Raw genomic sequence first — 115343 nt, 5'->3', positions numbered from 1 at the left:
GCGCCGAGGCGGTGATGGCTATGAGGCATTCCCAGGCGGAGTACATAGGGCACCCGCGAACTGCAGTGGGTCGGTTCCGCGCACTGCGCGCCACCCGGCTCGCTGTGATCGCGGCGTGCGGCGCACTCGTGATCGCGGGGTGCTCACCCACGTCCGATCCGACCGCCGAGAATGCTTCACCACCTGCCACGACGACGGCGACGGCTGCTTCGGGTTCGGCGCTCAATTCCATCGATCCGGCCGCATTCCAGGCCGCGGTCGACGCCGCCGCCGAAGAGCTGTTGATCCCCGGCGCGGTGGTGCAGCTCCGCACCCCGCAGGGAACCTTCGACGCGGTGGTCGGCACCACGGAACTGGGCGCGGACACACCGCCGGATGCGCAGACCCATTTCCGGATCGCCTCCAACACCAAAACCTTGACGGCGGCGCTGACGGTCCTGCTGGCCCAGGACGGCAAGCTCCGGTTCAGCGACCCGGTGTCGACCTACGTCGCCGACGTGCCCAATGGCGAGAACATCACCATCACACAGCTGTTGACGATGCGTAGCGGGCTGTACAACTACACGAATGCGCCCGAGTTGGCGGCGACGTTGGACAGCGACCCGTCGAAGGCCTGGACGCCTCAGGAGGTCCTGGACATCGCGTTCAGCCGACCGCCGGACTTCCCACCCGGCACGTCGTACGAATACAGCAATACCAACTACGCGTTGCTGGGTCTGATCGCCGAGAAGGTCGGCGGTCGCCCACTGGCCGAGCAGTTTCAGGAACGATTGCTCGGGCCGCTCGGTCTGAGCCAAACCTCGCTTCCCGCCGCCGACGATACGGCGATCCCGGACCGGTATTCACACGGTTACATGTACGGCGGATCGGCCTACGCCCTGGTGGACGAGCCGTATCCCGCCGACATGCAGGCCGCCGCGCGGGCGGGGACACTGCAGCCCCTCGACTACACCAACCAGAATTCGTCCTACGCCACCGCCGCCGGGGGCGTCATCTCCACGGCGGACAACCTGGCTGCATGGATCCGGGCGCTGGTATCCGGCGAGGTATTGAATCCGGACTACCAGCAACAGTGGCGGGACAGTCTGCAACCCGAGGACCCGGACGCACCCGATGGGCAGCAATACGGTTACGGGATCAGTTACCAGCGTTTCGGGCCGAACGCGTCGATGTATTACCACGGCGGTGAGCTGCCGGGCTTCAACTCGTTCATCGGATACGACCCGGACAACGATGTCACGCTCGTGATCTGGGCGAATCTGACCCTGTCGCCCGAGGGCAAAACCACCGCGAACGCGTTGCTGCCCACCGTTCTCGACGAGATCTACGCAGGAATGTCGCTGGCGCCCACACCCGCTCCGACCCCCACGAGGTGATGCGCGGTACACGGGTCGCCGGTGGGGCAGAATCATCGTTTGTGAGCGACAACTCCGTTCGAACACCGCACGCGTCGGTAGAAGCCGAGGATCCCGACCTGGCCAGAGCCCGGGACGGAGACGACGCCGCGTTCACACGTCTGGTCGGACCGTTGCGCCGCGAACTGCACGCCCACTGCTATCGCATGCTCGGCTCCAGCCACGATGCCGACGACGCCCTGCAGGACGCTCTGCTGCGGGCGTGGCGCGGTTTCGCGAAGTTCGAAGGCCGCAGCGCACTGCGCTCCTGGCTGTACACCGTCACGACGCGCACCTGCCTGGACGCCGTCGAATCGCGTGGTAAGAGGGCCCTCCCCGTCGACCTCGGTCCCTCCAGTGATCGCGCCGTCGTCGGCGACGTCCCGCTCACCGAGGTGGCGTGGCTGGGTCCCTACGCCGATGCGGGACTGGCCTCCGGTGCGGCGGGGCCGGCCGCCCGCTACGAGCAGCGCGAGTCCGTCGAACTGGCCTTCGTTGCGGCACTACAACATCTGCCGGGCAATCAGCGGGCCGCCCTCCTGCTCTTCGAGGTCCTGGGGTTCTCCGCCGCCGAGATCGCCGCCGCCATGGACACGACGACGGCGTCGGTGAACAGCGCGCTGCAGCGGGCCCGGGCGATCGTCGCGGAGAAGATTCCCTCGACGACCCAGTCGCAAACGTTGCGCGAGATCGACGACGCGCGTCTGCGAGCCCTGGTCGCTGGGTACTCCACCGCGCTGGAACGCGGTGATGCCGATGCTCTGGTCGCTCTCCTGACGGAGGACGTCACTTGGTCGATGCCGCCGATGTCTCACTGGTACCGCGGTGTGGCCGCGGTCACGGATTTCGCGGTCCGGGTCCCGCTCACGGGATGCGGTTCGTGGCGCCACCTGCCGGTCGGAGCCAACGGTCAGCCCGCCGTGGCCTTCTACCTGTGGGACGAGGGCGCCGGCACCCACCTCCGCTGGTCGATCACGGTGTTGACCCTGCGCGGCACCAAGATCGCGGAACTGACCTCGTTCATCGGTCCGGAGCACTTCGAGCAGTTCGGTCTGCCTGAATTCTTGCCGTGACCTGCGCTCGCGGTGACCGACTGCGCCGCGGTGACACCACGATGGCACATCGATCCCCGACTGAGTCTTGCGATGGTGCCATTGTGATGCCATGATGGCACCATGGATCTCACACCGTATGTCGCGTCCCTCCGTCACGAACTGGCCGTAGCCGCCGAGGCCGGGGGAGAGGACGCCCGTGCCCTCGCCGAGCGACTCACCGCACCATTGGAGTCCGGGGTCCGGCTCGCGCTACTCGACGCGCTGTCGGCGGCCGCCAGTGAAATCACCCGCGACCTCGCCCCGGGTTCGGTGGATCTTCGACTCCGCGGACGTGAGCCCACGTTCGTCGTCACTCCCGCGCCCGTCGAGCAGTCGTTCGAGGAGCCGGCCGCATCCGGTCCGGACGTGACGCCGCCGCGAGTCGCGGAGGTGGAAGACAGCGCCATGACCCGGATCAACCTTCGTCTCTCACAAGACCTCAAGGACCGCGTCGAGGAGGCCGCCCGGGAGGCAGGACTGTCGGTGAACGCCTGGCTCGTCCGGTCCGCGGCCGCAGGGTTGGAGTCCGACGGCGGCAGCGGTCGTTCCGAACGGCGTGCCCCACGTGGCAACGACCGTTTCACGGGCTGGGTGCGCTGACCCGACACGCCCGCCCCGACATTCGCCATCACCAGATTCCGGAGGACAACCATGCCCACATTCAGCACCCCGGCGCCGATCTCGGCGACGGTCGAACTCGTCGTCGGCGACGCACGGATCACGGCGAGCGACCGCGACGACACGGTCGTGGACGTGCGCCCCAGCGACGGCTCGCGGGAATCGGACGTTCGCGCCGCCGAGCAGACCCGCGTCGAGTACTCCGCGGGGAGGCTACTGGTCAAGGCGCCAAAGCAGCGCGGTCTCGGCCTGTTCGGCAAGGCCGGTTCCGTCGACGTCACCATTGCACTGCCGACCGGCTCCGAGTTCGAGGGCGAGGCGTCGGTGGCGACGTTCCGCGGCGCCGGACGACTCGGGGCGTGCCGGGTCAAGACTTCGGCCGGGGACGTCCAACTCGGCGACACGGGTCCGCTCGACGTGCACACCGGGGCCGGCACGGTCACCGTGGGCCACGTAGCGGGAGATGCGGACATGAGCACCGGGTCGGGGAATCTCCGTGTCGGGGCGATCGACGGCAGCGCCGTGATCAAGAACTCCAACGGCGACAACTGGATCGGCGCGATCGGCGGAGGACTGCGGGTGAAGACGGCGAACGGCGACATCTCCGTAGACGACGCCCGCGCCGACCTCGCGGCCGCAACCGCCAACGGCGACATCCGCATCGGGCAGGTGATGCAGGGTGCGGCGTCGCTGGAAACCGGTCACGGCCGGATCGAGATCGGCATCCGCTCCGGGACCGCCGCCCGGCTCGACGCGCACACGTCCTTCGGGAAGGTCCAGAACCATCTGGACTCCGTCGACCGGCCCGAATCGACGGACGACAAGGTCGAGGTGCGTGCCCGTACCGGATTCGGCGACATCGTGATTCGCCGCCCCGATTCCCAGAAGCCGACCAGTCGAAAGGCAGAGTGATGACAGCATCGATCACAACCCGCTCCGCAATCACGACCACTGCGCTGCGAAAGTCCTACGGCGACAAAGTCGTCCTCGACGGCATCGACCTCGACATCGGCGAGGGAACGATTTTCTCGCTCCTCGGGCCCAATGGCGCAGGCAAGACCACGATGGTCCAGATTCTGTCCACCCTCATCGCCCCCGACGGCGGCGACGTCAGGATCGCGGGTCACGATCTCGCCCGCGAGCCCGACGCGGTGCGGTCCACCATCGGTGTGACCGGCCAGTTCTCGGCGGTGGACAACCTCCTCACGGGTCGCGAGAACCTGACGCTGATGGCCGATCTGCACCACCTGCCCCGCGACGCGGGCCGCGCCCGGGCCACGGAACTGCTTGCCCGGTTCGATCTCGTCGAGGCGGGCGCGAAGCCTGCCGGTAGTTATTCCGGTGGCATGCGCCGCCGGCTGGACCTGGCGATGACCCTCGTCGGCGATCCCCGGATCATCTTCCTCGACGAGCCGACGACCGGTCTCGATCCGCGCAGTCGCCGCGCCATGTGGCAGATCATCCGCGAACTCGTCGCCGACGGCGTCACGATCTTCCTCACCACCCAGTACCTGGAGGAAGCAGATCGGCTTGCCGACCGGATCGCGCTCCTCGACGGCGGCAGGCTGGTCGCGGAGGGAACGCCCGAACAGCTGAAGAGGCTCGTTCCGGGCGGCCACATCACCCTGCAGCTGCCCGGGGTCCGCGAGCTCGACGCGGCCTCCCGGCTCCTCGGGGAGGTGACCCGAAACGAGGACGCGCTCACCCTGCAGGTTCCCGGCGACGGGAGCGTGCAATCGCTGCGCGCGCTGCTCGCTCGGCTCGATCACGCGTCGATCGAGGTCGAGAACCTGACCGTCCACACTCCCGATCTCGACGACGTCTTCCTCGCGCTCACCGAGCGCGCCGCAACCAGGAAAGAGAACGTGCGATGACGACCATGGTTTACGCGCTGAGCGATTCGGCGACGATGTTGCGACGCAACCTCCGGCACATGATCCGGTACCCGTCGGTGACGGTGCTCCTCGTCGGAATGCCGATCGTCCTGCTCTTGCTCTTCGTGTACGTCTTCGGCGGCACGTTGGGGGCGGGACTCGGCGATCCCGACGGCGGACGCGGCGCCTATATCGACTACGTGGCACCGGGAATACTCTTGATGACCGTGGCCAGCGCCGCCCAGGGCACCGCGATCTCGGTCGCCACCGACATGACCGAAGGCATCATCGCCCGGTTCCGGACGATGGCCATCGCACGGGTGTCCGTGCTGACCGGACACGTCATCGGCAGCATGATCCAGACACTGATCAGCCTCGTGCTGGTCGTCGGTGTCGCCGTGCTCATCGGTTTCCGGCCCACCGCCGGGCTCGGCGAGTGGGTCGCGGCGACGGCGGTGCTCGCGATGTTCACGTTCGCACTCACCTGGCTGTCGGTCGCGTTCGGCCTGGTGTCCAAGAGCGTCGAAACGGCCAGCAACCTCCCGATGGTGCTGATACTGCTGCCCTTCCTCGGCAGTGGGTTCGTCCCCACCGACTCGATGCCTGCCGGTCTTCGGTGGTTCGCCGAGTACCAGCCGTTCAGCCCCGTCATCGAGACCATCCGCGGACTGCTGCTCGGCGAACCCGTCGGCAGCAGCGCCGTGCTCGCGGTCGGATGGAGCGCCGGCATCGCGCTGTTCGGCTACCTCTGGGCGAAAAGGCTGTTCAACCGGCGCGTGAACTGACGGCTTTCACCCGTGCCGGCGGGCACTCGCCGCGGTACTCTTCCGATGCCGCGGTTTCGCCACCGATGATGCAGCCGCAGGTTACAGTCGGAACCGGTTTTTCCTTCTTCAGCAGGGTGGGATCGCGATGAACTTGATCAAGAAATCGGCAGCATCGGTCCTCGTCGCAGCGACGGTGACACTCGGAGCGGGCACGGCGCACGCCGACCCCGTCGTACCGAACACGGGAACGCCGGCACTGGCGATCCCCGGCCGGCACGAGGTCGACAAGCAGCAGGCCCTCGAGAACATGCTCAACGAACTCGGCGTCGGCTGGGCCAACGGGGGAGCGGCCGGCACGGCGATCGGCGCGCTCATGGGTCTCGGCGTCGGATGTATCTCGATGTTCCCCGGCAGTCTCGCCGGGTGCATCATCGGCACCCCGATCGGCGCGATCACCGGTGCGATCGTCGGGATGGGCCAGGGTAACCCCAGGGCGGCGCAGGCCATCCAGGAGTACATCAACACGCCGTGAGTCGTTGTCCGTCAACTCTGTTCGCGGAGCCGACGGATCACGGGGGCGAACACCCCCAGGTACGGTTCGTGGACAGTGATGTACGAGAAGCCGTAACGTTCCCGATGGCTCCGGAGTTGCTCGGCCATCTCCTCCACGGTTCCCACGAGGACGTACGGAGTGCCGAGGACGTCGTCCACCGACAGGGTGCCGCCGAGCCGGTCCGCGATCTCGTTCGCTGCGGCCCGGCGGTCGTCCGTCTCGACGACCAACTGGACCAGTAGATGCCACTCGATGTCCTCGGCGCGCGCACCGGCATGGTTCCGCACGAAGCGAATTCGCTCGGCCGCCTCGTCCGCTTTGGCGAGACGGAATGTGCCCGGGGGCCGGCCCGGAATTTGAAACGTCCCCGCGACGCCGACGATGTCGGCGTGGGCGGCCGCGATCCGCAGCACCCGATCGCCGGTACCACCGATGATCAGGGGCGGGCCCGAGCCGCCGAACCCGCGCCGCTGCAACGGTCGTGGCACGGTGCGGCCCTCGGGTAGCTCGTCGAAGTCCGTGGTGAAGGACGTGCGGAGGCCGTCGACCACTTCCGACAACTGCTCGACCCGGCCGCCGAACGGCTTCCATTCGATGCCCGCGGCGTCGAACTCCCACTTCATGTGCCCGGCACCGAGACCGATCTCGAGCCGTCCGTCGGTGAGGACGTCCGTCGTCGCGATCTCGCGAGCGAGCAGGGCGGCGTTCCAGAACGGTGAGTTGAGCACCAGAGTTCCGACCCGCAGTCCCGTGGCGCCGGCGACGGCCACCAGGAGGGGAAACGGTGCCGGGGCGCCGAGATGGTCGGCGGCGAACACGGTGTCGTAGCCGGCGCTCTCGCCGAGCCGGCATCGATCGAGAAGGGCGTCGCGGGAGTCGAACCCGAAAATGTTGAACGAGAATCGGAAATCGCGCATGGACTTCACGATGCACCTGAAGTGGCTCCAACGGCGCCGAATGCGCAGGGCGAACACGGCAACTTCAGCGTCAGGAGTGTGATGCTTGCCACACCTGTTCCGGTTTTCCCATGTGGTCGCGCCGAATCGCCCTGCAAGTTCAACGCTTAGGGCAGGCATGCCTTATCTTCTGCGATGTGACAAACACGAGCTCACGCCTTCAAGGCGCCAGTGTCGACTATGCCATCGCGGCGTTCCGCGTGGTTGTCGGTTTCCTCTTCTTCTGCCATGGAACTTCGACGTTGTTCGCGTGGCCGACCGCACCTCACAGCGGGCACACCGCAGCGGTAGGTGCCTGGCCGAGCTGGTGGGGTGCCGTGATCCAACTCGTTTGCGGCGCCGCGTTGGTCCTCGGCCTCGGGACGCGAATCGCGGCGTTCCTCGCCTCGGGTTCGATGGCGTACGCCTACTTCTGGAGCCACCAGCCGGACGGTGCCCTCCCCATCCAGAACAACGGTGAACTCTCGGCCATCTTCTGCTGGGCCCTGTTCCTCATGATCTTCCTCGGCGGCGGTGCACTCTCGCTCGATCGCCTCATCGCTCGTGGCGGGCGCACGGCGCAGGCCGACGACGGCGCCACCGCCGGCGAATCCGGACCCACGGACGAGTTGCGGGAAGTGAACGCCTGAAGAACGTCTCGTGAACCCGGGTGATGACTGTCATCTCCCGGCTCGCCTGAACAGGCGAACAGTGCCCAGCGTCGCGAAGACTGCTGGGCACTGCTCTCGCGATCGGTGTCGACCGAGGTGAGTGTCGGTACGGCTACCGTGTTCGGTACGTCGACGAAAAGGGTGGCCGCGCCAGCCGGAGCAGTTCCAGCGCCAGCAGCGAACCCCGCGGGCCCAATTCGTCCTGATAGCGGCGGATCACGTCGGTCTCCCCACCGAGCGCGACCATCGGTGCACCGGACTCGACCCGGGTGCGAGCCGCGAGCTGTGCGAGAACGAGGCGGCGATTGACCGCATCCAGGATCTCCGCATCGAGGCGGGCGATCTCGGCGTGAACTCGGTCGAGATCCGTGCCATCGGAGACTGCGGCGTCTTCGGTGACTGCCCCGGAATCAGTGTCCGTCATCGTTGCTCCTCGACTGGGTGACCGTGTACGACAATCGTCGGACGGAAGCGGCCGCAGCGACAGGCACCCTGGGGTGACGATCGGCGACCCCTGTCCGGCGCCGGCCGACCGAGTGGGTGCGGTGAACCGATTCCGCGTTACCGCAGTGCGATGAACCGCTGCAATTTCCCGCTCGCCTGATGGCGCTGCAGGTGGTCGACGACCTCGATCCGGACCTGCGGATCGGACAGTCCTTGCCGGCGCAACGCCGCGGCGACAGCCGACGAAAGCCGGGGGACGTCGGGGTCGCCGACCGCGAAGATTTCCGCACCGTCGACGGTCTGCCGGACCTGGTACTCGGAGACGCGCGGGTCTGCGCCCAGGACGTAACGAAACGTGCTCGCGGGCACCGTCTTCGTCCCGTAACGGAAGTCGTCGTCGCGCCGACCACCGATGTCGGCGACGCGTACGAACGCACTTCCGCAGGGGCAGGTCCCGGGCAGCAACGTGACCTGATCGCCGAGGTCGTAACGGATGAAGGGAAACGTCCGGTTGGCCAGGCCCGTGGCGAGCGTTCGCGCCGCGGGTGCATCGGCGGCGACCGGGGTGCCACTGTCGCCGACACGTTCGAGAACGACCTCGTCCTCGCACACGTGCAGACCCTCGCCGTGTCCGCAACCCACTGCCTGCACGCCGATCTCGGTCGAGCCCCAGAGGTTGTGGATCGTCGCCGACCAGGCCTCGTCGATGGCGTGCCGGTCCTCGTCCAGCAGTGGCTCGGAATTGGTGCTCACCCGGACGGGGCGGACCTGCAGATCACCGGCCAGGGCGGCCCGGGCGAGCCGTCCGATCACCGACGCATAGCCGACCAGGTGCGTGGGCCGGGCCGCGGCGACCGCGGCGACGATCTCGTCGAACGGTGCGCCCGCCGGGATCACGACGGTCTCCATCCCCGGTGCGGTCGGCACATCGAACAGGGGGGTGCTCGCGTGCGGAGGGATTCCGGCCGCCAGCACGGCGAGACGCGAAGGAGACCGCACCGGCGCCCGCCGTTCCGCCCGTGTCTGTATCCGCCAGGCCAGGCACGCGGCCGACACGTAGAACTGCCAATCCCAGACGTAGACGCCGCGGACCCCGCTCGACCCACCCGAACTGAAGACCTGTTCGTCGGTCGGGGTGTACGAAAACCATTGCTGCTCGGCCAGAATCCGCTCGGCGCGCTCGCGGTCGAGGTCACGTGTGGTGACGATCGAATCCCACTCGTCCTGTGCGTCCTGCTTGGTCATCATCGGCAGCGACGCCAGGTCCGCGACCGTGGCCGTGGACGGGTCCAGTTCACGTAGTCGCCGGGCGTGAAACAGCGACCGCTCACGGGCGTGCGAGAGGAGGGCCCGCAGCCGTGCGGTCCGGTAGCGCTCGATCTGCTCTCGCGGCCAATCCAGGCGTCCCGTGTGGTCCTCGAGTGCTGCCTGAACCGCATTCACCTGGCCGGCGCGCACACGCGCGTATGCCGTGTGCCCCACGTCGTCCGGACCAACTCCGGGTACCGATCGGGACATGACGCCCTCCGCATCACCATGGTCCGGCGCACCACTGTCATCCATGCGTATTCGAGTCTTGCACAGCGGGGTGCCGACCGTCAGGGTGTGTGAATCTTCCGCAGGAGACGCTTCAGTGTCCGGGCGTCCCGCCACCCGAACAACGTGCGGTCCGCGGCGCGCCGCTGGAGACTGTCGACGACACGGGCCGGAACGGCGACCCGGTGCCGCACCGCGCTGTCCACGACCTCGAGGATCGCGCGCTGGGGCCGGTCGTCCTCGAGCGCGAAGCCCGCATCGTGCAGGGCGTCGGGAGGCAGTGCCGGCCGCAACGCAGAGACCACCTCGTATGCGAACGCGTGGAAATCTTCCCGGCCGGCGACGTTGCCGAACGTGACCGTCGCGATCGACCCGAGAAGCTCGCTCTCGCGGGCAAGGCGGGGGAGTTGTCGCTGCCAGTCGGGCGCGGCTGTGATTCCCGCTCCGGCGATAACGCCGACCGCTCCGAGGGCGCGAACGTGTTCGAACCACCCGTGCGGAGGCGTGACGACACCCTCGAAGAGAACGTCCGTGCCGTCCTCGATCACCAGGGTGCGCCCGTCGGCCGAGCGCAACGACAGCACGGCCGACGTCAGGTCGTCGACACCGTCGAAGACGGAACTCGGGTCCCGCCACCCGCGCCGGGCCAATTTCTGCAACAACGTATCCCGCGTCCCGGGCTCGACGTCGTAGTCCAGGGCCACCATCGGTGTACCCCGTCGGTCCGCTGCGGGTGCGTGGTAGATGACGACGGCGTCGACTGCTGATTCCGCCATGGATCGTTACGATGCCACAGAAAAAGTCCGACTGGAAGGTTTTGTCCTTCGTGTCGGCGCGCCTCGATCCATTTTCTGCACGAGCGCTCCGTCGCGATTGCGGTGCGGCGACCTCTTTGAAAGCCTCGGACGATGGGAGGCTTCATCGGGCAGCACGCGGCCGCTGTCACCAGCCTGGCCTTCGTGGTCTCCGGCCTCGCAGTCCTCGCGGGTCGCCGGCGCGACGCGCCGTCCGTCACCTACGGCCTGCTCGTCGTCGCGGTCGGTCTCGGGTCGCTCGTCCAGCACGGACCTGACCCGTCGTGGCAGGGATACGCGCACGACATCCCGATCGCGACGTTGCTCGCGTACATCGCCGTAGACGCCGCGTCCGATCGGTTCGGCCGCCGGCTGTCGCCGGGGTGGTGGCTCGCTGTTCCGTTCCTGATGATTCCCACAGTGGCTGCCGGCCCGACGGCGTCGACGATCGTGCAGGCATTGCTCGCCGCGGCCGCAGTGGGACTCTGCCTCGAACGCGCCCGCGCCCGACCGGAGTTGCGGCGCACGACGGTCGTCGCGGCAGTGCTTATCGCATCCGGGGCGCTGCTCGGCGCCGTGGACGACAATCTCCTGCTTGGCCACGCGCTGTGGCACGTGCTCGCCGCCGCCGGATTGTGGCGGCTGGCGCCCACGATCGGGCGAAGGGCTATGCCGGGTCCGCGACACTGTGGGAGATGGTGCGGTTGACCGACAGGACCCGCTGCACGCGCGCCCATTCGATCTCGCAGACCGCGCCGTTGACGATGCGCGGCACCGCTGTGGCGGACCAGCGCCAATCGGGTCGCCTCGCTCATCGCGGCGATCCTGCGAGCGCCGCCGCACCGGTAGCGAGCGGCACGTCGGCCTCCGTCGGGGCCGGGTAGAACAGGGCTCGGCGGATCGTCAGCCCGGCGCGGTCGCCGACAACCGGCCGGGTTCCGTGGACCGCACACCGGAATTCGGTCCCGCGGCAGGACGCGACGACGTCGCTCGAGTCGCGCCCGAAGAGTGACGACATCGTGATCCCCGGGGCGGTGCCCGCGCTGTCCGTCGACGTCACTTCGATGTCGGACGGCAGCACGGGGAGGATGCCGGCTCCGGATGACCTGTCCGCCAGCCGATCCCGACCCACGTGCTCACTGCCGTCGGCGCTCGCGAAGCCGTGGTCGGTCACAGCGCCGGACAGTAGGTTCGCGTCCGAGAGAAATTTTGCGACAACTGGCTGATCCGCGCCGAGAACTGCTGCCCCAGGATGTCGCGCGGCGCCTCCACGCTGCGACCCGCGGTGGTGAATTGCAACGCGGCATCCTGGATCGGTGAGGACGAGAAACCGTTGCCCACCAGTAGAATCCGACGGGCCCGCACGATCAGGTCCACGACGGCGGCGAAACCGGCGCGATCGATGGTGGCGCGAGTCGCGGTGAGCGCCTCGGCTGCGGCCCCGAACGCCGTGCCCACCGGGGTGGCTGCCGCAGCCTCGGGATCCGTTGTCACACCCGCCAGTCAAAGATGCCGGAATCCGCGGAAACCCAGACGCTGGCACGCCCGCACCACCGTCGCCGGGGACGTACCCGACGCCGCCGCCAGTTCCGCCGTCGACGACTCCACCACCGCCGCGGGCTCGTCGAGTACGACCCGCGCATCGGCTGAGCCATGCGACATGTCGGCACTGTCCTGTTCGTCCCCGCGCCGGCGGACTCCGGCGGTGCCGGGATCGTCAGGGTAGTCACTGCACCGCCACCTCTGACGGTCGGGAGCGTCCGTTCACCGCACCGCCATCCGGCATCTGCGTGCGCGTTCAGTAGATGTCGGAATTGTCACGACATGGCTTCGAAACGGTATCGAAACCTCAGAACTGCACAATTTTCACTCGCGTTTCTCAATAGTCGAACATCCGTACCTTGTTCATGCCGTGTGAATTTCGGGAGGAGGCCACGTTCGGGGGCCCGCCGCTGCAGATCTGCCGACGCGGGTTCGTGATCCCGACACCTTCGAGGCGCGGGACGAGGCACCGAAAGGATGGCCGGCAATCGACGTGAAGTCGCCGGCACGCCGCGTCCGCAAGCGCGGAGAGGATTGAGCCAGCATGACCACTCGCAACATGGAGAAACGCACCTTCGGCTGGATCGCCCTGATCGGCGCGGCCGCCACCGTTCTACTGGGGCTGGGCGCGGGAACCGCGTTCGGCGCGCCGCACGATTGGGAAGAAGTCGCGGAGTGCGAAAGCGGCGGAGACTGGACCACCGACACCGGAAACGGGTTCTACGGCGGCCTGCAGTTCACACCGGAAACCTGGAAGGCGAACGGCGGGAAGGGCGACCCCTCGGAAGCCAGTGAGGCCGAGCAGATCCGGGTCGCCGAGAACGTCCTGAAAACCCAAGGCCCCGGCGCGTGGCCGGTCTGCGGCCAGTATCTGAAGAAGGGTGGCACAGCGCCCGTCGAGGTACCCCCCGTTACCAAGACGCCTGCACCGGCAATCGAGACTCCCGACCCCGTCGAGACCCCGGATGTCGTGGAGACGCCGGACGCTGTCGAGACGCCTGATCTCGCGGAGACTCCGGACGTCGTCGAGACGCCCGTACCGGTCGAAGTACCTGCGACAGTCGAGGATCCCGCCACGGTGAAGGCCGCCGCCCAGGAGGCCCTGGACAGAGCCCGCGCGCTCGCCGCGCAGAACGGGTCGAGTGAGGAGTTCGAGGAGAGGGCCGCGGCACCGCGGTAATGTCCGACGCTTCTTGTGCGAACTAACCACACAGAACTGTCGTGTCGTCGCCTACGAAGGAGCTCTCGTGCAGAAGAAGTCCGCTCGGCGTGCCGCAGCATTGGCCGGGATCCTGGCCGCACCCCTCGTCCTCGGAGCCACCGTCGGCGCCGGTACCGCGAGTGCCGAACCATGGCATGTCGGACCCGTCTACCGTGCCGAGACGTCCAGCGAAGGCGCGGAGTACTTCTGCGGGAAGGCCGCGGCGCTCGAACAGACGTCCGGGGTCGTGATCGTGCCGTGCACGTTCGACTCGGCCACCGCCGTCTGGTACCGCGTCGTCTTCAACCCGGCCAATTGGGGCTTCGACCTCTGAGGCGGACCGCACAGGTCGGCGCCGCACCTGACGAAGCGGTGCCTGGACGCGTCCGCTGCGCTCCGCTTCGTCGAGTGTGCCGTCGCCCGGTGAAGCGCAGACTCCTCGGTATGGCCGAGGAAAGAACAGCATGAGTGTCGAGACAGCCCAGCGCAGAGAGATCGACCTCGCGATGGCGAGAAGTTGGCTCCTGGTTCCCGCGGTCGGGAGCGAGGTTCTCGCCGCGGCGGCTGCCTCGGGCGCCGACGCGCTGATCATCGACCTCGAGGACGGCTTGCCGTTCGCCACGAAGGACGAGGGTCGTGCCGTCGCCGCCGCGTGGCTCGAACGGAACCCGGGCTGGGTGCGAATCAACGACGCAACCACCCCGCACTGGCAGCGCGACCTCGACGCGATCCGCGGCCTGTTCGGGCTGCGCGGGGTGATGCTGTCGAAAACCGAAGCGCCCGGACAGGTGCGGGACACCGCCGCCGAGATCCCCGGTGTCCCCGTGGTCGCCCTCATCGAATCGGCGGAGGCCGTCGTGGCCGTGGACGACATCGCTCGTACCGCTCCCGTTGCGCGACTCGCGTTCGGGATCGGCGACTACTGCCGCGACACCGGCGCCGGACGCACACCGATGGCGTTGTCTTACGCCCGGTCCCGGCTCGTCATTGCCAGCCGGGCTGCCCGCATCGCGGCTCCGATCGACGGACCGACGCTGGCGCAGGACGCCGAGATCGTCCGTGACGACACTCGCCTTGCCTGCGACATGGGGATGACCGGGAAACTGACCCTCGCGAACCAGCAGGTGCCCGTGATCAACACCGCGCTGGCTCCCGACTCGGACGACATCTCCTGGGCTGAGTCGACGATCGAGCGACTGGGTTCGGACGCTAGCCGGGTCACGCACGGCGGTCATCCGCCGCAACTCGCCCGTGCCCATGACATCCTCCGTCGCGCGGACCACTTCGCGGCGCGGGCCTAGGACGGGTCGGCGACGTCGCGTCCGGCCTCCCGGGTCGCGCGGTACGCGGTGAAGACTCCGGCCGTCGCGATGACGCCGAGGCCGAGGAACAGCAGTTGCGCCGCGGCGAGGGTCGACGGTGCTCCGAGATTGACCAGCACACCGGCGACCGCGGACCCGACGGCCATTGCGATCAACTCGACGGTGTTGAGCCCGGCCGCCGCCTTGGCGCCCTCCTGAGCGTCGTCGGTGCTCTGCATGGCGGCGACCATCAGGTGCGGGAAGGTGAGTCCGATGCCGGCGCCTGCGGCGGCCAGCGTGACCGCCCCCAGAATCGCCACGGCGAGTCCGGCGTCTTCGCGCCAGAGGGCCGCCGTGAGGAGACCATCCGACCGACATCATGGCGCCGAGGAATCCCGCGGCGAACGGCGCCAGTCCGGCGAGCCGTTGACCGAACAGCGGTGTGAAGGCCTCGGACACGGTCCCGGATGCGAGGACCGCGATGGTGAGGTAGATCCACTTCAGGGACGACGCCCGGTGGTACGTCGACCGCGGCAGCACTCGGCGCGGTGATCGCCGTTCCCAGGCCAGGAACGCAGCGATGAAGGCGACTCCCACTGCGATCAGGATCAGCATGTGGGTGCGGTTTCCGAGGATGCCCGCCACGCCGATCGCGATCGTCGCGAGGGTGAGCAGCGTCAGCGACGTGGCGGGGACGGGTTCGCTGCCGCGCACACGCTCGGTGCGCGGCAGTGCACGGGGCGCGATCACGGCGATGACGGCGGCGACAACCGCCAGCGCGACGAACGCGAGTCGCCACTGGCCGAGTTGGTTGCGCGGGCCCACAGGCGTTCGGGCAGCGCCTCGCGCAGCACGGCGTAACTCGCGCCGGCGAGCAGGCCCCCGCCGATCCCCTGCACTGCACGTCCGACGAGGAGCACCTCCATCGACGGGCCGATCGCGCAGATCATCTTGCCGGCGAAGAACGGCGCCAGCGCGAACAGATACGCACCGAGCGGCCCGCGGTGTGCGAGGAGGCGGCTCACGGTCATCGACGAGATCACCGATGCCACCATGAAGACGGTCGCGCTCCACGCATACATCGATTCGTGACCGAGCTCGCCGATGGCGGTGGGCAGGAGACTCGTTGTCAGGAAGATGTTGACGGCGTGCAGTCCGACGCCGCCTGCGAGGACAGCGGAGGTGGATCGGTACCGGGGTCCGAGCAATTCGGACCAGCCGGCCTGTGACGGGGCGGTCGTGGTCATGCACTCCACGCTAAAATCTCGAGTGGACTCGAGATCAAGGGGAAGATGTGATGTCTTTGGATCCGAAGGACCTGCTGTCTGTGGGGGAGGTGTCCCGCCGCACCGGTGTGGCCGTGTCGGCCCTCCACTACTACGAGCAACCCGGGCTGATCTCGTCGCCTCGAACACGAACTCACCGTATGCATCGGGTGCGGGTGCCTGTCGATGAAGGCGTGCTATTTGCTCGACCCCGAAGATGAACTCGCCGTAGAGGGTTCGGGTCCGAACCGACTCTGACGATGTCGGGTCGGTCAGAGGTATTCGTGGCGGTGTCCGCATTCGAGGCCGTCGGGGGCCGATCGTGAGCATCGATTCATGCAGTGGAAGACCCGGTACCGTTTGCCCGGAGGCAGCGACGCGAATCCGGCGTGGGCGTCCTTGATTTCGTATCCGATCGGACCGTGGCAGGACGAACAGGTCTTGGTCGCGTCGGTTCCGGTCTGCATTCATCCATCGTAGGGCGGTTCAGGGGCGGGCACGGAGAAATTCACGTCCCACCTCGAAAGCCGGCATCGTTGCCCCGACCATACCGGGGACAGCGGGAAAGTCCACCGGAGTCGCAGTCGCGAGATCCCAAGAAGGGCAGTAACGCTCACGAACTTGCTTATTCCCTACCGGTGGCTATGGTGCATGCAGGCATCAACGCCATCTACCGGAGGACTGAAATGTGAATGCAGCTACCGATCGTCAATGGGCGGTTCGTGACGCTGTTCTGCGTTGGCTTCTCGCGAAGGCCACCGAAGGGTATCGGAGTCCGATTCTGGACGCGCACGCCGTCGGTGAGACCGTCGGCTGGGCGCCGTCGCCCTTGACCCGGGACGAAGTGGCCGACGCGTCGAATCATCTCTACAGGGAAGGGTATGTGACGGGCGTGCCGGTGATGGGTATCGGGATTCCGCGCCCGATGCTGACGGTGGCCGGGCGGCGGGTCGCCGAGGGCGGACGGTCGCTGCGCCCAGTCGATTGCCGTCACGACGTCGAGGGCGGGCACTCGGTCCTCGAAAGCGGCCTCGTGCATTAACGATAGGTGAGTGGCACGGTGTGCGTCCGTACACCGTGCCACTCACGTGCGGGGATGGCACACTGCGGGTGTGGAGCTTTCGCAGACCGTCGAATGGCGCGGCAGATCGGTGGCGTGGGACAGGTTCGGGAACGGCCCCGCCGTGGTGATGTGCCACGGGACGCCGTGGTCTTCGCAGCTGTGGTGGTCGTTCGCACGCGCACTCGCCGCCGAGTTCTGGGTCTACCTGTGGGACATGCCCGGGTACGGGCAGTCCTCGAAGGTCGGCGCCCATGACGTCGATCTCGGCGTCCAGGGGGAACTGCTCGCCGACCTCCTCGAACATTGGGACCTCGACGCACCTCATGTCGTCGCCCACGACTACGGAGGCGCCGTCTCGCTCCGCGCCCATCTCCTGCACGGCGCGCGGTACGCCTCGCTGGCCCTGATCGACGTGGTGGCACTGCGGCCGTGGGGATCCGACTACTTCCGGCTCGTCGCGGACAACGCCGACGTCTTCGCCGCGCAACCGCCGTCCGTGCACCGTGGTGCGCTCGAGGCGTACATCGCGGGCGCCTCCCACCGCGGCCTGACCCCCGCTCAGATGGCCGTGTTGACCACGCCGTGGCTGTCGGAGGAGGGTCAGGTCGCGTTCTACCGGCAGATCGCCCAGGCCGACGAGCGGTTCACCGACGAGATCCAGGACCGGTACGCGTCGATCGAGGTTCCCGTTGCGATCGTGTGGGGCAGAGACGATGCCTGGATCCTCGTCGACCGGGCCGACGAACTGGCGCGCCTCATCCCCGGAGCGACACTCGAGGTCATCGACGGCGCCGGGCACCTGATCCAGTTCGACGCTCCCGTCGAACTGGCGGTGTCTCTGCACAGGTGGCTCACGGCGCAGTCAAACCCTCGATGACGGCGGCGGTCGTGTCGGCGATCGCCTGGTTGTTTCCCTGCGCGTCTTCCTGATTCGTGAGGCTGTCGGTGAGGACGGCGAGGACGACGGGGGAGCCGTCCGGACTCCACGCGACACCGGCGTCGTTGGCGGTCCCGAACCCGCCGCCACCGGTCTTGTCGGCGGCGGTCCATCCAGGCGGCAGACCGGCGCGCATCCGCTTGTCCGAAGTCTTGCTCGCCCGCATCCAGTCGATGAGCTGATCGCGGCTCGCCGCGTCGAGCGCATCTCCCAAAAGCAAGGCCCGGAAACCCTGGACGAGGCCGGCCGGGGTCGTCGTGTCCCGGGGATCGCCGCGGAATGCGGTGTTGAGTTCGGTCTCCCACCGATCCAGCCGCGTGCTCTCGTCGCCGAGGTCGCGGGCGAGTGCGGTGATCGCCTGCGGGCCGCCGATCTCGCGGAGCAGATAGTTTCCGGCGGTGTTGTCACTCCGGGTCAGCGCCGCTTCGGCGATCTGCCCCAACGTCATCGGGGTGCCCACGGCAGCGGCGGTGACCGGCGAGTTCTCGACGAGATCGCCGGGTTCGATCACCACAGTCTTGTCGAGGGACGTCGACCCGTCCTCGATCTTGCGCAGGACCGCGGCGGACGCGTAGGCCTTGAATGTCGAACACATGGCGAACCGTTCGTCGCCCCGGTGGCTGTAGACCGCGCCGGACGCGGGATCGAAAGCCGTCACGCCGATCCGCGTGGCGTACTGCGCCTCCAGTGCGTCGATTTTCGCGTCCAGGGACTGGCGATCCGGCGCCGCCACCACCTCCGACGTCACGGGTGGGGTCTGCTCCGCGGTGGCCGTGCACGCCCCGACCAGCAGCGGCAGAGCCACTGCCAGGGCAACGGCGCCGCGACGACCGGTGCGCCGAGGCTTCGGATGATTGGGCTTTGGGTGATGTCGATGTCTGGGCATGGATCCAATGTGGGGTGCCCCTGCCCATAGCGCAAAGACGACTCGGCCGTCGCCGCGAGTCGGGTGCGCTATCACTCCAGTTCAGGGGGGCGTTTTGTGTGCGCGAAGTGGCGGTGTCGCCCGAACCGGGCGGTCGGAACTGGTTCAATGGGCGCCATGGATCTGCTTCGCCATCTGAGTTTCTTTGTCGCCGTTGCGGAAGAGGGACACTTCGGGAATGCCGCGTCGCGACTCGGCATGACGCAGCCGCCGCTGTCGCAGGGGGTCCGTCGGCTCGAACAGAGACTCGGCACGGAGTTGATTCAGCGCAGTGCCCGCGGGGTCGGACTCACCGACGCCGGACGCCAATTGCTTCCGCGTGCGCGGCTTCTCGTGGACGACGCGACCCGATTCGAGGACGAGGCGCACCGCATCGCGGGTGGTCGCGACGCGGTGGTGCGATGGGGTGTCCCGCACTCGGTGGCCGACGCCGTGGTGGTGCGGTGTGTCCGTGCGCTACGCGACGCCGACATTACGCACCCCACCCGGGTGGAGACGACCACGGCGTCCACCACCGAACTCGTGGACGGCGTCCGTGCGGGCAGCCTCGACGTCGCCGTGGTCGGACACCCGGCCCTGCTGACGGGTCTCGACAGCGGCCCGGTCATCAAGCTCCGGCGGTGGGTGGTGGTGCCCGACGACCACCCGGTGACAGCCGCGAAGAAGGTGCAGGTCCGGATGCTGCGGGGGCTGACGCTGGCCACCGGTCCGCGCGCGGACAATCCGCCGGCCCACGACCTGTTCGTCGACCTGTGGCGGGTCCGGGGTCTGGACCCGGACATCGTGATCGCCTCGGGGCAGCGGGAACTCCTCACGCGCGTGTCCGCCGGCGGGCACTTCGGGGTGACGGCGACGCCGCCCGCGGCGATGCCGGGTGTGGCGTGGGTCGATCTGCTGCGCGACGACCTCTCGCTGCGCGTGCGCATCGTCTGGCGCTCCGGGGCCGACGTCGCATCGTCTGCCGCCGCCCTCGACCGGGTGCTGATCAGGGCCGATCGATGACCTCGGCGGAGAAGCGGATCCGAGACGTCTTCGCCGATGCCGGGTGCACGGGATGGTTGCACGCCCGCCGCGTCGGAACCCCGCTCGACGACGCCGGCGACATCGCGGTCGGCGCGGACGACCTCGTCGTGCTCGCGTCCGTCTACAAACTTCCGCTGCTCGTGGCCCTGTGCCGCGCTTTCGAATCCGGGGAGCTGTCGCCGACCGCGACCGTCCGGGTGAATCCGGCCGACTGCACTCCGGGGCCGACCGGCGTGTCGACGTTCCGTGACCCGGTGGTGCTGAGCTGGCGGGATCTGGCGCTGTCGATGATGACCGTGTCCGACAACGCGGCCGCGGACCTGGTTCTCGGGCAGGTGGGACTCGAGAGCGTCGAGCGGGCACTGTCCGACCTGGGCCTGACGGACACGCGCATCATCGGCGGCACGGCGGATACGCACCGCAGTCTGGTCATCGATGCCCACGCGCACACCACCGCCGAAGCATTCGCGGCGCTGGCCGACAACGACGAGGCGTGGACGGTGTCCGCCTACGACCCGTCGTACGCGAGCGCGACGACACCGCGGGAGATGACGTCGCTTCTCGACGCGATCTGGACCGGACGGGCGGTGCCCGGGGCGCAGGGCGAGTTCGTCCGGCAGGTGATGTCCGCGCAGATCTGGCAGCACCGCATCCGTTCCGGGTTTCCGCACTCGGGGGTGGACGTCGCCGGGAAGACCGGGACCATCGGCGCCATTCGCAACGAGGTGGCAGTCGTGACGTTTCCCGGCGAGATTCCCGTCGCCGTCGCCGTCTTCACCCGCGCCGCCCGGACGGACCCGGTGCTACCGGTGGTCGATGCCGCCATCGGGCACGTCGCCCGGATCGCGGTGACCGAACTCCGTTCCGGCAGCGTCGAGTGAGGGCTGTCCCGGTGCTCAGCCCGGGTAGCGCCGGGGCGTGAAGACCCGAGTCCCGTGTTCGTTCTCGACGACGGTCGTCATGGAGGAGCCGACGATGAGCAGGCACCGCATGTCGATCTCGGCGGGGTCGAGGTCGGCGAGGCGCACGACCCGCACAGACTCCTGCGCGCCCGCCACGTCGCGGCCGATGATCACCGGGGTGTCGGGGGAGCGGTGCTCCAGGACGAGGTCGCGCATCGCGGCGACCTGCCAGGTGCGTGACTTCGACGCCGGGTTGTAGACGGCGAAGGCCATGTCGGCGCTCGCGACGGCCGAGATGCGCTGCGCCACAACATCCCACGGCTTGAGTCGATCGGACAGGGACAGTACGGCGTAGTCGTGCCCGAGGGGTGCGCCGACCCGGCTCGCCACGGCGTTCGCGGCGGTCATGCCGGGCAGGACACGGACGGGGACGCCTCGCCACTGTTCCTCGGCGGCCACTTCCAGCACCGCCGCGGCCATCGCGAACACACCGGGGTCGCCCGAGGACACGACGGCGACGCGGGCCCCGTTCTTGGCGAGGTCGAGCGCCATCGCGGCCCGTTCGGCCTCGACCCGGTTGTCGCTGGAGTGCCGGCGCTGGCCCGGACGTTCGGGGACCCGGTCGATGTACGGCCCGTATCCGACGAGATCGGTGGCCAGCGACAGTTCGTGCTGCACTTCCGGGGTCGTCCAGGCCTGATCACCGGGGCCGAGCCCGACGACGACGAGTTCGCCCTGCGGTGGCTGGTCGTCGCGGCGGGCGTTCGACGGACTGGGCACGATGGCGATCGAGAAGTAGGGGACGTCGCTGTCCGACACGTCGTCCGCGTGGTCGATCTTCTGCCGGGTCGTGCTGGCCCGCTCGACGTACCACGTCTCGTCGATGCGCCCGGAGTCCTTCAACGCCTGCCGCACCGCCGGGTAGGTGCGTCCGAGTTTCAGGATGGCGGCGGCGTCGGTCTCGCGCAGGCGCCGCGTCAGCTCACCGCGCGGCAGGGTGCCGGGCAGGACGGTGAGGATTTCTTCGCCCTCGACGAGCGGCATCGCCAGCGCGGCCGAGGCGGCGCTGATCGACGTCACCCCGGGAATCACCTCCGCCTCGAAGCGCTGCGCCAGCCGCTTGTGCATGTGCATGTAGGAGCTGTAGAACAGCGGGTCGCCCGCGGCGAGGAGCGCCACCGAACGGCCGGCCTCGAGGTGCGCGGCGAGCCGCTGCGACGCTTCCTCGTAGAACTCGTCCATCGCCCCCTGGTATCCGCCGGGGTGGTCGACGGACTCGGTGGTGACCGGGTAGACGAGGTGTTCCTCGATCTGGCCCTCACTCAGGTACGGGGCCGCGACCGCGCGCGAGATGCTCTTGCCGTGCCGGGCGCTGTGGAACGCCACCACGTCGGCCTCGGCGATGACCCGCGCAGCCTTGACGGTCACCAGTTCCGGGTCGCCCGGTCCGATGCCGACGCCCCACAGCTTGCCGGTCGACCGCTCTTCGGAACTCATTCGACTTCGCTCGCAATCGCATTCAGCGCCGCCGCCGTGATGGCACTGCCACCGCGGCGGCCGCGGACCACCAGATAGTCGAGTCCGCTCGGGTGCTCGATCAACGCTTCCTTCGACTCCGCCGCGCCGATGAACCCGACCGGGCCGCCCACGATCGCCGCGGGCCGGGGTGCACCGGATTCGATCATGTCCAGCAGGTAGAACAGGGCGGTCGGGGCATTGCCGATCGCGACGACGGCGCCCTCGAGCTTGCCGCCCCACAATTCGAGCGCGGCCGCCGAGCGGGTGTTCCCGATCTGCTCGGCCAGCACCGGAACCCGGGGGTCGCGGAGGGTGCAGATCACCTCGTTGTCCGCCGGGAGCCGCTTGCGGGTCACGCCGGCAGCGACCATCTGCGCGTCGCACAGGATCGGGGCGCCGTTCGCCAGCGCCGCGCGGGCGGCCTTCACGACGCCGGGAGTGAACGCGACGTCGTCCACGAGATCGACCTGGCCGCTCGCGTGAATCATGCGGACCACGGCCTGTGAGACGTCCTCGGGAAAGGCACTGAGATCCGCTTCGGCGCGGATCGTGGCGAAGGACTGGCGGTAGATCTCCGCGCCGTCTCGGATGTACTCGATCATCCGCTCACGATAGAGGCTCCGGGTTCACCGCTTGTCCACCCGGTAACCCGTCTCGGTGGCGACGACGTCGGCGACCTCGCCCTTGGGGCGGCCGCAGCACCGCTCGCAGCCCGACCAGTGCTGTCGGCCCTCCACCGGGAGTTCGCCGCTCGCGACGGCGTCCCGCGCGTCGGTCCGGACATCGGCGAGCGCCTTCTCGCACCCGGGTTGCCCGGTGCAGGCGCTGACGTTCAGCCACGGGGAGTTCTCGTCGAAGATCAGGCCCATCGGGGCGAGGACCCGGACCACCTGCTCGGCGGACCACTCTTCCAGATCGCACAGCAGCACCGTTTTCCACGGCGTGACGATCACCGGCTTCTCGACCGCGGCGAGGAACTCCGCCAGCCGGGCGTCGAGGACACCGAACGCGAGACCGCCGCCGAGGGTCACGTTGCCGTCCGGCTGGTCGAGCCACCCGATCGGCGGCCGGTGCTCGTCGAACCCGGGCACCGGGTCGGCGGTCGGTGCGAGCGTCAACGCCGACAGCGTCCGGTCGACCCCGTCGGCGATTTCGGACAGCCGCCAGTGTCGATCGCGCAGTTCCAGGAAGACGCGGGCGGCATCGACGAGCACCGACACCGCGTCCGCTGTCGGGATCCGGGCCCCGCTGTCGCGACCGGCGAGGATCAGCGCGACCTCCGCCCCATCGACCGCGTGGACCCCGAAATCGCCGCCGAGCGCGGAGACGTCGCCGCGTCCGTCGTCCAGGGTGAACAGGGTGCGGCCGGGCAGGTCCGCCAACGCGGGGTCGGCGCACAACGTCCGGTCGAGGACACCGACCAGTTCGCGCAGGTCCGTGAGGCCACCGATCCGGCCGGTCAGCGGCGAGACGAGGATGTTCCGAACCCGCTCGTGCGTCTCCGACGGCAGCAGACCCACGCCGGCGAGCCGCCGGGCGAACTCCAGCGGGTCGCGGACCGCCCGCAGTTGCGCGTTGCCGCGGGACGTCAGTTCGATCTCGCCGTTCCCGAGGTCGCGCGCCGATTCCGCGAGGGTCTGCAGCTGGGCGGACGTCAGCACGCCGCCTGGGAGGCGCACCCGGGCGAGCGCACCGTCGGCCGCCTGGTGGACCTGCAACGCGCCGGGGCATGCATCGGGGCGGGAACGGGAGTCGACCATGGTCCCAGGTTACGTCCGGCCCCGGGTAGCATCACCAGCACTTGCGACAGCAGGAGAGGAAGCCGGTGAGAATCCGGTGCGGTCGCGCCACTGTGAGCTCGCCGAAACCGGTGGGCGAGCCAGACCCTCACCTGCCGTCCTCCGACCTCCGGTTCCGCACAGAACCACCGCCACGGGGCGCGACACCCCAGGAAGGCTCCACACGTGATCCTGCTGCTCTCCACCTCCGACACCGACCTGCTCAGCGCACGCGCCAGCGGGGCGGACTACCGCTGGGCCAACCCGGCACGGCTGCTGGTCGAGGAGGATCTGCCGGGACTGCTCGACGGCGCCGACCTGGTGGTGGTGCGCATCCTCGGCGGCAAGCGGGCGTGGGAAGAGGGACTTCACGCGGTCCTGGCCAGTGGACTGCCCGTGGTGGTCCTCGGCGGCGAGCACGCCCCGGACGCCGAGTTGATGGAGTGCTCGACGGTCGCGGCCGGTGTCTCGGCGGAGGCGCACAACTATCTCGCCGAGGGCGGCGCCGACAACCTCGCCCAACTGCACCACTTCCTGTCCGACACCGTGCTGCTGACCGGTCACGGTTTCGAGGCGCCGGTCCACCTGCCGAGCTGGGGTGTCGCGCCGTTCGCGCCCGACGCCGACGCGGACCGCCCCACGATCGCCGTTCTCTACTACCGCGCCCAGCACCTGGCCGGGAACACCCGCTACATCGAGACCCTGTGCGACGCCGTCGACGCGGCGGGCGGCACTCCGCTGCCGATCTTCTGCGCGTCGCTGCGCACCGCCGAACCGGAGTTGCTGACGACGCTGCGCCGCGCGGACGCGATGGTGGTCACCGTGCTCGCCGCCGGCGGCACCAAGCCGGCGGGCGTCTCGGCCGGCGGTGACGACGAGGCGTGGGACGTCGCCGCGCTGGCCGCGCTGGACGTGCCGATCCTGCAGGGGCTCTGCCTGACCAGCAGCCGGGAGTCGTGGGAGTCCAACGACGACGGACTGTCCCCGCTCGACGTCGCCACTCAGGTCGCGGTCCCCGAGTTCGACGGCCGGCTGATCACGGTGCCGTTTTCGTTCAAGGAGATCGACGCCGACGGCCTGTCCACTTACGTTCCCGACGCCGAGCGCGCCTCCCGGGTGGCGGGCATCGCCGTCCGGCACGCCCGGCTGCGGCACATCCCCGCCCCCGAGCGCCGGATCGCCCTGATGCTGTCGGCGTACCCGACGAAGCACGCCCGCATCGGCAACGCCGTCGGTCTCGACACCCCGGCCAGCGCGATCAGGTTGCTCACCGAGATGCGGGCCGCCGGCTACGACCTGGGCCCCGCGGACGGGCCGGACTCCGTGCCCGGCCTCGCAGCCCAGGACGGCGACGCGCTGATCCACGCCCTCATCGCCGCCGGCGGCCAGGACCCGGACTGGCTGACCGCGGAGCAACTGGAGGGGAACCCGATCCGGATCTCCGCCGCCCGCTACCGCGAATGGTTCTCGGCGCTGCCCGCGGAACTGCGCGAGGGCGTCGAGGAACACTGGGGACCCGCGCCGGGCGAACTCTACGTCGACCGCTCGCAGGACCCCGACGGTGAAATCGTCATCGCTGCAATGCAGTTCGGCAACCTCGTGCTGATGGTGCAGCCGCCCCGGGGATTCGGGGAGAAGCCGGTCGCGATCTACCACGACCCGGACCTGCCGCCGAGCCACCACTACCTCGCCGCTTATCGGTGGATCGCGGCGGACGCCGCGGCGGGTGGTTTCGGCGCCGACGCCGTCGTCCATCTCGGCAAGCACGGAAACCTCGAATGGCTGCCCGGCAAGACGCTCGGCATGTCCGCCTCGTGCGGCACCGATGCCGCGCTCGGCGACCTGCCCCTCATCTACCCGTTCCTCGTCAACGACCCGGGCGAGGGCACACAGGCCAAGCGCCGCGCCCACGCGACCCTCGTCGATCACCTGATCCCGCCGATGGCCCGCGCCGAGAGCTACGGCGACATCTCGCGGCTCGAGCAGCTCCTCGACGAGCACTCGAACATCTCCGCACTCGACCCGTCCAAGCTGCCCGCCATTCGCCAGCAGATCTGGACGCTGATGCGTGCCGCCAAGATGGACCACGACCTCGGACTCGAGGAACGTCCCGACGAGGACGTGTTCGACGACATGCTGCTGCACGTCGACGGCTGGCTGTGCGAGATCAAGGACGTCCAGATCCGGGACGGCCTCCATGTGCTCGGTGCGGCGCCCCGGGACGACGCCGAGGTCGAACTGGTGCTCGCCATGCTGCGCGCCCGGCAGATGTGGGGCGGCGAACAGAACGTCCCCGGACTCCGCGAGGCTCTCGGCCTCAGCGAGGACGGCGACGAATCCCGCACCCGCGTGGACGAGATCGAGCAGCAGGCGCACGCGCTGGTACAGGGCATGCACGACGCCGACTGGAACCCGGACGCCGCCGACACCCTCACCGACGACGCCACGGTCGCGAAGATCCTCCGTTTCGCCGCCACCGAGGTGGTGCCGCGGCTACGGGAGACGGACAATGAGATCGCCCAGGTGCTGCACGCGCTCGACGGCGGTTTCATCGCCGCCGGGCCGAGCGGGTCGCCGCTGCGCGGGCTGATCAACGTGCTCCCGACTGGCCGTAACTTCTACTCCGTCGACCCGAAGGCCGTGCCGTCGCGGCTCGCCTGGGAGACCGGTCAGGCGATGGCCGAATCGTTGCTGGACCGCTACAAGTCCGATCACGGCGAGTGGCCGCGGTCGGTCGGTCTGTCCGTGTGGGGCACGTCCGCGATGCGCACGTCCGGCGACGACATCGCCGAGGTGTTCGCGCTCCTCGGCGTGCGCCCGGTGTGGGACGAGGCGAGCCGGCGGGTGGTGAACCTCGAGGTGATCGACCTCGAGGAACTGGGCCGTCCGCGCATCGACGTCACGGTCCGGATCAGCGGCTTCTTCCGGGACGCGTTCCCGCACGTCCTGGCGCTGCTCGACGACGCCGTCCGGCTCGTCGCCGCACTGGACGAACCGGCCGAGAGCAACTTCGTGCGCGCCCATGCGCAGGCGGATCTCGCCGAGCACGGCGACGAACGTCGCGCGACCACCCGCATCTTCGGGTCCAAGCCGGGCACCTACGGGGCCGGACTGCTGCAGCTGATCGACTCCAAGAGCTGGCGCGGCGACGCCGACCTCGCCGACGTGTACACCACGTGGGGTGGCTTCGCGTACGGCCGCGGACTCGACGGCGCACCCGCCGCCGACGACATGCGGACGGCCTATCGGCGAATCACCGTGGCGGCCAAGAACACCGACACCCGCGAACACGACATCGCGGACGCCGACGATTACTTCCAGTACCACGGCGGAATGGTCGCGACCGTGCGGGCGCTCACCGGGAAGTCCCCCGAGGCGTACATCGGCGACAGCACCCGGCCCGAGTCGGTGCGCACCCGGACCCTGTCGGAGGAGACGTCCCGCGTCTTCCGGGCCCGGGTCGTCAACCCGCGATGGCTCGAGGCGATGCGCCGCCACGGCTACAAGGGTGCGTTCGAGATGGCGGCGACCGTCGACTACCTGTTCGGATACGACGCCACCACCAACGTCGTCGCTGACTGGATGTACGAGAAACTCGCCGAGTCGTACGTGCTGGACGAGCAGAACCGCAAGTTCATGGAACAGTCCAATCCGTGGGCCCTGCACGGCATCGCCGAACGCCTCCTCGAGGCGGCCGAGCGGGACATGTGGGAGCACCCCGAGCAGCAGACCCTCGACGGCCTGCGGCAGGTGTACCTCGAAACCGAAGGCGAACTCGAAGGGGACTGACCGGCGTCCGGGCTAGCATGGCCGGGTGACCACAGAATTCGATCGGGTGTCGTCCGCGAAGTATGTCCTGCTCACCACGTTTCGGAAAGACGGCACCCCGGTGGCGACGCCACTGTGGGCCGCCGCCGACGGTGACCGTCTGCTGATGTGGACGGTCACCGATTCCTACAAGGTCAAACGCATCCGCCGCAATCCGGAGGTGACGGTGGCCGCGTGCGACGCGCGCGGCAAGCCGAAGGGCCCCGAGGTCCCCGCCCGCGCCGTCATCCTCGACGCCGCGGACACCGACCACACCCGGGACGTGATCGCCCGCAAGTACGGCATCCTCGGCTGGCTCACGATGAAAGGCAGCCTCCTGCGCCGAGGGAAGACCGGCACCATAGGACTCGCCGTCACGGCCGACGACCGGTAGCCCTTGTGTGGTCCGATGCGTCTCCCGGTGGGGCTCGGGCGCATACGATCTGGTGATGTCGCAGACGCTTCCCGCAGATGTTCGCCGCGGACAGCTCATCGAGGCGGGGCTGGCGATCGCCGCTCACCAGGGTGTCGCCGCGCTGACCATCCGCCGCCTGGCCGACGCGGCCGGTGTGTCGCTCGGGGTGGCGCACTACCACTTCGAGGACAAGGAAGAACTCCTGATCGAGATGGGGGAGAACCTGATCCTGCAGGTCAGCGAGTCGATGCGGGCGGCATTCGGCCGGCTGACGGGGGCCGCCGAACTGCCGGGCATTCCCGGTCTTCGGGAACTCCTCTCTGCCGGGATCGGCGGCCTGTGGCCGGTCATCGAGGCCACCCCCGACCACCAGTTGCTGACCTACGAGATCACCGCGAGGGCCCTGCGGCGCCGCGGCGCCGGCCACGACTCCGCCGGGGCGGTCGCGAGCCACCAGTACCGCACCATGGATGCCGAAGCTATCGCGTTCCTCGATCTGTGCGCTCACCGGGCCGGTGTCGCCTGGGGCACGCCCGTCGAGCAGGTCGCGCGCTTCGCGTTGGCGGCGCTCGACGGGCTGGTGCTGCGGTGGCTCGTCGACCGCGACGGCGACGCCGCGCTCGCCGCTCTCGACGACCTGGTCCAGGTCGTCACCTCGAAGGCACTGGACGATGGCTGACCGACGGCATGTACTCCTGTGTCGGGCACCCGCAGACGGGGGCAGACGAGATCAATGCCCGGCCTGCCCCGGTATCTCGGTCACCAGTGTCCGAGATTGCCCTGCCAGATCGCCGAAATGATGTAGAGCGCCACGGTCAGTAGGTAGTACAAGTTGATCATTGTGCGCACCTCCTCGTCAGGGGCACAGCGGTTGCGGGCGGATGTCCCCGTGCCGGCTGGGTACCCCGTACGCCACGACTCAAGCGGGGTGCGCTGACATGCTGCGATCGGTGTTCATCACAGCATCGGCTCGGCCTGTCACCGACGGGGTCATCGTCAAGTTAATTGTGTGTCTTGATGATTCGGGCTGCGATGTCGTTGCCCGGATCGGTGGGTGTGAATAGACTTCCCGCGTTCATCCTTCAGGTGGCAGCGGCGTTCGTGGTCGTTCCAGATCGTTCGTTCCAGATTGTGAAAGCGGTCCGTCATGTCGTGTCGCGATGCGGTCGTCGACAGGCCCTCGAGGAGTTTGCGGACGAGCTCCTTGGGCACCTTGCCGCGGAGGCACCGGCGACGCGCCACGCCACCCCACCCGGCAGCACTCGTTCCACTCGCGGGTCCACTGCGCCCGATCCGGCACCGCCTAGAATGGGGTGATACGGACGCCTTCGCTGCATCGGGCGGGGTGGTCCGGCGGGGCTGCTCGTGAGCCGACCCGTGGGAGGTGGCCATGCAACCGTCCGACCGGATGTGGGCGCTGCCGCGGCGGGCTCGGGTCACGATCGTGGTGACGGTGGCTGCCGTTGCGGTGCTGGTGATCGGGCCGCGTCTGGTCGTGGGGTATACCGATTGGCTGTGGTTCGGTGAGGTCGGCTACCGCCGAGTGTGGGGGACCGTCCTGGTCACCCGGCTGATCCTGTTCACGGCGGTGACGCTGCTGGTGGGTGCGGTGATCTTCGCGGCGACGGTGTGGGCGTACCGATCCCGCCCACTGTTCGCGGCCGCTGCCGCGGACGCGGCGAAGGATCCGCTCGAGCGGTACCGGACGGTGGTGCAGCGGCGCCCGCGGGCGTTCGCGGTGGGAATCGCGCTGTTGCTGGCGCTGCCGTTCGGGTTGCACGCGCAGTCGAGTTGGGAGACGGTGCAACTGTTTTTGCACGGCGGCGGCTTCGGCACCGTGGACGCGGAGTTCGGGTACGACATCGGTTTCTACGTCTTCGACCTGCCGTTCTACCGGCTGATCCTGACGTGGCTGTTCATGGCGGTGTTCCTGGCGTTGCTGATCGGGTTGGGCACCCACTACCTGTTCGGCGGCATCCGGCTGGCACCGAGCAAGGACCACCTCATCGAGGTGTCCCGACCGGCGCGCATCCAGCTCGCGGTGCTTGCGGGCACGTTCATCGCGCTGAAGGGGGCCTCCTACTGGTTCGACCGGTACTCCTTGTTGTGGAGCGGCCGGAAGGAGCCCACCTTCACCGGGGCCGGATACACCGACATCAACGCGGTGCTGCCGGCCCGGTTGATCATGGTCGCGATCGCGGTGCTGTGCGCGGCGGCGTTTTTCGCCGCGATCGCGGTGCGGGACCTGCGGATCCCGGCGATGGCCACGGCGCTGCTGGTGCTCTCGGCGATTCTGGTCGGCGGAATCTATCCGGCGCTGATCGAGCAGTTCTCGGTCCGCCCGAACGCCGCCGACCGGGAGAGTCCCTACATCGAACGGAACATCGCCGCGACCCGGCAGGCCTACGGAATCGGCCCGGACCGGGTCGACTACCTCGACTATCCCGGGGTGGGCACCCGGCCGCCCCGGGACATTCCCGCCGACGTCACCACCATCGCCAACGCTCGCCTGCTGGACCCGACCGTGCTCTCGCGCACTTTCACCCAGCAGCAACAGCTGAAGAACTTCTACGGTTTCCCCGAGCACCTCGACATCGACCGCTACACCATCGACGGACGACTCGCCGACTACATCGTCGCCGCACGCGAGCTCTCCCCGAACAGCCTCAGCGGCAACCAGACCCAGTGGATCAACCGGCACACCGTGTACACCCACGGCAACGGGTTCGTCGCCGCCCCCGCCAACCGGGTCAACGCCGCCGTCCGCGACGCCGCCGGTCAGAGCGCGAGCAGCGACAGCGGGTACCCGATCTACGCGGTCAGCGACATCGCCTCGCAGGCGGGCGGCGGCCAGGTGATCCCGGTGGAGCAACCGCGCATCTATTTCGGTGAGGTGATCGCGCAGGCGGACCCGGACTACGCCATAGTCGGCGGACCCGAGGGTGCGCCGCCGCGCGAGTACGACACCGACACCGCCCAGTACACCTACACCGGCACCGGTGGGGTGCCGGTGGGAAGCTGGGTCAACCGGCTGGCGTTCGCCGCCCGGTACGCCGAACGCAACATCCTGTTCTCCGGCGCCATCGGGCCGGGGTCGAAGATCATCTTCAACCGGGACCCGGCCACCCGGGTCGAACATGTCGCCCCGTGGCTGACCACCGACACCAACCCGTATCCGGCGGTGGTCGGCGGCCGGATCGTGTGGATCGTCGACGGCTACACCACCGCCGCCCACTACCCGTACTCGCAGGTTGGCGCACTCGCCGAGCCGGTGGTCACCGACACCGGCCGCACCCTGCCCCTCGAGCAGGTGTCCTACGTGCGGAACTCGGTGAAGGCCACCGTCGACGCCTACGACGGCACCGTCACCCTCTACCAGGTCGACGAGAACGACCCGGTCCTGCGGGCGTGGATGAGCGTGTTCCCGGGCACGGTGCAGCCGCCGAAGGCGATCCCGATCGAGCTGCGCGCGCACTTCCGCTACCCCGAGGATCTGTTCCGCCTGCAGCGGGACCTGCTGGCGAAGTACCACGTCGACGATCCGCGGGAGTTCTTCACCACCAATGCATTCTGGTCGGTGCCCAGCGACCCGACCGCCGACACCGGTGGCGAGCAGCCGCCGTACTACGTCCTGGTCGGCGACTCCGGCACCGCGGCCCCGTCCTTCCGGCTCACCAGCGCCATGGTCGGCTTCAACCGGGAATTCCTCTCCGCCTACCTCTCGGTGCACTCCGACCCCGAAAACTACGGCAGAATCGACATTCTGCGGTTGCCGACGGACACCCAGACCCAGGGCCCGCGGCAGACCCAGAACTCGATGATCTCCGACACCCGCGTCGCCTCCGAGCGAACCCTCCTCGAGCGGTCCAACCGGATCTACTACGCCAACCTGCTGACCCTGCCGATCGCCGACGGCGGCATCCTCTACGTCGAACCGGTGTTCACCGAACGCTTGACCAGCACGCCCAACGGTTCCACGTTCCCGCAGCTGGCCCGGGTCCTGGTCAGCTACCGCGAACCCGGCACCGGCGGGGTGCGGATCGGATACGCCCCCACCCTCGCCGAGGCCCTCGACCAGGTCTTCGGCACCGGCACCGGCGCCGTCGCCACCGCACCCGGCGGCGACGCCACCACACCACCACCTACCGATGGGCAACCGCCGGCGCCGCCTCCACCGGGCGCCCCGCCCGCCCTGCCACCGGCGGCATCGGACCAGTTGACCGCGGCGGTCCTCGAACTCAACGACGCCCTGGCCAACCTGCGCGAGGCGCAACGCAACGGCGACTTCACCGCTTACGGCGCGGCCCTGGACCGCCTGCAACAGGCCATCGACACCTTTCTGGCCGCGGGCGGAACCCCGCACTGACCCGTCTCCTCGGCGCGTTCCACGCAATGACGTTGTGCCGTAGATGCGAACTGCAGGCAATGACGATCGATCAGGGCCGGCACCGCAGTAGTCTCGGGGGATGACGACTCTCGAGGACGCTGTTGCTCTGGCACGGGATGACAACGGCCTGGCGGTGGTCGCCACTCTGCGCGCGAACGGAACCATTCAGGCCTCGATGGTCAATGTCGGCTTGCTCGAGCACCCGGCCACAGGCGAACCGGTTCTGGGATTCGTGACCTACGGAAGGGTGAAGCTGAACAACCTGAGGTCTCGCCCTCAGGTCGCCACCACCTTCCGCGATGGGTGGCAGTGGGCGACCGTCGAGGGAACCGCCGAGATAGCCGGTCCCGACGACCCCCAGCCGTGGCTCGACGACGAGAGATTGCGGCTTCTGCGTCGGGAGGTATTCGTCGCTGCCGGAGGCACGCACGAGGACTGGGACGAATACGACCGGGTGATGGCCGAGCAGGGCCGGGCGGTCGTATTCGTCCGGGTCGATCGGGTCTACAGCAACTGACAACCCGCGAGGCACGAACCTCTCAGGCGAGGGTACGGAGGTGCTCGTCGATCATGCGGTGCGCCGAGTCGGGGGTGTCGGTGTCGCCGAGCAGGACGTGCATCGCGGCGCCGTCGACGAGTGCGTGCAGGCGCATCGCCTCGGCGTCGACGTCGATGTCCGGCGCGACGAGACCGTGCCGTGCGAGACCGGTCAGGATCGCGGCGCACGCATCCCGTAGTTGTCGCTGGGCGCCGAGGGCGATGTCCTTCAGCAGGGGATGGGCGGGGCTCTCGGCGACGAGTGCCAGATTCACTTCCATCTCGCAGCGCCGGCGATCGTCGAGGGGGAGCACCTCGTCCAACACGGCGAGGGCACGCTGCCACGGGTCGGCGATCGAGGTGTGGGCCTGTGCCCGTTCGCGGACCCGCGTGGCTACCAGACGCATCGAATAGGCGAGAAGTTCGGCCTTGCTGGCGAACACGTGCCGCAGCGATCCGCTGGATATGCCGGCCTCGGCGGCCACGTCGCGGACGGACACGGCGCCGATGCCGTCGCGTTGGATCACCCGCCACAGAGCCTCGGCGATGTCCTGCTGCCGTCGGTCGTGGTCGATGAGCTTCGGCACCCGGTCATGTTAGCACGGTCGTGTTAGCATCAGAATTTGTTGGCACGACCGTACTAACAAGTACTGGAGGGGCTGAACGGATGACATCGCAACCATCGAGTTCCCACCGCTACGCTGCGCTCGACGTCATGCGCGGCGCGGCGATCCTGGGCACGCTCGCCACCAACATCTGGATCTTCACCAACGTCGAGGGACTCGTCGGATACATCAACGGCACCGGAAAGGCCACCGGCGGATGGGCTCCGGTGCAGGCGGTGCTGCAGCAATTCGCGCAGGGCAAGTTCCTCGGCCTGCTCACCGTCATGTTCGGCATCGGACTGGTCATCCAGCAGCGGTCCGCCCAGCGGCGCGGTCAACGGTGGCCGAGCGAATACCCGTGGCGCGCAGCGCTGCTGATGCTCGACGGAGCACTGCACTTCCTGCTGTTCACCGAATTCGACGTCCTGACCGGGTATGCCCTCACCGGACTGATCGTCGCCTTCATTCTGACCACGGGCATCCGCGCGCAGCGAACGTGGATAGTGTGCGCGGTGGCCGTCCACGCGGCGATGCTCGCCCTCGTCGTCGCGGCCCTGTCCTCGGCGCCCGCGCGGGATCCGCAGTCGCTGTCGCCGAATCCCTATGCGGACGGCAGTTTCTGGGACCTCGTCGTCTTCCGCGCCGACAATCTGTTGCTGTTCCGGCTCGAGGTGCTGTTCATCCTGCCGCTGTCGATCGCGTTGTTCCTCGTCGGCGCGCACCTCTACGGTGCGCGCGTCCTCGACCCGGACCGTGGCGCGCTGCGGCGCGGCCTCATGATCGCCGGCCTGGCGATCGCCCTTCCGCTCGACCTCGCGCTCGGACTGTTCGGTGGCGACGCGGGTCTGATCCTCGGCAGGTACGGGACCGCGCCGATCGTGGCGTTGGGGTTACTCGCGGCGATCGCGCACCGCTACGCCGACGGTCGCGCACCCGGCGCGCCCGGCCAGGCACTCTCGGGCGTCGGCCGCACCGCGCTCAGTTGCTATGTGCTGCAGAATATTCTGTGCTCGATCGTCTGCTACGGCTGGGGATTCGAACTCGCGGCCCGATTGGACGGCACCACCGTGGTTCCGGTGACGCTCGCACTGTTCGGTGCGGTCTCGATGACCCTGATCGTCGTGTCACACCTGTGGTTGCGGCGATTCGATCGTGGGCCGCTCGAATGGCTCACGCATCGGGGCTACCAGCGTGTCACCCGGGCGGACTGGGGAGGACGTCATCGCGCCAGCAGCGTCGTCCATTCCGTGAACTCGAGTGCGTACGCCGGTGCCGGCGTGGTCACGGACGGGCACGGCTGTCGCCGAGTCGCCAATTCCACCAGCGATTTTGCGGCCCGCAACACGCTGACGTGGTGATGGCGGGAGACGTCGAGCAATTCCTCGAACGCCTCGGCGTCGCCGTATCCGCGGGTGGCGATGAGGATTCCCTTCGCGGTGGCGAGAACCTCGCGTCCGTCCGGGTGGCGGTGCGGAAGCGAATGTGCAGGCGGTGCGGCCTCGAGGACGTCGTTCGACACGGTGATCTCCTGGATTGGGGTACTTCGCTGAATGCTCGGCGCGGTCATACCGCCGCCACCATCAGCGCCGTGGCGAGGACGACGATCAGTCCCCCCGTCGCGGCGGCGAGAACTGAACCGGTGATGATGCCTATGCCGGTGGCGCAGACGAGGCAGACGAACGTCGTCAGTGCCACGTCGGCGAGCGCGAACCGTCTCGTGACCTTGGTGTGGCCGTGGAGTGCTTCGCGGATGCGGGTATCGGAGTGCATGAAACCTCCTGTTCAGACGTGCAAGGGACGGACTCGCGGCACGCGCCGACCACGCGGCGATGCGGTGAGTTTCGGTCCCGTTCTCTGGAGACCTGAATATGACATCCGCGGCGAAACGTCTCTGGAGTGAGAAATCTCATATGCGTGATGTCTGCAGCATTTATAACGGAAAGCTCACGGCCTGTCACCTAGACGAGCGTCCGAATAGAAATTGCGCCCTCAGAGCGCCTTGCTGACCGAAGACATGTGGAAGTCCGGCACCCGCACCGACGGCATCGCGGTCCGGGTGAACCAGTCCTTCCATTCGCGGGGCAGGGTCCGCTCGGTGGCGCCGGCCTGCGTGACCCTCCGCAGCAGGTCGAGGGGGCTCTCGTTGAATCGGAAGTTGTTCACGGCGCCCGTGACCTTTCCGTTCTCGACGAGGTAGACGCCGTCCCGCGTCAATCCCGTGAGCAGCAGCGTGGCGGGGTCGACCTCCCGGATGTACCAGAGGGTGGTCAGCAGCAGTCCGCGTTCGGTCTCGGCCACCATCTGGTCGAGCGACACCGAACCGCCGGCGTCGAGGATCAGGTTGTCGCCGGGCACGGTCGCCTCGGCGCCGAACTCCTTCGCCGCCGACCGCGGGTACGCGAGCGCGCCGACGGTGCCGTCGCGGATCCAGTCCACCCGGCCCGCGTCCATCCCGTTGTCGAAGACGGACACCGATTCGGACGACGACCCGGCGATCACGAACGGCGCATATTCCAGGCCGAGCGCGGCCGGATCGGAATAGAGGGTGAGGGGGAGTGCACTGAGCTTTTCCCCGATGCGGGTGCCCCCGGGCGCTGACAGGGCGGAATGGCCCTCTTCGGCGGCCCTGCCCTCCATGGTCCACATGAGGTAGATCATGAGGTCCGCGACCGCGGACGGCGGCAGGATCGTCTCGTACCGGCCCGCGGGCAACTCCACCCGGTTGCCGGCCCAATCCAGGCGCGTCGACAGGTCCTCGAGCAACTTCACGCCGGCCACATCGGTGAAGTCCTTGGTGCTGGTGCCCACCCAGGCGCTGGCGTCGCCGCGTTTGCCGTTGATCTCGACCGACCCGGTCGGCTGGACGAATCGGCGGCGGATCCCCGTCGACGTGCCCAGCCAGGTGGTGTGCAGCTGATGGTGGGCGAAACCGTAAAGCTGATCGGCGCCGTCGAAGCCCATGCTCAGATCCTGGGCGAGTTGTTCGAACGCGCCGATCTCGGTGCGCTGCGCCGAATCCTCCCAGCGCTCGTCGGTGCCGGTTCCGGTGAGCAGGGGCATTCCGTCGGACGCGGGTGTGGCTGCGCGGGCTGAGATTTCGGCCGATCGGACCACTCCGTCGATGTCGGCGACGTCGACGGACGCGGAGGTGACGATCCCGACCCTGGCGTCCTGCCCGGACCGGACGATGGAGATGACCGTCCAACTGCGCGAGGTGGACACGCCGTTGGTGGTCATCGAGTTGCCCGCCCACCGCAGCGACGCCTCGCTGGCATCGGTGACGATCACGATGGTTTCGTCCACGGTGGCCCGGGCGAGGACCTGCTCGACGAGTTGCTGCGGTGCGATCATCGACCGCCTTCCGTCCGGGTGTTCAGTACGTTGACGCCGCGGAACAGCGCCGACGGGCAGCCGTGGCTGACGGCTGCGACCTGACCGGGCTGTGCCTTGCCGCAGTTGAAGGCGCCTCCGAGCTGCCATGTGGACCGGCCGCCGACGGCGTCCATCGAACCCCAGAAGTCGGTGGTGGTCGCCTGGTAGGCGACGTCGCGGAGTTGCCCGTCGAGCTTGCCGCCGCGGATGCGATAGAACCGCTGTCCGGTGAACTGGAAGTTGTAGCGCTGCATGTCGATCGACCAGGACTTGTCGCCCACCACGTAGATGCCGTCCTCCACGCCGGAGATCAGGTCCTCGGTGCTGCGATCGGTGTTGGGATCGGGCTGCAACGACACGTTCGCCATCCGCTGGATCGGGACGTGGTGCGGCGAGTCGGCGTACGAGCAGCCGTTCGACCGCTCCAGCCCGAGCCGGGGCGCGAACGCCCGGTCGAGTTGATAGCCGACGAGAATCCCGTCGGCGACCAGGTCCCACGACTGCGTCTCGACGCCGTCGTCGTCGTACCCGACCGTGGCGAGGCCGTGCCGCTCGGTCCGGTCGGCGGTCACATGCATGATCGGTGTCCCGTAGCGCAGCGTGCCGAGCTTGTCGGGCGTGGCGAACGAGGTGCCGGCGTAGGCGGCCTCGTAGCCGATCGCGCGGTCGTACTCGGTGGCGTGCCCGATGGACTCGTGGATCGTCAACCACAGGTTGGTCGGGTCGATCACCAGATCGGTGGGGCCGGCCACCACGCTGGGGGCCTTCACCTTCTCGGCGAGCAGGTCCGGGATGCGGGCGAGTTCGTCGGTCCAGTTCCACACCCCGTCTCCGGCGACGTATTCCCATCCGCGGCCGACGGGGGGAGCGAGGGTGCGCATCGTCTCGAACACGCCGGCCGACTGGTCGACGGTGGTCGCTTCGAGTTGCGGATGCAACCGCACCCGTTGCTGCACGATGGAGGACCCGGCGAGATCGGCGTAGAACGTCTGCTCCTTCACCTGCAGGCATCCCGCGGTGACGTGGTCGACGCCGTCGGACGCGAGCAGTCGGCGGGAGTATTCGCCCAGCAGCGAGATCTTCTCCGACGCGGGGATTTCGAACGGATCGACCTCGTAGTCGGACACCCAGTGCACGTTCGGATACACCGGTTCGTCCGCGAGTTCGACGGTTTCCCGGTTCAGCCCGCGCAATGCCCGGGCGACGGCGACGGCCTGTTCCGTGGTCGCGGCGGCGGTCGCGGGCGTCAACTCGGCGTGCGAGGCGAAACCCCACGTGCCGTCGACGACGACCCGCACCGCGAAGCCGAGTTCGTCCGTGTCCACCGCCGATTGCACTTCGCCGTCGCGCAGCCGCAGCGACTGGCTGGTCAGTCGATGGACCCGCAGGTCGGCGTGCGACGCACCCGCCGCACGGGCGGCGGCGAGCGCCGCGTCCGCCAGCGAACGCAGCGGAAGGGCAAGGAATTCCGGATCAACCTGTCGAGGAGCCGTCACCTCGACCACCGTAGTCGGTCGATCAGCCGAATTGCTGCCAACCCAACCGGATCACCATCGCGATCACCACGACCAGCAGCGTGATCCGGACGAAACCGGCACCCTTGCTCAGCGCCATCCGCGAACCGGTGATCGCGCCGATCACGTTGCAGACCGCCATGCTCAGGCCGAGCGCCCACAGCACGTGGCCGGTGGCGGCGAAGAACACCAGCGCACCGAGATTCGATCCGAGATTGATCACCTTCGCCATCGCGGCGCTGCGCACGAATTCCGTGCCGAGGAACGTGGCGAAACTGATGATGAGAAACGTCCCGGTGCCCGGCCCGAAGAGGCCGTCGTAGAAACCGAGGAGCCCTGCGGAGAGCAGGACGACAGCGACGACCTTCCGCCGGGTCGGCGGATCCTTCGCCAGCGTGGTCCCGAGTTGCGGACGGATGGTCACGAACACGGCGACCCCGACGAGCACCGCCATGATGAGCGGGATGAAGACGTCCTTGTCGATGCGCGACACCGTCGCGGCGCCGAGCGCGGACGTCACCGCCGCGAGAACACCTGCGGGAACCAGCAGCCGCCAGTTCATGGGGATGCGGCGCGCGAACGTGACGACGGCCGCGGACGTGCCGGTGAACGCGGTGAGCTTGTTGGTGGCCAGCGCCGCCTGCGGCGTCAGTTGCGGTGCGACGAGAAACAGAGCGGGAATGAGGATCAGCCCGCCACCGCCGACGACGGCGTCCACCCAGCCGGCGGCCGTCGCGGCGGTGAGAAGAAGCGCCCAGTCACCCACATTCATGGTGCCGACTCAACCACACCCGCCACGAGGTACTTACGCTGTGCACATGAGGAGGTTCAGTCTGTGGCTGCGGGGCAAGCCGACGGTTGCGGACTCGATGTTGGCGGCGATCCTGTTCACCCTCGAGGTGTTCGTGTTCACCGCGTCGGGCGACCGTTCGCCCTGGGTGCAGCTGGTCATGGGTTTCCTGCTCTGCCTGCCGATCGCGTGGCGCCGCAGGTATCCGCGGGCGGCGGCTGGGGCCGTGCTGGTGATGTCGATCACGATCACCTTCATCAGTTATTCCATCGGCGACCTCGACGCCGAGCACCCCGGCCTGCTGGCGCTCGCCGTCTCCCTCTACACGCTCGTCGCGTACGTCGACCGCCGCACCGCTGCGGTGTACGCGGTGGGTCTGGTCGTCGATTCCGTCCTGTCGATCTGGTTGCTGGAGCAGGAATTGCTGGCGGCCGGATTGTTTTCGGTGCTCGTCTTCGCGCTCTCCTGGATCACCGCGGAATTCCTCGGCGCCCGCCGCGCCTACGACGAGGAGGTCGCGGCCCGCCTCGTCGTCGCGGACTACGACCGGGATCGCCGCGCGGAGGACGCGGTGGCGGCCGAGCGGACCCGGATCGCCCGCGAACTGCACGACGTGGTCGCCCACGCGGTGAGCGTCATGATCGTGCAGGCCGACGGTGCGTCCTACGCCCTGAAGAGCAACCCCGACATCGCGAAGCAGGCACTGACCAACATCGCGAGCACCGGGCGGGAGGCGCTGGCGGAACTGCGGCGCACCGTGTCGCTGCTCCGCACCGAACCGGCGACCGACGACATGCCCCAGCACGGCACGGCCGGTCTCGCCCGGGTGGTCGACATGATGCGCAGCGCCGGCCTGCCCGTGGAACTGGAGCTGACGGGGGAGTTGGACGACATCAGCCCGGCGGTCAGCCTCGGCGTCCATCGGCTCGTTCAGGAATCGCTGACCAACGTCCTCCGACACGCCGGAGAACGCCCCCGCGCCAAGGTGCGGGTGCGGCGCCGCGAGACGGACGTTCTCGTCGAGATCACCGACAACGGCAACTCGTCCGGGCAGTTCTCGCTCGGCTCGGGCAACGGACTACTCGGGATGCGGGAGCGGGTCGCCGTCCTGCACGGCACGCTCGAGGCGGGTCGGCAGACCGACGGGAGTTGGCGCGTCACCGCGGAGCTGCCGCTCGAGTTGGAGGACTGAGCGGCCCGGTCCCCAACTGCGTACGGCCGTGTTTCAAGACCTAGTAGCGCCTGCGGCCAAAGTTACGCATGGTGCACCTGCTGTCATGGATACTGCACCGGTGATGGTGACCAAACGGACCTGCTTCCCGGCCATATCGATGGTGCTGCTCGCTGTCGCGGGACTGCTGTTCGCGACCCCGGGGAGCAGCGCCGCCGCCCCGCCCGCCTGGCGATACACGATGGTGGCGTTCAGCAACGTCAGCGACCGCGACATGGATGTGTACGAGTCGGGGGACGGCACGGAGTTCCAACCCGTCGGACTGTCGGCGTTTCGGCCCCCGTCAGGGCTTGTGCGTGACCCGAGCATCTTCCGGAACACAGACGGGTTGTATTACGTCACCTATACAACGGGCGGTGGGGCGAATATCGGCTTCGCGCGCAGTAGTGACCGCATCAACTGGACACCCCTGGGGAACTATCCGGTCCCGTTTTGCTGCGCACTCATGCCAGGCACGGGGGATGGCACAGGTTCTGCGAGCCCGCCGGGCTTCTCGGGGTCGGCTGGGTTCAAGGACGGCCCGTCGCTGTCGCCATTCGTCACCAAAGCCTGGGCGCCCGAATGGTTCGTGGACGGCGACCGCGTCAACGTCATCCTGTCGCTGTCGACCGGTGGAGGATTCGTGCCGTATCTGATGACGGCGCTGGAACCAACGCTCAGGTTGTGGAGCCCGCCCGTTCCGCTCGCCGGGATCGGCGCGGACCACATCGACACCACCGTGGTCAAGGTGGGATCGACCTATCACGCGTTTACCAAGAACGAGACGAAGAAGGTCGTCGAGCATGCGGTCGCGACGTCGGCGACGGGACCCTATTCATTCGTTCCGCCCGGAAATTGGGGCTCGCTGGTGGAGGGCCCCGCCCTGGTTCAATTGCCGAACAACGCCTGGCGGATCTATCTCGACGCCTACACCGAAGGAAAGTATCTCTACTCCGACAGCACGGATGGGTTGCGCACCTGGTCGCCCGTTCAAGAGCTTCCGGGGCTGTCCGGGACAGCGCGCCACTTCGGCGTGATGACAGAGCCGGCATGACGACGACTCGGTAACGGTTCCGCCGTCTGCAATTAGAAATCCGGATCTGTGCACGTTGCCGATCGGTCACCGGTCATCGAGAAGATGGCGAGCACCTACCTTGTCTGGCGGGTCCGAGAGCGTTATCACGTTGTCCCACAATGAATTTCGGCAAGCGTGACCGGTGGAACGTCACGTTCGATGCTAGGTAAGTGAATGACCTGTTGTGTTCGTGAGCGCGACCAGCAGATCGGTGCACGCCAGTTGCGCAGCAGGGTGCTGGGCAATTCGAGTCGCAGGCCTCTGGACATCGGACCTTACGATACTTACACTTGTCTGTATCGTAAAAAACGTAGTTGGCGGGTTGGAGCAAATCATGAGGGACGACAGCGTCAACGCAGGTCACAAGCGCGATCGGATTGTGAATCGGAGCGCGGGTTCCGGACGGTTCGTGTCGAAGGCTGCGGGCCGCTGGCCTGGCCGTACCGGTGTCGCCGCTGGTCGTTCCCTGCCCGGCCCGTCACCGGCAGTGCGTGGTGGGAGCCGTGTCATGGCGGAGCCGCGGATCGCTGGTGGCCGGGCGGTCGGCGCACTGGTGGGGGACCTCCCCAAGAGCCCACTGGAATGGCAGCGGGAGATCACGAGCGTGGTGTCTTCGTTCGAGAGTGCGTCGCGTCGTCCGCCCGGCGGTATCGAGGTCGACTTCGAGTTCCGATTCGATCTTCGTGCGACGGGGCTGGCGCTGCCCTGGCTCACCGACGCCTTCCGTGCCGCACTGGACGCCGCGGATCTCTCCGACGCCAGTGGGGTGGTGATGCGGGCGTTGTTCGACGCCAGCGATACCGATGTGGTCACCATACAGCTGCGGCGGCTGCCACGTGCCACCCGTGCCACCCGTGCCGTCCTCGCCGAGGGCGCCGGTGGTGCCCGGGCATCGCGTTCCGCACGTCGTCTCGCCGATCCGGGCTCGACCGGAGGCGGTGCGGTCGAACTGGAAACCGCGACGGGCAACCTCACCTACGAGTCCCCGCTCTCCCTGTCCTCCGAGACGATTTCCTCGATGGAAGTCTCCGAGATCCTCTCACCGTCGGGGAATGTGAATCGGGCACTGGCCAACGCCAAGCGGAAGGCTCATCAACTCCTCGGGTTGAAGGTCGGCAACCAGTACCGATACCCGCTGTTCCAATTCGACCGCGAGCGCAAACAAATCCGCCCCGTCGCCGAATCTGCCAACCGGCTCATGGAGAGCGACCTCGACCCGTGGGGAACCCTGGACTGGTGGTTCACCGAGAACCCACTGATCGACGACCAGCGGCCGGTGGACCGCCTGATCGCGCAGACGCTGACAGAGGCCGAGGTGCAGCTGATGGTGGCTGCCGAGCAGATGGGCATGGATTGACCGGGTGAGTGAGCGCTACAACGGCCGGCCCCCGCAGACCCGGGTGATCCGCGCGGGCACCGCACTGCACCGAATTTCGGGGACCGGATCTCCGTACCCACCGAACTCGTTCAACAGGAGCGGCATCCGCGCACTCGGTGACTCGCTGCAAGGGCGGTTCGAGCCGATCGACGACTCCCACGGCGGATACCTGTATGTGGCGCTGTCCCTCTCCGGAGCGGTCGCGGAAGGCATCCTCCGCGACATCCCCATCCCGCGGTCGGGGATCGTGCGCCGGAAGCGGCTCGCGGACAAGACGCACACCAAGATGGTCCTGGGCCGCGACGTCACCGTGGCCTCCCTGCTGGATGGTGACCTCCGGTCCCTGAACCTGTCAGGGACCTTGGTCGGTTGCGACCGCTCCGCGTACGCCTGGTCCCGAACCACCTGTCACCAGATCCTCGACACTGACCCGAACACCGACGGGTGATCTACCGTTGCCGCAACAACCCCGCCGAACTCGCCCTGATGCTCCTTGACCGTGGACTTTTGGACTCGACCGCACTCACCATCGCCGAATCCAACGACGTGCTGACCGACCCGGGCACCTTCGACGAGGTGATCAAGGTCCTCGACGAGGTCCACCACCTGAAATACGTGGGTGCGGGCAGCGCCCGGCTCCCATAGCTCGACTCTCACTCGCGGCTCGGGCGCAGTTCGATGCACCGTGGCACCAAGCCGATATTCCAATTAACTTGCAGAGCAGGTTGATTCAATGCGTCGCACGAGATGTCTGCTGAGTTCAACTCGCTGGACGATGCACTCACGTGGTCATTCGAAGGCAAAGCCTGAATTCTCTGCAAGGAGGCGCCAGCGACATCGACACTACGGCTGTTCTGACGCGTCAGCGGTGGGCGGGACGGATGGCTGATCTGTTCGTTGAGGATGTCGCCGTGGCCGGCGTGACGCGCGAAGTGCTCGATCGCGAGCAGGTAGATAAACCGCAGGTTGACGTCGCCGAGGCGACGGTGCGTCCTGGTGTCGTCGAGGTCGAATTCGGCGGCGATCACGCGGGAACGCTCGCCGGCGCGCTCGAATTCGGCGATCACGTCGTCCAAGGTCTCGCTGTCGTCGACGATGAGACCAGCGTCGCCCGGCGTCGTGCCGCCGTCACATTCACTCTCGGGCAGGACTGCCAAGACGTGCTGAAACCAGATCCGTTCGGTGACTGCGGCATGCTCGAGCAATAGATCGTCCACCGACACCGAGGCAGCGGGGCGCTACTCTGCATGGGTATGAAGAACACCGTCTCGATCGAGATCGCCCTGCCACGAGAGACAGTGGTAAAGCTGCTCGCCGATTCGGCACACTTGCCGAAGTGGCTGCGGGGTCTGGTGCTGCACGAGCCGCTCAGTGGGGCGCACGGCCAGGTCGGTACCAAATCGCGGGTCGTGATGCAGATGGGGAAGCAGAAGATCGAGTGCACCGAGACCATCACGCGTCGGGAACCTGCAGACCTGCGCGGGATCCCGACAGGGAGCGTCGTTCACTTCGACCGCGAAATCGTCGGTGAGGGCATGTGGAGCGCCGTGCGAGACCGGCTGACCGAAGCCGGTCCGGAGATGACGCTCTGGGTGAGCGAGAGCGAATACCGGTTCAGCGGCTTGCTGATGCGGCTGGTGGGGCTCTTGATGCCTGGCGCCTTCCGCAAGCAGTCGCAACAGCACATGCAGGACTTCAAGGCGTTCGCCGAGCAGGGAAAGGACGTCCGCGAATCGAAGGACTGATTTACGATCACTGCTCGTCGCCCGAAGAGTGGGGAGAATTCAGAGCTGACGGCGGGCCGACCACTGTCGGGAACGTGCTCGGGGCGGGGTGAGCGGGTGGAGCGGCAAAGGATCGCTCACAGACCTCGGCTACCTAGTGCATGAGTTCGACGCGTCCTCCGGTCCCTCCCGTTCCGTGCTACGACTGCATCAGGAAGTGCTGGCGCACAGTAGGTGTGGGTTTACTGTGCGACGCGCATCGAATCGAATGGTCAGTGCGGAGCGGGTCAGCTGGTCGGGACCGGCGGCGCCAGCGGCGCCGAGGAAGGCTCCTGCGACGGCTGCTGGGTGGGTGGCTCTGTCGGGTTGTTCGGTGGGACAGGCAGGGGTGGTTGTGTGGTCGGGTTGTCCGGCGGCGGCGCGGGGAGTGGCAGTTGTGGGGTCGGGGTGTCGGACGGGACGGGCAGGGGCGGCTGCGGAGGCGGGACCATGGTGATGGGGGTTCCGGGTTGGTGGACGGCAGCGTCTCGGGCGGGAGTGTGAGGGTCGTCGTGGGTAGCGGCGGCGGTGAAGTGGGCAGCAGTTCGGGGGGCTGAAGATCCGTCGGCAGGGTTCCCGGCAGCTGCTCGATTCCCGGAGCTGTCGTGGAACCGGGTGTTCCCGGAACGGTGGCCGGCAGTTCAGCGGTCTGCGTTGGCGCGCCGGTGGTGGTGGTACCGGGCGTCGTCGTCGCAGCCGGCGGCGTGGTCGGGGACATCTTCTCGACCTCCGCGGCCAGCTTCGCCCGCCACACGTCGAGTTCGTTGCGCATGTCGGCGTCGCGCACCCCGCCCGCACGATCGGCGGCACCGTCGAGCAGGTTCTTCGCCGACTCCGCGTCTCCCACGGCGATCAGCCGCTCGGCCTCCTGCAGTTGCGACGTGGTGTCGATCTGCGCGACGGTCGAATCGGCCTGCTGGCTGAACACGACCGACTTGACGCTCCACAGCGGATCGCCGGGTTCGGCGTCGTACGAGAAGATGGTGGCGCCGCCCATGACGACCGCGATTGCGGCGGCAGCGCCCGCGATGGGTCGCAACAGGCGGAGCCTGCCGCGGGCGGCGCTGCGTGCGGAACCGACGTTGTCGGAGGCGTCGATCGCCGCGATCACGTCGTCGAGCAGCGGCCCGGTCGGCATCGGCGTCGACACGATGTCGGCACGCCAATTGGTCAGCAGAAGCGCGAGCTGGTCCTGCTCCGGCGAATCCGTTGCGACGGGACCGCCACCGGCGATCGCGTCGATCAGCGCGTCGTCGCGGCGCACAGCCGTGACGTCCACCGGTGCGTCGTCTCCTGGGAGGTCGGCATCGGGATTGCCGTTGCGATCGGAGCTCCTGGCCAAACCTCTCACCTGCCCTCGTCACTTGCGATGGCTTCGTGTCGAGCCGCGCGAACAGCTCCTGCGGTACTACCCACGGTCGGGGCCCGTCTCCTCGGCTGACATACCGACTACGAGGTGGAGCATGTCTTCCGGTGCCTTTCCGGCAGCGTGCTCAGCAGTTCGTTCATCTGCCTGCTCGCCTTGCGCGTCCAGCGCCCTCTGGTCGGGTCCGTCATCGTTGACTTCGTCATCTGGTTTGTCGGCGCCGGGGTCCGATTTGTTACCGCACGTTAGGGAGGGTGGCAAGAAATCGGAGCCCTCCACGTCGGTTGTGGGTCTGGTGTTGGTTCGAACGCAGTCGGTTGCCGCAGGACCATACCCGTCCTCTGTGGGCCGACCCCGGCGCACTCGGGCGGTCCTGAGGCCCTGGGCCGGGGTCGACGTTTTGTAAGGGGCATCGCGTCGTCTGGGTAGTCGATATTCCTAGGTGGATTATTCCACCGGTGGCCGCTAGCTGGCGAGGCCCAGCAGTTGTCGCACCCCGCGGGCGAGGATGTCGTTGATGAGCGCCGGAGGTTGCCCGCATGTCGGAGTCCAGGTCGAGTGTTCGACGAGCTGGACGAGTGCACTCACCGGCGAAGTCACCGGACTGCAGTCGCCGCCGACAACGGTGGCCGCGTGCATGCTGCTCTTCGCAGTCCTCGCGGCGTGGGTTCTGCGGCCAACCCCGACGTCGACGGTGCGCTTGGAGGTACTGACATCCTTCCGATGGATCGGACTGGGTATGCCTCGCCCGGACTCGCGCGTGCGACGCTTCGTCAAGATCGCAGTCGGGTGTCTGATCGTCCCGGCAGTTCTCAGGTTCTTGAGTTTGACAGCTCTTATCGGTGACGCTCTCTACATGGTCTTGGCCCACTACACTCGCTCGCTGTGGCCGGCAAGGATGCCGCACGGCGACGGACTCATCTTCTGGCTGCTGATCCACATGTCACCCGTGTGATCCACATGTCACCCGTGCAGATCGGAGTTTCCCTCGGCGGGATACGCGCTCGGATTTGAAGCGCAGGCGCTCTCGGCCTTTCATTCTCAACTCGGTGAGTACTTTTCGCACACGCCAGCGACCGCGGATCGGCGATTACGTCCACCCTGATCCCGCGGACGGCCTCGGACCTCGATGTGTGCTCTATCGCCCGGGGCACCGTTTGTGCGCCTTCAATAGGGAAGCGAACCGACCGTGACTTTCCTCCGGCCGCAGACCATGATGGAACCAACCGGTCTTGTCGAGAAATTTGTGTCATAGCGTGATGCTGGAATGGGCCAGGCAACAGGCTGTCTCAAAACCCATGTTGGCGAATTGCCCGGCGTCCGGTCTCGATGTCCGGAACGCGCAAGTCCGCAACCTGGAGGTCCGCAATGGCTGACTACAACAGCGTCGTTTCGTTGTCCCGCGCGGAATTTGAGCAGTCGGGGCCGAGTGAGGCCGAACTCGAAGACGAAACCAAGTCAACGAAATCCGATGACGAAGATATTGCACGGATGGAGCGGCTCCTGGATCTGAGGGAAGGCATGCTGGCCGGTGATCGGTATTACCTGGAAAGAATGTATTGCCGATGCGGACGTTTGCTCACGATGTACGATTTCGTGTTCACCGGACTGGTGGATGGCGGCCACTCGAAGTCGCTGATCGTGCATACATTTGTCGGAAATAAACTTGTTGTCAACGAGCCACGACGCATCAGATGTTCGGCGTGTGGCGAAATCGCGCGGCATAGCCCGTGGTACCGGATGCCGCAGAGCTATGGTTGCAGGCCGGCCCATCTGGAATAGAGGCAAACCTCCCGCACGTGCGGGAAGCCTAGCCTTCCGAGTGTCGAAATCGCCTGTTGATGCCCTGTTCATTCGGCATCTGGTCACCGATCCGTTGCCCGGGCATCTTCTGAACGGATTTAGCATCGTAGGTATGGTGCACGGACGATGTCGACGTGAGCGGTGACGTGGCGGATGACGATGGTGGTCATGCTCGCGGGACCAATTGCACTCATAACCCTGTTGGCGGTGCTCACTGGCGTGGGTGAGTATCGCCGAACCAATAAGTTGGGCTGGTCATTGTTGGCTGTGTCGTATTTCCCAGCCGTCTGGATTGCCTGGTAAGTCCGCGACGGTTTCGGCCAAGCGACACGGGCACACCCTGCCTGACTTGCTGCAGCCCGGTAGCCGATCAGCGATCGCCTACTGACCTGTGCGGCGCCGACGATCCGCGGGCCAGGGGCCACCCCGGAGCGGCCGGTCGGCGAGCGTGCGTTTCTCGTTGTCGCGGAACCGTGGTTCGTAGTGGTGAAAGAACACCTTGCCGACCAGGTCGCGTCGACTGCGGACGCCGGTCTTGTCGAAGATGCTCTCGAGATGTTTTTGGACGGTGTATGCAGATACGGAGAGTGCCGCCGAGATCTGCGAGGTCGACGCCCCTTGCAACACCATCGCGGTGACTTCCCTCTCGCGCTCGGTCAGCCCGTAGGCCGACATCAGCAGGGGGTAGAGCCGGCTGGGGTGCGCGGGCTCGACGATCACGGCGATCCGCTGGTGGTCGGTCGACGCCAGGCACGCACCGTGCAGCACCAGCCACGCTCCGGAGCGGGAGAGCACCCGTGAGAGTGCGACCTCGCCGACGTGATCGCGGTCTTCCGCGGAACGCAGCACTCGGCCGGCGAGAGCGATCACGGCGGCCGGCAACTCGCCGCGATCCCAGTTCCCGCCGGGAAGATCCGCCATCCACCGGTCGACACCCGGAGTGGCCGATTCGACGTCCCAATTGTGGTCGAGGACGAGCAGGCCCGGTGAATCGGAATACTCCGGCTCCTCCGCCTGCCCGTACAGCAGCGCACGTCGGGCGCCGCCGGCGAGGATCGGCGAAATCTCACGGAGGAAAGACTTCTCCGTGTCGGTGAACCGGGGCATGCCCTCGTCCCGGTAGAGCGACAGCGCTCCCCAGGTCTCGCCGGAGCGGGTGCGCAGTCGGACGATCAACTCCTGATCGCCACCGAGTGTGCGGTTCCGACGCCAACGCGGGCTCTGCGACGGATCCCCGTCGGTTGCGTCGTGCAGCGTGGAAATCCCCGTGGCCGAACGCATCACATCGGGCACCGACTGGACATCGTCCTCGTAGTACTCGGCGGCCAGCCACTCATTGGGGAACTCGTCCATGCCGAAGTGATAGTGGCTGGTCATCAGCAACGACAACGGATCGACGGTGAACCAGCACGGCGTCCAGAAGTACGGGACCACCCCGGCCACGACGTCCGACGCGTCCTGCCACAACGCGACGAGGCCGCACGGTGCGGCGCACACTCGTGCGATCTTGTCGGCCGCGCACTGCACGGAATCCGTGCTCACCCGTCCATCCTAGGAGCCCGGACCGACCGCCGGAAATACCAGAAATCTGGAATGGTGCCCCCGCCGTGCCGGGCCTAGCGTCGGGGCATGTCCAAGTCCGAGACCGCGAAGGTGCGGCTGAGTCCCCCGTCTCCCCGATTGATGAGGCTGGTCAATCCGTTGGTCCGACGTGCCCTCACGACCCGGTCGTTGGGTCGGCGCATTCGGCGCCAAGGAATGATCGAGTTCACCGGACGCCGTACCGGGCGCATCTTGCGGGTGCCGGTGTGCCTGCACCACGTCGGCGGTGACACGCTGATCTTCACCGAGCGGCCCTGGCGGTTCAACTTCACCGGCGGCGCACCGGTGACGGTCACCCACCGGGGCTTGGTTCGCCGGGGGCGGGCCCTGTTGCTCGAGGCCACCCCCGCCGAGGGCGGCTCCGCATTCCGTGCCGCTCTCGACGACGGGGCCTCACCGTTCGAACTCGGCCTGAAGGTTCCCCGGGGATACGTCCCTTCTGACGCCGAGCTGGCCGAGATCGCCCGGTCGCTGATCCGCGTCGACTACGAAGCCTGAGGAGAGTTCCCATGCGCATCAACAGAATACGTCCTGACATCGCGGTCCTCAGCGACGAACTGGAAGTGCCCGGCATCGGACACCTCCCGGTGAACGCCTACGTTCTCCAGGCCGCCGAACCGGTGGTCGTCGACACCGGACTGAGTCTGCCCGACCGCGGGTTCCTGGACGCAATCGGATCGGTGGTCGACCCCGCCGACGTCGAATGGGTGTGGCTGACCCATCCGGACCGCGATCACACAGGCTCGCTCTTCGACCTGCTCGACGAGGCGCCCCACGCACGGCTGATCACCACCTTCGCCGGTGTCGGCATCATGTCGTGCGAACGATCCGTCCCGTTGGACCGCGTGTACCTGCTCAATCCGGGGCAATCCCTCGATGTCGGCGATCGCCGGCTGACCGCGCTGCGTCCGCCGCTGTTCGACAATCCGAGCACGGTCGGTTGCTTCGACGACCGCAGCGGATCGTACTTCTCGTCCGACTGCTTCGGGGCCCCGATGGAGACCGCGGAGCTCGCCACCGCCGATGATATCGGCTACTGCCTGCCGAGCGCCGTACGCGCCGCCCAGCACCTGTGGGCCACCGTGGACAGCCCCTGGGTGCACACCGTGGACCAGGAGAAATTCATGGCCACCGTGTCGGCCCTGAGCGCTCTCGAGCCCCGACTCCTCCTCAGCACTCACCTTCCACCGGCGGAGGGCCGCACTGCGGAGTATCTCGACATGCTCGCCGCCGCCCCGCAAGCCGATGCCTTCGTCGGACCCGACCAGGCCGCGCTCGAGCAGATGCTGGCAGATTTCGAACCAGCACACTGAAAGTCCCGAGGGGTGGAGCACGACCTTGGTCACGGAGTACTCACCACGACCGGACGCAAAAGCCGCAAGCAGCGCCGCAACTACGTTCGCGCGATCCGGTGCCAAGACAGGGTGTGCGTCGTGATGCTCCGCCCCCGCCCTGGCCCTCGAGCGGCCTCTGGCCGCGACGCCGCACTTTGCCGGGGACTTGTTCACCCGCTGAGGTTGATCGATGTGCCGATGCCTCGTGCAGTGGCGCGTTCGATGACGAGCTCGGCTGTGGCGAGATCTTGGAGTCCGATGCCGACCGATTCGTACAACGTGATGTCGGTATCGGACATGCGGCCTGCAGCCTTGCCGACGATGACATCACCCAACTCGGTGCGTGCATCGTCTTCGGTGATGAAACCTTCGGAGTTCGCGAGGAGCACGCCCCCCGATTTGGCCACTGCCGTCGGGAAGCTATCGACGACTACTTTTGCTCGTTGCATTCCGATGCCGTCGATTTCCCGGTGATCGGCGCGAGGCGGTGCACCGACTGCATTGACATGTTGTCCCGGTCTGAATGACACACCACGCACGATGGGCCGCCGGGACGGAGTGAGCGTGCACACGATGTCGGAGACCGCCAGGACATCCTCCGGGGATACCGCCGATTCGACCGGGATGCCGAGAGTTGCTGTTGCAGAGCGGAATCTGCCTATCGTCTCGGCGCTGCGTGACCAGACCACGATACGTGTGATGTCCCGAACGGCGGCGATTGCGAATGCATGCTCCACCGCCAAGTTGCCGGCGCCGATCATCCCGAGCATCGAGGGGGACCGCCTCGCGAGATGGTCGGTGGCAACCGCACTCGCGGCGGCGGTACGGATCGCAGTGATCGCCCCCCCATCGAGGATGGCAAGGGCCTCACCGGTGATGGTGGAGGACACCATGATCGTCGAGCGCTGGGTCGGCAGCCCGCAGTCGCGGTTCGCAGGTACGTCGCACAGGAGTTTCACCGCCACCACCCCGAGTCGTCCTGCGCTATTGATCGCAATGGCGAGATGACAAGCTGACCTGAGATCAGCCCTCGCAGCAGCGCATTTGCGCAGCGAATGCCCCACGTGTCGAAAGACACCTCGTACTCATGGGGAACGTGGGGAAGATCGGACCCGTCCGTTCCGTCGTCGTGGCTGCTCATCACGCAAGCGTAGATTCGTGAAGGCCGCAAGCCCTTGATCGACATACGTGCCATCCGATGGCATCCATCCACCGCCGTTGCCCGATCAAGGATCCGCTTACGGAACGAGGGCCGACCGCAATCGGCCTGCGCTCGAACCACTTCGTCCCGGTGCAGGTTCCTCATATTGGTACCCGCAGATGAGTGGCTGGATCGGAGTGTTGAAGGTGACGGGCGCCCTCACCGCTGGTCCGGCTGCCTTCCTGTCTCTTGGCGAGGCCACCCCGGCTCCCTCGAGCACGCCTGGCTGGTTATCGCGGCGCGGTCAGAATCAATTCCGGGCTGGGTCGGGTGTTCTCTCGTTCAGAATCTGTTTGGCGTGCACAACGAATCGGTCGGTCATCGGGTGTCTGTTGTGGCGCGGCCAGGTGAGGTAGACCGGGACCGGACTCGTGTTCGGCAGCGGCAGATATGTGACCCCCGGATGGGGGTGGCTGTACTCGGTGGCATCGCTCGTCACACCGATCGCGGCACCCGTGGCGATGGTCGTCAGCCACTCGTCGACGTTCGCCACGACAACTGTCTTCTCCGGGCGGCTGCTCTTCGGCCACAGCTGCAGGTCTGCCGTTCCTGCATTCGAACACAAGGCGATTCGATGTGAAACCAGATCATCGAGCGACAAGGCGCCCTTGCGGTTCAGCGGATCGTCGTCGGCGAGGGCGAGCATTCGGTTCTCGTGGCCGAGCAGTGCGTGCTCGAAGGCGGGTGGTCCTGGTTTCGCGCGGAAGAACGCCATGTCGATCTCGCCTTTCCGCAACGCCAGGGCGGGGTCGTCGACGCGACGGACCACCAGTTCGGTCCCGGTGTCGACCTTCCAGGTCCGCAGCAACGCCACCGTATGACGACCGAGGGCCGACCACGCGAAGCCGACGCGCAGCGGCGCCGGGCCCGCTTGCACCTCGGCGACGGCCTCGTCCACGCTCTGCAGGATCCGATGTGCACGCTCCCAGAGCAGCTGCCCCTGCGCGGTCAGCTCCAGGTGCCGGGTGCTGCGGTCGACGAGTTTCGTCCCGATCCGTTCCTCGAGTTGCCCGAGTGTGCGTGAGAGCGCGGGCTGCGCCACATGCAGCACCGCGGCCGCACCGGTGATGCTGCCCTCGTCGCCGATGGCGGCGAGGGCACGCAGATGCCGCAACTCGATATTCATTACTGCCGAGCATAACACCACATGAAATAGCATTTCTCAACGCTGAGTGGCGTGGTTAGCGTTGCCCTCATGAACATTCTGCTGATCGGATCGTCCGGCCGCCTCGGCTCCGCCGTCCACACCGCTCTCGCCGACCGCGGCCACAAGGTCCTCACCGCCGGCCGCACCTCCGGGGACTTCCGTGTCGACCTGACCGACCCCGCCTCCGTCGCCGCGCTCTACGAGAGCATCGGCGCCGTCGACGCCGTTGCCAGCGCCGCCGGCACCGTGCCCTACAAGACCATTCGGGAGATGACGGCCGACGACTACGCTGCCGCCTACGACGGCAAGGTCCGCAGTCAGGTCGAACTGGTCCGGCAGGGCATCCACCGCATCGCCCCGACCGGGTCGTTCACCCTCATCACCGGGATCCTCGCCCGCATCCCCATCGCCACCGGAACCGCCGCGTCCCTGGCCAACGGCGCCGTGGAGGCGTTCGTGCGCGCCGCTGCCGTCGAGATCGCCCCGCAGCGCGTCAACGCGATCAGCCCGACCGTGTTCACCGAGGCCCTCGACGCCTACGGCGACTACTTTCCCGGCTTTCCTGCCGTCGACCTCGCGGATGTCGCGCAGGCGTACGTGCGCTCCATCGAGGGCGTCCAGACCGGTCAGATCTTCGCCCTCGACTGACCTACGACGAGCTCCCAAGTCCATCCACACAGTCGCCGAGACCTCCCTCTCGGCATGGAAGCGGCCCGAAACCATGAACAGCACACCATTCCCCGCCACACCTACACACTCCGCGTACGACGTCGTCGTCATCGGCGGCGCCACCAGCGGCTCCGCGGTCGCCTGGTACCTGGCTACCAACCCCGACTTCACCGGCTCCGTCCTCGTGGTCGAACGCGAACCGTCGCTGAAGAATTCGGCCACCATGGCGAGCAACAACTGCATGCGCCAGCAGTTCGCCACCGAGATCAATATCGAGATCGCGCAGTACGCCGCCGAGTTCGTGAAGAATTTCCGCGAGAACCTCGGCGGTGGCTCCGAGATCCCGCACCTGCCGATCCGGAACTTCGGCTACCTCTACCTCGCCGACAACGACGAGTTCGCCGAAACCCTGCGCCAGGACCAGCGTCTCCAGGCCTCCACTGGGGCAGGGACGACGATCCTCTCGCGTGAGGAGATCGCCGCGAAGTATCCTTTCTACCGCGTCGACGACATCGTCGCCGGCAGCCTCAACACCGTCGACGAGGGCGCCTTCGACGCCCTAGTGATGGTCGACTGGTATCGACGCAAGGCCCGCGAACACGGCGTCGACTACATCGAGAACGAGGTCGTGTCGATCAGTCGGACCGGGGATCGCATCGACACGCTCACCCTCGCCAGCGGCGAAGTGATCGCCGCCGGGACGGTCGTCGACGCCGCCGGTACCCGCGCCGCGCACGTAGCGCGGATGGCCGGGGTGGACCTCCCCATCGAGGCACGCCGCCGCTACACCTACATCTTCTCCGCGGAAAGGCCTCTTGCTCAGGACCTTCCCCTGACCATCGACCCGACCGGGGTGCACATGCGCTCCTACGGCGCGCACGACTACCTCGTCGGCTGCCCACCCAGCCACGACGACCCAGCGGTCGACGTCGACGACTTCGACTACCCGGAGGACATCTGGGAGAACAAGATGCTGCCCGTGATCACCAAGCGTCTCCCTGAGCTCGGCGCCGTCACCGTGACCAACTCCTGGGTCGGCCACTACGAGTTCAACACCTTCGATCACAACGCCATCATCGGCCCACATACCGAAGTGCCGAACCTGTTCATGTGCAACGGCTTCTCCGGCCACGGCAGCCAGCAGGCACCGGCCTGCGGCCGCGGAGTCGCCGAACTGATCACATACGGCGAATTCCGCACCCTCGACCTTTCCGCACTCTCGCACCGGCGGATCGCCGAGAACCGGCCACTGGTCGAACGCGCGGTCATCTAGCACGATTCCGTCGCCGGCACCGTGTGGGGTGATCCCTGAAGCCAGTCCATTAGGGATCACCCCACACGGATCTCGGCTGCACCCCTTGGCCGCGACATGCCTCTCCGTTCATGAACATGGTTGGCATCACCCTTACGGCGCCTGCATTCCACCCAGGAGATGACCGGTGACCGATCCCTCACCGGTTGTCGACCGGGTCCTGACGACCTACTCGTCGTCCGTGTCGAGTTCGACGCAGTGCCACGTCACGGTCCTGTCCGCCGGTACGCCGACGCGCTCGGTGAGTGTAGGCGGTCCCGACGGGTCCACCGAGTAGCCCCCGTGTGGGGCCGGGTTGCGGTTTGCTTCCCGAGTGATGAGGGCGCGGCGAAGAATGCGGCCACATGTCGTCGGCACAGTTTGGTGAAACAAGTGCAGGTATCTGTCGTACATCAGGCAGCCAGAGATCGTGGCGGGACCCTCAGATTCTTTCCAGTCCGGGAGCAGCGCTGAGACGTGGTCATTGCTGTGAGCTATCCATTCGTATTCGCCGGGGCGGTTCGCGGCGACCCTTTCGACTTGGACTGCGACGTCTCGGCTCACCAATTCTGCTGGCAGCATCTCCGGCCGACACCACTCAGTAGTGGCTTCGATCCGATCTCCGATATGCAGGCGCTCGTACCCGGGTTCGAGGTCCACCAGCATCCAGATCCGCACACCATCAGCATGACGCTTTGGGTACGTCCCGGTGAGGGGGCGCTATCGCGGTTTCCGGACTCTCACTCGCACTGATATGCGGTCTGGGTACTTGGACTTGAATCTGGGAGGTTCGCGAAAACGGTCAATATGCCGCAGACGTAGGCGCGGGACAGCTTCCATTCGTTGTTGGAACGCACGAAGGGGATCGGCCCCACCGGGTACGGCTCCATGCGATCGATGTGGCCCTGCCCAGTCGCGTTGATCATGTCCGGGCCGACGGGTTCGACGGTGGTGAACTGGATGTATTGGGGTGAGGGCTGCGCACCCCAGGCCCGCGCGATGGGCAGGGCCTGGCCGCTGGGGCCCTCCAAGAGTCGCGCGCGGTCCTCCTCGCGTATGGAGTAGTTGGTTGTGGCGTTGTAGAGGGCGGTCAGTTGTTCGGCGGTGGGGACGAGATCGGTGATCGGCGCCGGCGGCGGTGCGAACTGGGTGGATTGGACGAAGACGGTCGGATCGCGCGATTCGGTGTCATCGGCGGGCGAGCAGGCGCAGGTCGCGGTTGCGATCGCGACAAGAGCGCTGGCACCTATCGCAGCTTTCCTCACCCTCATGATCTGGGTATCGCCCCGAGTCCACGCAGCGTGACAACCCGTGCCGCACGAGCTCCCTCGAAGCATCTCCATCAGCGATCGGGTGCCGGTCATCGATCGATGATCGGACCGATCAGGGATCGATGACCGGCCACCGCACCCACCTTCTTGTGGGAACCTGCATAAATGGTTGCTTCGTCTCCGTCGTTGATTGCATCCCACCGGCTGTCCCTTGTCATGGACTACGGACAGTTCTACTTGTCCGGTGATAGTTCTCCCGACAGCCAGGAAGACCTGGAAGAACTTGTCGGGGAAGCTCTGAGCGACGGAACGATCGCAAGCAGCCAGACCTCCGCCGTTGTTTTGTCCCCGCACCAGAACAACTTCGACATGCAGATGGCGATCGAAGTCTGGGACCAGAAACCACCCGAGGACCGAGGAGACTGGGACCAGGTGGTGGACCTCGTCGTCGAGATCGATCAAGACGGAACCCTGCTACTCGATTCCCCTCCTGGTGGAGAACCACACCGTGTGACGATCGATCCCGGCCGGTACCGCGTGGAAGTATGCGGCCGCGGCTTCGTGGCCCTCGGTTGGCCCGGCTCGATCGAACCCGGGGACACGTGGCGCATCCGCTTGTGGCCGGCCATCTCTACAACCGATGCCCTCCCACCGAGGAAGCTCTGGACCGAGACAGACACCACGACGAGTGATGCGGATTCTGCAGAAGCTGGGCTGGAATTGACGCCTACATCGTCTCGGACGATGAACGACAGCCCTACGTTCTCGCCGGGGGACGATTTTGCGATCTGGGGAGGTATACCCCCGACAGCCGAGCTTCTCGCAGCCGGGTCGATGGCGCCGAACCTCTGTCTCCTGGACCGCGCCCTCGCGGAAGCGATCGCCTCGTCATCGCCCACCACTCAACGCTCGATTGCCCGGTGGGCTGCCCGGACAGCGATCGAGCGAGCGAACCTGAGCAACACGCAGTGGGTCCAGGACGGACTTGACGCGGTCGAAGAACACGTCGCGCTTCCTGCGCCGTTCGACGGTCTCTTCAATGCGCGGCAGCGGGTCGAGACCGATCCCGCCCTTCGGCGGCTCCGTGCTCGCGCGAAGCCAGCTCTCAGAAACCAGCAACTCGGGCGGCAAGTATTCGCCGTCAGTTCACTCACCAGCGCTGGGGCCGCCGATCCAGCGCGGGCGGCCCTGGACGCGACCTACTATGCGGTAGTCGATGATGAGGAGACCCGGGTGTTGTTAGGCGAAATCCGGTCGAAGTTCCTTCCTCGATAGACCGTTCGCCTTCATCAAGAACGTCCGCCGGTGCGGCCGGCTCGGCGAACGTTCGAAAGGACTGAAATCGCTAGGCACTGGAGACTGAGTAACCGTCGTGTTGAGGTCGGTGGGCGCGTTTGATCGCCCGGTACACCGTCGACCGGCCCACCGAGAACAAGTCGGCCAGTTCGGCCGTCGAGTACTCGCCTGACGCGTGAAGTTCGACCAGGTGCCGTTCCTGGCGTGGGTTGAGCTTCGGCTTCTTGCCCTTCAGGTGTCCCTTCGCCTTCGCGATCCGCATCCCCTCCCTCGTTCGTGCCCGAATCAGGTCGCCCTCGAACTCGGCGACCATCGCCAGGACGTTGAACAACAGGCGGCCGACGGGGTCGGTCGGATCGTGCAACGAGGCTCCGATCTGCAGGCACGCGTTCCGGGACGTGAGCTCGTCGACGATGTCCCGGGCATCGGGCAATGAACGGGCCAGGCGATCCAACTTGGTCACCACGAGGGTGTCGGTGTTCCGGCACGCTGCAAGGGCGTTCTGCAGACCGGGCCGCTGACGATTGGTGCCGGTCAAGCCGTGATCGACGTAGATCCGTTCCGGTGAGACCCCGAGCCCGAGCAGAGTGTGCTGCTGTGCGGTCAGGTCTTGCTGATCGGTGGACACTCGTGCATACCCGATGTACATCGCTGATTCCCATCTCTTGAACGCACAACGCCGGCGGCGCGGTGCTTGGGACTCAACGGTCAGATAACACGACGAGGCAGACTAGACCCGCCCCCGGTGGACCAGTGCCGTAGTGCATTGCCGTTGGCGCATCCAGCATCGGCTTGCTGTCGGCTCCTCGATCCCCGTCCAAGTCAGTCGCCACGGTGGCTGCACTCAACGAAGTCTCGGCCACTCTTGAGGTCTCGGCCCGATTCATTGTGCTTTCCGGATCTTGACTGTCCGTACGATGTGGTGGATGCGCGATCGGTTGAAGACTCGGGGCCCGCAGGTCCGCAACGGGTGGTTATGGCTCGGATCTGGGGTAATAGTGGTTGCTCTCCTCATCGCGGGTATGTTCACCGTTTCGCGGGTGTTTCATAACGACCCTTGCGACTCCGCTCTCCCGTTAGCGTCCGAGCTGGGACTACATCTTTCCGACGACGACGATGTCGTCTCCTGCGAATGGCACTCGAGCTTCCCGGACTCCTCCGGAACTGTCATGGTGCGTACTGAATCACACACCACGCGAGAGGCCTTGCTGGAACGGTCCGGTGTCAGCGAGGAGATTGACCGACGGAGAGTAAGTCTGGACGACGGCCCGTTTCGCGAAGAGATGCGGAGACCGAATCTCGAACGCAGCGAGCAGGTGTACATAGCAACCGCACCTAATGGCCACCAGCTAAGAATCAGCTACGACGAAGGTGTGGAGTCCGGACTCCTGCTCACCGTGCGGGCTATCCAGGTGTGATTACTCGTCCTTCACCGCGTGCCGCTACCGGTTCGGCCATCGGGCGAGGCCTGCGCCGAGCACCATGGGGCAGCGATCATCTCCGCCCGGAAGCGGAACGCTGAGCGGAGCACCGGATGGTGATCCGTCGTCGGTCAACTGCGCACCCTATAGCGCAGGTGAAGCACCCGGTTGCCCTGAATCACCACGTCGGGATCCTCCAACAGGTGCTGCGCGTGGACCGACCCGAAGTAGCGCTTGCCGGACCCGAACACGACGGGTACGACGTCCATGCGCACCTCGTCGACCAGGCCCGCGGCAAGCACCTGGCCACCGACGTCGCCAGCGGCGACCTCGACGATGCGGTCACCCGCAAGCTCCTGCGCCTTTGCCACGGCTGCCTCGACGCCGTCGACGAAGTGAAACGGCGCCTCGGGTTCCAACCCTCGGGCTCCGGCCGGTGCGTCACGACGACCACGTGGTCGATCCCGCCAGGAGGCTTCCCGTCCCAGCCGTCCGTCATGTCGAAGACGTGGCGGCCGACGAGTGTCGCCCCGATCCGGTCCCAGTACGGCCGGGTGTAATCGTAGGACGTCTGCGACACCTTCACCTCGCCGCTCTCGTCCAACGGGACGTCACCGCTGGACAGCCAGTCGAACAGCGGTCCGGGCTGGTCATTCTCGTCCGCGACGAAGCCGTCCACCGACACCGAGCTGTACATGACCACCTTGCCCACGGGGCTCTCTCTTGCTTTGGGGTGCACCCAAATTAGCGTGTCGTGAGCTGTCGCTGTTGTACGAAATCAATCGGCCGGCAGCGGCCGGCTGTCCAGCGCGGGACGCCCCGAAAGCCGGCCGTTGACCGGAACCCGCTGAACTGCGCAGTCCCGGTAGCCCCGTCCGGTGACGATCGTCATTCCGGGGCGCTGATCGGGACATCCTTGCGGAAATCGTGGACACGGGGAGTGGGCGCGTTTCGCCGCAGCACGTGGTAGGGCTGGCTGCCGAGAAGTCATTCCGTTTCCCGCGGCGTCGACTCCTCCTGCTGGTCGAGGACGCTGACGGTGACGCCGTAGGGGAGGAACCGCACCGAACGGTGGGGATCGGTGTTGTGTTTGTGGGCGCGAAGGGCATCGAGTTCGGTGGCATACACCTGCTCGACGCGGGCGACGCCCTCGCCGTCGACGGTGTAGATCGCCCACACGCCGTCGCCCGTTTCCCCGGTCGTCTCCGGCTTCGGCGCGGCGCGCGGCGACCGGGCGAAGTCCGCGAAGACGCCCGTCCACGGGATCTGGGAATCCGCCTGGTCCAGGAACCTGACTATCCGGTCCTTGACGCCCTGCAACTCCTCGCCGGCCTCACGGATCACGCGGTCGAGATCGTCGGGGTCGAACCCGAACGGCCTGTTGTCGCTCATCACTGTCTCCTGACTTCGGCGGGACACCTCCAGTGTGGTCGCGGATGCCGATCGGCGCCACGAGGGTCGCCGATCGGCATCCGAGCTGACATCTATGCACATGCGAGGGACATCAAGCGCTCGGTGCCGCGTAGACGCGATCACCACCCACATAGGTGAGGACGGCCCGGGTCTCGGCAATCAGGTCGGCGGGTCCGGTGAACGGATCCCGGTCGAGGACCACCAGGTCGGCGCGTTTGCCCACCTCGATGCTTCCCGTGTCGTCGAGGTGGTTCACGTACGCGGACCCGGCGGTGTAGGCGGTGAGTGCGGACGTGAGGTCGATCCGCTGCTCCGGTAGGAACACCGGACGCCCCTGACCGTCTCGACCCGGCAGAACCCGATTGACCGCGACATGGATTCCATGGATGGGGTCGGCACTGCTGACCGGCCAGTCGCTGCCGGCCGCCAGAGTCGCGCCCGAGCGGAGCAGGGAACCGAAGGGATACTGCCGCCGCGTGCGTTCGTCCCCGAGGAAGGGGATGGTGAGCTCGTCCATCTGCGGCTCGTGGGCTGCCCACAGCGGTTGCATGTTGGCAGTGGCACCGAGCGCGCGGAACCGGGGGATGTCGGCGGGGTCCACGACCTGCAGGTGGGCGAGGTGCGGGCGGGTGTCGCGGAATCCGTTCGCGGTCCGGGCGGCCTCGACCGCGTCGAGCGCGTCACGCACGGCGCGGTCGCCGAGCGCATGGAAGTGCACCTGAAATCCGAGGGCGTCGAGCTCGGTGACGAAATCTCGCAGTTTGTCCGGGTCGACGAAGCTGGTTCCGGAATGTGTGGTCGCGCAGCCACATCCATCCAGATACGGGGAGATCATCGCCGCGGTGCGGGATTCGGCGACACCGTCGAGCATGATCTTCACGGTGTCGGCGCGCATCCTCCCGACGCGGAGACGGGAGCGTCGCCGGAGTAGGTCGGGGATCTGCTCGGATCCCCGGTCGCGATCCCACCACAGGGCGCCCGCGACCCGAGCGGTGAGGGACCCGTCGCCGGCCGCGGTCAGGTAGGCGTCGGAGACGTCGGAGATGCCGGAGGTGTCACCGAGCAGCGCGTCCTGCCAGGCGGTGATTCCGAGCGAATGCAGGTGCTGCTGTGCGTGGAGCAGTGCCTCGAGTCGGTCATCGGGGGTGTGCTGTGGGATGTGGCGTCCGACCAGGTCCATCGCGGACTCCTGGAGCATTCCGGTCGGCTCGCCGTCGGCATCGCGTTCGATGCGGCCGCCGATGGGATCGGGAGTCTCACGGGTGATGCCGGCGATAGCCAGGGCCCTCGTGTTCACCCACGCCCCGTGGTGGTCGCGGTTGGGCAGGAACACAGGCCGGTCCCGCACCACGGTGTCGAGGAGTTGCGCAGTGGGTGTGCCGCCGTCGAACGCCTCCATCGACCACCCGCCGCCCACGATCCACGGCAATTCCGGATGCGCATCGGCATAGCTGCGGACGGCAGCGAGGGTGGAAGCGGCATCGCTCGTGCCAGTGAGGTTGCAGCGGGCATACTCCAGGCCCGCCACCACCGGATGGATGTGCGCGTCCTGGAAGCCGGGCAGCAGCCTGCCGGTGAGGTCGACGACCTCGGTGCGGGCGCCGATCAGCTCCCGGATCTCGTCGTGGCCGACGGCCGATATCCGGCCACCGGTGACGGCTACCGTCGTGGCTCGGCGGCGCGCCGGATCCATGGTGGCAATCGATCCGCCCGTGAAGACCAGATCTGCGGGTAGTGCTGACATCGAGAATCTCCTGTCGGGAAGTGCTTTCGTCGGTATTCGGATCACGCGGCGGTGCGCTGATCAGGAACGGGTGGTGACGGCGATCTCGGCGGGCGCACCTCCACCGAGCAGGTTCGCGTCGTCGGCGTCAGTTCCGCGGCCGGTGACGAAATAGGGCGATCGGCGGACCCATTTCGCATGCGCGGCCACCATCAGCCCCGACATCACGACGAGGATCGGGAACAGTAGCTGAAACCACCCGTTGGTCGCGCTGATCTCGAGATGATCGGCCGAGGTGTAGAAAATCCAGCCCAGATATCCGCCGAGCGCCAGCAGCACCAGGGCACTGATCCCGGGAAACACGACCGCGCGCAATCCCTCCCACGGATGTTCCCGCAGGAGCCCGCGGAACCGCACAGCGGCCGCGAGTGCCGTCAAGCCGTACCAGAGTGCGACCACCAGTCCGATCGAACTGATGCCTGCACCGAGAAGATCGCTCAGCTTGGGGATGACCGTGGCCAGGAGCGCGACCACGGCGGAGATGCCGCCGAGCAGCACGGTACCGGCCGCGGGGGTTCCGTAACGGGAATGGACACGGGTCCACACCGGGCCGAGTGTGCGGTCTCTGCCCATCGCGAACAGTCCACGCGCACTGGGTATCACGGTGGCCTGGAGTGAGGCGACGACGGAGAACATCAGCGCCAACACGGGGAGCGCGGCCAGCGGTTGATCGGCGAGCGCTTCGCCGAGATACGCGAGCCCGACGGTCCCGTTGTCCGCGAGTTCCGCCGGGGAGAGAACGCGCTGGAACGCCACCGCGCCGAGCAGGAACAAGCCGAGGACCAGGAAGACGGTGATCACACCGGCGCGGGACGCGTCGCGCGGATCGCGCACCTCCTCGCTCACACTGAACGCTGCTTCGAAACCCCAGTAGAAGAAGACGGCGATCACCATGCCCTGCGCCAGCACGGCGAACGACGGAATTGCGAAGGGGTTGAACCAGGAGAGCGAGAATGGCTGGCTCCCGGCGAACAACCCGTACACGCAGAAACCGATCAGCACGACGTACTCGAAGACGAGGAGGTACTTCTGCAGTCGTGCCGCCACCGCGACGCCGCGGACGGCGGTGAAGGTCACCGCTCCCAGAACGGTGAGTCCCAGCAGCGTCGACTGCAGTGTGGAATCGGGATCGAGGGGGAGTCCGGCGACACTGTGCACGCCGGCCATACCGCCGAGCTGCAGGATCGCCGACCCGGCGATCGCGGTGGTGTAGGCCATGAACACGACGACGGCGACGATGGCCATCCAGCCGGTGAGGAACCCCAGCCACGGACTGAGGCTGCGGCCCACCCAGACGTAGCTGTTGCCGCAGTTGGGTTCGACCCAGTTGAGCCGGGCATATCCGCTGGCGATTCCTAGAATGGGCACGAACGCCAGCAACAGCACCACCGGCATCTGGAGACCGACCACGGTGGCGACGACTCCCAATCCGACACCGATGCTGGTCGTCGCCGCGGTACTCGAGGCGGCGATCGCAATGCCGTCCATCACACCGAGGGTTTTGCGGAAGGCCGTCGCGCTGGGCGCGCCGGCCGCGCCGTCGTTCACTGTTGCCATCTGCGTCGCTTTCGTTCGAAGGGTGGGGAGGGGCGACGCCAGGCCGGATCCGGACTTCTCACGGCCGGTGCCTGGGGTTTCGCTCCCTGCCTGTGACATGCAACACTGTCGATGTCGACCTGGTCAACGGTGTTGGCATAAGACGGCGGCGAGGGAAGGAGCCCCGGAATTGGCGAAGCAGATGGTCTCGGATTCGCCCAGGAGGAGGCGCAGGCCGACGAAGCAGGGTGTCGTTCTCTCGGAGCAGACGATCATCGAGACGGCGTTGCGGTTGCTGCGGCATCACGGCAGCGCGGGGTTGTCCGCTCGCCGTCTCGGGGCCGCGCTGGGGGCCGACCCGAGCACCCTGTACCGGTACTTCCACGGCATCGACGACCTGACGCTGGCGATCGCCGACGAGCTGATCGGCCGGTCGTTTCACGGCTGGGAACCCACCGGGGACTGGTGGCGAGACCTGTACGCACTCGGAATACGTTCGCATGCGGCATATCTGGACCACCCGCAGGCGGCAGTCCTGTCGGCCAGCAGAGTCAGCGGCCGCGCCTCCGAGCAATCCGCAGTCGACACGATTCTCGGAATACTGCGTGAAGCGGGTTTTCCCGACGGTGCAGCCGTCCGCCTCTACCGCGCGTTCGTCGATCAGATGCTGGCGTTCGCCGCACTCGACGGTGCCGAACTCGCGCTACCCGACGACGTCCGCGCGTCCGACCGGGAACTGTGGCGATCGTCGTACACGCAACTGCCGGCCGAGACACACCCGCACATCGCTGCGACCGCGGGACTTCTCGTCGGACTCGCCGACCGCAGTGCGTATCCCGACGCACTCGAACTGTTCCTGGACGGCGCACGCGCCCTGCTTCAGCGACTCGAAATGACGAGGGACCCGGCGGGCACGTGACTGTCGGCAGACACCGCGCGTCCGGTCGTAGAATTCAGCGGGGAGAACCTGATGTGCTCCATTCGGCGAACCGTGTTGATCGCTGCCGCTCTTGCCGTCGTTGCGGCGGCAGCCAAGGGCGTGTCCGTCGCACGGAACAGGGACCTGCCGCCACCGGCTTTGGACGGCGAGTTGCGCTTCGACCGGGTGGCGCGCGACGCCGTCGCCGACGACTTCGGGCATCTGGTCCGCACGCCGCCGGAGGTCGTACTGCTGCCGGGTTCCACGGCCGACGTCGCCGCGACGATCCGCTGGGCCGCGGAGCGGGGCCGTACGTTCGCCCCGCAGGGGCAGCGGCATTCGGTGTGGGGACGATCGTCCGCCCCGCAGGGAAAGACCCCGCCCGTGCTCGCCGACTACCTCGGGCTGTCGGTCAACGGGACACTCGCGGTCGGGGGTGTCGGCGGCACGACCTGGCGATACGGCGTCCAGAGCGACAACGTCGTCTCGATGGTCGTGGTGACCGGTGCGGGGCGGACGATCACCTGTTCGGCGGAGCACCATCCGGACCTGTTCGCCATGGTGCGGGCGGGTCTCGGCCAGGTGGCCGTGATCACCGAGGCGACGCTCGCGCTCGTCGCGGCGCCCCGGCAGGTCCGCAGGGTCGTGCTGTCCTACCCGGACCTCGCGACGATGCTGCGGGACGAGCGTCTCCTGGTACGCGACGGCCGCTTCGATGCGGTGCAAGGCGCGATTCCGGCAGCGCCGACCGGTGGTCTGATGTTCCAGGTGGACGTCGCGAAATTCTTCACCGGGAGCCCACCGGACGACGACGTCCTGCTGGCCGGCCTGTCCGACGATGCGGCCGGGCGGACGCCGAGCACCATTCCGTTTGCCGACTACCTGAACCGGTTGGCCGGGCTGGAATCGGCGTTGCGCGCCAACGGCCAGTGGTTCCACCCGCACCCCTGGATCACGACCTTCATCGGTGACTCCCGGGTCGCGGACGTCGTCGACGACGAGCTGGGCAGGATCGACGCCGCACACGACCTCGGCGCATTCGGCCAGATCGTGCTCTCTCCGATCTTCACCGCGGCGATCACAAGCCCGCTGCTGCGCACACCCTCGGAGGAACTGTGCTTCGCGTTCAACTTCGTCCGGGTGCCGACGACGGCCGACCGCGGCAACGCCGACCGGCTCGTGGAAGCCAACCGCGCCGTGTACGAACGCGTCCGCAGCAACGGCGGCACGCTCTACCCGGTCAGCGCGTTCCCGATGTCACCCGAAGACTGGCGCCGGCATTTCGGGCCCGCGTTCGACCGTCTCCGTGAGGCCAAGCGCACCTTCGACCCCGAGCACGTCCTGACACCCGGCTATGAGATCTTCGAGGACGTTCCACACCACCTCAGCCGGCGGCGAGCGGCACCAGGGTGAAGTGGCCGACTCCGCGGGCCGCGGAGAACACCTCCCACGACATCGGACCGCCGGGACCTCGGCCCTCTCCGTACCGGAGGTCGAAGGCGGGGTTCACCGGCGCCAGTCGGTAGTCGAAGAAGGCGTAGTTGGCGCGCAGCATCGTTCGCGCCGGCTCGGAGGCCTCGGCGAGCCGCGGCACCAACCGGTCCTCGACCACCAACCCGCGGTCGGAGAACTCGTCGACGATGACGCATTCACAGAAGTACGCGAGCGTGCCGATCTCACCGGGAGACCGGACCGGTGCGTCCCCGACGAGCGTCCCGACCGCACGGCCGACCCGCTCGTAGTCCTGCGCACTCGCCCAATTGCCGAAAATGGGTGGCGCCTCCCACGGGAGGCCGCCCTCGACGTCGAAATACACTGCGCCGGCGCCCAGCGCGGTGAGCAGACCGGCCAACGCACCGACGGCGGCGCGGTCCGCGGTGTCGCGAGCGGCGGTCCAGTGGATGCCGGCGGCGAGGACGGCGAACATCGCCAGCGTCGTCGCGGGCGCCACGTAGTACCAGTGGTACGGCACGGTGTCGAGGACGACGTAGGCGACGTAGTAGAGGGCGCCGGACAGCCCGAGCGCGAGGACCGCCCCCGGCACCGGCAGCGGTCGCTTCCGGTAGCGGGCGTACGAGAAGAGCGCGAGCAGAAGCAGGAGGAGTCCGAGCGCTGCGGGCCCGAATGCGGCGACGGTCCGCCACGGGTTGGACTCGAAGTACATGATCGGGCCGGTGAGGTAGTTGAACCCGCCCACGTCGGAGGCCTGCCCCTGCTTGATCAGGAAGGTGTCGGGCAGGGCCGAACCGAGGACGAGCCAGCTGAACACGTACCACGGCGCGGCGATCGCGGCGAAGCCGGCGAGAGCCCGTCGCACCTGGCCGCGAATCGCTTGCGACAGCGCCGCGATGACGAGAACGAACACGAGCAGGTCCAGTCGCACCAGCGCCGCCGTACCCGCGGCCGCACCGAACCACGCGGCCCGCCCGTCGAGCGCGAACCACACCATCACCGCGACCGCGGCAGGGATCAGGAGCACCTCGAGCCCGACCGCGGACAACACGAACGGGTTGAACACCACCAGCGCACCGGCGAGCACAGCCCAGAACGGTCCGAGTCCGAGTCGCCGGCCGATCCGGGCCAGCACCCACCCCAGCAGTGCGGTGACCGCGACGTTGAGCATTCCGAGTGCGAGCAGCGGATCGCCCGGGCCCCACAACCGGGTCAGGAACGTCAGCGCGCCGAGCACCAGCACGTTCAGCGGGGACGTCGACGTGTTCGCGGTCAGGCCGTGCACGATCGCCCACTCGCCGTGGACGGCCAGGTTCCGGGCAGCCGACAGGCTGATGTAGGCGTCGTCGGTGAGGCTGCCGGACACGACCCAGAACAGCACGGCCGCCACCACAGCGCCGGATGCGGCGAGGATCGCCGGCGCCCGGTACGGGTTCGCGACCGGCGACGGGGTGGACCGGTCGAGCGGCGGGTTCAGCAATCCTGTAGACACCGCGACATCGTAGAGGGCAGGAGAGAGCGCCGCGCAGCCACCGAACCCGAACGTGACGAGGTCGAGCGTGCGGCGAGTGTTTAGCGGCGCGGTTTGACGGGCAATCGACGGCGCAGGGTCGGAGGCGCAACCGGTGGCACACCCGGTCCAGGTTCCGCGGGTTGAGTCCCCAGGCCGCGGGACCGTCCGCCGCCGATGGTTCCTGGCGTGTTATTCGCTGAATTCGCCCATCGCGGGCGACCATTCGCGAATCTGCACGTTCGCCACCAGATTCTCCTCGGCGAACGGATCGTGCGCGAACACGCGCGCGACCGCGTCCTCGTCCTCGGCGTCGACTATGAACAGCGCGCCGTGGCCGCTCGCGAGAGGCCCGCTCGAGCGCATGATCTTGCGACGGAGAAGTTCGGAGAGCCACGCACGGTGCTGTGTTCGGTGATCGTCGCGAAGGGCCGACGTCTCGGGGCTGTACGTGTACTCCACGACGAACAGGGGCATGGGGTCCTCGCTCAGCCGTGGTCGATGTAGGACTCGAGCTGGTCGCGTTCGGTCTGCAATTCGCCGATCCGGCTCTTCACAACGTCGCCGATGCTGACGATGCCGACCAACTGGCCGTCGACGATCACCGGCAGGTGCCGGATCCGGCGTTCGGTCATGGTCTCGGCGAGACTGTCCACGGTGTCGGTCGGTAGGCAGGCGAACACCGACGTGGTCATGATGTCCAAGACCCGCGCATTCAGGATGTCGGGGCCGCGTTCGTGGATGCGGCGCACGATGTCGCGTTCGGTGACGATCCCGACGACGGCGTCGTTCTCCGTGACCACCAGCGCCCCGACGTTGTGCCGGGCGAGTTCGCCGATCAGGGTGCTGACCGACATTTCCGGATCCACCGTCACCACGGCGGGACCCTTGTTCCGCAACACATCCGCGATTCGCATCTGGACACCCCGATCCCTGGGCTCTCCCACTGTCCGCCGACTCGATCATAGGCAGACTTCGAGCGTATGCCAGGGCTAATGGAGGTCTTGGTTTGGTTATCCACTCGTGACCGCCCCGTCCCGCGGGCTGCGCGCGCACCCGGAGCGCGGTGTTAGGTTGGCGCTGTGCCGATCACCGTGCTACTCGTCGACGACCAGGAACTGATGCGGATGGGCCTCAACATGGTGCTCGACGCCCAGGACGACATCACCGTCGTCGGTGAGGCGAGCGACGGCGCGGCCGCGGTCGCCGCGGTGCGCAAACTCGAACCGGACGTGGTGTTGATGGACGTCCGGATGCCGGTGGTGGACGGGGTGAGCGCCACCGCCCAGATCCTGGAGTCGGGTGTCGCCAGCCGTGTGCTGGTGATGACCACGTTCGACCTCGACGAGCACGCCATGGGTGCGTTGCGGGCGGGGGCCAGCGGGTTCCTGCTCAAGGACACCCCGTCGGAAGACCTGGTGTCGGCCATTCGCAGCGTGGCCGCGGGGGATGCCGTGGTGTCGCCGAAGGTGACCCGGCGGCTGCTGGCGAGGTTCCTCGACGACGGTCCGGCGCCGCTGCGCGACCCGGAGGTCCTCGACGTGCTGACCGAACGTGAGCGGGAGGTGCTGCAGTTGGTCGCCACCGGGCTGTCGAACACGGAGATCGCCGCTCAGCTGTTCCTGTCGGAATCGACCATCAAATCGCACGTGGGCCGGATCCTCACCAAGTTGAACGTCCGCGACCGGGTGCAGGCAGTGGTGCTGGCCTACGAGACGGGCCTGGTGCGACCCGGCTCGTAGGCCGGCGGGTGGGGAAGCGTATTGCCGTCAGACGGTGAAGGTGCCGACGGTCGGGACCACCGTGCACGTGACATCGTCGGCGTAGCCGACCGTGCCGAACATCGTCGCGAGAACCGTGCCCTTGCCGGTGTCGACGATCTTCGACAGCAGCGGGGTGCCCAAGATCGGCAGTTTGTCGTCGAGTTTCACGATGCCGCCTTGGAACGTGGTCAGGTTGATCCACGCGACGCTGAGTTCGGACGACTGCGGGATCGCGACGTAGGCGGGGATCGCCTGGAAGCGGAGTTGGTTCGCGCTGATCTGGGGGAACAGGTTCGGTCCGCCCTGGGCGCTGGCCAGCGTGACGGTCGCGGGTTTGTCGGCGACGCCGCACCCGAGGGTGGGGGACGGGTACATGAAGTCCTGCGGCGTGGTGAGTCCGACTTCGAGCACGTCCTTCGGGATGAACACACTGGCGCCGAGAAGCGCGTCGACGGCGGCGGTCGCGGCGGGGGAGACCTCGGTGGCCAGTGCCTGCAGTTCGGCGGCGCCCTTCGCGAAGTCGGCGACCGGTGCTGCCGACGCCGGTCCCGAAGACAGCATGCCGAAGGCGGCTGCGGACGCGAGAACGATTGCGGCTCGGCGGAAGACGGTGGAACGAGTCATTTCGGCTCCTCGTTGTGCGCGGGATCGGAAGACCCCCATCGCAGTGAACTGCATCATGTCCAGAGTCTCAATGTCAACTTGAGGGTTAGCATCGTGCCCGCTTCGATATCTGCAGCCGGGAGAAAATCGGCGCCGTCGAACGTTGAACGAGCAGACGGTTGACCCCAGACCCTCGATGAACCGGCCGTCCGAAAGGGGGCGTCATGTACGCCGCACTGTTCCTGTTGTACGTAGTGGTGGAGATCGCCGCGCTCGTCCTCGTCGGTCACGCGATCGGCGTGCTGTGGACGGTGCTCCTCCTGCTCGGGGGAACGCTGATCGGGCTGCTGCTGATGCGGTCGCAGTGGCGTCGTGTGATGGACGGCCTGCGCCGGGCGGCGGGCGGCGACGGATCCCCGGGGGCGGCGGTCGCGGACGGTGCACTCGTCGCGCTGGGCTCCGCCCTGATGTTCGTTCCCGGCCTGGTCACCTCGGTACTCGGACTGCTCTTCCTCATTCCCCCCACCCGGTGGGCCCTCCGGCCCGTCGTGGTCCTGCTGGCGGGCCGCCGCGCCGCGACCGTCGCGGCCGGGGCCGAGGCCTTCGCGCGATCACCCCGGCGCGGTCGCGGCGAGGTGATCGAGGGAGAGGTGGTCGACGAGGTCTTCGAGGGCGAAGTGATCGACGAGGACCCCCGAACCCCGACCCGTGATCCCCGCGTTCTGCCCTAACAGGCAGACTGGTTGCCTGTGACTACACAACTGCTGGTCGGCGGCCGAATCTACAGTTCCTTTGCTCCAGACGCCACGTCGATGGCAGTGACCGACGGTGTCGTGTCGTGGGTCGGCGACGACCGCGCGGCCCGCGCGCTGCACCCCGGCGCCGAGGTGGTCGACCTCGGCGGCGCGTTCGTCACCCCGGCGTTCGTCGACACCCACGTGCACGTCACCGCGCTCGGCCTGAACATCGTCGGACTCGACCTGGTGGGGGTCGGTTCGCTCCGTGAGTGCCTCGACCGGCTCGCGTCTTTTGCCCGCACCCATTCCGACGCGGTCATCTGGGGACACGGCTGGGACGAATCGGCGTGGCCGGAAGGCACCGGCCCGACCACGGCGCAACTCGACGAGGCCGCCCCCGGACGCACCGTGTACCTGTCCCGGATCGACGTCCACTCGGCCGTGTGCTCGACGGCCCTGCGCCGGTCGGTCCCGGATCTGAGCGAGGCCTCCGGGTTCTCGTCCGAGGGGCCGCTGACCTTCGAGGCGCATCACGCCGCCCGCACCGTCGCCCGCTCGCTGCTGACGGCCGAGCAGCGGTCCGCCGCCCGCGTCGCCGCCCTCGACGCCATCGCCTCGCGCGGCATCGTCGCGGTCCACGAGTGCGGCGGACCCGACATCGCCGGACTCGACGATTTCCGTGAACTCCTCGCCACCCCGCACGGCGTCGAGGTCCGCGGCTACTGGGGTGAGGCGGTCACCGACGCCGACGAGGCCAGGAAGTTGCTCGACGCCACCGGCGCGCACGCGCTGGGCGGCGACCTGTTCATCGACGGATCCCTCGGCTCGCACACGGCGTGGCTCAGCGAACCCTATGCGGACCTGGACGGCGGCACCGGCAAGAGCTACCTCGGAGTCGACGAGATCGCCGCGCACGTGCGCGCCTGCACGATCGCCGGCATCCAGGCCGGGTTCCACGTCATCGGCGACGCCGCCGTCCGGGCCGCGGTCGACGCGTTCGCCGTCGTCGCCGACGAGTTGGGCGGTCCCGCGGTCGCGGCGGCCGGGCACCGACTCGAGCACGCCGAAATGATGACCGGTGACGACGCGGCGCGGCTCGCGCAGTGGGGTGTGATCGCCAGCGTCCAGCCCGCATTCGACGCCCTGTGGGGTGGAACCGACGGCCTGTACGCGCAGCGCCTCGGAACCGAGCGTGCCGTCACCCTCAACCCGTTCGCCGCCGCCGCCTCCGCCGGGGTGTCGCTCGCACTGAGCTCCGACGCACCCGTCACCCCGGTCGAACCCTGGGCGATGCTGCGCGCGGCCGTCCACCACCGCACACCCGGCAGCGGGATCTCCCCGCGCGCCGCGTTCTCGGCCGCCACCCGCGGTGCGTGGCGTGCCGGCGGGGTCCGCGACGGGCTCGCCGGGACGCTCGCTCCGGGTGCGCCGGCGTCGTACGCCGTGTGGGATGCGGGCGAACTGGTGGTCAGTGCCCCCAAGGATTCCGTGCAGCGGTGGTCGACCGATCCCCGGTCCCGGGTGCCCGCCCTGCCGCGTCTCGAGGACGACGCGCCCACGCCGGTCCTGCTGCGTTCGGTTCACCGGGGGAGCGTCGTCCATGAGCGGTAGCACGACGGCACGCTGGACCACCGGAAAGCGGGGCGTGCTCGTGCGCTCCGTCCTGTCGGTGGCCGCGGGATTCCTCGTCTTCGCCGGATTTCCGCCCCGCCCCCTGTGGTTTCTCGCTCCCCTCGGCATCGCCCTGCTGACGCTCGTCCTCACCGGTGCCGGCGGCGCGGCGCCGCGGCTGCGCGCGGGCTTCGGCTACGGCTACCTCGCGGGACTCGGTTTTCTCGTGCCGCTGCTCCCGTGGATCGGGGTGTTCGTCGGCGCCCTCCCGTGGCTCGCGCTCGCCGCGGTCGAGTCGCTATACATCGGACTGTTCGGGGTACTCGCCGTGCTCGTCTCTCGGCTGCGCTGGGCGCCGCTGTGGATCGCGGCGTGCTGGTCGCTCACGGAATGGCTGCGGGCGAGCGCGCCGTTCGGCGGCTTCCCCTGGGGGCGGTTGGCGTTCGGCCAGTCGGAGGGCTGGTTCCTGCCGCTCGCGAGCATCGGCGGTTCCCCGCTGCTCAGCTTCGCCGTCGCGTTGACCGGCGCCGGACTGGCGTCCGTCGCCGTGACGGTGCGGGCCCGGGCAGGCGGCGCCACGAACTGGGTGCGGCCGCTCGCAGGCGGTCTGGTCGCCGCGCTCGCCGCAACGGTCGTCTCCCTCGCGCTGTGGCCGGCACTGCCGGGAATGGACTCGGGCGACCGGACGATCACCGTCGCCGCGATCCAGGGCAGCGTCCCCAAACTCGGTCTCGACTTCAACGACCAACGCAAACGCGTCCTCGACAATCACGTGAACCGCACCCTCGAACTCGCCGACGACGTGGCGTCGGGCGCGGCGCCGCAACCCGACCTCGTCGTCTGGCCCGAGAACGCATCCGACATCGACCCGCTGCGCAACGCCGACGCCGCCGCGGACATCTCCCGCGCGTCCGAGGCGATCGGCGCACCCATCCTGGTGGGCGCGGTGCTCGTGAACTCCGACCGCACCACCACCAACTCGGTGATCGTGTGGGACGGCGACGCCGGACCGCAGGAGCGGCACGACAAGAAGATCATCCAGCCGTTCGGCGAATACCTGCCGTACCGCGGATTCTTCCGGCACTTCTCCTCGTACGCCGACCGCGCCGGCAACTTCGTTCCCGGCGACGGTGACGGCGTCGTCCACGCGAACGGGATCGCCGTCGGTGTCGCGACCTGCTACGAGGTCGCCTTCGACCGGGCGTTCGAGCAGTCGGTGCGCAGCGGCGCCGAACTCCTCGCGGTCCCCACCAACAACGCCACGTTCGGCGACACCGAAATGACCTACCAGCAACTGGCCATGTCGAAGGTACGGGCCGTGGAGCACGGGCGCGCCGTCGTTGTGGCCGCCACCAGCGGTGTGAGCGCGATCATCGGACCCGACGGGTCCACGGTGGCGGAAACTCCGCTCTTCGTCCCCGCGGCCCTGGTGTCGCAGGTGCCGCTGAGCACCGGTACTACGCTGGCAAGTCGGCTCGGCCCGATTCCGGAGATTCTTCTCTGTGTCGGCGCCGTCGCTGCCGTCGCGTTCGCCGTGGTGCAACGACGACGCACCGTTCGCACACTGAGTCACAGCAGTACCGAGAAGGCGCCGGCAGATGCCGGCAGGGAGGATCCTCATGGCATCGGAGACCGATTCCGGGCAGAGCGGGGCACCGAGCGCACGGACTCTGGTGATCATTCCGACGTATGACGAGCGGGAGAATCTCGGCCCGATCGTGCGGCGCCTGCATGCGGCGCTGCCGCGGACGCACGTTCTCGTCGTCGACGACGGCAGCCCCGACGGCACCGGAGACGTCGCCGATGCCCTCGCGTCGAACGACGACGCGGGTCGCATCCACGTGATGCACCGGACGGAGAAGAACGGTCTCGGCGCCGCCTACATCGCCGGTTTCCGGTGGGGCTTGGACCGCGACTACACCGTGCTCGTCGAAATGGACGCCGACGGAAGCCACGCCCCGGAACAGTTGCATCGCCTGCTCGAGCAGGTCGATGCCGGTGCCGACCTCGTCCTCGGGTCGCGGTACGTGCCGGGCGGCACGGTGGTCAACTGGCCGAAACACCGCGAGTGGCTGTCACGCGGCGGGAACATCTACTCCCGGCTGGCCCTCGGCGTGAAAATCAAGGACATCACCGGCGGGTACCGCGCATACCGCCGTGAGGTGCTCGAGAAGCTCGACCTCGCCGCGGTGGAGTCGCACGGCTACTGCTTCCAGGTGGATCTGGCGTGGCGGGCCATTCAGGAGGGCTTCACGGTCCGTGAGGTTCCGATCACGTTCACGGAGCGAGAGATCGGCGAATCCAAGATGAGTGGCGGGATCGTCCGCGAGGCCCTTCTCAAGGTCACCCAGTGGGGGCTGCGGAACCGGATCGCCAGGATCAAGGGCGTGGCAGCCAGATAGCGCCCCGAGTACCAACCGCTGCCCCATTCCTTCGGCGGAAGTAGTGGGGCAGTGCTGGGTTAGGTGCTCCAAAACGTGATACCCAGGGGTAAAGCGCCGCGCGTCCACATTCTGAGACGCCCTGAAACGGTTTGAACCGCACGTCCGATAGGAACCTGAAGCGTACTCCCGGGTAAGGTTCGGTTAATTCCCAGGTTCGCAGGTCACTATGAGTTTCTTGGGTGGCCGGTGGGTTCCTCCCACCGCCGGAGTGGGAAGAGGACGTACAAGGTGGTCGAAGCTGTGCCGGGTGGTGACGTGTCCGCCGTGGATCGTATTCCGGACGGTGCATTCCCACTCTCCACCGCTCAGCGGGGGATGTGGTTCGCCCAGCAGCTCGATCCCGACGTGCCCGTCAACATCGCGCAGTGCGTCGAACTGGTGGGTGCCCTCGACGTCACGCTGCTGTCGGAGTCGCTGATCGCCGCAGGCCGCGAACTGGGCTCCGCCTTCCTCCGCCTCGTCGAGGTCGACGGAGTTCCCTATCAGCTGGTCGATCCGACCCTGGACGCGTCGGTCAGATTCGTCGACCTGCGGCACGAGCCCGATCCGAGGGCGGCGGCCAAGGAGTGGATGCGGCAGGAGTACACCACTCCGCTCGACGTGTACCGCGATCGGCTCGTCACCTCGGCGGTCCTGTGCACCGCGCCGGATCGGCATTACTGGTACAGCCGTGTCCACCACGTCGCGCTCGACGGCATGGGATCGATGACGCTCATCGACCGGACCACACAGCTGTACACGGCAGCCGTCGAGGGGCGCGCCGTGGCGCCGTCCCAGGCTGCCGCACTCACCGACGTCGCCCGCGTCGACGACGACTACCGGACGTCGTCGCGCTACGCCGCAGACCGGGAGTACTGGTCCGAGCGGGTATCGACGATCGGAGAACCGCACAGCCTCGTCGACCGGACGTCCCCCGCGCGGGCACGCAGCCGCACGACGGGCGGCCAGATCCCCGGCCCCCTCGTCGGCCACCTCGACGCCGCGACGGACCGCCACGACTCGTCGGCCGCGTTCGAAGTCATCGCCGCTTTCGCCGCCTACCTCGCCCGGATGACCGGACGCGAGGAGGTCGCCGTCAGTCTGCCCGTCACTGCGCGCACCACCGCGCTGCTCCGCCGCTCCGGCGGCATGGTGTCCAACGTCGTCCCGCTTCGCCTGCATGTGCGCCCCGACATGACGAACACCGATCTGGTGGCAGCGGTCCGGCTGGAAGTCACCGCGGCACTCCGGCACCAGCGCTACCCGCACGTCGACATCCGGCGCGACGCGGCCGCCGAGCATCAGGGCTTCTACGGACCCCTGATCAACGTCATGCTGTTCCACGACGAGATCACCCTCGGCAGCATCGTCGGCCGGCTCGAACTGCTGTCCACCGGTCCGGTCACGGACCTCGCGGTCAACATCTATCACGGCGTCGCGGGCACCAGCCTCAACCTCGACCTCGAGGCCAACCCCGACCTGTACTCCGAAGATGTCCTCGACGCCCACCACGCCCGCTTCACCCGATTCCTCGGCGCCTTCCTCACCTCCGACACCGGCACGCCACGCCCGATCGGCGACCTCCAGATCCTCGACGAGGACGAGCGCCGCAGCCTGGTGCCGGCCGCCGGACGCGCCGGATTCGCACCGGTCACGCTGCCGGACCTGCTCGTCGGCGCCGTGCGCAGCAACCCGGACGGTGACGCCCTCGTAGCGCCCGGGTCCGGAACATCCGACGACGCCCTGAGTTACCGCGCCCTGGACGAGGCGTCGAACCGGCTGGCGCGTCTCCTGATCGACCTCCAGGTCGGCCCGGAGGTTGTGGTGGCGTTGGCGTTGCCGCGGTCGCGGGAGTCGGTGTCGAGTGTGTGGGCGGTGGCGAAGACAGGAGCGGCGTTCGTTCCGGTCGATCCGAGCTATCCGGCTGACCGCATCGCGTTCATGCTGGAGGATTGTGGTGCGCCGATCGGTATCACGACGGCGGCGTTGCGGGAGAACCTGCCGGATTCGACATTGTGGTTGGTTCTCGACGACGACGAATTCGTGTCGGCCGTAGCCGCCTATCCGGCGGATGCGGTGACCGATGCCGATCGGACGCGGGCGTTGTCGGTCGATCATCCGGCGTATGTGATCTACACGTCGGGGTCGACGGGCCGGCCGAAGGGTGTGGCGGTCACGCACCGGGGTGTGGTGAATCTGGCGGCGGACGAGCGGGACCGTCTGGTGGTGTCGGCGGATTCGCGGGTGCTGCATTTCGCGTCGCCGAGTTTCGATGCCTCGGTGTTCGAGTTGGTGATGGCGGTGTGTGCGGGGGCGACCCTGGTGGTAGCGCCGACCACGATCTACGGTGGCACCGAGTTGGCGGAGTTCCTTGCCGAGCAGTGGGTGACACACGCGTTCTGCACGCCGGCGGCGTTGGCGTCGCTCGATCACCGCGGTCTGCACCATCTGAAAACGGTGGTGGTGGCGGGGGATGTGTGCCCGCCGGAGTTGGTGGCGCGGTGGGCGCCGGGCCGGATCATGGTCAATGCGTACGGTCCGAGTGAGACCACGATCATGTCGTCCGCTACCGGACCGATGGCGCCCGGGCAGTTGGTGACTATCGGGTCACCGACCGTGGGTGTCGATCTCGCCGTCCTCGACCATCGGTTGCGTCCGGTCCCGGCCGGGGTGCGCGGTGATCTCTACGTCCTCGGCCCGAGTCTGGCTCGCGGCTATGTGCATCGGGCCGGATTGACGGCGGAGCGTTTCGTGGCGAGCCCGTTCGGCACCGGCGCGCGGATGTACCGCACGGGTGACGTCGTCCGCTGGGTGACCGCCCCGGACGGGCCTCCGGTCCTGGAGTTCTTGGGCCGCAGTGATTTTCAGGTCAAGATCCGCGGGTTCCGGATCGAATTGGGTGAGATCGACGCCGCGTTGGCTGCGCATCCGATGGTGGAGTTCGCCCACACGGTCGGCTATGACGACGGGAGCGGGAGCAGTCGACTGGTCTCTTACGTGCTGCCGGCGCCGGCAACCGACGTCGAAACCCGGGTGTTGGCGGACTTCGTCGGGGAGCGCCTTCCTGGGTACATGGTGCCGTCGTCGATCATGGTGCTGGATTCGCTGCCGCTGACCCCGGCCGGCAAACTCGATCGCAATGCCTTGCCCGCACCGGTATTCGCCGCACATTCGGGCGATGTCGTGCGCCCGAGCACGGTCACTGAGGAGATCCTCGCCGGAATCTTCCGCGACGTCCTCGGCCTGCCCGAACTGAGCGTCGACACCAGCTTCTTCGACCTCGGCGGCAACTCGTTGATGGCCACCCAGGTCGTGTCCCGGGTGAATGCCGCCCTCGGCGTGCGGATCGGGGTCCGGGACCTCTTCCAGTCGCCGTCGGTGTCGCAACTGGCGGTCGCGGCGGCGAACACCGGCCCGCGGGCCGACTCGCGTCCGGTGCTGGAGCCGCGGGAACGACCCGACCACGTGCCCCTCTCCGTTGCGCAGCAACGCATGTGGTTCCTCAACCAGTTCGACACGGCGTCGCCCGCGTACAACCTGCCGATCGCGCTGCGTCTCACCGGCGCACTCGACCGGGACGCCCTGCGATCGGCACTCGGCGATGTCCAGGAACGGCACGAGGCGCTGCGCACCGTCTTCCCCGACACCGCGGACGGTCCCCACCAGTTGGTCGCGCCCGTTCTGAGCGTGCTGGCCGAGACGGATCCGATCGACGTCGACCCGGAGTCGCTCACCGCTGCGGTGACGGCCCTCGGCGGTGCCGGATTCGACCTCACCACCGACACGCCGCTACGCGCCGGGCTGTTCCGGGAGGCGCCCGACCGGCACGTTCTCGTCCTCGTGGTTCATCACATCGCCGCCGACGGCTGGTCCATGACGCCGCTGGCTTCCGACGTGATGCTCGCGTACGCGGCACGTGCGGCCGGTCACGCGCCCGCCTGGGCGCCCCTCCCGGTGCAGTACGCCGACTACAGCCTCTGGCAGCGTGAACTCCTCGGGTCGGAGGACGACCCGAACAGCCTGTCCGCCAGGCAGATCGACCATTGGCGGTCGGTGCTCGCCGGAGCGCCCCAGGTGATCGAACTGCCCACCGACCGGACCCGGCCCGCCGAGATGTCGCACCGAGGTGGCCGCGTCGAGTTCACGATCCCCGCGGACGTCCACCGGGGTCTTGCGGATCTGGCGCAGAGCACCGGCACCACGCTGTTCATGGTCACCCACGCAGCCCTCGTGGTGCTGTTCCACCGCCTCGGCGCCGGACCGGACATCGTCATCGGGACCCCGGTCGCCGGACGCGGCGAGGAAGCGCTCGACCACCTCGTCGGCATGTTCGTCAACACCCTGGTGCTTCGCGCGACCGCCGAGCCGGGCGACACGTTCGAGGAGGTTCTCGACCGCGTCCGCGACGCCGACCTCGCCGCATTCCAGCACGGCGACGTCCCCTTCGAGCGCCTCGTGGAGGTGCTCAGCCCCACCCGGTCGTCCGCGCACCATCCGCTCTTCCAGGTCATGCTCTCGTTTCAGAACACCGCGCCGACCGCCGTAGAACTGCCCGGCCTCGAGGTCGCGGCGACAGAAATCGACGTCCACGTTGCGAAATTCGACCTCCAGTTGACCGTCACCGAACGGTTCGTCGAAGCGGGCACGCCGGATGGTCTCGCGGCCGGTTTCGATTACGCCACCGATCTGTTCGACGAGTCGACCGTCGCGTCGATGGCGGAGCGATTCGTGAACCTGTTGCGCTCGGTCGCGACATCCTCCGCGACGGCGGTCGGTGATCTGCCCCTGCTCCACGCCGCCGAACGCGACCGTCTTCTCGGCACGTGGAACGACACCGGGCACCACGTGCCTGCGATGTGTCTGCCCGAACTGTTCGACGCGCAGGTGGCTCGCACCCCGGATGCGGTGGCGGTGGTGTTCGGCGACGTCACGCTGTCGTATTCCCAACTCGATTGCCGCGCGAACAGTCTGGCGCGCTATCTGATCGACCGCGGGGTGGGACCCGAAACCCGTGTCGGGCTGGCAATGCGGCGCTCACCGGATCTGGTGGTCGGCATGTACGCGATCGTCAAGGCCGGCGGTGCCTACGTGCCGGTCGATCCCGACCACCCGACGGACCGGATCGGGTATGTGCTCGACTCCGCACAGCCCGTCTGCGTCCTCACGACCTCGGCCGACCGCAGCGCACTTCCCGCGGGTTCGTCGTTCGTCGAGATCGATCGGATCGTGCTGGATTCCTGTTCCGGCGAACGCGTCACCGACTCCGACCGACTGGCACCGCTCCGCCCCGACAACCCCGCGTACGTCATCTACACCTCGGGCTCCACCGGCCGGCCCAAGGGGGTGTCGGTGCCGCACCGCGGGATCGTCAATCAGCTCCTGTGGATGCAGTCGGAGTACGCGCTCACCGAACGGGACGTGCTACTGCAGAAGACCGCAACCACTTTCGACGTATCGCTGTGGGGTTACTTCTGGCCGCTGCACACGGGCGCCACGATGGTGCTGGCCACCCCGGACGGTCACCGCGACCCCGAGTACCTCGCTCGGGTCATCGACGAGCAGGGTGTCACGGTCACGGACTTCGTGCCCTCGATGCTCGACGCCTTCGTCGCGTCCGTGCCCACCACCTCGTGCGCCACTCTGCGGCACGTCTTCGTGATCGGCGAGGCGCTGCCCCCGGAGACCGTCACGCGGTTCCGGGCGCTGTCCGATGCCGGACTGCACAACCTGTACGGGCCCACCGAGGCGGCAGTCTCGGTCACGTACTGGGACACCGCGACCACGGTCACCGGCACGGTGCCGATCGGCGTGCCCGAGTGGAACACCCAGGTCTACGTTCTCGATTCGCGTCTGCATCCGGTTCCCCCCGGCGTTGCCGGTGAGCTCTACCTGGCGGGCGAGCAGCTGGCCCGGGGATACCTCGGCCGCGTCGATCTCACCACGGACCGGTTCGTGGCCAATCCGTTTACCGCCGGCGAGCGTATGTATCGCACCGGCGACCTCGTGCGATGGACGGCGGCGGGTGCACTCGAATACATCGGGCGCACCGACTTCCAGGTCAAGTTCCGAGGGCAGCGCATCGAGCTCGGCGAGATCGAATTCGTGCTGCGGGCGCAACCGTCGGTCACCAGCGCCGCCGTGCTGGTCCATTCCGATCCCGGCACCGGCGATCATCTCGTCGCGTACGTGGTGCCCGAGCCGGGACACGACCTCGATACCACGCGACTTCGCGAGTGCATCGCCGCGTCCCTGCCTGCGTACATGATTCCGGCGGCCCTGATGGTCGTCGACGAATTCCCGCTCAATACCAGTGGAAAGCTCGATCGTCGGGCGCTGCCCGCACCCGAATTCGGTGGTTCCGCCACGGAGTACGTGGCCCCGCGCACGCCCGTCGAGGCCCACCTCGCGGTGATCTTCGCCGAAGTCCTCGGTCTCGACCGTATCGGCCTCCGGGACAACTTCTTCGACGTCGGCGGTAACTCGCTCGTCGCCACGCGGGTCACCTCGCGTATTCGGGCCGAGTTGGGTGCATCGCTCGCCCTGCGTGACCTGTTCGATGTCCCCACCGTCGGGGCGCTCGCGGAGCGTATCGAGGGAACAGTGCCGACGGCACCACGTGCCCCACTGGTCGCCGCCGTGCGTGCCGGACGGATTCCGCTGTCCCCGGCACAGCGTCGCATGTGGTTCCTCAACCAGTTCGATACCGCATCCGCGGCCTACAACATGCCGTTCGCTTTGCGGCTGTCCGGCTTTCTCGACGGCGACGGCCTGCGTTCGGCGATTCGCGACGTCCTCGAGCGTCACGAGTCCCTGCGCACCCTGTATCCGGACTCGAACGACGGCCCGCATCAGGTGATCGTCGGCGCCGACGAGGTGTTCCTCGATCTCGACGTGCAGCCGATCACCGAGGCCGAGCTGCCGGCGCGACTCGTGAAGCTCGCCACCGAGGGCTTCGACGTCACGGCGGCGGTGCCGCTGCGCACGGCATTGCTGCGACCGTCCGTCGATGAGGACGAGTACGTGCTGGCCGTGGTGGTGCACCACATCTCCGCCGACGGATCGTCGATGGCCCCGCTCGCCCGTGACATCCTGCTCGCCTACACGGCGCGTACGACCGGCCGGGCACCGTCGTGGGTGCCGTTGGACGTGCAGTACGCGGACTACAGCTATTGGCAGGCGGAGTTTCTCGGCGACGAGACCGACGGTCGGTCGCAGGCCGCCGAGCAGATCGAATTCTGGTCCGCAGCGCTCGACGGCATCCCCGACCTGCTGGAGTTGCCTGCCGATCGGCCCCGACCGGCCGTGCCGACGAATTCTGGTGCGACGGTTCCGTTCTCGGTCGACGCTGCCACGGTGACAGCCGTCGCCGACCTCGCGACCCGCTCCGCTGCCACGCCGTTCATGGTGTGGCACGCCGCGCTGTCGGTGCTGCTCTCACGGCTGTCGAACGCGGTGGACGTCACCGTGGGCACTCCCGTCGCCGGCCGCGGCGAACCCTCTCTGCAGGACCTCGTCGGCATGTTCGTCAACACCCTCACCCTGCGCGCGCGAGTATCCGGTGACCTGTCATTCGCGGACCTGCTCGCGCAGGTCCGCGAGTTCGACCTCGCCGCGTTCGTGCATGCCGATCTGCCGTTCGAGCGTCTCGTGGAGGTACTCGAACCCGCCCGGTCCACAGCCCGTCACCCGCTTTTCCAGGTGGGTCTGTCATACGAGAACTTCGAACCGGGAGTGCTGGAACTACCGGGTCTGACGGTGAGCGCCGTCGAGATGAATCCGGAGATCGCGAAATTCGATCTGAACGTGACGCTCACGGAGATCCGAGACGAGCGCGGCACCGTGTCCGGTCTCACCGGTGCGTTCACGTATGCGGTCGATCTGTTCGACCACGACACGGTGGAGTCGTTCGTCGACCGTTTCGCGCGGATCGTGGCGACGGCGCTGGCCGATCCGGGCACGGCGGTGGGGGACCTGCCGGTGCTGGATCAGCGGGAACTGGTTCGCGTACTGCGCGAATGGAACGCCACGGACGTGGAGGTGAGCGAGCGGCCCTACCTCGCCCGCTACGACGAGCAGGCGGCCCGGACGCCTGACGCGGTGGCGGTGGTGTACCGCGACGTGTCTGTGACGTACCGGGAATTCAACGCGCGGGTCAACCGGTTGGCCCGCAAACTCATCGCGGAAGGCGCCGGAACCGACACTACCGTCGCGGTCGCGGCCCGCCGGTCGATCGAGTTTCTGATCGCCCTGCACGCCGTGTTGCGCAGTGGTGCGGCGTACGTGCCCCTCGACGTCGACCTTCCGGCGGAGCGAGTGGCCCACGTCATCGAGGCAGCCCACCCCGTGCTCGTTCTGACCGCGGTCCGCGGCGAGTTCGAGTCGGACTCCGGAGTCCGGGTTCTCCCGATGGACGGTCTCGAACTCGACCGGTTCGACGATGCCCCGGTGACGGACCGCGACCGGCTGCGGCCCCTTCTGGCCGACAACCTCGCCTACGTCATCTTCACCTCGGGTTCGACCGGCCGGCCCAAGGGAGTGGCCGTCTCGCACGCCGGTCTCGGAAGCCACTTCGAGTTCCTGGTGTCCCTCGGTGCGCTGGACGCGACCGATCGGGTTGCCGTCAAGACACCACAGTCGTTCGATGCATCACTCTGGGAATTGTTGTGGCCCCTGGCTGTGGGCGCACGGGTGGTGATCGCGGAACCGGACGGACACAAGGATCCCGACTACCTCGCAGAACTGATCGAGACCGAGCAGATCACGGCGATACATTTCGTCCCGTCGATGCTCGCCGTCTTCACCGACGTGATCGCGCCGTCCCGGTTTTCGTCGCTGCGTACCGTGTTCGTCGGCGGCGAGGCACTGTCCGTCACTGTGGCGCGGCGGTTCGCGGCCGTCTCCGACGCTGCCGTCCTCAACGCGTACGGTCCCGCGGAGGTCGCGCCCACTTCCACCACCTCCTGGGTGGAAACCTCGAACTCGGGCATCGTCACCGTGGGCACACCGGTGTGGAACACCCGCGCCTACGTGTTGGACCAGCGGCTCCACCCCACTCCTGCCGGAGTGACCGGTGAGTTGTACCTGGCCGGCACACAGGTGTCTCGCGGATACGCGGGACGTCCCGACCTCACCGCCGAACGATTCGTGGCAAACCCCTTCGACGCGCCGGGCACCCGGATGTACCGGACCGGTGACCGTCTTCGCTGGACCGGCCGGGGCGAATTGGAATACCTCGGCCGCAACGATTTCCAGGTGAAGCTGCGCGGACTGCGGATCGAACTCGGTGAGATCGAGGTGGTACTCGAGTCGGCGGACTCGGTTGCCCAGGCGGTCGTGACCGTGTATTCCGGAGCGGCGAGCGAACAACTGGTGGCCTATCTCGTCGCACGCACGGGCACGACGGTCGACATCGAGGCACTGACGGCGTACGCCGAGAGTCGGCTGCCCGAATACATGGTTCCGGACGGGTTCGTCACGCTCGACGCCCTCCCGATCAACGCGAGCGGCAAACTGGATCGAGCGGCATTGCCTGCCCCGGCCGTCGCTGACGTCGCGGTCGATCGAGTGGAGCCACGTACTCCGATAGAGGAAACACTCGCGGCCCTGTTCCGGGAGGCACTCGGCGTCGACGACCTGGGGGTGAACGACTCGTTCTTCGCTCTCGGCGGCGACAGCATCGTGTCGATCCAGCTGGTGTCGCGAGCGAAGGCCGCGGGGATCGTATTCACCCCACGGGACGTGTTCGAGCGCAAGAGCATTGCCGCGCTCGCCGAAGTGGCTACCGCCGCTTCGGCGGATCGACTCGCGCTCGCCGAACTGGCGGGTGGCGGCGTAGGAAACGTCGAGTTGACCCCGGTTGTCCGATCACTGCTCGACCGTTCGGGTTCGGTGGGCCGGTATTCACAGTCCGTGCTCCTCACGCTGCCGGCCGGGATCGAGCGATCGGACATCGTGGCGACGGTGCAGGCGGTGCTCGACAGGCACGACGCGCTGCGGTCCCGGCTGGTTCGCGACGGTGCGGACGTGCGTCACTCGGTGTTGCCCGCCGGTGCCGTCGACGCCGATCGACTGGTCACGACGGTGCCGGTGAGTCCCGACGTCGGTGACGCAGCCTTCGATGCGCTGATCGACCGCGAACTCTCCGCCGCGGCCGACCGGTTCGACTTCGAGACCCCGGTGCTCACGCAGTTCGTCTGGTTGGATCGTGGTGCGACCAGGCCCGGGCGGCTCCTGGTGGTTGCTCATCACCTGGTCGTCGACGGTGTGTCCTGGCGGATCATCGTGCCGGACCTCGTCGCGGCGGGAGGTGCCGTCGCAGCCGGTCACCCTCCGAATCTGCCGGAGGTCGGTACGTCGTTGCGGCGGTGGTCGCACGGGTTGTCGGAGGCTGCCCGTCAGCCGTCCACCCTCGCGCAGTTCGACTACTGGCGACGTGTCGTCGATGCTCCGGACCCGCTCCTCGGTGACCGGGCGCTGGATCCGGTGCGGGACCGGACCTCGACCACGCAGGAGCTGCAGTTCGAGCTGTCCACCGAGATCACGGGCGCGCTGCTGGCCCGCGTTCCGGAGGCATTCGGGTGCTCCATCGGTGATTCCCTGCTTGCCGGCTTCGCGGTGGCCCTCACCGAGTGGCGCCGTGCGCGCGGAGTGTCCTCCGCTTCTGCGTACGTCACCCTCGAGGGTCACGGCCGCGAGGAGTCGGTCGTGCCGGGCGCCGATCTGTCTCGTACCGTGGGCTGGTTCACCAGCGTTTATCCGGTGCGGCTCGCCCTGGAGGGGGTGGACACACAGGAGGCACTCGTCGGCGGCGCGTCGGCCGGCGCCGCGATCAAGGCGGTGAAGGAGCAACTCCTGGCGGTCCCCGATCGGGGCGTCGGGTACGGACTGCTGCGATATCTCAATCCGGCGACGGCCACCGTTCTCGCGGGCTTCGACCCGCCCCAGGTCGTCTTCAACTACCTCGGAAAGACCGGGATGGGCGATCTGTCCCCGGAGATGCGTGAGATCGGCTGGGTGCCGGATCTCGCGTCGTCGCGCGTCTTCTCGGGTGAAACCGATCAGGACATGAGCGCTTCCGCAGCGATCGAGATCAATGTCGGAGTGACCGATACCGATGCCGGACCGCGACTCGGAGCTTCGGTGCGGTTCGCCGGTGAACTGCTCGCAGCCGACGACGTTCGCGAACTCGTCGATCTGTGGCAGCAGGCGCTCGTCTCACAGATCGAGCATGTCGTCGCCGGATCCGGTGGGGGACTGACCCCGTCGGACATCGCCACGGTGGCGCTCACCCAGTCCCAGATCGAGGTCTGGGAACGGACCTACCCGGCCCTCGAGGATGTGTGGGCGCTGTCGCCGCTGCAGGCCGGTTTCCACTTCCATTCGCTGTTGGCCGCCGAGCACAGTGTCGACGTCTACCATTCCCAGCTGCGGATGACGCTGCTCGGCGACGTGTCGGCGGATCGGATGCGGGCCGCTGCCGCTGCGCTCCTGGACCGGTATTCGAACCTGCGGGTGGTGTTCGTGCAGGACTGCGACGTCACGGTGCAGATCCCCCTACGCGGGGTGGAGGTCCCCCTGACGGTAGTCGACCTCTCGGGCCGTGAGAGCGATTCCGGGGAAAGGGAACTCGAGGCACTGGTCGCAGAGAACCGGACCGCGCCGTTCGACTTGGCCGAGGCGCCGCTGCTGCGTTTGCTGCTCGTGCGCACGGGCGCCGAGCGGTACGAGTTGGCGATGACCAACCACCACATCCTCCTCGACGGATGGTCCATCCCGCTGATCGTCCAGGACCTGCTGGTGCTCTATGCGACCGCGGGCGATCAGTCCGCGCTGCCTGCGGTGCGGCCGTACCGCGAATACCTCGACTGGCTGGCGCGCCGAGACCCCTCCGCCTCACGGGCCGCGTGGGCGCACGCGTTGGAAGGTTTCGACGAGCCGACTCTGCTCGCGCCTGCCCGCACCGGCGGCGGCGCGACGGCGGACCCGGAGGAAGTTCCGGTCCACTTTTCCGCGGCGGACACCGCCGAGCTGCTGGCCTTCGCCCGACAGCACGGCGTCACGCCGAACACGGTGATCCAGACTGCGTGGGCTCTGCTGCTCAGGCGACTCACCGGTCGGGACGACGTCGTATTCGGCGCCACCGTCTCGGGGCGCCCCCCGCACATCCCCGGGATCGAGTCGATGGTCGGGCTCTTCATCAACACCGTCCCCGTCCGGGTACGAATCGACGCCGACGAGTCGGTGGCCGCGTTGCTGGTGCGGGTGCAGGGGCAGCAGGCCGATTTGCTCGATCACCACTATCTCGGCCTGACGGAAATCCAGGCCGAGGCGGGGGCCGGGGCGCTGTTCGACACGCTCACCGTCTTCGAGTCGTACCCCATGGATCAGGCGGCGCTGCAGGCGCAGACCGACATCGCAGGTATGCGCGTGGACTCGGTCCGGGTGCACAGTGTCACCCACTACCCATTGAGCCTGATGGCCCAGGTCGACGACACCCTGCGGCTCGGGGTGGCCTACCTGCCGGACACCTTCGAGCGCGACGAAGCGAAGTTGATTGCGGAGCGGCTCGATTCGGTGATCCGTGCGTTGATCGCAGAGCCCTCCGCCGCGGTAGCCCAGGTCACCGGATTCATCCCGGGCGAGTATGCGCGGATGTTGCACGACTGGAACGCCACCGACCACCCCGTGCCGGAGTCGACGCTGCTGACGTTGTTCGAGGCGCAGGCGGCCCGCACACCCGATGCCGTCGCTGTCGAGTTCGACGGGGACGTGCTGACGTACGCAGCCCTCGATGCGCGCGCGAACCAGCTGGCCCGGCATCTGATCGCTCAGGGTGTGGCCCCCGAAACCCGCGTGGCCGTGGTGATGCGGCGGTCGCTGGAACTGGTCGTCGGAATCTATGCCGTACTCAAGGCCGGTGGTGCATACGTGCCGGTCGATCCCGATCACCCCGCGGAGCGAACGAGTTACGTGCTCGCGTCGGCGCAGCCGGTGTGCGTGCTGACCACCTCGGCCGACCGGCCGGACCTGCCGAACCGGATCCCCGTGTCGGCCCTCGACACTCTCGACCTCTCGGGTGTCGCTGCGGTGCCGCTGACCGACGCCGAGCGCATCGAACCGTTGCGCCCTGCACACCCCGCGTACGTCATCTACACCTCCGGCTCCACCGGCAAACCCAAGGGTGTCGCGGTACCGCATGCGGCCATCGTGAATCAACTGCACTGGATGCAGTCGGAGTACACACTCACCGATCGGGATGTGTGGTTGCAGAAGACCGCAACCACGTTCGACGTGTCGGTGTGGGGCTACTTCTGGCCCCTGCAGGTGGGTGCCACCATGGTGCTGGCCACCCCGGACGGGCATCGAGAGCCTGCCTATCTGACTCGGGTCATCGACGAGCACGCGGTGACGGTCACCGATTTCGTTCCGTCCATGCTCGACGTGTTCGTCGCGGCCGCCGCGGAGGGGTCGTGCCGTTCGCTGCGGCACGTGTTCGTCATCGGCGAAGCGCTGCCGCCCGCGACTGTCCTGCGTTTCCGGGAACTCTCCGCGGCCCGACTGCACAACCTGTACGGGCCCACCGAGGCCGCAGTGTCGGTGACGTACTGGGAGACCGGTGACGCCGACACCACGAACGTGCCGATCGGTGTGCCGGAATGGAACACACAGGCCTACGTGCTCGATTCCCGGCTGCACCCGGTTCCCGTCGGCGTTCCGGGAGAGCTCTACCTGGGCGGTGCCCAGCTCGCACGCGGATACCTCGGCCGCGTCGATCTCACGTCCGATCGATTCGTCGCGAACCCGTTCGGACGCACGGGTGAGCGCATGTACCGCACCGGAGACCTCGTGCGATGGACGTCGGCGGGAGCGCTCGTCTACATCGGACGTACCGACTTCCAGGTGAAGTTCCGTGGTCAGCGCATCGAACTCGGCGAGATCGAGACAGTGCTCCGGTCGCACCCGGCAGTCACCGGCGCCGTCGTATCGGTGTACTCGGACACCACCGTCGGCGATCATCTGGTCGCGTATGTCGTCGGCACACCCGGCGACGTGGACGTTGCGGAGCTTCGCCGGCAGGCGTCGGAATCCCTACCGTCGTACATGGTGCCGTCCGCGATCACCGTGCTCGACGAGTTCCCGCTGAACACCAGCGGAAAACTCGATCGTCAAGCGTTGCCCGCTCCCGAATTCCACGGGAGCGCAACGGAGTACATCGCACCTCGAAACGAGGCCGAGCGCACCGTCGCGGCAGTGTACGCCGACGTGCTCGGTTCTTCGGGCCGGATCGGCGCGCACGACAACTTCTTCGATCTCGGCGGCAACTCGCTCTCCGTCACCCGAGTGGCGGCGCGGCTCGGTGAGTTGTCGGGCACCGGACTCTCGGTGCGCGATGTGTTCACCGCGCCCACCGTCGCGGAATTGGCGCTCCGTCTCGCCGAGCCCACGGCTGCAGCAGGTGCGCGCCCGGTGCTGTCCGGGATGCAGAGACCGGCCCGGATACCGCTGTCACCGGCGCAGCAGCGGATGTGGTTCATCAACCAGTTCGACCCGGCCTCGCCCGCGTACAACCTGCCGCTCGCGATCCGCATGTCCGGTGCTCTCGATGTGGCAGCGCTGTCTCAGGCACTCGACGACGTAGTCGGACGCCACGAGTCGCTTCGTACGGTTTTCCCCGACACGGAGGACGGACCCGCTCAGGTCGTCGTGGCCGCGCCAGATCTCTCGATGCCCCTCGAGGTCGTGGACGTGCCGGAAGGCGAGCTCGATTCCCGGATGATCGCGTTCTCCTCGCGCGGGTTCGACGTGTCCGAGGACTTGCCGGTACGGGCAACACTGTTCCGTACCGGTCCCGGCGAACACGTTCTGGCGATCACGCTGCATCACATCGCCGCCGACGGTTGGTCGTTCGGACCTCTCGGCGGGGATGTCATGACCGCGTACGCGGCCCGAGCAGAGTCCCGAAGTCCGGAGTGGATTCCGCTCGCGGTCCAGTATGCCGACTACAGTGTGTGGCACAGGGCGGTTCTCGGCAGCGAGGACGAGCCGGAGTCCCTCGCCCGACGCCAACTCGAGTACTGGACGCGGACGCTCGACGCTCTCCCGGACGAGCTGAAACTCCCCTTCGACCGCCCGCGCCGGACCGAGCAGTCGTACGCCGCGGGATCCGTGGGCTTCACCGTCACCCCCGAGATCCACCGCGGCATCGAGCGGTTGGCGCGTGAACACGGAGCCACTGTCTTCATGGTGGCGCACGCTGCCTTCGCGCTCCTGTTGGCCCGCTTGTCCGCGTCGGACGATATCGCCGTCGGCGCTCCGATCGCGGGCCGTGGCGAACGCGCTCTCGACAACCTGGTCGGAATGTTCGTCAATACGCTCGTGCTCCGCACGCGCATCGAGAGCACTGAGACGTTCGCGGAGTTGCTGACGCGGGTACGCGACGGCGACATCGGGGCATTCGGCCACGCGGACCTCCCCTTCGAGCGTCTCGTCGACGTTCTCGACCCCGTGCGGACGTCCGCGCATCACCCGGTCATCCAGACTGCGCTGTCGATGCAGCCGACGGCAATCGGCGACATCGAGCTCCCCGGACTCCGGGTGCGTGTCGAGGACATCGACGCGCGTGTCGCGAAGTTCGACCTGCAGCTGACATTGGGCGAGGACATCGATCCCGTGGGCGTTCCGTCGGGTATTCGCGCCGAGTTCACCTACGCCGCAGACTTGTTCGATCACGCTACAGTGCGCCGGTACGCGGTGCAGCTCGTGCGAATCCTCGAAACGGTGATTGCCGACCCGACCACGGTGGTCGGCGACGTGAATCTCCTCGACGACGCCGAGAGCGCCCGCCTGGCACCGGTTCGCGGGCCTGCGAGTCGACCCACTCGACTGCTGCCCGAAGTTCTCGCCGCGTCGGCGGCCGACCCGTCCGCGACTGCGCTCGTCTTCGGCGACCGTTCGATGACGTACGGAGAACTGGATCGGCGATCCAACCACTGGGCGCGCCAACTGATCGAGGCCGGAGCGGGCCCCGAGACATTCGTGGCCGTCGCACTCGCCCGGTCGATCGAATCGGTGCTCGCCGTCTGGGCCGTTGCCAAGACCGGTGCCGCGTTCGTGCCGGTGGATCCGAACTACCCGGCCGAACGGATCGCACACATGCTCGGCGATTCGGGGGCCGCGCTCGGCCTGACGACGATCGAGTTCCGAGGCGGACTACCCGACTCGACACAGTGGCTCGTGATGGACGATCCCCACCACACTGCGCTGGTGGCGGCCCAGTCCTCGGCCGCGGTGACAGCGGCCGATCGCCTCGGGCGGATGCACACGGACCAACTCGCCTACCTCATTTACACGTCCGGATCCACCGGACTGCCCAAGGGCGTCGCCGTCACCCACTCGGGGCTCGCGAACCTGCTGACCGAGCTGGCCGACGAATACGAGCTCACCGCCGACGCCCGTGTCCTGCACTTCGCCTCACCCAGTTTCGACGCCTCCGTGTTCGAGTATCTGATGGCCTTCTGCGGGGGTGCGACGATGGTTGTCGTTCCTCACTCGGTGTACGGCGGTACGGAGCTCGCCGAACTCCTGGGCGAGCAGAGAGTCACACACGCCTTCATCACACCGGCCGCGTTGGCGTCCGTCGACCCCACGGGACTCGACGCACTCGCCGTCATCGTCGTCGGCGGAGAGGCCTGGGGTGCCGACCTCGCCGAGCGCTGGGTACCGGGACGGGCACTGTTCAACGGATACGGGCCGACCGAGTCCTCGATGATGGTGACGCAGAGCGGACCGCTGATGCTCGGCGAGCGGATGACCATCGGCGCTCCCGTGCGCGGCGTCGAGGCTCTCGTTCTCGATGCGCGGCTGCATCCCGTGCCCCCCGGCGTGCCGGGGGAGCTGTACGTATCGGGGCCGGCGCTTGCCCGTGGCTACCACCAGCGACTCGGTCTCACCGCGGAGCGTTTCGTCGCGAACCCCCACGGTGCACCCGGTCGGCGGATGTACCGTACCGGCGACGTCGTCCGGTGGGTCGAGTCCCGCACCGGGACATACGTCATCGAATACTTCGGGCGCAGCGACTTCCAGGTGAAGATTCGTGGATTCCGTGTCGAACTCGGTGAGATCGATTCCGTGTTCCGAGCGCATTCTGCGGTCGGATTCGCCGCGACCGTCGCGCACGAGACCGAATCCGGCGTCACAGCACTGGTCACCTATGTGTGCGCTGCGCCGGGGAACGTCGTCGACGTCGCCGACCTGACCGCGTTCGTCGGCGGGGCGTTGCCGGCGCACATGGTGCCCGGTTCGATCATGGTTCTCGACTCGATCCCGCTGACACCGGCGGGCAAGCTCGACCGCCGCGCCCTCCCCGAGCCCGTGTTCGTGAGCCATACCCGATTCACCGCACCCGACACGGCGGACGAGCGCGCAGTCGCGGCAGCGTTCGCGGATGTGCTGGGCGAATCACGCATCGGTGTGGACGACGACTTCTTCGCTCTCGGCGGCAACTCGTTGTCCGCCACCCAGGTGGTGTCCCGGGTCGGTTCGGCGTTCGGCACCCATGTCTCCGTTCGCACGCTGTTCGACAACCCCACTGTGCGTCAACTCGTCTCCGCAATGGCCACGTCGCGGGCGGACGGGTCCTCGGGCCGGCCCGCGCTGACGCGCCGCGAACATCCCGGACGGATCCCGTTGTCGCTGGCGCAGCAGCGGATCTGGTTCCTCAACCAATACGATGTTTCGTCGTCTGCGTACAACATCCCGCTGGCCCTGCGGATGTCGGGCCGGATCGACGTCCCGGCCCTGCGTGCAGCGCTCGGTGACGTCCTGGAACGTCACGAGTCGTTGCGGACCGTGTACCCAGGTTCTGCGGACGGTGCGCATCAGGAGATCAGGCCTGCCGCCGCGGCAGAATTCGATCTCACACCGATCCGGACCGCGCCGGACCAGTTGATGCTCCGGATCGCCGAGTACGCCGTCGCCGGATTCGATGTGACCCGGGAGATCCCGTTCCGAATCCACCTGTTCCGGGAGAACCGTTCGGAACACGTGCTGCTGCTCGTCGCGCACCACATCGCCGCAGACGGATGGTCGTTCGGTCCGCTCGCCGCCGACGTGATGGCCGCATATGCATCCCGAGTGGACGGGCTGGCGCCGTCCTGGGAGCCTCTGCCCGTCCAATACGCCGACTACAGTGTGTGGCAGCGGGAACTGCTCGGCGCCGAGGACGATCCGGACAGTCTGTCCGCCAAGCAGATCGAGCGTTGGCGTGCGGCTCTGGACGGTGCGCCCGAGGCGCTCGATCTGCCTACGGACTACCCTCGCCCCGCGGTAGCGTCGCACCGCGGCGAACGCGTGGACTTCGAGATCGATGCCGGCACCCACCGGGGGCTGGTCGAGCGCGCCCAGAAGAGCGGCACCACGCTGTTCATGGTTGTTCATGCCGCGTTCGCGACGCTCTTGCACAGGCTCAGCGGCAGTACCGACATCGTGATCGGCACACCCGTCGCCGGCCGTGGCGACGAGGGACTCGATCCGCTCGTCGGAATGTTCGTGAACACCCTGGCCTTGCGCACACGGATTCACCCCGGCGAGCGTGTCGACGCACTCCTGGAACAGGTGCGCGATGTCGATCTCACGGCGTTCCAGGACACGGAGGTACCCTTCGACAGGCTCGTCGAGATCCTGCGTCCCACCCGGTCGTCCGATCGGCACCCGCTGTTTCAGGTGATGTTCGCCTTCCAGAACCTGCGACCGGTGACGCTGGAACTGCCGCAGTTGGTGGTGGAGGCCGTCGACTTCGATCCCCACGTCGCGAAGTTCGATCTGGATCTGGGGCTCGCCGAGATCGTGGACGACGCAGGAGACCACCACGGGATCTCCGGTGCCTTCACCTTCGCGTCGGAACTCTTCGAACGGGCCACTGTCGCGGGATTCGCGGAGCGATTCCTGCGGATCCTCGAGGCGGTCGCTACCGGCGACGACATCGCCGTCGGCGATATCGCCATCCTGGGTGCGGCCGAGCAACAGTCCCTCGCCCCGGTGTGGGGCGGGCCGCTGCTCGCGAACGCCACCCTGCCCGAGCTGCTCGTCGCGACGGCGGAACGGTATCCGGGCTCGACTGCGGTCGTCTTCGACGGTGTCTCGATCGATTACCGTGAGCTGGACCGGCGATCGACGCAGCTGGCACGTGCACTCGTCGGAATGGGTGTCGGCCCGGAAACCTACGTCGCGATCGCCTTGCCGCGCTCTGTCGAATCCGTGTTGTGCGTGTGGGCCGTTGCCAAGACCGGTGCGGCCTATGTTCCGATCGACCCCGGGCATCCGGTGGACCGCATCGCGCACATTCTGCGGGATTCGGGAGTGATCGTCGGTGTCACCGGTGCGGAGTTCGCCGAACACCTCCCGGGGGTGACCGACTGGCTCGTACTCGACGACCCGGAAGTGCTCCGCGAATTGTCCTCGGCGAGCACGGCGCCGATCGGGGATGCGGATCGCACCTGCGCTCTACATGTCGATCATCCCGCTTATCTCATCTACACGTCGGGTTCGACGGGACTGCCCAAGGGTGTGGTGGTGTCCCACCGGGGTCTCGCGAATCTCGCCGGCGCGTATACCGCCGCAGTGCGGGCCACCGAGAAGTCCCGGGTCGCGCACCTCGCGGCCCCGACGTTCGACCTGTCCGTCCTCGAACTGCTTCTAGCCCACACGTCCGGGGCCGCGCTGGTGGTCTGTCCGCCCGGTGTGTACGGCGGCGTCGAGCTACACGAGGTGTTGCAGTCCGAACGCGTCACGCACATGACCATCACGAATGCCGCTCTGGCGTCCGTCGATCCGGAGGGACTGGACGATCTGCGCTCGATCGTCGTCGGCGGCGACGCCTGCCCGCCGGAGACGGTGGCGCGATGGGCCGACCGACTCGACCTCGTCAACGGGTACGGTCCCACCGAAGTGACGGTGGGCGCCACGTTCACCTCGGTACTCGGCCAGGGCCGGGACATCACCATCGGCGGGCCGCTGCCCGGGGTCGCCGCCGTGGTTCTCGATTCGAGGTTGCGGCCCGTGCCGGTCGGTGTCGTGGGAGAGCTGTACCTGCTGGGACCGGCTCTGGCACGCGGATACCACGACCGTGCAGCGCTCACGGCAGACCGATTCGTGGCGAGTCCGTTCGAGGCCGCCGGTGCCCGGATGTACCGCACCGGTGACATAGTGCGCTGGCGCGCAGTACATTCCGGTGTGACCGGCAGCATGACCGACGGCACCCTTCCCGGGCATGCGATCGAATACCTCGGCCGCTCCGACCATCAGGTCAAGGTTCGTGGACTTCGTATCGAACTCGGCGAGATCGATGCCGCCCTGGGCGCACATCCCGATGTCGAATTCGCTGCCACCCTGGGCTACGAGTCGCCCTCGGAAACACGACTGGCATCGCACGTGCTGGTCGGTGCGGGCGCCGACCGTGATCCGGCGGCTCTGCTCGCGTTCCTGCGTCAGGCATTGCCTGGGTACATGATTCCGTCGGCGCTCGTGTTCCTGGACGCGATTCCGCTGACCCCGAACGGCAAACTCGACCGGGCCGCCCTGCCCGCGCCCGACTTCGGCGCGGCAGCCAAGGAGATCGTGTACCGGGCGCCGCGGAACCCCTTGGAGCGGTCGATCGCGGATGCGTTCACCGACGTGCTGGGCGGCACGGACATCGGCCTCGACACGGATTTCTTCGATGCAGGCGGCAACTCGCTCTCCGCGACCCGGGTGACCGCCCGGGTCGGCGCCGTGCTCGACATCCGGGTCACGGTGCGTGACCTGTTCGAAGCCCCCACCGTCCTCGCGTTGGCGGAGTCGCTGGCGCCGCGGATGTCCGGGGCCGGCGACGGCGCTTCCGCCGGACCAGCGCTGGTGCCGCCGCCGCGCCCCGACCGGATCCCGCTGTCGCTCGCGCAGCAGCGGATGTGGTTCCTCAACCAGTTCGAAACGTCCTCGCCCGCCTACAACATGCCCGCCGCGGTCCGGCTGACCGGCCTGCTGGACACGGCGGCGCTGGCCGCGGCGATCGGTGACCTGATCGCCCGGCACGAATCGCTGCGGACCGTCTTTCCCGATTCGCGGGGTGGCCCGCACCAGGTGATCCTCGAGCCCGAAGACTTCACCCCCGACATCGCACCGGTCCACGTGAGCGAGGCCGGGTTGCGCGCCGACCTCCAGGAATTCCTCCTGGCCGGCTTCGACGTGTCCCAGGCCGTGCCGCTGCGGGTGAAGGTGTATTCGCTCGGCGACACCGAGCACGTGCTCGCGCTCGTCGTCCACCACATCTCCGCCGACGGCGTCTCCATGGAACCGCTGATCCGCGACGTGATGATCGCCTACACGAGCCGCGCCGCAGGCCACCCGCCCGCCTGGGCGCCGCTGCCGGTGCAGTACGCCGATTACGCGCTGTGGCAGCGGGAGGTCGTCGGCTCCGAGTCCGAGCCGGGCAGCCTCGCCGCCGCCCAACTGGACTACTGGACCCGCACGCTCGCCGGTGTCCCGGACCAGCTGTACCTGCCCGGCGACCGGGGCAGGCCCGCGGTGCCGTCGCATCGGGGTGCGGCGACCCGTTTCACCCTGGACGCCGGCACGCACCGGGCCCTGGCCGAGCTGGCACGGACACACGGCGCCAGCATCTTCATGGTCGCCCACGCCGCGCTCAGCGTCCTCCTGGGACGCCTCAGCACCACCGCCGACATCGCCGTCGGCACCGCCGTCGCCGGTCGCGGGCGGGTCGAACTCGACGACATCATCGGCATGTTCGTCAACACCCTCGTCCTGAGGACCACCCTGGATCCGGGAGCGTCGTTCGTGTCGCTGCTCGAGCAGACGCGGGACGTGGACCTCGAGGCGTTCGCCCACGCCGACCTGCCCTTCGAGCGGCTGGTGGAGGTCCTGAGCCCGGTCCGCTCCACCTCGCACCACCCGCTGTTCCAGGTGGCGCTCGGTGTGCAGGCGGTGTCCGGCGGCGGACTGGAGCTGGACGGACTGTCGGTCGAACCGCTCACCCTCGATGCGAGCATCGCCAAGTTCGACCTGCACTTCACGCTCACCGAGCGGCTCGACGACACCGCCGAGCACGCGGGCATCGACGCCGAACTCATTTACGCCACCGACATTTTCGACGAGAGCACCGCCGCCGGGTACGCGACCCGGCTGCGCCGGATCTTCGAGGCCGTGGTCGCCGACCCGCAGCGGCCGATCGGCGACATTCCCGTTCTCGGCGAAGACGAACACGCGGCCCTCACCCCGGTCCGCGGCGCGGATCCGCGACCGGTGCAGATGCTGCCCGAGATCCTCGCCGACGCCGTCGCTGCGGCACCCGACGGCCTCGCCGTCGTCTTCGACGGCACCGGCCTGACGTACCGGGATCTCGACGAACGGTCGAACCAGCTGGCCCGGTTGCTCGTGGACAGGGGAGTGGGACCCGAATCCCGGGTCGCCCTGGCGCTGCCCCGGTCCTTCGAATCCGTGGTGGCAGTCTGGGCGGTGGCCAAGACCGGCGCCGCCTTCGTGCCCGTCGACCCCGGCTATCCCGCGGACCGCATCCTGCACATGGTGCAGGACTCCGGGGCGATGGTCGGGATCACCGTGTCCGGGAAGCGAGCACTGCTCCCGGAGTCGATCCGGTGGATGCTCCTCGACGACCCGGCACTCGAGGTGCGCTGCACCCACGAATCCCGGTTGCCGCTCACCAACCGCGACCGCATGCGGCCGATCCTGTCCGACCAGGTGGCGTACGTCATCTACACGTCGGGATCGACCGGCAGGCCCAAGGGTGTCGCGGTGACGCACCGCGGGCTGATGAACCTGGTGACCGACGAACGTGAGCTGCTGGGCGTGACGTCCCGTTCGCGGACACTGCATTTCGCGTCGCCGAGCTTCGACGCCTCCGTGTTCGAGATGCTGATGGCACTCGGTGCGGGAGCCACGATGGTCATCGCGCCGCCCACGATCTACGGCGGATCGGAACTCGCGGAACTGCTCGCGGCGGAACGCATCACCCATGCGTTCTCCACCCCGGCGGCGCTGGCGTCGGTGGACCACCACGGGCTCGACGACCTCGCCGTGGTCGTCGTCGCCGGTGACGTGTGCCCGCCGGAACTGGTCGCCCGCTGGGCGCCCGGACGCCGCATGGTCAACGCGTACGGCCCCAGCGAGGCGACGATCATGTCGTCCATCACCGAACCGCTCCACGCCGGCGAACCGGTCACCATCGGCGGCCCGAGCCGCGGGGTGCGGGCACTCGTGCTCGACGGGCGGCTGCGTCCGGTGCCGGTGGGGGTGCCGGGCGAACTGTACGTCGGGGGACCGAGCCTGGCCCGCGGCTACCTCGGACGGCCGGGACTGACCGCCGAACGCTTCGTCGCCGACCCCTACGGCGAGCCAGGCGACCTCCTGTACCGCACCGGAGACCTCGTCCGGTGGCGGGAGAACCGCGTCCTCGATTTCGTCGGCCGCACCGACCACCAGGTGAAGATCCGCGGATTCCGGATCGAACTCGGCGAGATCGACGCCGCCCTCACCGCACACCCGCAGATCGAGTACGCCACCACGATCGGCTACGAGCACCCGAACGGGGAGACCTCCCTCGTCGCGTACGTGCTGCCCTTCACCGGCGAGGACGTCGACCGCGTCGAGGTCGCGAATTTCGTCGGCCGCACCCTGCCCGCCTACATGGTTCCCGCGTCCGTCACCTTGCTCGACGCCCTGCCGCTCACCCCGGCGGGCAAACTCGACCGGGCCGCGCTGCCCGAACCCATCTTCGCCGCCGCGGCCACCACGTTCGAGGCGCCGAGGAACCCGATGGAAGTGATCGTCGCCGGCATCTTCGCGGACATCATCACCCTGCCCGAGATCGGCATCCACGACAGCTTCTTCGACCTCGGCGGCAACTCGCTGCTCGCCACCCAGGTGGTGTCGCGGATCAACGCCGCTCTCGACGTCCACGTCGGCGTCCGCGAAGTGTTCGAATCGCCGACCGTCGCCGCGCTCGCGGCCCGGATCACCGAGACCACCACCCACGGTGCGCGGCGGCCCGCGCTGACGGCGAGGGTGCGACCCGACCACATCCCGCTGTCGCTCGCCCAGCAGCGGATGTGGTTCATCAACCAGTTCGACACCGCGTCACCGGCCTACAACCTGCCGGTCGCACTCCGGCTGTCGGGCGAGGTGGACCTGTACGCCATGCAGATCGCGATCGCCGATCTGGTCGGACGCCACGAGGCGCTACGCACCGTCTACCCCGACTCCGCCGAGGGCCCGCACCAGGTGATCCTGCCCGCCACCGACGCGGTGCCTGACCTGACACCGGTGCCTGCGCACCCCGACGACGTCCTCGAACGGGTGCTCGCACTCGTGACGACGGGCTTCGACGTGACCTCGGACGTGCCGCTGCGGGCACGGATGTACCGGGTCGGCACCGACGACTACGTGCTCGTCATGGTCGCCCACCACATCTCGGGGGACGGCTGGTCGCTCGCCCCACTGGCCCGCGACGTCATGCTCGCCTACACCGCCCGCACCGAGGGGCACGTCCCCCTCTGGACGCCGCTGCCGGTGCAGTACGCCGACTACAGCCTGTGGCAGCGGGAACTCCTCGGCGACGAGGCCGACCCCGAATCGGTTGCTGCCGAACAGATCACGTACTGGACCCGCACCCTGGACGGTCTGCCGGACCGGCTGTCGCTGCCGACCGACCGCCCGAGGCCCGCGGTCGCATCCCACCGGGGCGCGCACGTGCCGTTCACCATCGACGCCGACACCCACCGCGCACTGCTGACGCTCGCGCGCGGCCGGAACGCCTCGCTGTTCATGGTGATGCACACCGCGCTCGCGGTCCTCCTCGCGCGACTGAGCAACGAATCCGACATCGCCGTCGGCGCGCCCATCGCCGGACGCGGTGAGGAGTCCCTCGACGAACTCGTCGGCATGTTCGTGAACACCCTGGTCCTGCGCACCCACGTCGACCTCGAGACTTCGTTCGCGGACAGCCTGAACGTCGCACGGTCCACCGACCTGGGCGCATTCGCGCACTCGGACATCCCGTTCGAGCGCCTCGTCGACGTGCTGAATCCGGCCCGTTCCCGCGCGCACCACCCGCTGTTCCAGGTGGCGTTCTCGTTCCAGAACCTCGCCACCGCCACACTCGAACTTCCCGGCCTGCATGTCGAGGGACTCGACGTGCCGAACACGATCTCCAACTTCGACCTGCACCTGACGCTGTCGGAGAAGCACGACGCCGACGGCGCCCCGGACGTGATCGAGGCCCAGTTCACCTACGCCACCGACCTCTTCGACGACACGACGGTCCGGGCGTTCGCGGAACGTTTCCTACGCATCCTCGGGTCGGTCGTGCGGGACCCGGACCTCGCCCTCGGTGCCATCGACCTCCTCGACGACGCCGAACGGCAGTCGGTGATCGCCGAATTCAACGACACCGCTGTCGATCTGCCGCAGACGACCCTCCCCGACCTGTTCTCCGCCCAGGTGGCGCGGACACCCGACGAACCCGCGGTGTTCTTCGAGGGCACCGAACTGACGTACGCCGAGTTCGACCGCCGTATCGACGCGCTCGCCCACCGGCTGATCGATGCGGGCGTGGGGCCGGAAACGGTGGTGGGACTGGCGATGAAGCGGTCGATCGAACTGCTCGCCGGGATGTACGCGGTGCTGCGGGCCGGTGGCGCCTACCTGCCGATCGATCTCGGTCATCCCGCCGACCGGCTGGCGTACGTGCTGGAGACGGCGCGCCCGGTGTGCATCCTCACCACGTCCTCGGACGGGTTCACCGCCGAGAACGTCCCCGTGCTCGAGATCGACACCCTCGACCTCGACCCGCGCGGATCGGTGACCGACGCGCAGCGGCGCGCCCCGCTACGGCCGGAAAACACGGCGTATCTGATCTTCACGTCCGGGTCCACCGGCCGGCCCAAGGGTGTCGCGGTATCGCACGCCGCCATCGCGAACCAACTCCGCTGGAAGCAGCACGAATACCCGCTCGACACCACCGACGCGGTCGTGCAGAAGACACCGGTCACGTTCGACCTGTCGGTGTGGGAACTGTTCTGGCCGCTGACGTCGGGGGCCCGGCTCGTCATCGCCCGCCCGGACGGTCACCGCGACCCGGCCTACCTGGCGGACCTGATGCGTCAGCAACGCGTCACGACAGCACATTTCGTGCCGTCCCTGCTGGAGGCGTTCATCCCGGCTGCGGGGGAACAGCCGGCTTTGCGTCGGGTGCTGTGCATCGGTGAGGCGCTGCCCGCCGACACCGCCGCCCGTTTCCGCCGCCGGTTCGGCTCCGTCGCCCTGCACAACCTGTACGGGCCCACCGAGGCCGCCGTGTCCGTGACCGCATGGGCGCACACCGACGACGACGCCGACACCGTTCCCATCGGCGGACCCGAATGGAACACGCAGGCGTTCGTGCTCGACGCCCGGCTGAACCCGGTCCCCGTCGGGGTCGCGGGGGAGCTGTACCTGGCCGGTGACCAGCTGGCCCGCGGTTACGTCGCCCGCACCGATCTGACCGCCGAGCGCTTCGTCGCCAACCCGTTCGGCGCACCCGGTTCACGGCTGTACCGCACCGGTGACGTGGTCCGCTGGCGCGTCCGGGACACCAAGGGGGTCCTCGAGTACCTCGAGCGCTCCGACTTCCAGGTGAAGGTCCGCGGATTCCGCATCGAACTCGGCGAGATCGAATCCGCCCTGGTGCGGTCCGCCGGGGTGGGGCAAGCCGTCGTGGTCGCCCACCGGAACCCGCACACCGGGACCGCCCTAGTCGCCTACGCGGTCCCCGAGGACGGCGCGACCGTCGACCCCGGCGCGGTGCTCGCCGACGTCGGCGCCGCGGTGCCGAGCTACATGGTGCCCGCCGCCGTCGTCGTGCTCGCGGACCTGCCGCTGACCGCGAACGGAAAACTCGACCGCAAGGCGCTCCCCGCACCCGACTTCGCTTCGACGGCAGTCGAATACCGTGCACCCGCCACACCCACCGAGGAGATCGTCGCCGCCGTGTACGCCGACGTGCTCGGCGTCGAGGAGGTCGGGACCGGCGCGAACTTCTTCGACCTCGGCGGCAACTCCCTCGTCGCCACCCGGGTGGTCGCCCGGCTGTCCGAGACGCTCGGTCGGCGCGTCGAGATTCGGTCCCTGTTCGAGGCGCCTGCCGTCGGCACGCTTGCGGCGCTGCTGGATTCGACGGACGCGACCGCCCCCACGCGCCCGGCGCTGACCCCGGCAGTGCGCCCCGAACGGCTCCCACTGTCCTCGGCGCAGCAACGGATGTGGTTCCTCAACCGGTTCGACCCGAACTCCGCCGTGCACAACATTCCCGTCGCGGTCCGGCTGTCGGGCGTCCTGGACGTCGCCGCGCTGCAACACGCGGTCACCGACGTCCTCCACCGCCACGAGTCGCTGCGGACGATCTACCCGGACTCCGTTGACGGCCCGCACCAGGTGATCCTGCCCGCCGAGGGGGCCGGGGGCGCAGCGTCCGTCGTCCCGACCGACGAGACCGCACTGCCCGCCCTGATCGCCGACCTGGTGACCACCGGATTCGACGTCACCGCGGAGGTGCCGGTGCGGGTCCGGATCTTCCGGATCTCCGCGACGGAACACGTCCTCGCCGTGGTGGTCCACCACATCTCCGGCGACGGCTGGTCGATGGCGCCGATGGTGCGGGACGTGATGGCGGCGTACTCGGCGCGGTCGGCGGGCACGAGCCCGGACTGGGCACCGCTGCCGGTGCAGTACGCCGATTACGCACTGTGGCAGCGAGACCTCCTCGGCGACGAAACCGATCCCGACTCGGTGGCGGCGCGGCAACTCGCGTTCTGGACACGGGCCCTCGCAGGAGCTCCGGATCAGCTGGATCTGCCCACCGACCGGCCGCGTCCAGCGGTCGCGTCGTACCGGGGCGGTACCGTCGACTTCAGCGTGCCGTCCGATCTGCACGGCTCACTGCTGGGTGCGGCGCGGGACGCGAACGCCTCCGTGTTCATGGTGGTGCACTCGGCGCTCGCGGTGCTGCTGAGCCGGCTCGCCGGTTCCGCGGACATCGCCATCGGAACCCCCGTCGCGGGACGCGGTGAACGCGAACTCGACGACCTGATCGGCATGTTCGTCAACACGCTGGTCCTGCGACAGCACGTCGACGGTGGGCGCACATTCGCCGAACTCCTCGCCGATGTGCGCGAGACCGATCTCGCCGCGTTCTCGCACGCGGACGTCCCGTTCGAGCGCCTCGTCGAGGTCGTCAATCCGTCGCGGTCCACCGGGCGGCACCCCCTGTTCCAGGTGATGCTCACGTTCCAGAACCTCGACCAGGCGACCCTGGAACTCGGCGACCTGTCGGTGAGCGGTGTCGACTTCGACGTGGACATCGCCAAATTCGACCTGCAACTCACCCTGATGGAGCAGTTCGACCCCGAGGGATGCCCCGACGGGATCGCCGCCCGCCTCACGTACGCCGCCGACCTGTTCGACGAGCCGTCCGCGCACGTGTTCGGGCAGCGGTTCCTGCAGGTGCTGCGCGCGGCGGTCGACGGTCCGGACACCGCAGTCGGCGACCTCGACATCCTCGGCAGCGGCGAACGGAAGCAGATCGCCGGCACCCACGACACAGTGCACCCCGTCCCGGCCGGCACCCTCGCGTCGCTGCTCGACACGGCGGTGGCGACGAACCCCGACCGGATCGCGGTGGCCTTCGACCGGGACGAACTGACGTACGCGAACTTCGACGCCCGCGTGAACAGGCTGGCGCGCCGACTGATCGAGCAGGGCGTCGGCCCCGAGTCGGTGGTGGCGGTGGCGATGCGCCGCTCGATCGATCTGCTCGTGGGAATCCATGCCGTCGTCAAGGCGGGCGGCGCCTACCTGCCGATCGATCCCGACCATCCGGCCGAGCGCACCGCGTACGTACTCGACACCGCACAGCCCGCGTGTGTGCTGGTCAGCGGCGTCGGACTCGCCGACAGCGGCTCGGCCCCCGTCATCGACGTCGCCTCCGAGGACCTCTCCCGGCACGGCAGTGCGCCCGTCACCGATCGGGACCGGCTCCGGCCGCTGTCCGCAGCGAACACGGCGTACGTGATCTTCACGTCCGGCTCGACGGGCCGGCCGAAGGGCGTCGCGGTCACCCACGGAGCGATCGTGAACCGGCTGCTGTGGATGCAGCACGAATACGCCCTGACCAGCGCGGACGTTGTTCTGCAGAAGACGCCCGTGACGTTCGACGTGTCGGTGTGGGAGCTGTTCTGGCCGCTGCAGGTCGGGGCGTCCCTGGTGATCGCCGCACCCGACGGACATCGCGATCCGCGGTATCTGACCGGGCTGGTACAGGAACGTCACGTGACGACCATCCACTTCGTGCCGTCCATGCTGTCGGTGTTCACCGCCGAACCCGATGCGGCGCAGTGTGATTCGTTGCGTCTGGTGTTCTGTTCGGGGGAGGCGCTGACGCCGGAACAGGTGTCACGGTTCCGGGCGGTCAGCGGTGCGGATCTGCACAATCTGTACGGGCCGACGGAGGCCGCGGTCGACGTGACGCACTGGGAAACCAGTGCGTCCGACACGCAGTCTGTCCCGATCGGTCGTCCGGTGTGGAACACCCAGCTGCATGTGCTCGATGCCCGGTTGCATCCGGTGCCGAACGGGGTGGCGGGGGAGCTGTACCTCGCGGGCGACCAGTTGGCGCGGGGGTACCTCGGCCGCGTCGATCTCACCTCGGATCGGTTCGTGGCGAACCCCTACGTCGCAGGTGGGCGGATGTACCGGACGGGCGATCTGGTGCGACGCCGCGGCGACGGGGCTCTGGAGTACCTGGGGCGTACGGACTTCCAGGTGAAGTTGCGGGGTCAGCGGATCGAGTTGGGGGAGATCGAGTCGGCCCTGGAGACGCATCCGGATGTCACGCAGGCGGTCGTGGTGGTGCACCGGGACGAACGCGGCGAGGAAGCCCTCGTCGCCTACCTGGTGGGACGACGCGCGACCGAGTGGTCGGACGTGCGCGCACACCTGTCGACCCGACTCCTGTCGTACATGATCCCGGCGTACGTCGTGCACCTGGACGCGCTGCCGCTGTCGGTGAACGGCAAACTCGACCGCAAGGCCCTGCCTGCACCGGAGGTCCGCTCGGCCGCCGCCGAGTATCAGCCCCCACGGACCGCGGCTGAACGGGCCGTCGCCACCGTATTCGGCGAGGTCCTCGGCATCGACCGGGTCGGAGCCACGGACAGCTTCTTCGATCTCGGCGGCAACTCCCTGATCGCCACCCGCGCCGCGTCCGCGCTCGGGTCCGAACTGGGCATCGACTTCCCGCTGCAGTGGATGTTCAGCGACCCCACACCGCGGTCGCTGGGGCAGCGCATCCAGAATGCGGCGACCGACGGAACGGACGGTGCCGGCACCTCGCTCGACGTGCTGCTCCCGATCCGCACCCGAGGGGCGGCGGAACCGCTGTTCTGCGTTCACCCGTTCATCGGGCTCGCGTGGAGCTACGCCGGGCTGAGCCGGGAACTGACCGAGGACCGGCCGATCTACGGGCTGCAGTCGCCGGCGCTGACCGAGGACGCGCCGCACCCGGAGACGATCACCGACTTCGCGGATCGCTACGTCCGCGAGATCCGCTCGATCCAGCCGCACGGCCCGTATCACCTGGTGGGCTGGTCACTCGGCGGGGTCATTGCTCACGAGATGGCGGTGCAGTTGCAGGAGGCCGGCGAAGAGGTGCGTCTGCTCGGGCTCCTCGACAGTTATGTCGGACTCGACCGCAGCGTGGAGAACGCCGCGACCACCGCGGATCTCCTCGGCGGCGCCGGCCTGCACCTACCCGACGACGGTGTTCTCGACGAACTCGCGCCCGGCGGGCAGTTCGACGCCGATCGGGCGGCCGCGCTGCTCCGGGTCGTCGGCGGTCCGCTGGCAGCACTGACCGCCCCGGAACTCGGCCGGATCTACGGCAACGCGCTGCGGGCCCCCGACCTGATCGACGAACACCGGCCGAGAGTGTTCGACGGCGAACTCGTGTTCTTCACCGCCGCCCTCGACGACGGCTTCCACGTCGACCCGGTGACCTGCTGGGGCCCGTTCGTCCGCGGCAGGATCGACGAGCACCCGGTGGACGCGACGCACTGGACGATGACGACACCGGACGCTCTCGCCGCGATCGCGCCGCACCTCGAGCGTTCGCGTCGCAGGCCGCGGCACGCCGCGCCCGACACCGGCAGGGACGCCGACCCCGACGACAGCGAGAACCGGCCGCACTCGGTGCGCTGACCGCACCCCGCCGCCGTTCAACCGACCGTGAGGTTTGGTTTGGGCGGTGATGGGGGAATACCACGAAAGGTGAGCGGTTGTAGTGGAAATGAGCGGTCCACCACCCGGAATGGCGCAGACGCCGGACGCGCTGTGGCTTCAGGGTGCCGGTTTCATACCCCAGGTGTGAGATCTGCCCGAAGAGAAGACCAAACCCTTGACTCCGCCGTACCGAATAGTAGATTGAGAGCGGTCATGTGACCTACCTCTCAAACGGTATGGAAGCCCGGGAGGTCGGTCATACGTGGTTTCTTCGACTGCGTGTTCGGGGCGTGACGCTCGGTGCTTGGTGTGCTCGGAATGTAACGCGCCCGCGTTTCAGCAGATCGGAGTGCTTGGATGAGTCCTGTCGAGACGGTGACCAGCCCAGTGACCTACAGAAGCTTGTCCGTGTCGAACATCCCGTCCCCGCCGAAGGCGCGGTCGCAGACCCCCCGGACCACGCCGAAGGCGGGGTCGCAGACCCCCCGGACCACGCCGAAGGCGGGGTCGCAGACCCCCCGGACGCGGCGAACGCCGCCCCGGCAGAGCCGAGACGGCGTTCGTACGGTTCGGTGGCCTGTGTCAGGCTCCGCGGCGCTTCGCCTTCAGCAGGTCGAGGCGCTCCTTCAGCAGCTCTTCCAGTTCCTCCTTGGAACGGCGTTCGAGCAGCATGTCCCAGTGGGTACGCGGCGGCTTGACCTTCTTGGCCTCGGGCGCCGTGCCCTCGACCAGGGTTCCCTCGAGGCCGTTGCGGCACAGCCACGTGCCGGGGATCTCGGCATCGTCGGCGAAGGGAATGTCGAAGATCTCACCGTTGTCGCACCGGTACTTGGCCATCCGGCGGGGTGCGAGGTCGTGGTCACGGTCGGTCTCGTAGCTCACCGCTCCGAGTCGACTCCCTCGAAGTACGCGATCTGCCATGGTGGTGTCCTCTCCTCGTTCGTCTCCGCGCGAGCACGCCTGGACCAGCACCAAGCGTTCACACTCATCTACAACGCCACGGCCTCCCGATTGGTTCCCGCACGCCGCGCAGATGCAACCTCGACATCTTACCGGGCGGGCTCGGGGGCGCCGCGCAGTAAGGTGGTCGACCATGACCAGCGCCTCCCGCAGACCGGATTCCTGTGTGTGGTGCGGACGCGAAGTGGCCGAGACGGGGATGGGCCGGCGTCGCCGGTACTGCCGCCAATCGTGCCGGCAACGCGCGTACGAGCAGCGCAACCAGGTCAAGGGCACCAGCATCCCCGCCGATGCGGTGGTGCTCACGTCGGAGGAAGCCTCCGCCATGGTCGACCGGGTTTTCCAGGTTCGATGTGCCGCCGAGGACGTGGCGACAGCCGTTGCCGAAGGTGCGGCGGCCCATGAGGTGGAGTCCCTGTGCGCCGACCTCGTGCAACTCGCACGTGAGGCCGAACGCTTCCGCTGAGCCTCGCACAGAGGCAGGGGAGCGTGGGACACACTCTGCTCGACCGGTCCGACCGTCGCCGATCGATGGCGATTCCGAAACGAACATCACGAATCGACGCACACCGGGCCCACACGTACAGCACGATCAGTACAGCGTGGGAGACCGGCGTCGGTTGGTCCGTCTCACGCGCAGGACTTGCGCATCCAAGGTCTTCTACCCGCTGGGGGAACGAGATGACGACTGTGAATTCGCCGCAGCCGAATAACGGCGCCGAAGATGTGAACGTGAACGTTCCCGAGGGGGCCTTCCCGCTCTCGTCGGTGCAACGGAGCATGTGGTTTGCCCAACAACTGAGCCCCACGGTCCCCAAGTTCATCGCCCAGTACATCGAGTTGCGGGGCGAGATCGACCTGGACCTGCTGAGCGACGCGGCCGTGCGGGCCGGCCAGGAGTTTCAGTCGCCGTTCCTGCGTCTGCTCGACGTCGACGGGGAGCCCTACCAGGCGGTCGATTTCACGATCGACCCGTCGATCGGGTTCCTCGACTTCCGCGGCGAGGACGACCCGATGTCGGCCGCGCAGGCGTGGATCGACGAGGACTACGCGACACCTCTGCGGTTGACCCGGGACCGGCTCGTCGAGATGACCGTCCTGCAGGTCGGTGAGCAGCACTACCTGTGGTACACCAGGATTCACCACGTCGCCCTCGACGGGTACAGCGGTAACACCATGGTGAACCGGATCGCGGCGCTCTACACCGCGGCGATCGAGGGCACCGAACCGGAACCGAACCGTGCGCTGGACCTGCGCGATCTGTACGCACTGGATCAGAAGTACCGGAAGTCGACCCGGTTCGAGAACGACCGGTTGTACTGGGCCGAACGGATAGTCGGCATCGAGCACGGTTCGACGCTCGCCACCCACGACGCGCCCGCAGCGGCGAAGAGCAGGCTCGAGAGCGCGAAGATCTCCGAATCCGCGCTGGGTTTCCTCGGCGAGTCGGATCAGCGGGTCGGTGCCACGTCGGCGGCCGTCCTGCTCGCCGGGTTCGCCTGCTACCTGTCCCGGATGACGGGCAAGCGGGACGTGCTCATCAACCTGCCGGTGTCGGCGCGCACCACGGCGCCGTTGCAGCGGTCCGGCGGCATGCTCGTCAACGTCGCCCCGCTGCGGATCACCGTCCGCCCCGAGGACACGGTGGCAGAACTCGTGCAGCGGACGCAGCTCGAGCTGATGGGTGCACTGCGTCATCAGCGGTGCAGCCTCGAGGACATCCGCCGTGACGCCGGCCTCGCGGGGACGGCGGAGGGTCTCGCCGGTCCGATGGTGAACGTCATGCTGTTCCACCAGGCGTTCACGCTGGGCTCCGTCAGCGGCGAGTACCACATCGTGACGTCGGGACCGGTGGACGACCTGCTGGTCAACATCTATCAGGGCGGTGACGGCGAGACACTCCTCGATTTCCGCGGCAACCCCAACCGGTACGGCGCGGAGGAATTGCGCGCTCACCACCGCCGATTCGTGGAACTGATCGAGGAATTCGTCACCGCGGAGCCGCAGGTGCGGACCGCCGACATCCACGCCGAGAGCGCACGCCTCGGTGCGCGCATCCTCGAGCGGGAGTCCCAGCTCGAGTTCTGGAAGCGGGAGCTGGCCGGACTGCCCGAGGTGACGGCGCTACCGCTGGACCGGCCGCGCCCGAGCGAGCGGGCCGGGGCGGGCGAGGTTGTCGGGTTCGCCGTGGACGCCGACGTGCAGCGCCGCGCGGCTCTGCTGGCCGAGGAGGCGGGCACCGGGATCTTCACCGCACTGCACGCCGCGCTGGCCGTGCTGCTGGGCCGGCTGGGTGACACCGACGACGTCGTGATCGGAACACCGATCGTCGGGCGTGACACGACCGACTCCGAAGATCCGGAGGCCGGGGCGTTCTTCAACAAGGCCGTTCTGCGATCGCAGGTGGAGGGGGCGTCGTCGTTCACGGAGCACCTGAGCCGGGTCCGGGACGCCGACCGGGCCGCGTTCTCGCATGCGGCGCTGCCGTTCGACGATCTCGTCGCCGCCGTTGTCGCGGAACCCGACCCGTCGCACACGCCGCTGTTCCAGGTGATGCTCGAATTCACCGACGGTGGTCATCCGCACGACTCCTCGGGGAACGTGACTGTCAGCCCGGTCCAGCGTGAACACCGCGCCCTGGGGCTGGATCTCGTGTTCTCCCTCACCGAATCGGAGACCGGCGGAATCAACGGCCGGCTGCGGTTCGCCACCGATGTGTGGGACCGCGACAGCGCGGAGGCGCTCGCCGCCCGCTTCGTCCGCATCCTGCAGGCGGTGACGGCGGATCCGGCCGCGCCGATCGGGGACGTCGACCTCCTCGAACCCGCCGAGTACGCGGAACTCGCGCCGGTCCGCGACGAGCCTGCGGTGGAGCCCCGCACGCTTCCCGCACTGCTCGCCGGTGCCGTTGCGGCGGGCGGCGACGGGGACGCTCTCGTCTACGAGGGACGCACCCTGACCTACCCCGAACTCGACGAGCAGTCGAACCGGCTCGCCCGCATGCTGATCGGTCACGGCGTGGGGCCGGGTTCGGTCGTGGCGCTGGCGATCGCGCGTTCGATCGAGTCGGTGCTGGCCACCTGGGCGGTCGCGAAATCCGGGGCCGCGTTCGTGCCGGTCGACCCGAATTACCCGGCCGACCGTATCGAGCACATGCTCACCGATTCCGGTGCGGTCGTCGGTCTCACGGCCACGGCGCACCGCGCGTCCCTGCCGGCGATCACGCCGTGGCTGGTGATGGACGACGCGTCGTTCGGGCGGGAACTGGACCAGCACACCGCAGGCGCGGTCACCGACGCCGACCGCCTCCGGCCGCTGCGGACGGCGGATCCGGCCTACCTGATCTACACGTCCGGCTCTACCGGCACACCCAAGGGTGTGGTCGTCACGCATGTCGGTCTGGCGAATTTCGCCGAGGACGAGCGGCAGCGGTTCGACGTCACCGCGGGGTCGCGGACCCTGCACTTCTCCTCACCGAGTTTCGACGCGTCGATCCTGGAACTGCTTCTCGCCGTGGGCGCCGGTGCCACGATGGTGGTGGCGCCGTCGACGGTATACGGCGGTACCGAACTCGCGGACCTGCTGCGCCGCGAACGGGTGACGCACGCGTTCGTGACGCCGGCCGCGCTGGCTTCCGTCGATCCCACGGGTCTCGACCACATCCGGTGCGTCGTCACCGGTGGTGAGAGCTGTCCTCCTGCGCTGGTGCAGCAGTGGGCGCCGGGACGCGTCATGTTCAACGCCTACGGTCCTACCGAGGCCACCGTCGTCGCGAGCGTCGCGGGACCGTTGACGGTCGGCGAACCGGTCACCATCGGCCGCCCGTCGCGCGGTTGCGGTCTGCTGGTGCTCGATTCGCGATTGCACCCCGTCCCCGCCGGGGTGCCCGGCGAGCTGTACATCACCGGCGACGGTGTGGCACGTGGGTACCACAATCGGTCGGTCCCGACGGCCGAACGGTTCGTCGCCGACCCGCACGGGACACCCGGTGAGCGGATGTACCGCACCGGCGACCTGGCCCGGTGGAACGCGGCCGGTCAGCTGGAATACCTGGGCCGCACCGACTTCCAGGTGAAGATCCGCGGCTTCCGCATCGAACTCGGCGAGATCGACGCCGTCGTCCGCTCACACCCGAGCGTGGCGTTCGCGACCACCGTCGGCCGCACCGCACCGTCCGGCGACACGGCGCTGGTGACGTACGTGCTGCCCGAGAGCGGGGCGCAGATCGTCGTCGGCGACATCCTCGAACACGCCGCCGCCACGCTGCCCGCGCACATGGTGCCCGCCAGGGTGATGGAGCTCCTCGAGGTCCCGCTGACCCCGGCGGGCAAGCTCGACCGGAAGGCGTTGCCGGAACCGCAGTTCGAGGCGACGTCCACCGTCTACCGGGCGCCGGTGACACCGACCGAGATGCAGATCGCGGAGGTGTTCGCGACACTGCTCGGAGTCGAGCGCGTCGGCGTCGACGACAGCTTCTTCGACCTCGGTGGCGATTCCCTCGTCGCGACCCGCGTGGTGTCGCGGGTCAACACTGCCCTCGGCACGGAAATCGGGGTGCTGGATCTGTTCGAGGCGCCCAGCGTCGCGTTGCTCAGTGCCCGCGTCGACGCCGCCGGGCCCCGCACCTCCGCCCGCCCCGTGCTCGCCCCGCGGCCCGGATCCGGCCCGGTGCAGGTGTCGCTGGCGCAGCAGCGGATGTGGTTCATCAACCAACTGGACACCGCGTCGCCCGCGTACAACATTCCCGTCGGCATCCGGCTTCGCGGCACGCTCGACGTGGACGCGTTGCGGACCGCGGTGAGTGACGTCCTCACCCGCCACGAATCGCTGCGGACCGTGTTCCCGAACACCCCCAACGGTCCGATCCAGGTGGTGCTGCCGGTCGCGGAGGTGAGCCCGCAACTCGACGCGATCGACGTCGCCCAGAGCGAACTCGAATACCGCCTGATCGCCGACGCCGCAACCGGATTCGACGTCACCGTGGAACCGCCGATCCGCTCGGAGCTGTACCGGACCGCGACCGACGATCACGTGCTGGTGTTCGTGGTGCACCACATTGCCGCCGACGGCCTGTCGATGACGCCGCTGACCCGGGACGTGATGGTGGCCTACCATGCCCGCGCCGCCGGCGCCGCCCCGCAGTGGGCACCGCTCGAGGTGCAGTACGCCGATTTCGCGGTGTGGCAGCGCGAACTGCTCGGATCCTCCGACGACCCGACGAGTCTGCTGTCCCGGCAGCTGGCGTTCTGGGCCCGAACCCTCGACGGTGCCCCCGAGGTCATGGACCTGCCGACCGATCGTCCGCGACCGGCCCGGCAGTCGATGATCGGCGCCACCGCCGACTTCACGATTCCGGCACGCATCCACACCGCGCTGCTCGACATCGCGGGCGCGAACGACGCCAGCCTGTTCATGGTGGTGCACGCGGCCCTCGCGGTCCTGCTGTCCCGGTCGAGCGGGTCGGCCGACGTGTCGATCGGATCCCCGGTCTCCGGCCGGGGCGAACGGCAACTCGACGACGTCGTCGGCATGTTCGTCAACACGGTGGTCCTGCGCACCACCGTCGACCCGGATCGCAGCTTCCCCGAGATCCTCTCGCACACCCGCTCTGTGGATCTGGAGGCGTTCAGCAACACCGACCTGCCCTACGAGCGGCTCGTCGACGAACTGAAACCAACCCGATCCGAAGCGCATTCGCCGCTGTTCCAGGTGATGCTGGTGCTGCAGGGATTCGCGAACACCAGGCTCGAGCTGCCCGGACTCGATGTGGAGGTCGAGGCCCTCGAGACCGGTGCCGCCAAGTTCGATCTCCAGGTCATCCTCACCGAGCACATCGAGGACTCCGGCGCCCCTGGCGCGATCGACGTCCAGTTCTCCTACGCGTCGGAACTGTTCGACCCGCCGACGATGACGGCGCTGGCCGCACGGTTCGTCACGCTGCTCGAGACCATCACTGCCGGATCGGACGCGAAGGTCGGCGACCTCGACCTGATCGGCGCGGACGAGACGCAGCGGATGCTCGAGCAGTGGATCGATACCGACGTTCCCGTCCCGGACTCGGCGACCCTGGTCAGCCTGTTCGAGTCACAGGTGGCCCGGACCCCGGACGCCGTGGCCGTCGTGTTCGCCGAGGAGGAACTGCTCTACGCGGAGTTCGATGCCCGCGCCAACCGGCTGGCCCGCGAACTCCTCGCCCGCGGCGTCGGACCCGAATCCCGGGTGGCCGTCGCGCTGCGCCGTTCCCTGGAACTGATGATCGCGATCTATGCGGTGGAGAAGACCGGGGCCGCGTACGTGCCGCTCGACCCCGACCATCCGGCGTCCCGGATCGCGTACGTAATCGAGAGTGCCGAACCCGCCTGCGTTCTCACCGCGTCCCGCGATCGGTGCGAGGGCGTCGACAGCGCGGACGCCGCCGTGATCGAGATCGACACCCTGAACCTGTCCCGGCGGTCCAGCACCCCGATCACCGACGCCGAGCGGGGCGGTCCGATCCACCCCGATTCGACCGCCTACGTGATCTACACGTCCGGTTCGACGGGCAGGCCGAAGGGGGTCGCCGTCAGTCACCGGGCGATCGCGAACCGGCTGCTGTGGATGCAGGACACGTACCGGATGGATCACACGGACGTGGTGCTGCAGAAGACGCCGGTCACGTTCGACGTGTCCGTGTGGGAACTGTTCTGGCCCCTCGAGGTCGGTGCGCGACTCGTCCTCGCCGCGCCGGACGGTCACCGGGACCCGACGTACCTGTCCCACATCATCGCCGACCACCAGGTCACCACCATGCACTTCGTGCCGTCGATGCTCGCCGTGTTCACGGCGGGCGCCGAACCGGACCTCTGCGGTTCGCTGCGCCAGGTGTTCTGCAGTGGTGAGGCCCTCCCGCCCGCCACCGCCGACAGTTTCCGCGAATTCGGATCCGCGGCGCTGCACAACCTGTACGGCCCCACCGAGGCCGCGGTCGACGTCACCTTCTGGGAGTGCACGGAAGGCGACCGCGCCTCGGTCCCGATCGGTGCACCCGTGTGGAACACGCAGCTGTACGTCCTCGACTCCCGGCTCCATCCGGTGCCGGTCGGGGTGCACGGCGAGCTCTACCTGGCCGGCATTCAGCTGGCCCGCGGCTACGTCGGTCGCAGCGACCTGACGTCGGACCGGTTCGTGGCGAACCCGTTCGGCGCACCGGGGCAGCGGATGTACCGCACCGGTGACGTGGTCCGCTGGCGCGCCGACGGCAACGTCGAATACATCGGCCGCCGCGACTTCCAGGTCAAGCTCCGCGGCCAGCGCATCGAACTCGGCGAGGTGGAGGCGGCCGTGCTGGCGCACCCGTCGGTGGCGCAGGCCGTCGTCACAGTGCACCGCAGCGAGGCCACCGGTGAAAGCCTCGTCGGCTACGTGATCCCCGTGGCGGGCGCCGACATCGACACCGCGGTCGTGCGCGACGCGGCGGCGGAGGCTCTGCCCGCCTACATGGTGCCGACCCGCATCATCGTGCTCGACCGGTTCCCGCTCGGCGCCACCGGAAAGCTGGACCGCGGCGCGCTGCCCGAGCCGGAATTCCTCAGCCCGTCCGCCGAATTCGTCACCCCGCGCAACCCGATCGAGGAGATCCTCGCGTCGATCTTCGCCGACCTGCTCGACGCCCCCCGCATCGGCGTGTACGACAGCTTCTTCGACCTCGGCGGCAACTCGCTGGTGGCCACCCGGCTGGTGGCGCGGGTCAACGCCGCGCTCGGCAGCCGGATCGGGGTCCGGGAGATCTTCGACGCCCCGACCGTCGCGACGCTGGCCACCCGGATCGAATCCGAGGCCGGGCAGGGCGCCGAACGTCCGCCGCTGGTGGCCGGGGTGCGCCCCGACCACCTGCCGGTCTCGCTGGCGCAGAAGCGCATGTGGTTCATCAACCAGTTCGACCTCGATT

General features: G+C 68.0%; 77 protein-coding genes, 6 pseudogenes and 1 riboswitch (1 of these 84 cut by a window edge). Of the genes and pseudogenes, 46 read left to right on the top strand and 37 right to left on the bottom strand.

Annotation, left to right across the window (positions count from 1 at the left end; all coding sequences use genetic code 11):
- Positions 1-83 precede the first annotated feature (83 nt).
- From I1A62_RS07855 to I1A62_RS07825, 7 genes are all read left to right on the top strand, one after another.
- Positions 84-1376, top strand: coding sequence for a serine hydrolase domain-containing protein (locus tag I1A62_RS07855; protein ID WP_374710833.1), 1293 nt, complete (start codon positions 84-86; stop codon positions 1374-1376).
- A gap of 41 nt (positions 1377-1417) precedes the next feature.
- The gene (locus I1A62_RS07850; protein ID WP_219458426.1) at positions 1418-2467 is read left to right on the top strand and encodes a sigma-70 family RNA polymerase sigma factor; all 1050 of its coding nucleotides are present in this window, start codon (positions 1418-1420) and stop codon (positions 2465-2467) included.
- A gap of 102 nt (positions 2468-2569) precedes the next feature.
- Positions 2570-3088 carry a toxin-antitoxin system HicB family antitoxin gene (locus I1A62_RS07845; protein ID WP_124393811.1) on the top strand — a complete coding sequence of 173 codons (519 nt, stop codon included), beginning with the start codon at positions 2570-2572 and terminating at the stop codon, positions 3086-3088.
- A 51-nt stretch (positions 3089-3139) separates the two neighbouring features.
- Positions 3140-4018: a DUF4097 family beta strand repeat-containing protein gene (locus I1A62_RS07840; RefSeq protein WP_219458425.1), complete on the top strand. Its 879-nt coding sequence runs from the start codon at positions 3140-3142 to the stop codon at positions 4016-4018.
- Positions 4018-4980: an ATP-binding cassette domain-containing protein gene (locus I1A62_RS07835; RefSeq protein WP_219458424.1), complete on the top strand. Its 963-nt coding sequence runs from the start codon at positions 4018-4020 to the stop codon at positions 4978-4980. Before I1A62_RS07840 ends, I1A62_RS07835 begins: the two co-directional genes overlap by 1 nt.
- On the top strand, positions 4977-5765 hold the full coding sequence (locus I1A62_RS07830; protein ID WP_219458423.1) for an ABC transporter permease: 789 nt from the start codon (positions 4977-4979) through the stop codon (positions 5763-5765). Before I1A62_RS07835 ends, I1A62_RS07830 begins: the two co-directional genes overlap by 4 nt.
- A 127-nt stretch (positions 5766-5892) precedes the next feature.
- Positions 5893-6279: a hypothetical protein gene (locus I1A62_RS07825; RefSeq protein WP_124393815.1), complete on the top strand. Its 387-nt coding sequence runs from the start codon at positions 5893-5895 to the stop codon at positions 6277-6279.
- An 11-nt stretch (positions 6280-6290) separates the two neighbouring features.
- Here I1A62_RS07825 and I1A62_RS07820 read toward each other — a convergent pair whose 3' ends face one another.
- Positions 6291-7217, bottom strand: coding sequence for an LLM class F420-dependent oxidoreductase (locus tag I1A62_RS07820; RefSeq protein WP_219458422.1), 927 nt, complete (start codon positions 7215-7217; stop codon positions 6291-6293).
- A 176-nt stretch (positions 7218-7393) separates the two neighbouring features.
- Between I1A62_RS07820 and I1A62_RS07815 the strand changes: the two genes are divergently transcribed.
- Positions 7394-7885 carry a DoxX family protein gene (locus tag I1A62_RS07815; RefSeq protein WP_219458421.1) on the top strand — a complete coding sequence of 164 codons (492 nt, stop codon included), beginning with the start codon at positions 7394-7396 and terminating at the stop codon, positions 7883-7885.
- Between the two features lie 133 nt (positions 7886-8018).
- Here the strand turns inward: I1A62_RS07815 and I1A62_RS07810 are convergent, their stop codons facing one another.
- From I1A62_RS07810 to I1A62_RS07800, 3 genes are all read right to left on the bottom strand, one after another.
- Positions 8019-8330 carry a chorismate mutase gene (locus tag I1A62_RS07810; RefSeq protein ID WP_219458420.1) on the bottom strand — a complete coding sequence of 104 codons (312 nt, stop codon included), beginning with the start codon at positions 8328-8330 and terminating at the stop codon, positions 8019-8021.
- 137 nt (positions 8331-8467) lie between these two features.
- The gene (locus tag I1A62_RS07805; RefSeq protein ID WP_219458419.1) at positions 8468-9868 is read right to left on the bottom strand and encodes a phenylacetate--CoA ligase family protein; all 1401 of its coding nucleotides are present in this window, start codon (positions 9866-9868) and stop codon (positions 8468-8470) included.
- A gap of 80 nt (positions 9869-9948) precedes the next feature.
- Positions 9949-10662, bottom strand: a complete 714-nt coding sequence (locus tag I1A62_RS07800) for a hypothetical protein (protein WP_219458418.1) — start codon at positions 10660-10662, stop codon at positions 9949-9951.
- Positions 10663-10794: 132 nt separating this feature from the next.
- Between I1A62_RS07800 and I1A62_RS07795 the strand changes: the two genes are divergently transcribed.
- The gene (locus tag I1A62_RS07795; protein ID WP_219458417.1) at positions 10795-11388 is read left to right on the top strand and encodes a hypothetical protein; all 594 of its coding nucleotides are present in this window, start codon (positions 10795-10797) and stop codon (positions 11386-11388) included.
- A gap of 103 nt (positions 11389-11491) precedes the next feature.
- On the opposite strand, the gene I1A62_RS07790 is transcribed toward I1A62_RS07795, so the two are convergent.
- Genes I1A62_RS07790 through I1A62_RS07780 form a run of 3 tightly spaced genes read right to left on the bottom strand, consistent with a single transcriptional unit; the run spans position 11492 to position 12342 of the window.
- Positions 11492-11854: a hypothetical protein gene (locus I1A62_RS07790; protein ID WP_219458416.1), complete on the bottom strand. Its 363-nt coding sequence runs from the start codon at positions 11852-11854 to the stop codon at positions 11492-11494.
- Entirely contained in the window at positions 11851-12174 is a 324-nt protein-coding gene (locus I1A62_RS07785; RefSeq protein WP_219458415.1) for a hypothetical protein, read from the bottom strand. Before I1A62_RS07785 ends, I1A62_RS07790 begins: the two co-directional genes overlap by 4 nt.
- Positions 12175-12183: 9 nt before the next feature.
- Positions 12184-12342, bottom strand: coding sequence for a hypothetical protein (locus tag I1A62_RS07780; protein WP_219458414.1), 159 nt, complete (start codon positions 12340-12342; stop codon positions 12184-12186).
- A gap of 424 nt (positions 12343-12766) precedes the next feature.
- On the opposite strand from I1A62_RS07780, the gene I1A62_RS07775 reads away from it, so the two are divergent.
- The 3 genes from I1A62_RS07775 to I1A62_RS07765 all read left to right on the top strand — a co-directional run bounded on the left by I1A62_RS07775 (position 12767) and on the right by I1A62_RS07765 (position 14724).
- Positions 12767-13402 carry a transglycosylase family protein gene (locus I1A62_RS07775; RefSeq protein ID WP_219458413.1) on the top strand — a complete coding sequence of 212 codons (636 nt, stop codon included), beginning with the start codon at positions 12767-12769 and terminating at the stop codon, positions 13400-13402.
- Between the two features lie 67 nt (positions 13403-13469).
- On the top strand, positions 13470-13757 hold the full coding sequence (locus I1A62_RS07770; protein WP_219458412.1) for a hypothetical protein: 288 nt from the start codon (positions 13470-13472) through the stop codon (positions 13755-13757).
- A 130-nt stretch (positions 13758-13887) separates the two neighbouring features.
- Entirely contained in the window at positions 13888-14724 is an 837-nt protein-coding gene (locus I1A62_RS07765) for a CoA ester lyase (RefSeq protein ID WP_219458411.1), read from the top strand.
- Here the strand turns inward: I1A62_RS07765 and I1A62_RS47140 are convergent.
- Positions 14721-15971: pseudogene (locus I1A62_RS47140) on the bottom strand (MFS transporter). The gene I1A62_RS07765 and the pseudogene I1A62_RS47140 overlap by 4 nt on opposite strands.
- A 50-nt stretch (positions 15972-16021) precedes the next feature.
- Here I1A62_RS47140 and I1A62_RS07755 point away from each other — a divergent pair.
- Positions 16022-16247, top strand: a pseudogene (locus I1A62_RS07755) (MerR family DNA-binding transcriptional regulator).
- A gap of 14 nt (positions 16248-16261) precedes the next feature.
- Here the strand turns inward: I1A62_RS07755 and I1A62_RS07750 are convergent.
- The gene (locus I1A62_RS07750) at positions 16262-16456 is read right to left on the bottom strand and encodes a hypothetical protein (protein WP_219458410.1); all 195 of its coding nucleotides are present in this window, start codon (positions 16454-16456) and stop codon (positions 16262-16264) included.
- Between the two features lie 221 nt (positions 16457-16677).
- Between I1A62_RS07750 and I1A62_RS07745 the strand changes: the two genes are divergently transcribed.
- On the top strand, positions 16678-17031 hold the full coding sequence (locus I1A62_RS07745) for a serine recombinase (protein WP_124393825.1): 354 nt from the start codon (positions 16678-16680) through the stop codon (positions 17029-17031).
- Positions 17032-17101: 70 nt separating this feature from the next.
- Positions 17102-17929, top strand: coding sequence for an alpha/beta fold hydrolase (locus I1A62_RS07740; RefSeq protein ID WP_219458409.1), 828 nt, complete (start codon positions 17102-17104; stop codon positions 17927-17929).
- On the opposite strand, the gene bla is transcribed toward I1A62_RS07740, so the two are convergent.
- A complete protein-coding gene (gene bla / locus I1A62_RS07735; protein WP_219458408.1) occupies positions 17904-18875 on the bottom strand; it encodes a class A beta-lactamase in 972 nt (323 codons plus the stop codon). The two genes, I1A62_RS07740 and bla, sit on opposite strands and share 26 nt — an antisense overlap.
- A gap of 147 nt (positions 18876-19022) precedes the next feature.
- Here bla and I1A62_RS07730 point away from each other — a divergent pair, with 147 nt between their 5' ends.
- Both I1A62_RS07730 and I1A62_RS07725 read left to right on the top strand, forming a co-directional pair.
- Entirely contained in the window at positions 19023-19916 is an 894-nt protein-coding gene (locus I1A62_RS07730) for a LysR family transcriptional regulator (RefSeq protein ID WP_219458407.1), read from the top strand.
- The gene (locus I1A62_RS07725) at positions 19913-20818 is read left to right on the top strand and encodes a serine hydrolase (RefSeq protein WP_219458406.1); all 906 of its coding nucleotides are present in this window, start codon (positions 19913-19915) and stop codon (positions 20816-20818) included. Before I1A62_RS07730 ends, I1A62_RS07725 begins: the two co-directional genes overlap by 4 nt.
- Before the next feature lie 15 nt (positions 20819-20833).
- Here I1A62_RS07725 and I1A62_RS07720 read toward each other — a convergent pair whose 3' ends face one another.
- The 3 genes from I1A62_RS07720 to cobG are packed head-to-tail and all read right to left on the bottom strand — an operon-like array spanning position 20834 to position 24117.
- The gene (locus I1A62_RS07720) at positions 20834-22336 is read right to left on the bottom strand and encodes a precorrin-2 C(20)-methyltransferase (RefSeq protein ID WP_219458405.1); all 1503 of its coding nucleotides are present in this window, start codon (positions 22334-22336) and stop codon (positions 20834-20836) included.
- A complete protein-coding gene (locus I1A62_RS07715) occupies positions 22333-22959 on the bottom strand; it encodes a precorrin-8X methylmutase (RefSeq protein WP_124393830.1) in 627 nt (208 codons plus the stop codon). Before I1A62_RS07715 ends, I1A62_RS07720 begins: the two co-directional genes overlap by 4 nt.
- Positions 22960-22983: 24 nt before the next feature.
- Positions 22984-24117 (bottom strand): precorrin-3B synthase, encoded by a 1134-nt coding sequence (gene cobG, locus I1A62_RS07710; RefSeq protein ID WP_219458404.1) that lies wholly within the window; start codon positions 24115-24117, stop codon positions 22984-22986.
- 6 nt (positions 24118-24123) lie between these two features.
- Positions 24124-24267: riboswitch (cobalamin riboswitch) on the top strand.
- Between the two features lie 54 nt (positions 24268-24321).
- Between cobG and cobN the strand changes: the two genes are divergently transcribed.
- The 5 genes from cobN (at position 24322) to I1A62_RS07685 (ending at position 33261) form a co-directional block, all read left to right on the top strand.
- Positions 24322-27924, top strand: coding sequence for a cobaltochelatase subunit CobN (gene cobN, locus I1A62_RS07705; RefSeq protein WP_219458403.1), 3603 nt, complete (start codon positions 24322-24324; stop codon positions 27922-27924).
- Between the two features lie 25 nt (positions 27925-27949).
- Positions 27950-28336 carry a PPOX class F420-dependent oxidoreductase gene (locus I1A62_RS07700; protein WP_206011390.1) on the top strand — a complete coding sequence of 129 codons (387 nt, stop codon included), beginning with the start codon at positions 27950-27952 and terminating at the stop codon, positions 28334-28336.
- A gap of 55 nt (positions 28337-28391) precedes the next feature.
- Positions 28392-29036: a TetR/AcrR family transcriptional regulator gene (locus I1A62_RS07695; RefSeq protein WP_219458402.1), complete on the top strand. Its 645-nt coding sequence runs from the start codon at positions 28392-28394 to the stop codon at positions 29034-29036.
- A gap of 711 nt (positions 29037-29747) precedes the next feature.
- Positions 29748-32723 (top strand): UPF0182 family protein, encoded by a 2976-nt coding sequence (locus I1A62_RS07690; RefSeq protein ID WP_219458401.1) that lies wholly within the window; start codon positions 29748-29750, stop codon positions 32721-32723.
- Positions 32724-32823: 100 nt separating this feature from the next.
- Positions 32824-33261, top strand: coding sequence for a TIGR03618 family F420-dependent PPOX class oxidoreductase (locus I1A62_RS07685; protein WP_087557466.1), 438 nt, complete (start codon positions 32824-32826; stop codon positions 33259-33261).
- Positions 33262-33283: 22 nt separating this feature from the next.
- On the opposite strand, the gene I1A62_RS07680 is transcribed toward I1A62_RS07685, so the two are convergent.
- The gene (locus tag I1A62_RS07680) at positions 33284-33868 is read right to left on the bottom strand and encodes a TetR/AcrR family transcriptional regulator (RefSeq protein ID WP_072950547.1); all 585 of its coding nucleotides are present in this window, start codon (positions 33866-33868) and stop codon (positions 33284-33286) included.
- A gap of 80 nt (positions 33869-33948) precedes the next feature.
- Between I1A62_RS07680 and I1A62_RS07675 the strand changes: the two genes are divergently transcribed.
- Positions 33949-35244: a DUF418 domain-containing protein gene (locus I1A62_RS07675; RefSeq protein ID WP_219458400.1), complete on the top strand. Its 1296-nt coding sequence runs from the start codon at positions 33949-33951 to the stop codon at positions 35242-35244.
- A 20-nt stretch (positions 35245-35264) separates the two neighbouring features.
- Here the strand turns inward: I1A62_RS07675 and I1A62_RS07670 are convergent.
- The 5 genes and pseudogenes from I1A62_RS07670 to I1A62_RS07650 form a co-directional block, all read right to left on the bottom strand.
- Positions 35265-35453 (bottom strand): annotated as a pseudogene (locus tag I1A62_RS07670) (ANTAR domain-containing protein); the annotation flags it as partial.
- Positions 35450-35656 carry a hypothetical protein gene (locus I1A62_RS07665; RefSeq protein WP_206011392.1) on the bottom strand — a complete coding sequence of 69 codons (207 nt, stop codon included), beginning with the start codon at positions 35654-35656 and terminating at the stop codon, positions 35450-35452. The pseudogene I1A62_RS07670 and the gene I1A62_RS07665, both read right to left, overlap by 4 nt.
- 219 nt (positions 35657-35875) lie before the next feature.
- The gene (locus I1A62_RS07660) at positions 35876-37237 is read right to left on the bottom strand and encodes a metallopeptidase TldD-related protein (RefSeq protein WP_219458399.1); all 1362 of its coding nucleotides are present in this window, start codon (positions 37235-37237) and stop codon (positions 35876-35878) included.
- A complete protein-coding gene (locus tag I1A62_RS07655) occupies positions 37234-38754 on the bottom strand; it encodes a TldD/PmbA family protein (protein WP_219458398.1) in 1521 nt (506 codons plus the stop codon). Before I1A62_RS07655 ends, I1A62_RS07660 begins: the two co-directional genes overlap by 4 nt.
- Positions 38755-38776: 22 nt before the next feature.
- The gene (locus I1A62_RS07650; protein WP_206011395.1) at positions 38777-39544 is read right to left on the bottom strand and encodes a TSUP family transporter; all 768 of its coding nucleotides are present in this window, start codon (positions 39542-39544) and stop codon (positions 38777-38779) included.
- 46 nt (positions 39545-39590) lie between these two features.
- Between I1A62_RS07650 and I1A62_RS07645 the strand changes: the two genes are divergently transcribed.
- The 5 genes from I1A62_RS07645 to I1A62_RS07625 all read left to right on the top strand — a co-directional run bounded on the left by I1A62_RS07645 (position 39591) and on the right by I1A62_RS07625 (position 43870).
- The gene (locus I1A62_RS07645; RefSeq protein ID WP_124393839.1) at positions 39591-40754 is read left to right on the top strand and encodes a sensor histidine kinase; all 1164 of its coding nucleotides are present in this window, start codon (positions 39591-39593) and stop codon (positions 40752-40754) included.
- Positions 40755-40893: 139 nt separating this feature from the next.
- A complete protein-coding gene (locus I1A62_RS07640; protein WP_374710741.1) occupies positions 40894-41826 on the top strand; it encodes an arabinofuranosidase in 933 nt (310 codons plus the stop codon).
- A 529-nt stretch (positions 41827-42355) separates the two neighbouring features.
- A complete protein-coding gene (locus tag I1A62_RS07635; RefSeq protein ID WP_219458397.1) occupies positions 42356-43204 on the top strand; it encodes a hypothetical protein in 849 nt (282 codons plus the stop codon).
- 4 nt (positions 43205-43208) lie between these two features.
- Positions 43209-43673: a hypothetical protein gene (locus tag I1A62_RS46195; RefSeq protein WP_257890719.1), complete on the top strand. Its 465-nt coding sequence runs from the start codon at positions 43209-43211 to the stop codon at positions 43671-43673.
- Positions 43674-43732: 59 nt separating this feature from the next.
- Entirely contained in the window at positions 43733-43870 is a 138-nt protein-coding gene (locus I1A62_RS07625; protein ID WP_219458396.1) for a hypothetical protein, read from the top strand.
- Between the two features lie 8 nt (positions 43871-43878).
- Here I1A62_RS07625 and I1A62_RS07620 read toward each other — a convergent pair whose 3' ends face one another.
- The gene (locus I1A62_RS07620) at positions 43879-44448 is read right to left on the bottom strand and encodes a DUF664 domain-containing protein (RefSeq protein WP_219458395.1); all 570 of its coding nucleotides are present in this window, start codon (positions 44446-44448) and stop codon (positions 43879-43881) included.
- A 30-nt stretch (positions 44449-44478) separates the two neighbouring features.
- On the opposite strand from I1A62_RS07620, the gene I1A62_RS07615 reads away from it, so the two are divergent.
- Positions 44479-44970 carry an SRPBCC family protein gene (locus I1A62_RS07615; protein ID WP_219458394.1) on the top strand — a complete coding sequence of 164 codons (492 nt, stop codon included), beginning with the start codon at positions 44479-44481 and terminating at the stop codon, positions 44968-44970.
- A 266-nt stretch (positions 44971-45236) separates the two neighbouring features.
- Here the strand turns inward: I1A62_RS07615 and I1A62_RS07610 are convergent.
- The 3 genes and pseudogenes from I1A62_RS07610 to I1A62_RS46185 all read right to left on the bottom strand — a co-directional run bounded on the left by I1A62_RS07610 (position 45237) and on the right by I1A62_RS46185 (position 46942).
- A pseudogene (locus I1A62_RS07610) lies at positions 45237-46339 on the bottom strand (anti-sigma-D factor RsdA).
- Positions 46326-46591, bottom strand: a pseudogene (locus tag I1A62_RS46190) (RNA polymerase subunit sigma); the annotation flags it as partial. The pseudogenes I1A62_RS46190 and I1A62_RS07610, both read right to left, overlap by 14 nt.
- Before the next feature lie 228 nt (positions 46592-46819).
- Positions 46820-46942 (bottom strand): hypothetical protein, encoded by a 123-nt coding sequence (locus tag I1A62_RS46185; RefSeq protein ID WP_257890718.1) that lies wholly within the window; start codon positions 46940-46942, stop codon positions 46820-46822.
- Positions 46943-47722: 780 nt separating this feature from the next.
- Here I1A62_RS46185 and I1A62_RS07605 point away from each other — a divergent pair.
- Positions 47723-48136, top strand: coding sequence for a hypothetical protein (locus tag I1A62_RS07605; protein WP_206011408.1), 414 nt, complete (start codon positions 47723-47725; stop codon positions 48134-48136).
- 402 nt (positions 48137-48538) lie between these two features.
- Here the strand turns inward: I1A62_RS07605 and I1A62_RS07600 are convergent, their stop codons facing one another.
- Entirely contained in the window at positions 48539-49699 is a 1161-nt protein-coding gene (locus tag I1A62_RS07600; RefSeq protein WP_257890717.1) for a LuxR C-terminal-related transcriptional regulator, read from the bottom strand.
- An 87-nt stretch (positions 49700-49786) separates the two neighbouring features.
- Here I1A62_RS07600 and I1A62_RS07595 point away from each other — a divergent pair, with 87 nt between their 5' ends.
- Both I1A62_RS07595 and I1A62_RS07590 read left to right on the top strand, forming a co-directional pair.
- Positions 49787-50257: a grhN gene (locus I1A62_RS07595; protein ID WP_225858221.1), complete on the top strand. Its 471-nt coding sequence runs from the start codon at positions 49787-49789 to the stop codon at positions 50255-50257.
- Positions 50258-50268: 11 nt separating this feature from the next.
- Complete coding sequence (locus I1A62_RS07590; protein WP_124393484.1) at positions 50269-51072, top strand: MBL fold metallo-hydrolase; 804 nt, start codon at positions 50269-50271, stop codon at positions 51070-51072.
- Positions 51073-51263: 191 nt separating this feature from the next.
- Here I1A62_RS07590 and I1A62_RS07585 read toward each other — a convergent pair whose 3' ends face one another.
- Positions 51264-52157 (bottom strand): ornithine cyclodeaminase family protein, encoded by an 894-nt coding sequence (locus tag I1A62_RS07585; RefSeq protein WP_219458393.1) that lies wholly within the window; start codon positions 52155-52157, stop codon positions 51264-51266.
- A 387-nt stretch (positions 52158-52544) separates the two neighbouring features.
- Positions 52545-53420, bottom strand: coding sequence for a LysR family transcriptional regulator (locus I1A62_RS07580; protein ID WP_124393483.1), 876 nt, complete (start codon positions 53418-53420; stop codon positions 52545-52547).
- A 69-nt stretch (positions 53421-53489) separates the two neighbouring features.
- Between I1A62_RS07580 and I1A62_RS07575 the strand changes: the two genes are divergently transcribed.
- The 3 genes from I1A62_RS07575 (at position 53490) to I1A62_RS07565 (ending at position 55699) form a co-directional block, all read left to right on the top strand.
- Positions 53490-54089 (top strand): short chain dehydrogenase, encoded by a 600-nt coding sequence (locus I1A62_RS07575; RefSeq protein ID WP_219458392.1) that lies wholly within the window; start codon positions 53490-53492, stop codon positions 54087-54089.
- Positions 54090-54162: 73 nt separating this feature from the next.
- Positions 54163-55383 carry an FAD-binding oxidoreductase gene (locus tag I1A62_RS07570; protein ID WP_124393481.1) on the top strand — a complete coding sequence of 407 codons (1221 nt, stop codon included), beginning with the start codon at positions 54163-54165 and terminating at the stop codon, positions 55381-55383.
- A 166-nt stretch (positions 55384-55549) separates the two neighbouring features.
- On the top strand, positions 55550-55699 hold the full coding sequence (locus I1A62_RS07565; RefSeq protein WP_219458391.1) for a hypothetical protein: 150 nt from the start codon (positions 55550-55552) through the stop codon (positions 55697-55699).
- A gap of 442 nt (positions 55700-56141) precedes the next feature.
- On the opposite strand, the gene I1A62_RS07560 is transcribed toward I1A62_RS07565, so the two are convergent.
- Complete coding sequence (locus tag I1A62_RS07560) at positions 56142-56765, bottom strand: hypothetical protein (RefSeq protein ID WP_257890716.1); 624 nt, start codon at positions 56763-56765, stop codon at positions 56142-56144.
- A 72-nt stretch (positions 56766-56837) separates the two neighbouring features.
- On the opposite strand from I1A62_RS07560, the gene I1A62_RS07555 reads away from it, so the two are divergent.
- Positions 56838-57947 (top strand): hypothetical protein, encoded by a 1110-nt coding sequence (locus I1A62_RS07555; RefSeq protein ID WP_219458390.1) that lies wholly within the window; start codon positions 56838-56840, stop codon positions 57945-57947.
- Between the two features lie 70 nt (positions 57948-58017).
- Here I1A62_RS07555 and I1A62_RS07550 read toward each other — a convergent pair whose 3' ends face one another.
- The 5 genes and pseudogenes from I1A62_RS07550 to I1A62_RS07530 all read right to left on the bottom strand — a co-directional run bounded on the left by I1A62_RS07550 (position 58018) and on the right by I1A62_RS07530 (position 64142).
- Positions 58018-58617 (bottom strand): recombinase family protein, encoded by a 600-nt coding sequence (locus tag I1A62_RS07550; protein WP_219458389.1) that lies wholly within the window; start codon positions 58615-58617, stop codon positions 58018-58020.
- A 903-nt stretch (positions 58618-59520) separates the two neighbouring features.
- Positions 59521-60101, bottom strand: a pseudogene (locus I1A62_RS07545) (dihydrofolate reductase family protein).
- Between the two features lie 275 nt (positions 60102-60376).
- Positions 60377-60781 carry a hypothetical protein gene (locus tag I1A62_RS07540; protein ID WP_124393476.1) on the bottom strand — a complete coding sequence of 135 codons (405 nt, stop codon included), beginning with the start codon at positions 60779-60781 and terminating at the stop codon, positions 60377-60379.
- A 112-nt stretch (positions 60782-60893) separates the two neighbouring features.
- Positions 60894-62546: an amidohydrolase gene (locus tag I1A62_RS07535; RefSeq protein WP_219458388.1), complete on the bottom strand. Its 1653-nt coding sequence runs from the start codon at positions 62544-62546 to the stop codon at positions 60894-60896.
- Between the two features lie 60 nt (positions 62547-62606).
- Complete coding sequence (locus I1A62_RS07530; protein ID WP_124393474.1) at positions 62607-64142, bottom strand: APC family permease; 1536 nt, start codon at positions 64140-64142, stop codon at positions 62607-62609.
- Positions 64143-64311: 169 nt separating this feature from the next.
- On the opposite strand from I1A62_RS07530, the gene I1A62_RS07525 reads away from it, so the two are divergent.
- Entirely contained in the window at positions 64312-65040 is a 729-nt protein-coding gene (locus I1A62_RS07525; protein WP_124393473.1) for a TetR/AcrR family transcriptional regulator, read from the top strand.
- A gap of 51 nt (positions 65041-65091) precedes the next feature.
- Positions 65092-66453 (top strand): FAD linked oxidase, encoded by a 1362-nt coding sequence (locus tag I1A62_RS07520; protein ID WP_257890715.1) that lies wholly within the window; start codon positions 65092-65094, stop codon positions 66451-66453.
- Here the strand turns inward: I1A62_RS07520 and I1A62_RS07515 are convergent.
- The 3 genes from I1A62_RS07515 to I1A62_RS07505 all read right to left on the bottom strand — a co-directional run bounded on the left by I1A62_RS07515 (position 66425) and on the right by I1A62_RS07505 (position 68919).
- Positions 66425-67984, bottom strand: coding sequence for a hypothetical protein (locus tag I1A62_RS07515; RefSeq protein ID WP_219458387.1), 1560 nt, complete (start codon positions 67982-67984; stop codon positions 66425-66427). The genes I1A62_RS07520 and I1A62_RS07515 overlap by 29 nt on opposite strands.
- A gap of 210 nt (positions 67985-68194) precedes the next feature.
- Positions 68195-68479 (bottom strand): YciI family protein, encoded by a 285-nt coding sequence (locus I1A62_RS07510; RefSeq protein WP_072946196.1) that lies wholly within the window; start codon positions 68477-68479, stop codon positions 68195-68197.
- 11 nt (positions 68480-68490) lie between these two features.
- Complete coding sequence (locus I1A62_RS07505; protein ID WP_124393471.1) at positions 68491-68919, bottom strand: CBS domain-containing protein; 429 nt, start codon at positions 68917-68919, stop codon at positions 68491-68493.
- 165 nt (positions 68920-69084) lie between these two features.
- Between I1A62_RS07505 and I1A62_RS07500 the strand changes: the two genes are divergently transcribed.
- On the top strand, positions 69085-69744 hold the full coding sequence (locus I1A62_RS07500; RefSeq protein WP_124393470.1) for a response regulator transcription factor: 660 nt from the start codon (positions 69085-69087) through the stop codon (positions 69742-69744).
- Positions 69745-69771: 27 nt separating this feature from the next.
- Here I1A62_RS07500 and I1A62_RS07495 read toward each other — a convergent pair whose 3' ends face one another.
- Positions 69772-70389 carry a hypothetical protein gene (locus tag I1A62_RS07495; protein WP_124393469.1) on the bottom strand — a complete coding sequence of 206 codons (618 nt, stop codon included), beginning with the start codon at positions 70387-70389 and terminating at the stop codon, positions 69772-69774.
- 203 nt (positions 70390-70592) lie between these two features.
- Here I1A62_RS07495 and I1A62_RS07490 point away from each other — a divergent pair, with 203 nt between their 5' ends.
- From I1A62_RS07490 to I1A62_RS07470, 5 genes are all read left to right on the top strand, one after another.
- A complete protein-coding gene (locus I1A62_RS07490; RefSeq protein ID WP_124393468.1) occupies positions 70593-71099 on the top strand; it encodes an FxsA family protein in 507 nt (168 codons plus the stop codon).
- A gap of 12 nt (positions 71100-71111) precedes the next feature.
- A complete protein-coding gene (locus tag I1A62_RS07485; protein ID WP_219458386.1) occupies positions 71112-72716 on the top strand; it encodes an amidohydrolase in 1605 nt (534 codons plus the stop codon).
- Positions 72706-74409 carry an apolipoprotein N-acyltransferase gene (gene lnt, locus I1A62_RS07480; protein WP_219458385.1) on the top strand — a complete coding sequence of 568 codons (1704 nt, stop codon included), beginning with the start codon at positions 72706-72708 and terminating at the stop codon, positions 74407-74409. The genes I1A62_RS07485 and lnt overlap by 11 nt, the downstream gene beginning before the upstream one ends.
- Positions 74336-75118, top strand: a complete 783-nt coding sequence (locus tag I1A62_RS07475) for a polyprenol monophosphomannose synthase (RefSeq protein WP_219458384.1) — start codon at positions 74336-74338, stop codon at positions 75116-75118. Before lnt ends, I1A62_RS07475 begins: the two co-directional genes overlap by 74 nt.
- 270 nt (positions 75119-75388) lie before the next feature.
- Positions 75389-106435 (top strand): non-ribosomal peptide synthase/polyketide synthase, encoded by a 31047-nt coding sequence (locus I1A62_RS07470; RefSeq protein WP_219458383.1) that lies wholly within the window; start codon positions 75389-75391, stop codon positions 106433-106435.
- 603 nt (positions 106436-107038) lie between these two features.
- Here the strand turns inward: I1A62_RS07470 and I1A62_RS07465 are convergent.
- The gene (locus I1A62_RS07465) at positions 107039-107377 is read right to left on the bottom strand and encodes an RNA polymerase-binding protein RbpA (RefSeq protein ID WP_124393463.1); all 339 of its coding nucleotides are present in this window, start codon (positions 107375-107377) and stop codon (positions 107039-107041) included.
- Between the two features lie 172 nt (positions 107378-107549).
- Between I1A62_RS07465 and I1A62_RS07460 the strand changes: the two genes are divergently transcribed.
- Positions 107550-107882 (top strand): hypothetical protein, encoded by a 333-nt coding sequence (locus tag I1A62_RS07460; RefSeq protein ID WP_124393462.1) that lies wholly within the window; start codon positions 107550-107552, stop codon positions 107880-107882.
- Positions 107883-108097: 215 nt separating this feature from the next.
- Positions 108098-115343 carry the 5' portion of a non-ribosomal peptide synthase/polyketide synthase gene (locus I1A62_RS07455; protein ID WP_219458382.1) on the top strand. The gene runs 19544 nt beyond the window's last position, so only the first 7246 of its 26790 coding nucleotides appear in the window; it begins with the start codon at positions 108098-108100; its stop codon lies beyond the right edge, outside the window.

The organism is Rhodococcus sp. USK10, from assembly GCF_019378875.1.
GTDB lineage: Bacteria > Actinomycetota > Actinomycetes > Mycobacteriales > Mycobacteriaceae > Rhodococcus_F > Rhodococcus_F pseudokoreensis.
The sequence above is the reverse complement of the archived record's forward strand: the minus strand, read 5'-3'. Positions and strand labels throughout refer to the sequence as shown.

Coding starts and splice junctions, on each gene's coding strand:
- I1A62_RS07845 (WP_124393811.1), top strand. CDS start 2,570: ATGGATCTCACACCGTATGTCGCGTCCCTCCGTCACGAACTGGCCGTA.
- I1A62_RS07840 (WP_219458425.1), top strand. CDS start 3,140: ATGCCCACATTCAGCACCCCGGCGCCGATCTCGGCGACGGTCGAACTC.
- I1A62_RS07835 (WP_219458424.1), top strand. CDS start 4,018: ATGACAGCATCGATCACAACCCGCTCCGCAATCACGACCACTGCGCTG.
- I1A62_RS07830 (WP_219458423.1), top strand. CDS start 4,977: ATGACGACCATGGTTTACGCGCTGAGCGATTCGGCGACGATGTTGCGA.
- I1A62_RS07825 (WP_124393815.1), top strand. CDS start 5,893: ATGAACTTGATCAAGAAATCGGCAGCATCGGTCCTCGTCGCAGCGACG.
- I1A62_RS07820 (WP_219458422.1), bottom strand. CDS start 7,217: ATGCGCGATTTCCGATTCTCGTTCAACATTTTCGGGTTCGACTCCCGC.
- I1A62_RS07810 (WP_219458420.1), bottom strand. CDS start 8,330: ATGACGGACACTGATTCCGGGGCAGTCACCGAAGACGCCGCAGTCTCC.
- I1A62_RS07805 (WP_219458419.1), bottom strand. CDS start 9,868: ATGTCCCGATCGGTACCCGGAGTTGGTCCGGACGACGTGGGGCACACG.
- I1A62_RS07800 (WP_219458418.1), bottom strand. CDS start 10,662: ATGGCGGAATCAGCAGTCGACGCCGTCGTCATCTACCACGCACCCGCA.
- I1A62_RS07795 (WP_219458417.1), top strand. CDS start 10,795: ATGGGAGGCTTCATCGGGCAGCACGCGGCCGCTGTCACCAGCCTGGCC.
- I1A62_RS07780 (WP_219458414.1), bottom strand. CDS start 12,342: ATGTCGCATGGCTCAGCCGATGCGCGGGTCGTACTCGACGAGCCCGCG.
- I1A62_RS07775 (WP_219458413.1), top strand. CDS start 12,767: ATGACCACTCGCAACATGGAGAAACGCACCTTCGGCTGGATCGCCCTG.
- I1A62_RS07765 (WP_219458411.1), top strand. CDS start 13,888: ATGAGTGTCGAGACAGCCCAGCGCAGAGAGATCGACCTCGCGATGGCG.
- I1A62_RS07750 (WP_219458410.1), bottom strand. CDS start 16,456: ATGCAGACCGGAACCGACGCGACCAAGACCTGTTCGTCCTGCCACGGT.
- bla (WP_219458408.1), bottom strand. CDS start 18,875: ATGCCCAGACATCGACATCACCCAAAGCCCAATCATCCGAAGCCTCGG.
- I1A62_RS07730 (WP_219458407.1), top strand. CDS start 19,023: ATGGGCGCCATGGATCTGCTTCGCCATCTGAGTTTCTTTGTCGCCGTT.
- I1A62_RS07725 (WP_219458406.1), top strand. CDS start 19,913: ATGACCTCGGCGGAGAAGCGGATCCGAGACGTCTTCGCCGATGCCGGG.
- I1A62_RS07720 (WP_219458405.1), bottom strand. CDS start 22,336: ATGAGTTCCGAAGAGCGGTCGACCGGCAAGCTGTGGGGCGTCGGCATC.
- I1A62_RS07715 (WP_124393830.1), bottom strand. CDS start 22,959: ATGATCGAGTACATCCGAGACGGCGCGGAGATCTACCGCCAGTCCTTC.
- cobG (WP_219458404.1), bottom strand. CDS start 24,117: ATGGTCGACTCCCGTTCCCGCCCCGATGCATGCCCCGGCGCGTTGCAG.
- I1A62_RS07695 (WP_219458402.1), top strand. CDS start 28,392: ATGTCGCAGACGCTTCCCGCAGATGTTCGCCGCGGACAGCTCATCGAG.
- I1A62_RS07690 (WP_219458401.1), top strand. CDS start 29,748: ATGCAACCGTCCGACCGGATGTGGGCGCTGCCGCGGCGGGCTCGGGTC.
- I1A62_RS07685 (WP_087557466.1), top strand. CDS start 32,824: ATGACGACTCTCGAGGACGCTGTTGCTCTGGCACGGGATGACAACGGC.
- I1A62_RS07675 (WP_219458400.1), top strand. CDS start 33,949: ATGACATCGCAACCATCGAGTTCCCACCGCTACGCTGCGCTCGACGTC.
- I1A62_RS07665 (WP_206011392.1), bottom strand. CDS start 35,656: ATGCACTCCGATACCCGCATCCGCGAAGCACTCCACGGCCACACCAAG.
- I1A62_RS07660 (WP_219458399.1), bottom strand. CDS start 37,237: ATGATCGCACCGCAGCAACTCGTCGAGCAGGTCCTCGCCCGGGCCACC.
- I1A62_RS07650 (WP_206011395.1), bottom strand. CDS start 39,544: ATGAATGTGGGTGACTGGGCGCTTCTTCTCACCGCCGCGACGGCCGCC.
- I1A62_RS07645 (WP_124393839.1), top strand. CDS start 39,591: ATGAGGAGGTTCAGTCTGTGGCTGCGGGGCAAGCCGACGGTTGCGGAC.
- I1A62_RS07640 (WP_374710741.1), top strand. CDS start 40,894: ATGGTGCTGCTCGCTGTCGCGGGACTGCTGTTCGCGACCCCGGGGAGC.
- I1A62_RS07635 (WP_219458397.1), top strand. CDS start 42,356: ATGGCGGAGCCGCGGATCGCTGGTGGCCGGGCGGTCGGCGCACTGGTG.
- I1A62_RS07615 (WP_219458394.1), top strand. CDS start 44,479: ATGAAGAACACCGTCTCGATCGAGATCGCCCTGCCACGAGAGACAGTG.
- I1A62_RS07605 (WP_206011408.1), top strand. CDS start 47,723: ATGGCTGACTACAACAGCGTCGTTTCGTTGTCCCGCGCGGAATTTGAG.
- I1A62_RS07595 (WP_225858221.1), top strand. CDS start 49,787: ATGTCCAAGTCCGAGACCGCGAAGGTGCGGCTGAGTCCCCCGTCTCCC.
- I1A62_RS07590 (WP_124393484.1), top strand. CDS start 50,269: ATGCGCATCAACAGAATACGTCCTGACATCGCGGTCCTCAGCGACGAA.
- I1A62_RS07580 (WP_124393483.1), bottom strand. CDS start 53,420: ATGAATATCGAGTTGCGGCATCTGCGTGCCCTCGCCGCCATCGGCGAC.
- I1A62_RS07575 (WP_219458392.1), top strand. CDS start 53,490: ATGAACATTCTGCTGATCGGATCGTCCGGCCGCCTCGGCTCCGCCGTC.
- I1A62_RS07570 (WP_124393481.1), top strand. CDS start 54,163: ATGAACAGCACACCATTCCCCGCCACACCTACACACTCCGCGTACGAC.
- I1A62_RS07560 (WP_257890716.1), bottom strand. CDS start 56,765: ATGACCGGCACCCGATCGCTGATGGAGATGCTTCGAGGGAGCTCGTGC.
- I1A62_RS07555 (WP_219458390.1), top strand. CDS start 56,838: ATGGTTGCTTCGTCTCCGTCGTTGATTGCATCCCACCGGCTGTCCCTT.
- I1A62_RS07550 (WP_219458389.1), bottom strand. CDS start 58,617: ATGTACATCGGGTATGCACGAGTGTCCACCGATCAGCAAGACCTGACC.
- I1A62_RS07540 (WP_124393476.1), bottom strand. CDS start 60,781: ATGAGCGACAACAGGCCGTTCGGGTTCGACCCCGACGATCTCGACCGC.
- I1A62_RS07535 (WP_219458388.1), bottom strand. CDS start 62,546: ATGTCAGCACTACCCGCAGATCTGGTCTTCACGGGCGGATCGATTGCC.
- I1A62_RS07530 (WP_124393474.1), bottom strand. CDS start 64,142: ATGGCAACAGTGAACGACGGCGCGGCCGGCGCGCCCAGCGCGACGGCC.
- I1A62_RS07520 (WP_257890715.1), top strand. CDS start 65,092: ATGTGCTCCATTCGGCGAACCGTGTTGATCGCTGCCGCTCTTGCCGTC.
- I1A62_RS07510 (WP_072946196.1), bottom strand. CDS start 68,479: ATGCCCCTGTTCGTCGTGGAGTACACGTACAGCCCCGAGACGTCGGCC.
- I1A62_RS07505 (WP_124393471.1), bottom strand. CDS start 68,919: ATGCGAATCGCGGATGTGTTGCGGAACAAGGGTCCCGCCGTGGTGACG.
- I1A62_RS07495 (WP_124393469.1), bottom strand. CDS start 70,389: ATGACTCGTTCCACCGTCTTCCGCCGAGCCGCAATCGTTCTCGCGTCC.
- I1A62_RS07490 (WP_124393468.1), top strand. CDS start 70,593: ATGTACGCCGCACTGTTCCTGTTGTACGTAGTGGTGGAGATCGCCGCG.
- lnt (WP_219458385.1), top strand. CDS start 72,706: ATGAGCGGTAGCACGACGGCACGCTGGACCACCGGAAAGCGGGGCGTG.
- I1A62_RS07475 (WP_219458384.1), top strand. CDS start 74,336: ATGGCATCGGAGACCGATTCCGGGCAGAGCGGGGCACCGAGCGCACGG.
- I1A62_RS07465 (WP_124393463.1), bottom strand. CDS start 107,377: ATGGCAGATCGCGTACTTCGAGGGAGTCGACTCGGAGCGGTGAGCTAC.
- I1A62_RS07460 (WP_124393462.1), top strand. CDS start 107,550: ATGACCAGCGCCTCCCGCAGACCGGATTCCTGTGTGTGGTGCGGACGC.